Source organism: Myxococcus sp. CA005 (assembly GCF_006518205.1).
GTDB classification, from domain to species: Bacteria; Myxococcota; Myxococcia; order Myxococcales; family Myxococcaceae; genus Myxococcus; species Myxococcus xanthus.
Genome location: NZ_SRLV01000015.1, coordinates 1 through 115,343, shown reverse-complemented (window position 1 = coordinate 115,343; position 115,343 = coordinate 1). Strand labels below are relative to the sequence as shown.

Here is a 115,343-nt window from a genome sequence, read left to right as displayed (position 1 = left end):
TGGCCCTGCGCCAGTGTCACCTTCACGGCGGGCGAGCCTTGGGGACTCCCGTTCGCGTTGGAGGCGCAACCCAACTCCGTGCCCCGGCAACCCGTGAGCACGTAGAGCGCGTTGCCCCACTCGCTCGGTGCCGTGTCGAAGACGTAGGTGCCCGCCCGCGGCGCCGTCCACAGGTGCGCGCGGTCCTGCTGGAGCAGCGCGCCGCAGGTCCCCTGGAAGCCGTCACCGGAACCCGCCGTCTCTCCGTGGAACGTCACCGGCAGCGCGCTGCCCAAGTCATGGTGCGCGCAGCCACGGCCGCTGCAGCCCGGCGCGTCGTGGCAGTCCGTGTCCGCGCAGTCCACCCAGCGGTCCCCATCATTGTCCATGCCGTCGAAGCAGGAGCCCGCCTCGCTGGCCCGCAGCTCATCGATGTGCAGCTCGAAGTACCCCGCGCTGAACCGGTCCAGGCTCGCCGAGTCCACGACCACCAGCACCGTCTGTCCCTGCACCAGCGGCACCGAAACACGCGCGCCGCCGCCGTAGCTGATGCCGTCCTTCGCGCACGCCAGCTCCGCGCCCCCGCAGCCGCCGCTGCGCACGGAGACGAGCGAGCGGGTGGCCGACTTCGCCGTGTCGAAGGTGAAGAGCGCGCTCTTGGGCGCCGTCCACAGGAAGCCCCGGTCCGGCGCGCCGCTCCCTCCGCACGAGGACTGATGGTCATCCCCCGCGTGCGCGGTGGAGCCCTTCACCATCACCGGCAACACGCTGCCCAGGTTCCGGTCCACGCACACGGACGCGCTCGCCGCGCAGACGTTGGGAACGCCCGTCGCTCCGCAGGACTCGGGCGCCGTGCAGGTGCCACACTCCAGGAACCCGCCACACCCGTTCGGCACGGTGCCGCAATCCTTGCCCAGCAGGCCGCAGGTGTAGGGGCGGCAGGAAGGCGCCGCGCACACGTTGGGCGTGCCGCCACCTCCACACGTCTCGCCATTCGCGCATGCCCCGCACTGGAGCGCGCCGCCGCACCCGTCCGGCACGGTGCCGCAGTCCTTGCCCAGCGACTCGCAGGTGGCCGGTGTGCAGAGGGGATGGCCACAGACGTGGTCCACGCCGCCCCCGCCGCATGTCTCGCCCGCCGGGCAGAGGCCACAGTGAAGGAGTCGGCCGCAGCCATCGGGCACGGTGCCGCAGTTCTTCCCCTGGGACTCGCAGGTGAGCGGGGTGCACACGCCGCCGCCGCACACGTTGGGCTCGGCGCCGCCGCACGTCTGGCCGTCCGCGCAGACGCCGCAGTCGAGCATGTCGCCGCACCCGTCCGCCACCGGCCCGCAGTTCTTCCCCAGCGTCTCACACGTCCCCGGCGTACACGGCGAGTTGCCGCAGACATTGGGCACGCCGTCGCCGCCACACGTCAGGCCGCCTGCGCAGGCCCCACAGTCGAGCATGCCGCCGCAGCCGTCGGACACCGGCCCGCAGTCCTTCCCCAGCACGTCGCAGGTGGCCCGCTTGCAGATGCCGTGGCCACACACATTGGGCGCGCCGCCGCCCCCGCACGTCAGTCCGTCCGCGCAGACGCCACAGTCGAGCATGCCGCCACAGCCGTCCGGGACGGCGCCGCAGTCGCGCGCCAGCGACTCACAGGTGTCCGGCGTGCAGGTGGGCTCGCCGCATACGTTGGGTGTGCCCCCGCCGCCGCAGGACTCGGGCGCCGTGCAGGTGCCGCAGTCGAGCACGTCTTCACAGCCATCCGAGACTGGTCCGCAATCCTTCCCCAGGGCCTCACAGGTGGTGGGCTCGCAGGGCGCCGGTCCGCACACGTTGTGCCGGCCACCCCCTCCGCACACCTCACCGGGGCCACAGGCGCCGCAGCCGAGCGTGCCGCCGCAGCCGTCAATGGCGATGCCGCAGTCCATGCCCTGGGAGGCGCACGTCATGGGCTCGCAGGCGGACACCGGCCGGCGGGTGTCCGCGTCCTCGTACGGTTGCGTCTGGCTGCACGCCACCCACAGCACCAGCCCACACGCCCAGAACCACGCTCCCCGCCGCCCCGCTCCGCGCATGCGCTCCCGTCCCGCCCAGGCCACCACCCGCGCCCAACCTGGGGCTGGGCTGCGCGCGTGCCCAGCCAGGGTGTAATGCGGGGTTGGACGGTGCACACACCGCGACGCGCGGGCACGGGCGCCGTCTGCTCGGGCGCCTGGTTTCCAACGTTCGCGTCACCCGGCGAGCCCCCTGGATTCAGGGTGCGGAGCGCTTCACCCTGCCCGAGGGCATGGGCGGTGGACCGTCTGGGGAGGAGGGGAGGTGGCACGTCCGTGGACGTTCGCGCAGCGCGCGGGCGCCGGCTTCATCATCTCGTTGGTGGTGGCGCTCGTGCTGGCGGGAACGTCCGTGGTGGCGCTGCTCTCCGTGCGGGCCAATCACAAGGCGCGCATCCTGGAGCTGTCCCGGGACGTGCTGGACATCAAACAACTGGAGCGGACCTTCAACGACAAGGTCGTCAGTGGCCGGGGCTTCGCTTTGTCGGGAGATACCTTCTTCGCCCAGGACATGTCCGTCGCGCGCGAGCGCTTCATCGCCACCTACGAAGCCCTGAAGCGCCGGCTCACCCAGGAGCCCCTGGCCACTCAATTGGAGGCCGTCTCCCACGCGGAGCTGGAGCACGAGGAGGCCATGCAGGCGCTCATCATGGAGCGCGAGGACGGCGTGCCCCGCCAGCGGCTGGAGCAGATTTTCGACGGCCACGTGGCGGACACGCGCCGCCGTGTCATGGACAGCCTCCGGATGCTCCACCAGCAGACGGAGACCCGGCTGTCCGAGGGCATTCATGAGAGCCTGGCCACGGACCGCAGCGCGCTTGGGCTGTCCCTGCTCGCGGGGAGCCTGGGCCTCGCGGGCGCCACGATGCTGGCGTGGACGCTGACGCGCAAGCTGCGGCCCATCCAACAGGAGGCCGAGGCCAGCGCCGAGCGCTTTCAGCTCCTCGTGGAGGGGGTGCGCGACTACGCCTTGTTCCTGCTGGATGCGCGGGGCCGGGTGGAGAGCTGGAACCCGGGCGCGGAGCGCATCATGGGCTACCGGGAGGCGGAAATCCTGGGCCAGCCCTCCAGCGTCTTCTACCCGCCGGATGCGGTTGCGGCGGGGATTCCGGACAAGGACCTGGTGCGGGCCCGGAAGGATGGGCGGCTGCACACGGAGGGCTGGCGAGTGAGGAAGGACGGCTCGCGCTATCTGGCGGACGTCAACGTCACCGTGCTCCAGGACGCGCGCGGGCTGCCGCGCGGCTTCGCCAAGGTGACGCGCGACATCACCGAGCGGCGCCGGGCCGAGCGCACGCAGCAACTGCTGGCGGAGGCGGGAGGCCTCTTCCACCAGTTCCAGGACCCAGACCAGACGGTGGCCGAGCTGACGCGCATCATGGTGCCGGAGGTGGCGGACGCCTGCCTGCTCTACCTGCTGTCGGCCAGTGGTGACCTCTGGCCTCGCGCGGTGGCGCACGCGATGCCGGAGAAGGAGGCGTGGCTATGGGACGCGGCGCGGCGCTTTCCGCCGCCACCAGAGTCTCCATGGGGCATCTGGCAGGTGATGCGCACGGGGCGCTCCGAGCTCAAGAGCGACGTGTCTCCGGAGACCCTGGCCCGGGGGCTGGTGGGCCCCGAGCACCTCTCGTTGATGGAGAAGGTGGGCGTGCGCTCCTACCTCGGCGTGCCGCTGCGGGTGGGGCGGCAGACTCGCGGGGTGTTTGTGCTGCTGACGTCCGCGCCGGAGCGCCGGCTGACGGTGACGGACCAGGTCTTCGTGGAGGAGGTGGCGGGACGTGCCGCGCTCGCGCTGGACAACGCCCGGCTCTGGAGCGAGGCGCAGGACGCGGTGGAGCTCATCGGCGTGGCCGCGCACGACTTGGGCAATCCGTTGAACACGCTGCAGTTGCTCCTGCGAAGGCTTCAGCGGATGGAACTCGCGGAGGAGCAGAAGGCGCGCGACGGGCTGGCGGCGGCGCTGAAGCAGACGCAGCGGCTGGGGCAGCTGCTGCACAACTTGCTGGACCTGTCGCGGCTGTCATCGGGAAAGCTGATGCTGGACGTGGCGCCGGTGGACCTGTCGGACCTGGTGCACGAGGTGGTGGAGCGCTTCGCCGAACAGGCTGCGGAGGCGGGCTGCAAGCTGGAGTTCGGCGCGGAATTGGGGCTGGTGGGCCGGTGGGACCGGCTGCGGTTGGACCGGGTGGTGACGAACCTCTTGTCCAACGCGCTGAAGTTCGGGAGGGGGCGGCCGGTGGAGGTCCGGGTGGAGCACGCGGGCGTGGCGCGGGCGCGGCTGTGCGTGAGAGACCACGGCGTGGGCATTGCCCCGGAGGCGCAGCGGCGCATCTTCGAGCGCTTCGAAAGAGAGCCCTCCGGCGGCCAGCATGCGGGCTTCGGGCTCGGGCTCTACATCGTCCGGCAGTTGGTGGAGGCGCACGGCGGCACCATCCGCGTGGAGAGTGCCCCCAGCGAGGGCGCCACCTTCATCGTGGAGTTGCCGCTGATGCTGCTGGGCTCGGAGCTGCGTGAGCCACCCGATATTCCCCTGCACTCGTGAGCCCGCCCGTCACGCGTGCAGCGGCGGCCGGGTGTCCACGAAGGTCCGCAGGGGCGACCGCTCAGGCGCTTTCTCCTGCTCCTCCAGCAGCTCGAACTCCAGCGAGTCATGCGCGCAGAACACCGTGACGTCCCGTCCGTGCCGATGCACCAGCTCGCGCAGCCTGCGCATGTTGTGCCAGCGCAGATAGCCATCCGTCTGATTCAGTTTCTGGGCGATGCGCAGGCCCAGGGTGCACTGGTACCGGTCCGGGGCCATCTCCCCATGGTAGAAGTACGCGTCTCCGGCGTGCAGCAGCCAACCGCTTCCATTCTGGATGGCGACGCCAGCGTGGCCCAGGGTGTGGCCCGGCAGCGGCACCAGCAGGATTTCCGGCGGCAGGCCCGTCAAATCCCTCACGCACTCGAAGCCGAACCAGCGCTCACCGTCCCCCAGGGAGGGATACGTCACCCACTGCGTCTCCGGAGGCCACTGCTGTGGCCGGTAGCGTCTCCGGTCCCTCGCCGTCGCCTGGGCCAGGGCCTGCTGGTACTCATCCCACAAGAGATGGATCTTCGCGTGAGGGAAGTCGCTCAGGCCGCCAGCGTGGTCGCAGTCCAGGTGGGTGAGGACGATGTCGCGCACGTCCTCGGCATGGAAGCCCATGCGCTCAATCTGTCGGATGGCCGTGGGGCCCTCGTTGAGCCGGGGCCGGATTCCCTTGAGGAGCAGCGGGTGCAGCCGCGCCCGGGGGTGCTTCACGTCCTCCAGGCCGAAGCCGGTGTCCACCAGGATGAGTCCCTGCCGGCCTTCCACCAGGAGGCAGTGACACGTCAGCGCCGCGGGCCCCGTGAAGCCCTTTCGCCCGTCCACCAGCCGGCCGCCCGGCGGGCACATGGTGGTGCAGTTCAGGTGGTGGATGCGCATCGCTTCCGCTCCTCGGCAGGGAGCCGCTCGGGCGGCCCGGGTCCGGAGCTAAAGGTGCGCCGCGCGACGCCACGGAGGAATCCGCGCGAGCGGGGTGGCGGGAGGCCCGCCCGCCCGGCGGGGGTGCCTGGACGTCCGCTTCAGAGCTGCTGCAGATGCTCGGCCGTCCGCTCCTCGCGGACGTTGCCGGTGTTGAGCGTGGTGGCGGGCTCGAAGAGCAGGACGTGGACCTCCTCCTCCGCCACGGGCCGGTGCTCCACGCCGCGAGGAATGATGATGAACTCGCCTGGGCCCACGTCCACCGTGCGCTCGCGCAGCTCCATGCGCAGCTGGCCGTGGAGCACGAGGAACAGCTCATCCTCGGCGTCGTGCTGGTGCCAGACGAAGGGGCCGTGGAGCCGGGCCAGCCGGACGTGTTGGCCGTTCAGCTCGCCCACCACCTTCGGGGACCAGTGCTCGGAGAAGAGGGCCAGCTTCTGCGCGAGGTTGACCTTGTCCACCTCGGGGGCCGGCGTCTCCAGGGCGTCGCGTGCGGGCGGGGTGCCCGTGCCTTCCAAGGCACGGGCAGTGTCGGCGTGTCGGCGGGAGTCCCAGCGCGGACGACGTCCGGCGAGGACCGTGGGGCTGCGATGAGGCGCGCTCATGCGGGTGTCATCTCCTTCCGCGGCGCCGCTGCATTGGCTTGCGCCATGAGTTCGTCGTCGGAGTGTCTGTCTTCTGCGGAGGATAATCCCGCCTGTCAGCGCGCGGGAGTGGCCGCGAGGTCGACTACCCGACGGATGACGTGAAACATCGCGCCCGCGTGTCACGAAGGCGTCTGTCTCAAGCTCAGTCCGGGAAGAACATCGGGTCGCGCGTGGTGATGAATGAGGAGATGGCGCTGGCCACTTCCGCCGGAAGCCCGGTGAACTGTACACCCACGCCTGGCATCAGCTCCGGCGTGCGGGAATTGGCCTCGCGCACCCAGCGCACCACGCCCGTCACCTTCATGGGCCGGCCGCCCGGCAGCGTGAAGTCCAGCTCCACCTGCGTGCCGCGCGGCACCGCGTCCACGGTGGCGATGAAGACGCCGCCCTCGCTGAGGTCCAGTGAGAAACCCGTGAAGAAGTTGGAGTCGCTGCGCATGTCGATGGACGTGTGCATCCGCACCCGTCCGTTGCGCCGCGCGTCGTTCTCCGGCGGGGTGGCGGGCCGGGCCGCGGCTGCCGGGAGAGGTGCGTGCCCCTGGGCCCTCGCCGCGGCGGCCGCCCGCGCCAGCTCGGCCTGGCGGGCCTTGGCGGCTTCGTGTTGTGCCCGCGACGCGGCTTCCTGGCGGGCCTTGGCCGCCTCGGCCTGACGCTTGAGCACCGCTTCCGCCTCGGTCACCGCGCGGGCCACCTGCGCGGCCTGCTCCTGGTGGGCTCGCAGCAGTGACTGCATCTCCGAACCTGCTTGCCGCCGAGCCAGGAGCGCGGCTTGACGGGCCTCCAGTGCCCGGATGCGCGGCGCCTCCACGTCCAGCGCGGGCGCCACGGCCAACTGCAACCGGGAGGCCTGTTCCCCCAACATGGGGTCGGCACCGGGGGCCTGGTGGGCCCGCGTCAGCGCCTGCCGCGTCTGCTCCAGCCGGGTGGCCAGCGCGGACGCCTCCGCCGTGGCCTGGGCGAGTTGTTCATGGAGCCGGCCCTCCAGCGTGGACAGCTCGCTCTCGGCGCGAGCCAGCTCCGCTTCACGGGAAGCAGCTGGGGGCATGCGGGCAGCAGGGGACGGCGAGCTCATGGGCGAAAGACTCCAGGGGCGCCCACTGTAGCGTCCCCCGGACGGCCCCACGAGCCCTACGCGCCGAGCCGGAAATGACCCGGGGCCGCCCGCCTCCCAGGGATTGGCGGCAGGCAGACGGCCATGCGCCTCCCGGGCCGCCTCAGTCCGCGCCCTTGATGCAGGCCACCGGCTTGAGCCGGTAGGCCACCCGGGCCAGCCCCGCCATCTCCACCGTCTCCAGGACGTCGTCCAGGTTCTTGTAGCAGGGGCCGGACTCGTCCAGCGGCGTCTGGCGGGTATTGAGGAGGATGCCCGCCTCGGCCATGCGCTTGTCGGTGACGTCCTGCTTCAGCACGCGCCGCGCCTCGCCGCGCGACATGCGGCGGCCAGAGCCGTGGTTCACCGAATAGATGGACTTCTGTGCGCCCGGCTCGGCGAAGAGGATGGCGCTGCCCGTCTCCATGGAGCCCGGGATGAGGATGGGGTGGCCCGTCTTCTCCCAGGGCGTGCCCTTCAGCGCGGGGTGTCCTCCGGGGAACGCGCGCGTGGCGCCCTTTCGGGCGACGAACTTCCCCGCCTCCTTCTGGATGAGGTTGTGGGAGATTTCGTAATACACGCTGGCCGTGCCGCCGAAGACGTCCTCCAGCGCCGCGCACACCGCCTCACCGATGATGAGCCGGTTGGCCACCGCGAAGTTGGCCGCCATGTTGTGGAGGTTCCAGTAGTCGCGGCCCAGCGGGCTCTCCGCGTCCAGCCAGACATGGTCCTCGCTGCGGCTCTTGAGGCCCAGCTGCGCGGCGCCCTCCACGAAGAAGTGCTTGGCGATGTTCCACCCGAAGCCGCGGCTGCCGGTGTGCAGCATCACCCACACGCGGCCGTCCTGGTCCACCTGCATCTCGGTGAAGTGGTTGCCGCCGCCCAGGCTGCCCAGTTGCTCACGCTTGCCGAAGGCGCGCTCGGGGATGTCTACCCGATCATCCTCGACGGGGATGTAGTCGCGCTCGGTGACGGACGAACCCCGGCCCAGGGCCTTGGCGCCGTGGCGCACCACGTCCGCGAAGGTGCGGTCCGTCACCCTGCGCTGCTTCTGCACGCGGCTGGCGCCCACGCCCACGGCGATGCGCTTCGTCACCTCTTCAATCCAGCGGCGGCGCTTCGTGGCGTCGGCGACGTCCTCGGCGGTGAGCGTCGTCTGCAACTGCACCATCCCGCAGCCGATGTCGTAGCCGGCGGCGGTGGGCAGGAGGATGCCGTCCGTTTCCACCACCGTGCCAATGGGGACGCCGTAGCCCAGGTGACAGTCGGGTGTGACAGCCACGCGGGTGACCCCGGGGAAGGATGCCGCATTCACCACCTGGTCAAAGACAGAGTCCTCCAGTCCAGGTTGCTCGGGGCCCTCCCCCCACAGCAACTTGTCGGACAGGAACAGGTCCGCATCGACCTTCATGCTCTTGGTCTTCGCCAGGACGTAATGGCCCTCTGAGACCTTCTCCAGCCGCTGCTTCCAACTCATGACTCTTATTCCCCAGATGGGATGAACACGCGGCAGCGACGGGAGCGTCCAGGGAAGCTGACGCCAGGAGCCGAAACCCGAAAACAGGAGCAGAGGATGCTGGGGGCACAGGCGGGAAGGCGAGCGAATTCGGAGCCGCACGCGGCCGCGGCCGGGACGTGCCCGGCCGGGCGAAAGTCAGCCCGAGAGCGGACGGCGAGGCTCCGAACGCCCCGGGACTTGTCACGTCCGGATTCCATTCCCATCCATTCCGCAGCATCCAGGTAGGGGGTGGGCGATGGGTTTCCTTGGTGGGATTTTCCTGGCGGTGGCGTTGCAGGCGGGACCCGTGGAGAAGGAGCAGGCACAGACACCGGTGGAGGTGGCAGCCCCGGTGTTCAATCCCTCCGCGTGCGCGAAGAAACGGGTGGACCCCTGTGGGTGTCACCATGTGTATGGCATCCGGCACTGCCACCCGAATCGGAAGGGTGACCACTGCGAGGCGCCGGTGAAGGCGGAGGTCGAGGCCCCGCGCAAGAGCCGGGACGCCTCGAAGAAGGCGGACACGCAGGCCCGGACGCGCGAGCCCGAGAAGATGCAGCTCGACCCAAGCAAGTCCGTGTCCATGTAGGCCCCAGGCGCGCGGGCGATTCGCGGAGGAACGCGGAGACCTCGCGCGCCAGCAATTCAGGCGCGGTGACGTGGGCCACGTGGCCCTGTCCGGGCAGGATGCCCAGGTGGGCGTGGCCCAGCGTCCGCGCGAGCGCCGCGTCCGGTCCTTCGTGTGCGAGCACAGGGGGGAGCGGGGAGCCTTGTGGCGGGTGTGGCCGCCCGCGCGCCCCACGCCGCCCAAGTTAAAGGCCCTTGGCGACTTCCTGGCGCGGTTGCTCGCCGAGCCGTCGTGCTGGCCGGGTGGAAACGGGGGGAGGGAACGGGGTAACAAGGCGGGTGAGCCGTGCCGTTCCAGGCACGCGCGGTGCCGAGGTGCGCATGCGAACGCAGCAGAGCCGCTCGCTCGTCTTCCTCCAGCAGCTCGGCTCCGGGACACGCGAGGGCTACGAGGCCCTGTCCGGACTGGAGGACACGCTGGTCGCGCTCTGCGCCGCGGCGCGGCAGGCCTGGCCGGGCGTGACGCTGGCGGAGGAAGACTTCCTACGCCACCTTGCTTCGTGCCTGCCACGGGACGAGGACCCCTCACGGGTGCTGGCCTCCGTGCATGCCGCGGACCTCTATCTGGCGTGCGCCTGTGTGCGGGGGAACGCCGCGGCGCATGTCGCGCTGGAGCGCCACGTTCTTCCCAAGGCGGCGGCGTCCTTGGCTCGGATGCGGGACACGGGTGTGGACCCCTCCGAGGTGGTTCAACACCTGCGCGAGCGGCTGCTCGTCCCAGAAGGTGACCGGCCCGCACGCATGGCGGAATACCTGGGCAGTGGTCCGCTCGCGGCTTGGTTGCGCGCGGCAGCGGTGCGCACCGCCCTCAACCTCCAGCGCTCGGAGCGCCGGAGGGCCCACGCCGAAGAGGAGGCGGAGGCGCTCCCGCTGCCAACCCATGCGGGCATGGCGGACGTCGAGTTGGACTACCTGCGCAAGAACCACCGCGAGCATTTCCAGGCGGCGCTCTCCGAGGCACTGAATGCCCTGCCCACGCGGGAGCGCACCGTGCTGCGCTTGCACGTGGTGGAGGGGCTGAGCCTGGAGCGCATCGGCACCATGTACCAGACGCACAAGTCCACCGTGTCGCGCTGGGTGGCCCGTGCCCGGGAAGCGGCGCTGGAGGGCACACGTCAGCGGCTGGCGGAGCGGCTTCGGCTCACCTCCGGCGAACTGCACAGCCTGATGCGGGTGGTACAGGGAGAGCTGGACCTGAGCCTGCCGTCCCTGCTGAGCAGCCCTGGGGCTTCCTGAGGGTCCGCGGACTTTTTTCGCGGCCGCGTGCAACGCTCCGACCTGGCCGGTGTCATCCGGGTGAAGGTGGAACAACCCCCTCTTGGAGGACACACACCATGCATCACAGAATGGGCCTTGCCCTGGTTGCGCTGGCGTTGATGGGAGCGCCTGCGCTGGCGGAGGAGTCGAAGCCGGCCCCGTCTTCTGGGGCCTCGGCCACCACCGAGGAAACGGTGGTCGTGAAGAAGGGCAGCCATCGCGACCTTCAAATTCCGGGAATGGTCCGCATCGCGATTGACGAACCGGAGATTGCGGACATCAAGGCGCTCGGCAAAGGGGTGCTGCGCATCATCGGTAAGCAGGCCGGTGAGACAGCGCTGCTCGTGTGGGTGGGGCCCGAGAACAAGCGCAGCAGCTACCGCATCGTCGTCACCGATTGATGCAGGGCATCGGTGGCCATGGTGCCGCCATGTGGCATGAATGGAAGCCGCGCTCCTCCGCGCAGGGATGAGGGGCGTGGACGCCGCTGGACCAGGGCTTCGCGCCGTCTGGACCGGCCGGGGGCAAGGTGCATGCGAGAGCGGTGCGTCACCTGCCGCCGCACGAAGGCGCGTCGCAGTTGGAGGGGGTTCAGCGGATGCGGTGGGGACCATCGCCCCACTTGTCCGAGCTGACGTGTCCGCCGTGAGCGCTGGATGCGCGTGGTCACCTCCCGGAGGCGGATTGCCACCACCTCGAGGCTTGGAGGGCTCATCTAAAGAGAGCGCCTTCCAGAGGACCTCCGCGGCAGTCTCGACGTCTTCTTCGCTCACCACCTCGCCCCGGCCCGTCCGGCGCACGAGTTCCGACAGCATGCCCCACACCATGCACTCATGGAGCCAGGTGCGGCCCTTGGGAAACACCTTCTCGCGCTCGCCATGCTCGAGGACCTCCAGCACCTGCGCGCGCGTCCGTCCGTCATGCTCGCCCGGTGAGTCCGTGTCCGGATGGTTGTGAAGGAAGGTGAAGCCCACGAGGTGGGGCTGCAACAGCGCCCAGGTCGCGAACTCGCGCCAGAAGGCGATGAAGACGTCGCGAAAGCCCTGCCGCAGCGGGTCGCCATCCGCCATCTGGTAGGCGACGAAACCCGTGTAGGACAGCTCGCGCTCGGTGAGGGTCCGTATCGCCCTCGCGATGCCCTGCTTGCTGCCGTAGTAACGATACAGCGAGCCCACCGAGAGCCGCGTGGCCCGGGCCAGTTCCGCGGCCCGGACGTTGTCGAACCCCCGCTGTGCCAGCAACTCCGCCGCGTCACGCAGCCTGAAAGCGCGCATCTCCGCCAACGTGTACATCCGCCCGTCCCCCTGCCTTCGCGGCCGTCGCGTGGAAGGAACGTTCCCTCCACGACGACCTGTCTACAGGGAGGGGCTGACACAAGGTGGGAGGTCGGGTCGGCGCGCCAGCGGAGCTGCCTTCGAGGGTGGGAACACTCGGGTGGGCTGTTCGGCGCGGACTCGGGCTGCGATGATTCGAGGCGCGCCATGAACTCGCTGCACCGTCCTCCGATGTCCGCATGTCCGGATGAGAACCTGCTCGCGGCCTTCGTCAGTGGCTCGGCTCCCGTGGGGAAGGTGGCGGTGGTGGAAGCGCACCTCGACGGTTGCGCGGACTGCCGGGCGTTGGTGGCGGCGGTGGCGGCCAGTTCCTCTCTGCCGGGCGCAGTCGTCGTTGAGCGTGAGGCGGAGGCGCCCACGCGGTGGGACACGGGCGCGGCGACGTTGCCGGACGCGCGGGAGGAGCCGGTCCTGCCGCCAGGGACGCGGCTGGGGGCCTATCTGCTGCAGGGCGTGTTGGGCATGGGAGGGATGGGCGTGGTGTACGCGGCGGATGACCTGCGGCTGGGGCGGCGGGTGGCGCTCAAGCTGTTGAGGCCGCTGCTCGCGGGCGCGCAGGACCAGGGTCGTGAGCGGCTGCTTCGCGAGGCCCAGGCCATGGCGCGGCTCTCGCATCCCAACGTGCTGCCACTCTTCGAGCTGGGGACGGCGGAGGGGCACGACTTCCTGGCCATGGAGTGGGTGGACGGCACGACGCTCGCGGACTGGCTTCGGGAACGCGAGCGTCCATGGCGGGACGTGTTGGATGTCTTCCTGGCAGCGGGAGCGGGGCTGGCCGCTGCCCATCGCGCGGGGGTGGTGCACCGTGACTTCAAGCCGTCCAACGTGCTGGTGGGGCGGGACGGCCGGGTACGCGTCACGGACTTCGGGCTCGCGAGGCGCGGCACGGGCGAGTCTCCCGAGGCGCCGGCCGGTGTGAGCGAGGGTGCATCGAAGGCCTCCATGCTCACGGAGTGGGGGCAGGCCGCGGGAACGCCGGCGTACATGTCTCCCGAGCAGCGCGCGGGAAGGGCCGTGGACGCCCGCGGCGACCAGTACAGCTTTTGCGTCGCGCTCCACGAAGCGCTCCACGGTGAGCGTCCCGGCCACCTTGCTGCCTCCGCCGCACCGCGAACGTCGAGCGTGCCGAGGCATCTCCGCACCGCGCTGGCGCGGGGGCTCGCGAACGCGCCCGAGGACCGCTTCCCCAGCATGGAGGCGCTGATGGCGGCGCTCTCCCTGCCTTCGCCGGCATGGGGCCGCCGGGGCATCCTGGCCCTGGCGGGAGCGGGTTCCCTGGTGGTCCTGGGCGTGCTCCTGTGGAAGCCGTCTTTTCTGTTCCAGTCCGACGCCGCCACGCCGCGAGCCGAGAGCCTCGGGCGTATGGCCGCATCGCTGATTGTCCTGCGCGTCGGCGACGTGCACGAACTGGCCGTTCCTGGACTCCAGCGCATCGCGGTGGGCGAACCGAGCCTCGTCGAAGTCACCGTGCCGCGTCAGGGCGTGGTGCGTCTGAAGGGGAAGGAGGAGGGCAGCACGGACCTGATTACGTGGAGTCACGCCGGGGAGATGAAGTCCCGAGTCCTGGACGTCACCGCGCGCTGACGTCAGCGTCCGCCGGGAGCCCTGCGTGCCTGGCGGGGAGTTTCCTGTCCCAGCAGCCGGTACGCCTGCTGCCGGTGTTCGCGCAGCGTGGGCAGCGTGTCGCCGAGCAGCGCTTGCAGCCCGGCGTTGCCGGAGAACTGCTGCTGACCCGCCATCACCTTGGCGATGTCCGCGTCATGGTCGCCCACCATGGCGGCCAGGAAGGCGCGGTCGAACGCGGGGCCCTGGAGGGACTGGAGTTTCGCCATCGACGCTTCTTCCGCGCGCTCCATCGTCCTGGCGAAGTCGGTGTCCGCCTGGGGCTCGGCCAGCGTCAGGTTCTGCTTCCGGGCGTAGGCCATGAGGCGTTGGTCTGCTTGCCCGTGGTCCTTCACCAGCCGCGCGCCGTAGTCCTTCACGCCTTGGGAGCTGCCTTGCCGCTGTGCGAGCCGGCCCAGCTTCACCTCCTGCTGGTTGGCCTGGTGGAGCTCGTCGAGGAAGGCCTTTTCGTCGGTGGGGATGGGCAGCAGGCCTTGCCGCAGCAGCGCCACGCCGCGCGCATCAGGCGGAGTGCCCTGGGAACCGGCGCCCCCTGTGCCTTCCTCGAACGGCTCCGGGGCCTGCCCCTGGTCGATGGCCTCCGGACGGCCCATGCGGACCATGCTCTCCGTGTCGTCCGTGCCGTTCTGCTGCGCCAGGGCGCCGCCGCCCAGTGCGAGCGCGCCCGCCACCACGCCACCCATCCATCGCTTCATCGCCTGCCTCCCATGTCCCGAGCGAGACATCAAACTGAAGGTGGAGGCGGAGGATGTCGCGGAGCAAGGGGGGCGGGCAGCGGGGCGAGGGCTCCTGTCTCAGTGCCTCCGGGGTTTCGAGGGCATCCCGCCGTCAGCGGCTCCACTCCCGGAAGGCTTACGGCTCTGACAGCAGGAACAACGCGTGCGCGCTGGCGATGGGCCGCGTGCGGTCGTCCTGCCACGCATCCACCCGGACGTTGGCCACGCGTCGGCCCTGGCGGGTGACGAACGCCTTGGCGAAGGTGTCCTGCGGCTTGCCGGAGCGAAGGAAGTCCACCGTGAGCGAGATGACCTTCGGCACGCGCTCGGTGTTCGTCTGCAGCAGCAGCTCGAAGACGGCGGCGGATTCCAGCAGCGCGCCGAGCGTGCCGCCGTGAAGGGCGGGAATCAGGCTGTTGCCGATGTTCCTCGGGTTGAAGGCCATGCGGCAGAGCATCTCGCCGGCGAGGTTCTCCACGCCGATGCCCATGAAACGCGTGTAGGGGATGGCGTCGGTGAGGCGCTTGTACTCGCGCGTCTTGCGTACCTGGCGCACCAACTCGGCGAGGGGAGGCGTCGTGGACTCGGACATGGTCGTCATTCCTCTGTCCGCATGAAGGTGCCCTGGGCGGAAGCCACGGGGTGGCCCGGGTCGCCCTGGTGGACGAACGCGCGGACGAAGGCCACCTGGCGGGTGAGCCGGTAGCACTCGGCCACGCAGGTGAGAACGATGCCGGGCCGCGCGGGGCGCAGGTAGTCGATGCGCAGGTCCAGCGTGACGAGCGGGGCGAAGCGGCCCAGCCTGAGGAAAACGGCGGTGCCGCAGGTGGCGTCGATGAGCGTCGTCACCGCGCCGCCGGCGATGACGCCGGTTTCCGGGTTTCCGACGAGGTTCTCCGCGTAGGGCAGCTCGACGGTGGCCTCGGCGGCGCGGATGTCCACCAGCCGCAGCCCCAGCGCGTGATTGTGGGGCACGACGTCGGTGTAGAAGATCGCGCAGCGCTCCATCCGCTCGGCCTTGTCTTCAGGAAGCGTGAAGTCGTCCGACATGAGGGGCGCGATACCAGATTCAGGGCCGCCTGGCGCACTGTGTTTTGACGGGGGCCCGCAACGCCACGCTAGGAGGCCACGGCCGCGGCGCTGGAGAGCTGCACCCACGCGCCGGCAAGCGACGTGCCGATGTCCCGCATCACCGCGTCATCCGACCAGTAGAAGGGGTGGACCAGGGGTGTCCACGAGAAGAGCGGGCCCGCCACGCTCACGGCGCGGTCCTCGACCGCGGCGTGATAGGCGGCGCTGAGGGCCTGGAGCGGCCAGGCGAACACGTCGTCCTCGTCGTGGAAGTTGAGCCACCGTCCGCGAAGCCCCGGATGGTGGCGTGCCAGCTCCGGCGCGGGGACCTGCACGGGCTGGTCGAGCTCCGCGTGGGGATAGCGCAGGCTCCACAGGGCCATGGGACTGCCCAGCGTGTAGAAGTGGCTGAGCGTCTCGCCGCGCTCCAGGGGCGAGCTGCCCTGGGCCGCGCGCACCGTCTCCTCGATGATGTCCCGCCCGGCCAGTCGCTGAGCCTGCAAGTCGTAGAAGTAGTTGCTGGCGATGACGCTGCCCAGGCTGTGCGCGATGACGCAGAGCGGAGCGGTGTCACCGGCCTGCTGGCGCAGGCGGCCCAGGGCCTCGGCGACCTTGCGGTGGATGCCCGTGTAGACGTCCGGGTCGGCGGGGTTCGTCTGGTAGGCGATGATGTCGCCCACGAAGTGCACCAGCATCCACCGCAGGCCGGGGTAGCGCAGGTCCATGCCGCGCAGGGACGGCCGCATCAAGCGGAGCATCATCGGCACGAGCGCGGACTCGTGACCCTGGTTCACCGTGCGCACGCTGTCATAGAGGGATTTCCAGTACGTGTCCGCGTCGGCCGGGGCGTAGCGGGCGAGCAGGTCCTTCTCCGCACCTTCCAGCACGGAGGCCCAGTTCACCGTTTCGACGGCGAGTGTGTCCGGCCCGGCCCCCGCGTGCTGCGCGAAGTGCTGGCGCAGCAGGCGTACGGCGGTGTCATAGAGACCCGGATCATCCACTTCAATGCCGTGGATGACGAGCACGGCGAGCTTCTGACGCGTCTGCATGGAGACTCCCCCCGGAATCAGTGCTGCTCGGCGAGCGTGAGCCTACACGCCCCGGAAGAGGCTCGCCTGTTCGCCTGTTCTCGGCCGGCATCCAACAGCCCCTCGGGGCCGGATAGTCTCCGCCACCCGACACACGGCTTCTCCCTCAAGAGGACTTCTGGTGAAACGACTGACCTCCTCCCTCCTCGCCGTCCTGCTGCTGCCCGCCGCGCCCATGGCCGCGCAGCAGGCTCCGGCGAAGCCTCCCGCGGTCCGGCAGGACCCGCCACGGCCGGCACCCGACACGAAGGACGCCGCGCGCGACGCGGCCCGCGCCGCCGAGGTAGACGCCCCGCGTCCGCCGTCCGGTGAGGCCGCGCAGAAGGCGGAGAAGGAAGGGGGAGACACCTGGAAGGTGGACGCGCCGGGCTTCCCCGCCCGCCAAGTGAACATCGACGTCACCGAGGGCACGTGGATGAACGTGGACGTCAGCCCGCGCGGAGACGAAATCGTCTTCGACCTGCTGGGGGACATCTACGTGCTGCCCATGGGCGGCGGCGAAGCGAAGGCACTGACGTCCGGCGTCGCATGGGACATGCAGCCGCGCTTCAGCCCGGACGGCAAGCGCATCGTCTTCACCAGTGACCGGGGCGGCGGAGACAACATCTGGGTGGTGGACCGGGACGGCTCGAATGCACGGGCGGTGACGGAGGAGAAGTTCCGCCTGCTCAACAGCCCCGCGTGGAGCCCGGACGGGCAGTTCATCGTGGCGCGCAAGCACTTCACCGCGCGGCGTTCGCTGGGCGCGGGCGAGGTGTGGATGTACCACCGCGCCGGCGGCGAGGGCGTGCAGCTCACCGAGCGCACCAACGACCAGAAGGATTTGGGCGAGCCCGCCTTCTCACCCGACGGGCGCCACGTTTACTTCAGCCAGGACGTCTCGCCGGGGAAGAGCTTCGAATACAACAAGGACCCCAACGGACAGATCTACGCCATCCAGCGGTTGGATTTGGAGACGAAGGAAATCGAGCCCTTCATCACGGGCCCCGGCGGCGCCATCCGCCCCACGCCGTCACGTGACGGCAAGCAGCTGGCCTTCGTCCGCCGGGTGCGCGCCAAGAGCGTGCTCTACGTCACCGACGTGGCGTCCGGCGCGGAGCGCCCGCTGTACGACGGGCTCGACCGGGACATGCAGGAGACGTGGGCCATCCACGGCGTGTATCCGGGCATGGCGTGGACGCCGGACAACAAGGCGATTGTCTTCTGGGCGGGCGGCAAGCTGCACCGCATCGACGTGGCCACGAAGAAGGTGACGCCCATCGCCTTCCGAGTGCGGGGCACGCGCACGATTTTCGAGGCGGTGCGCAGCCCGCAGGCGGTGGCCCCCGAGCGCTTCTCCACGAAGATGCTGCGCTGGGTGCAGGTGTCCCCCAAGGGAGACCGCGTGGTGTACCAGGCGCTGGGTAAGCTGTACGTGAAGCAGCTGCCGGCGGGCACGCCCCGGCGCCTGACGAAGCAGGATGACCACCTGGAGTTCTATCCGTCGTTCTCCCGGGACGGGCGTTCCATCGTCTACACGACATGGGACGACGAGAAGCTGGGCACCATCCGCGTGGTGCCCACCACCGGCGGCGAGGGCAAGGTGCTGACGCAGCAGCCGGGCTACTACGTGGAGCCCGCGCTCAGCCCGGACGGCAAGACGCTGGTGTACCGCGCGTCCGGGGACGGCTACTTGATGCCCGGGCTGTGGAGCCGGAACACGGGCCTGTTCGCCATGCCCGCAGGTGGCGGCGCGCCGAAGCGCCTGGCGCGTGACGGTGAGCAGCCGCACTTCGGCGCGCGCTCGGACCGCGTGTACTTCCTGCACGTGGAACACAAGGAGAAGGAGGACGTCCGCTCCCTGAAGAGCATCGGGCTGAGCGGGAGCGAGGAGCGCACGCACCTGACCAGCGCGGAGGCCACCGAGCTGCGCGTCTCCCCGGACGAGCGGTGGGTGGCGTTCCGGGAGAACTTCAACGCCTTCGTCGTCCCCTTCGCACTGGGCGCGAAGTCGGCCACGGTGGGGCCCGGCGCGAAGGCGCTGCCGCTGGCGAAGGTGAGCCGGGACGCGGGCGAGTACCTGCACTGGTCCGGCGACAGCCAGCGCCTGCATTGGGCGCTGGGGCCCGAGCTCTTCACGCGCGCGCTGAAGGAGAGCTTCGCCTTCATCGACGGTGCGCCGGAGAAGCTGCCGGAGGCGCCGGAGAAGGGCGTGGACCTCTCCTTCCCGGTGAAGGCGGACGTGCCGGAGGGCACGCTGGCCCTGGTGGGGGGCCGCGTCATCACCATGAAGGGTGACGAGGTCATCGAGCAGGGCGTGGTGGTGGTGCGAAACAACCGCATCGTCGCCGTGGGTCCGGTGGGCAAGGTGCAGGTGCCGTCCGGGGCGAAGGTGGTGGATGTGAAGGGCAAGACGTTGATGCCCGGCCTCATCGACGTGCACTGGCATGGGGCCATGGGCATGGACGGGCTGATGCCCGAGCAGAGCTGGGTGCATGCGTCGTCCCTGGCCTTCGGTGTGACGACGCTGCACGACCCGTCGAACACGTCGGAAGAGGTGTTCGCCGCCAGTGAGCTGGCCCGAGCGGGCGGCGTGGTGGCGCCGCGCATCTTCTCCACGGGCACCATCCTCTACGGCGCGTCCGGCGCGGGCTACCGCGCGCCCATTGAAACGGTGGACGACGCGCGCTCGCACCTGCGGCGGATGAAGGCCATGGGAGCCTTCAGCGTGAAGAGCTACAACCAGCCGCGCAGAGACCAGCGGCAGAAGGTGCTCCAGGCGGCGCGCGAGCTGGACATGCTGGTGGTGCCGGAGGGCGGCTCACTGCTCCAGCACAACCTGACGATGGTGGTGGACGGGCACACGGGCGTGGAGCACGCGATTCCGGTGGCGCGCATCTACGCGGACGTGAAGCAGCTGTGGGGCAAGAGCGGCACCGGCTACACGCCGACGCTGGGCGTGGCCTACGGCGGCGTCTGGGGTGAGAATTACTGGTACCAGAAGACGAACGTGTGGGAGGACGAGCGCCTGTTGTCCTTCGTCCCGCGCCGGGTGGTGGATGCGCGCAGCCGTCGGCCGTCCATGCACGTGCCGGACGACGAGTTCAACCACTTCGCCGCCGCCACCGTGGCGCGCGAGCTGAGTGACGCGGGCGTGAGCGTGCAGTTGGGCGCGCACGGCCAGCGAGAAGGCCTGGCGGCGCACTGGGAGGTCTGGATGTTCGGCCATGGCGGGATGAAGCCGCTCCAGGCGCTGCGCTCGGCGACGCTGAGTGGGGCGCGCTACCTGGGCCTGGACGGGGAGATTGGCTCGCTGGAAGAGGGCAAGCTGGCGGACCTCATCGTGCTGGATGGCAATCCCTTGCAGGACCTCAAGCACAGCCGCTCGGTGCGCTACACCATGGTGAACGGGCGCCTGTACGACGCGGCCACGCTCAACGAGGTGGGGACGCGCCAGCGCACGCGCGCGAAGTTCTTCTTCGAGAAGGACGGGAACGAAGGCTGGAGCCCCAAGGCCACGGAGCACACGCACACGCACGCGTGCGACTGAGCCCCCAGGCACCCCCATCCGAGGCGGGCTGGCGCTAGAGTCCGCGCCATGCCCGTCTCTGTCGTCGAAGGGGATTTGCTGGACCAGCCGGTGGAGGCCATCGTCAATGCCTGGAACCGGAACATCATCCCCTGGTGGCTGCTGCTGCCGCAGGGAGTGTCCGGCGCCATCAAGCGCCGGGGCGGGGTCGGGCCCTTCCGCGAGGTGGCGAGGGCAGGCCCCATGCCCCTGGGCTCGGCGGTGGTGACCTCCGCCGGGCGGTTGCCATTCAAAGCCATCATCCACGTGGCGGGCATCGACATGCTGTGGCGCGCCTCGGAGCGCTCCATCCAGGACTCGGTCCGCAATGCCCTGGCGAAGGCCCGCGAGCAGGGATTTCGCTCCGTCGCCTTCCCCGTCATTGGCGCGGGCTCCGGAAGCTTTGATGAAGCACGCGCGCTGGAGCTGATGCGCCAGGTCCTGGATGTGGAAGCTGGCGCCCTCGACGTGAGCGTCGTGCGCTTCCGGCCATAGGTCTCGTCAGGTGAATGCAGGGCCCCGGAACACGGGAGCAGCAGTTGTTCGATGTCAGACCCTGCGACTAATTCTCGCTTTGCCTTGAATCAATCGAGGCAAGCCGAATGGCCGGGATGGCAACTGGACGGGACCTCATGGCGAATCGACGTTCTGGAGTTGCATTTACAGGTGGGTGGCGTTGGCGTGTGGCATTGCTGACCGCGGTGGTGGGCTGTGGTGCGCCGGAGATGCCGGCGGACCCCCGCCTCCTGCCGCTGAGCAGGAGACGCTGCGCGCAGCGGAGGAGCAGGCGGCGCTGCTGTCGCCGCCCGCCGGGTGTACCGAAATCACGATGGGCGAGCTGACGAACGGTGTCGAGCGGACGCCGGTGCAGTATGGCTCGCAGCCGACCTACGTCGGCTCGTTCTCCGACCAGGGCGACCCGGCGCTGGCGGATGTCGCCCGTATCCGGCTGGATGTGAATACGGCGCCGGGCGTCTATGACCTGGCGACTGGAGGTACCAACCTCTTCACGTGTGAACAATGCGTCTGGGGTGTCCAGGACGCCGGTACCTCCACGGCGAAGACCTTCGTGGCGGAGTCGGGCACGCTGCTGCTCGCGCTCAAGCTGACGCCGCAGCAGACGATTGGCGCGCTGGCCAACGTGACGCTGCGCCAGTCCGTGGCCGCGCCGCCGCTGTACGCGCCCTACACCGGCACCGAGCCGGTGGCGGGCGGCGAGTGCCGGTGGATTCGCTTCGCGACGTGGAACACCGCCCGCAACGGCGGGTGTGACCCTCGCGAGGGCTCGCTGACGGCGAACATCCCCGGCCACACCTGCGTGGCCACCAACCGCGCCGCGGATGACGGCACGCTGGAGCGGTCGCTCGGCACCAAGACGCACGGCGAGGCGTGCACGTACACGGCGCCCACCAGCGAGTACGAACTGGCGGCCACGGACTGCGCGGAGGGCTACGCCTGTACGACGGCCTGGGGTTCGTCGAGCACGTGCATGGCCACGTGTGACTTCATGGCCGCCGAACCGGGTTGCCCCACGGGCACCGTGTGCGGCGTCCAGGGTCTGTGCCAGGAGCAGGCCGTGCAGGTGGCCAGTGGCTTCGACTTCGACCCGGCCCTCATCGGCGAGGAGTGCACCCTGGGCTACGCGGAGTTCTGCGGCGCCGAGGGCGCGCGCGGCGTGTGTCTCGACCTGAACGGCACGGGCCGCGGCACCTGCTTCCCCTACACCCGTGCTCGCTCGGACTGCGGCCCTGGTGAGGAGCTGGGCTACGTGTCCTACCCGCTCGCGGGTGGCGGCTACGACCGCACCTACGGCTTCTGCTACCCGGACGGCCTCTGAGCTGGCGGCGCCCCGCTTCCGCGCGACGTTGGCGGAAGCGGGGTGTCGTTCCTACTCCTTCGACTCACCCCCGAGGATGCGCGGCGCCGACGCGCGGTGGAATCCCTCGTAGGGCTTGGAGGCGGTGGTCTCCTCCAGCGGGAAAATCTTGGTGTTGCACGACGCGCCACCATCAATCTTGATGACGTCGCCGGTGATGAAGGCCGCAGCGTCGGTGAGCAGGAAGACGATGGCGGCGCTCACCTCGGATTCGGTGGCGAGCCGCTGGAGCGGCACCTCCTTCTTGAGGAGGGGAATCATCGCCCGCACGCCCTCGTCCTTGTAGCTGTCCATGCCGCTGGAGGCCACCCAGCCGGGCGCCACGGCATTCACGCGCACGCCAGACGCGGCCCACTCCACGGCGGCCGTCTGCGTCAGGTTGAGCATGCCCATGCGCGCCGCGCCGGAGTGCCCCATGCCCGGCATGCCGCCCCACGAGTCCGCGAGCATGTTGACGATGGAGCCCCCGTGGCTGCTCATGGATTGGAGATAGACTTCCCGCGCCATCAGGAAGCCGCCGGTGAGGTTGGTGGACACCACCGCGTCAAAGCCCTTCTTGGAGATGGCCGACAGCGGCGAGGGGAACTGCCCGCCCGCGTTGTTGACCAGGCCGTGGATGGGGCCGTGCGCGGCGATGATGCGCGCCACGGTGGCCTTCACGCCCTCCTCGTCGCGGATGTCGAGCACCTCGAAGGACACCTTGCCGCCGTCCTCCTGGATTTCCCGCGCGACGGCCTCCAGCTTGTCGGGCTTGCGGCCCACCAGGACGACGTTGGCGCCCAGCGCGGCCAGCTCGTGCGCGGTGCAGCGGCCAATGCCACTGCCGCCGCCGGTGACGACGATGGTGCGGTTGCTGAAACAGCCCGGTGCGAAGAGAGAGCGGTAGCCCATGGTCAGCTCCTGATGTGGAGGTCGTTCATGAAACCTGCGGTCCTCAGCCTCTGCGGGTGCGCCGGGCGCTCAGGGCCTCGTCCAGGGTGAGCGCCCAGCGGTGGAGGACCTTCTTCCTGCGCGCGCTGTCGTCTCTCAGCAGATTGGCCAGCGCGAGTCCCCGGATGAGGTCGAGCGTGCCCTGAATCAGCTCGCGCACCTCCGCGACGCTGTCATCCACGCCGAGCAACTGCACCGTCAGCCGGTGGAACTCCCGCCCCACGCGGGCCTCCAGCGGGGCCAACTGCGCGCGCAGCTCCGCGTCCGCCACGGCGGCCACCCAGAGCTGCACCGCGGCGGTGAAGACAGGGCTGAGGTAGATGCCGGCCAGCATGTGGAGGATGGCCTCCGTGCGGCGAGCATCGGCCGGCAACTGGGCGGCCTTGCGGAGCACGGCCTCCACCTGCTGGTGCCCCACGTACTCCACGGCGGCGGCCACCAGGTCGGCGCGGGTGGGGAAGTGGTGCTGACAGGCGCCCCGGGACACACCCGCGCGCTCGGCAATCACAGTCATGGTCGCGCCCGCCCACCCCAGCTCGGAGAGCGCGCCAATGGCCGCCTCCATCAGACGCTGGCGCGTGACGCGGCTGCGCTCCTGCTCCTGCCTGCCGGGCGTACCGGATGCCTCACTCACCCGGCCAGGATGCGAGCCAAGGGTTAAAAAAGCAAGCACGCTTGCTTTTTTAGAGTCGCCTGCCCAGACTCACGCGTCTTTCGTTGCTGCCGAGTGGAGAGCTCATGCCTGCATCCCCCCTGCGTGTCGGCAATGCCTCGGGCTTCTATGGAGACCGCTTCTCGGCGGTCCGGGAGATGCTCGAAGGCGGCCAGCTCGACGTCCTGACTGGCGACTACCTGGCCGAGCTGACGATGCTGATACTGGGCCGGGACCGGATGAAGGACCCGTCCACCGGCTATGCCAAGACGTTCCTGAAGCAGATGGAGCAGTGCCTGGCGTTGGTGGTGGAGAAGAAGGTCAAGGTCGTCACCAACGCGGGAGGGTTGAACCCCTCGGGGTTGGCCGCCGCCCTGCGCGAGGTCGCCGCGAAGCTGGGCGTGAAGGTGCGCGTGGCGCACGTGGAGGGAGATGACCTCTCCGCGCAGGCGGATGCGCTGGGCCTGGGCTCGCCGCTCACCGCGAACGCGTACCTGGGCGGGTGGGGCATCGCTGCGTGCCTGCGCGCGGGGGCGGACATCGTCGTCACGGGACGGGTGACGGATGCCTCGCTGGTGGTGGGCCCGGCGGCGGCGCACTTCGGCTGGAAGGTGGATGACTGGGACCGGTTGGCGGGGGCCATGGTCGCCGGCCACGTCCTGGAGTGCGGCACGCAGGCCACGGGCGGCAACTTCTCCTTCTTCACGGAGCTGGACGCGCGGCGCCCCGGCTTCCCACTGGCGGAGCTGTACGAGGACGGCAGCAGCGTCATCACCAAGCACGCGGGCTCGGGCGGCGCGGTGACGGTGGATACGGTGCTGGCGCAGCTCGTCTATGAAATCACCGGGGCGCGGTACGCGGGCCCGGACGCCACGGCGCGCTTCGACACCATTTCCCTGGCGTCACACGGCAAGGACCGCGTCCGCGTCTCAGGCGTGCGCGGCGAGCCGCCACCGCCCACGATGAAGGTGTGCCTCAACAACCTGGGGGGGTACCGGAACGAGGCGACGTTCATCCTGGTGGGGTTGGACATCGAGGAGAAGGCGAGACTGGTGCGCGAGCAACTGGAGGCGGCGCTGACGCGCAAGCCGAAGGAACTCCAGTGGATGCTGACGCGGACGGACCGCGAGGACGCGGCCACCGAGGAGCAGGCCGCCGCCTTCCTTCGCGTGGTGGTGAAGGACGCCGACGCGAAGGTGGTGGGCCGGGCCTTCAGCGGCGCGGCCGTGGAGCTGGCGCTGGGCAGCTACCCGGGCTTCACGATGACGGCGCCGCCCTCCGACGGCGCGCCGTATGGCGTCTACACGCCTGCCTATGTCGAAGCGGGGCGCGTGGAGCATGTCGCCGTCCTCGAGGATGGAACGTGCACCGCCATCACGCCTCCCGGGGAGACGCGCTCGCTGGAGCCCGTGGAGCCACCTCCGCTGCCGCCGCCAGTGCCGGGCGGTCCCACGCGCCGGGTTCCGCTGGGACGCATCGTCGCCGCGCGCAGTGGTGACAAGGGCGGCACGGCGAACATCGGCGTCTGGGCGCGCACGGACGCGGCCTGGCGGTGGCTGGCGCATGCGCTCACGGAAGAGAAGCTGCGCGAGCTGCTCCCGGAGGCCGCGCCGCTGCGCATCGAGCGGCACGTCTTCCCCAACCTGCGGGGGCTGAACTTCGTCGTGGAGGGTCTGCTGGGGGAGGGCGTCTCCTCGTCCACCCGGTTCGACCCGCAGGGCAAGGCCCTGGGCGAGTGGCTGCGCTCGCGGCACATGGACATTCCCGAGGCGCTGCTGCGCGAAGGACAGGAGTAGACCGATGCCACGCATCACCTCGCGAATCGACCCGGGCTCCGAATCCTTCAAGGTGAACCGCGCGGACATGCTGGCCCGCGTTTCGGAGTTGCGCGCCATCGAGGCGAAGGTCCGCAACACGGAGAACCAGGCGAAGGAGAAGTTCCACAAGCGCGGGCAGCTCCTGCCTCGGGAGCGGCTGATGCTGCTGCTCGACCGGGGCTCGCCCTTCCTGGAGCTGTCCACGCTGTGTGGCTATGGCTACCACGACGACAGTGACGGCTCGCTGGCGGGCGGCAACAGCATCATCGGCATTGGCTACGTGTCCGGCGTGCGGTGCATCGTCTTCGTGAACAACTCCGCCATCAAGGGCGGCACCGCGTCGCCGTGGGGCGTGCAGAAGGCGCTGCGCGCGCAGGCATTGGCGCTGGAGAACAAGCTGCCCATGGTGTCGCTGGTGGAGAGCGGCGGCGCCAACCTGATGTACCAGCAGGAAATCTTCATCCCGGGTGGGGAGACCTTCTACAACCAGGCACGGCTGTCGGCGGCGGGCATCCCCCAGGTGACGGTGGTGCACGGCTCCAGCACGGCGGGCGGCGCGTACCTGCCGGGCCTGTCCGACTACGTGGTGATGGTGAAGAAGAAGGCGAAGGTGTTCCTCGCGGGCCCGCCGCTGCTCAAGGCGGCCACGGGGGAAGTCGCCACGGATGAGGAGCTGGGCGGCGCCCAGATGCACGCCACGGTGGCGGGCACCGCGGACTACCTGGCGGAGGACGACGCGGACGCCATCCGCATGGCCCGCGAAATCGTGGCGAAGCTCGGGTGGAACGCGCAGCTTCCGCCCACCGAGCGCCCCGCCTATGCCGAGCCCGTGTACTCGCCCGACGAACTCTGCGGCGCCGTGCCCGTGGACTACCGCAAACCCTACGATTGCCGCGAGGTCATCGCGCGCATCGTGGATGGCTCGGAGTTCACCGGCTTCAAGGACGAGTACGACGCGCACACCGTTTGCGGCTGGGCGAACCTGTACGGCCACCCGCTGGGCATCATCGGAAACAACGGGCCGATTTCGCCCCAGGGCGCGACGAAGGCGGCGCAGTTCATCCAGTTGTGCTGCCAGAAGGACACGCCCATCCTCTACCTGCAGAACACCACGGGCTACCTCGTGGGCACGCAGCCGGAGCAGGGGGGCATCGTGAAGCACGGCGCGAAGATGATTCAGGCCGTGGCCAACGCGACGGTGCCACAGCTCACGGTGCTGATTGGCGGTGCGTTTGGCGCGGGCAACTACGGCATGTGCGGCCGTCCGTTCCATCCGCGCTTCATCTTCGGGTGGCCCAACTCGCGCACCGCCGTCATGGGCGGCGAGCAGGCGGCGAAGGTGATGTCCATCGTCTTCGGGGAGAAGCTGGCCCGGCAGGGGCAGGTGGTGGACGAGGAGCAGCTCAAGGCGTTCTGCCAGCCCATCATCGACCAGTTCGACAAGGAGTCGCATCCGTTCAACTGCAGCGCGCGGATGTTCGACGACGGGCTCATCGACCCGCGGGACACGCGGCGGGTGCTCGGGTTCGCGCTGTCGGTGTGCCGTGAAGCGAAGCGGCGGCAGGTCCATCCCAACACGTTCGGCGTCGCGCGGCTGTGAGAGGAGCGGACACGATGGAGCGCTTCAAGAAGGTCCTCATCGCGAACCGCGGCGAGATTGCCGTCCGGGTGATTCGCACCTGCCAGCGGCTGGGTTACAGCACCGTGGCGGTGTTCTCCGAGGCGGACCGCGGCGCGCCGCACGTGCTGGCGGCGGACGAGGCGGTGGCCATTGGTCCGTCTCCGGCGAAGGAGTCCTACCTCGTCATCGGGAAGATTCTGGAAGCGGCGAAGACGTCCGGCGCGGAGGCCATCCACCCGGGCTACGGTTTCTTGTCGGAGAACGCGGACTTCGCGCGCGCTTGCCGCGACGCGGGCCTGGTGTTCATCGGCCCGGAGGCCGAGGCCATCACCCTGATGGGCAACAAGCGTCAGGCGAAGCTGCGCATGATTGCGGCGGGCGTGCCCTGCATTCCTGGCTACGAGGCGTCCGACCTGGATGATGAGGCGCTGGCGGTGGAGGGCGAGCGCATCGGCTTCCCGCTGATGGTCAAGGCGGCGGCGGGTGGCGGCGGGCGCGGCATGCGGCTGGTGCACGAGGCATCGCAGCTTCGCGCGGCCCTGCGCGCGGCGCGCTCGGAGGCGACGAATGCCTTCGGGAGCGGGGAGCTCATCCTGGAGAAGGCCGTCATCGACGCGCGGCACGTGGAGGTCCAGGTCTTCGCGGACACGCACGGCAACGTGGTGCACCTGGGCGAGCGGGACTGCTCGGTGCAGCGCCGGCACCAGAAAATCGTGGAGGAGAGTCCGTCACCGGCGGTGAGCCCGGCGCTGCGCGCGCGCATGGGTGAGGTGGCGGTGGCGGCGGCTCGGGCGATTGGCTACCGGGGAGCGGGGACCATCGAGTTCCTCCTCGCTCCGAGCGGTGACTTCTACTTCATGGAGATGAACACACGTCTCCAGGTGGAGCACCCGGTGACGGAGCTGATTACCGGGTTGGATTTGGTGGAGTGGCAGCTCCGCGTGGCGGCGGGGGAGACGCTGCCCCGGACGCAGGAGGCGATTTCCGCGTCGGGGCATGCCATCGAGGTTCGCCTCTGCGCGGAGGACCCGGCGAAGGGCTACGCGCCCCAGGCCGGGCGGCTGCTGGCGTGGAGGCTGCCGCTGCGTGAGGGCGTGCGCATCGACCACGGCGTGCGGGAGGGGCAGGAGATTCCGCCCTTCTATGACTCCATGCAGGCGAAGGTGATTGCGCACGGCCCGGACCGGGAGACGGCGCGCCGGCGGCTGGTGGAGGCGCTGCGCGAGCTGACGGTGTTCGGCGTCACCACCAACAAGAACCTGTTGTTGTACGTGCTGGAGCACGCGGCGTTCCGTTCAGGGGAGTACGACACGGCGTTCATCGCGAGGCACGCGGCGGCGTCGGAGGTGGAAGGGCTGTATCAGGCAGACGCGAAGGCGCGGGCGCTGGCGGCGGCGCTGCTCTTCCACGACGAAGGCCTGAAGCTGGCGGACACGGCGGGTCTGGATGTGTCCCTGCTGAATTGGAACACGTCCCACCGCCACCCCGTGCGGATGAAGCTCGTGAGCCGTGGCGCGGAAGCGTCCGTCACCGTCCAGCCCGTGTCCGGGGAAGGGTACGAGGTGGACGTGGGGGATTCGTCGTTCGACGTGTCCGTGTTGGGGCTGTCCGCGGGCGTGCTCGACTTCTCCAGCGCCGGGACACGGGGCCGCGCACGCTACCTGCGGGACGGGGACACGCTGTGGCTGGACCTGGGCTCGGGCGCGCACGCCGTGACGGACGTAACGTTCCGTCCGCCGTCGAAGTCGGACGGCGTGGGCAGCGGACGGCTGGCGGCGCCCATGGATGGGCGCATCCTGCGCGTGGACACGCAGGTGGGCGCGGCGGTGAAGCCCGGGGACGTCCTGGTGGTGCTGGAGGCCATGAAGATGGAGTTCCAGGTGGTGGCGGACGTTAGGGGCACCGTCGCGGAGCTCAACGTGTCCGTGGGCAGCCAGGTGAAGGCGAAGCAGCTCCTGGTGTCGCTGGCTGCGGAGAAGACGGCCTGAGAAGAGAGATGTCTTCCCTTGAACGAAGGGGACCGGCATCAGGGGAACCGCGCATGGGCGCTTGGCCCTGCCCGGGCAACGAATAGAGTACGGGCATGTCCCTGGCCCTTACCGGATTGGGGTTGGTGTCCTGTCTGGGCCATGACGTGGTCTCCGGGTGTGCGGCGATTCGCTGCGGAATGGCGCGGCCCGTCCCACTGAGGTTGCAGGTCGTCTCTTCCGGAGATGAGCCCGGCGTCGAGTCCGTGGTGGGATTTCCCATCCAGGGACTCACGGATGGGTTCGTGGGGCTGGGCCTCCATGCGCTGCTCGTGCAAGAGGCCATCAAGGACCTGTGCATCTATGCGGGGCTCACGGGAGCGGATTCTCGCTTCTGGCAGGACACCGCCTTCTTCCTGGGCCTCTCGGGCCCTCGAGCGCCCGAGCAGGACCTGTTGGTGGAGCAGCTTCAAGAGCGGCTCCTTCCGGCGGTCAGCCGTCGCTGCGGCCTTGCCTTCTTTCCGAGGCTTCAGAAGGTCTTGGCTCGTGGGCACGTGTCCGTGCTCGCGGCCATGGCTGAAGCAGGCGAGGCCATCGCTTCCGGCCAGGTCCAGCGGGCGCTCATCGTCGGCGTGGACAGCCTCACGAGTGATTTGGATGCACTGGAATGGCTCGCCATGAAGGGGCGGCTGAAGACGCCGGAGCGGGCCGTGGGCTTCATGCCGGGAGAGGCCGCCGTGGCGTTGCTCGTCGAGGACCCGGCCCAGGCGCGAAGGCGCGGCGCCAGGGTGGAGGCACGCGTCGAGGCGCTGCGTGTCGGAGGGGGAGACGGCGCCGCGCCCTCGTTGCGGTTGGTGGGGGTGCTGGAGGAGACGCTGGTCCAGGCGACGCGGATTGGCGACGTGTACGGTGACCTCAATGGCGAGGAGTCACGAGCCATGGAGTGGGGCACGCTCCTCGCGCGGCTTCCCGCGGACTCCGTTTTGGCCGAGGCCCGGAGTCACTGGCCCGCGGTGTCGTTGGGGGACACTGGGGCGGCCAGCGGCGGCGTGTCCATGGCCGTGGCCACGCGGTCTTTCGTGAGGAAGTACGCGCGCGGCGAAGAGATTCTCGTGTGGTCGAGGTCTGATGAGGGCGCGGTGGCCTCGGGGCTCCTCGTCCGCCCATAGGAGCGTGAAGGCATGGCATCCAGCGATACGCATCTGGCGTGGGACCCGAAGACGCTCAACCACACGGAGCGGCCCTCTGGGTTCGGGTGCCTCTGGCGGCACACGATAACGGACAACGGCGGGTGGAGTTCTCACCCGTGCAACCACATGTCCAACTGCTACGAGGTGTCCTTGAACGAGCGGAGCGCGCTCTACAACAAGGACCATCAGGCGATTGCCCGGCGGATGAAGCTCGTCCAGGAGGACTTCGCCCTGAGCAGCAAGGCGAAGAAGCGCATCTGGAAGCGCTTCCCCGTCAGTGACAACTCGAAGCGGAAGCTGACCCTGTCGGACTTCTTCGACAAGGGGCGGCAGTCACTCTACTGGCTGCGCCGGGGGCCGGAGGGGTGGCACATCGGGGTGAAGCACCTGGACCCGGTGCCCAACCAGACGCTGAAGAAGGGGAACCGGCCTCAGTTTCAGCCGCGTCAGAATCAGCTCCAGGGCGGGTATGGGGCCTTCTATCCCTACGAGCACAACTACCATCACCTCATCCCGGTCGGCGCCGTCGAGGAGTGGGTCATCGGCAAGGGCGAGTCGGGGAGCCCGGCGCGCTCCGACCAGGTGGTGAAGCTCATCCTCATCTCGCGGTGGAACATCCACAACGAGAAGAACATGGTCCTGCTGCCGCAGCAGGAGTTCGAGGCGCTCATCGTGGGCCTGCCGGCCCACTGCCCTTGGGGCGTGCCCGCGCATGCGGCGTATCAGTCGTCGCTCCAGGGGCGGCTGCGTAAGTTGCGGAGCAAGATAGATCGTGCAATCCGCCAGAAGAAGCACCCCAAGGACCTCAAGGCGGACATCATCGAGGAGCTGGATTCGCTGTCGAATGCACTGCTGAGCCAGGTCGAGAATATGAGAGCGGGTGTTCAGCTCGGACCCGTGAATGTTTAGAGGGAACGATGTCTTATCGCTATTATACGTTTGTTCATGCCTTGGACCCTCGCGCGGTCGAGATCGTCGACCTCCCCGACAAGGTTGATGATTACTTTTATCTGCGAGATGGCGTCCCGATGGGAAGCTATCTTCCGCCGACGACGGAGCTTGCTCTATATGAGCGTGCTGGCGACATGCTTACGGATTTTATTGCCAACCCAGACACTGCGCTCTACGTCTCCCCGAATGTTCAGAAGGTGTTGGCAGACTGCGGATTGACGGATGCAGTCGTCGAGTTGCTGCCCTTCATATTGTTGGACAAGCGTGGTCGTCAGATCCGGGAACGATACGCGATTGCGAACGCCCTGTTGAAGGTGCCATGCCTGGACTTCGAGCGCTCAAAGTATCGACGGGCTGCGAGCGATCCGAATGAGATCGCGGAGATCAAAGTGTTGTGCATTCGCGAGGAGGCCGTGCCCTCTGATGCACAGCTCTTCAGGCTCGCGGAACTCCCAGAAATGGTCGTGCTCCGCTCCGACCTGCTGGAGGCTTTCCAGCAGGCTGGGCTCACGGGGCTCGCGGTTCACCCCACAGGCACGGAGATTCCGGGCTGAGGCCCGGGTGCCCCATGGATTCGGTCCTCGACAACATCCTTTTCCTCGTAGGCCAGCGGATGCCCCGGCTCCAGTCGTCGTCGGCGAAGCCGGACGCGAAGCTGACCTTGGAGACCGCCGCGCTCTGGCGTCAGTACGGCTGTGGCCTCCTGTTGTCGGAGTTGGACGATGAAGGCTTCCGAGACGGCCTGGAGCAGGCGGCGACGCTCTACCTGAACCTGCTCAACCGCCGCAGCGCGTGCTCCGAGTTCGACCAGTACTACCTGGCCCGCAGCAAGGGCGAGCCGCTCCTCGACGCGCTGGCTGCGGGCAACTGGGACTTGGCCCGCTCCATCGCCGCCGCGATGACGCCGACCTGGATGCAGCGGATGGAGTCAGAGGAGGACTTCCACTACTTCGGCGCCCTCATCGCCCTGGTGCTCGCGCAGTCTCACCTGGGCGCGGAGCTCGCCGCGTTCGAGCGGACGCTCCAGGGCGGAGGCTCCCACCGCTTCGACGTGGTGCAGGCCCTGTCAAAGCAAGAGGCCGATGCCTTCGACGCGGGCCTCCACGGAATGATTGAGGAGCAGGCCGCCTGGGTCGAGCGCCAGCGGCGCTCCGGCCTGTTCGATCCCTACCGCCACAAGACGGAGGCCTTCGTCTTCGTCGAAGGCGCCGCGCTGGTCCAACTGGCCCGCCGCCTGGGCGTACCGACGCAGGAGCGCTATCGCCTCATCCCCTCTGCTGCCTTGGAACTCCAGGCCCGCACTTGATGCGCCCAACCGCCCTCACGCCTTCGCTGCGCCGCCCTTCGGCCCTCGCTTGAGCGCCAGCAGGGCCACGACACACAGCGCGGCGCCGGAGGCGCACACCCCGCTCCATCCCCAGTGCGTCCATGCGAAGGTCCCCAGCCACGAGCCCGCGGCGCCGCCCGCGAAGTACGTCACCATGTAGAGCGTGTTCAGCCGGCTGCGGGCCTCCGGACGCAGCGAGTACACCCGTGTCTGATTGGAAATCTGGTTCGCCTGGACGCCCAAATCGAGCAGCACCACGCCCAGCGCCATGCCCCACAGCCATCGTCCCAGGGGCCACATCACGACGAACGACAGCAGCAACACGACGATGGCCGCTCCGTTGATGCGCCGGTCCCCGCGCTTATCGGCGTAGCGGCCCACCAGCGGAGCCACGGCGGCGCCCGCCACGCCCACGACGCCGAACAGCCCCGCCACCTGCGCGTCGTACTTCTGCGGCAGGCTCTGGAGGTACAGCGCCAGCGTGGACCAGAACACGCTGAACGCGCCGAAGCTGAGTGCGCCCAGCACCGCATGCAGCCGTAGCACGGGCTCGGTGCGCGCCAGGTGGATGAGCGAGCGCAACAGTTGCGGATACGGCATGGAGGCCATGGGCGGCTGCGACGGCAGCGTGAAGCGCAGCACGCCGGCCAACGCGAGCATCAGCCCTGCCGCAATCCAGAACATGGTGCGCCATCCCAGGTGCGTCCCGATGAAGCCCGCCGCCGTCCGGGACAGGAGGATGCCAATCAGCACACCGCTCATGACGGTGCCCACCACCCGGCCTCGCTGCGCCGCGGGCGCCAGGTGCGCCGCGAAGGGGACGAGGAGCTGGGGAATGATGGTGGTGACGCCCACGACGAAGCTCGCGGCCACCATCCAGTGCAGCGTCGGCGCGAGGGCCACGCCAACGAGCGCCAGCGCCACCAGCATGTTCATGGTGACGATGACCCGCCGCCGCTCCAGGCTGTCGCCCAGCGGGACGATGAAGAGCATCCCCACCGCGTAGCCCACCTGCGTCAGCATGGGCACCAGCCCCAGCGCGCTCCCCGAGGCCCCCAGGGCCTCGCCGATGTCTCCCAGCAGCGGCTGGTTGTAATAGAGGTTCGCGACGGTGGCGCCCGAGGCGGCGGCCATCAGCCACACGAGCCCGGTGGACAGCGCGGTGTGGGGAGCTTCCGGGGAGGAATGCGTTGTCATGGAGGCGGGCGGACTCTCGCGCCGCGCCCTGCTGGGGTCCAGACCTGTGTAGGCTCCCGGGAATGACAGGTCCGGATTCCGCACGGGGCGGCTTGCCCGTCATCGACATGGCGTCACTGTTCGATGCATCCCGCGTCACCGAGCGTGCGCGCGTCGCGCGTGAAATCGAGCAGGCCTGTCGCGACAGCGGCTTCTTCTACGTGACGGGCCACGGCGTGTCCGGCGAGGTGCTCGCGCGGCTGGAGCGGGAGAGCCACCGCTTCTTTGCGCTGCCCCGGGTGGCGAAGGAGGCCATCGCCATGTCGATGGGCGGTGTCGCGTGGCGAGGCTGGTTTCCACTCGGGGGGGAGCTGACCTCGGGGCGCCCGGACCGGAAGGAGGGGTTGTATCTGGGCACGGAGCTCGGAAGCGAGCATCCGCGCGTAAAGGCCGGCTGGCCGTTGCACGGCGCCAACCTGTGGCCCGCGGAGGTGCCGGAGCTGCGCGCGGCGGTGCTCGACTACGTGGCGGCCTGCACGCGCGCCGCGCATGCGCTGATGGAGGGCATGGCGCTGAGCCTGGGCCTGGACGCGGACTACTTCCGGCGGCACTACACGGCGGACCCGACGGTGCTCTTCCGCATCTTCCATTACCCCGCGGAGCCCCAGCACGAGGAGGTGAGCTGGGGCGTGGGCGAGCACACCGACTACGGGCTGCTCACGCTGCTGGCCCAGGACGACAACGGCGGGTTGCAGGTGAAGACGCCGCGCGGCTGGGTGGAGGTACCGCCGCTGCCCGGGACGCTGGTGTGCAACATCGGCGACATGCTCGACCGGATGACAGGCGGGTGGTACCGCTCCACGCCGCACCGGGTGAAGAACGTGAGCGGCAAGGACAGGCTGTCCTTCCCACTCTTCTTCGACCCGGACTTCGCCGCCGAGGTCCACCCCCTGCCACGCGGCGCGGGCGCTGACGTAGATGATGACCGCGCCCGCCGCTGGGATGGCGCCAGCGTCCACGCCTTCCAGGGCACGTACGGCGACTACCTGCTGGGCAAGGTGTCCAAGGTGTTTCCGGAGCTGGTGCGGCGGGTGTGGGAGCGCGCGCCCACGGCACTGCCGGAGGAGACACCCCGAGGACCGTTACCGCGTTGACGGAGCCCGGGGCGCATGCTTGAGAGCGCTGCGCCGGATGACGCGCTTCGGCGCGCCCAAACCGCTCACCGACCAGGAGACATCACGATGATGACCGTCAGCGCGTTCAAGTGGGTTCCGCCGTTCGCACAGGGCCTGGTGCGGGACCTCCGGGTGCGGTGGGCGCTCGAGGAGGCGGGGTTGCCGTATCAGGTGAAGCTCATCGACAACACAGTCCAGGCCTCGCCCGACTACCGCAAGCTCCAGCCTTTCGGCCAGGTGCCGGTGCTGGAGGAGGACGGCCTCGTCCTCTTTGAATCAGGCGCCATCGTGCTCCACATCGCCAACAAGTGTGAGGCGCTGCTGCCGGCGGACTCGGCGGGCAGGGCTCGCGCGGTGACGTGGCTCTTCGCGGCGCTCAACTCCATCGAAATCGTGATTCAGCCGCTCGCCGAGGTGGACCTTTTCTTCGCCCAGGAGGAGTGGGCGAAGCTGCGCAGGCCGGGCGTGGTGGAGTCGCTGAAGGAGCGCCTGGGAGAACTCGCGGCGCATCTGGGTGAGCGCGAGTACCTGGAAGACTGCTTCACGGCGGGCGACCTGATGATGGCGACGGTGCTCCGCATCCTCCGGCACACGGACGTGCTCGACGGCTTTCCCACGCTGAAGGCGTACAAGGAACGCTGTGAGGCCCGGCCCGCCTTCCAGCGCGCCCTGGCGGCCCAGATGGCGCCGTTCCAGCAGCCTCGCGCTTGAGCGTCCGGGAGGCCGCCGGGCGTAAATGCCTGAAATAAGGGCCTTTTCAGGCCCTCAAATGAAAGTTGAAAAGAATCCATCCGGACGGCATGTTTCGCGCCGTGACGAGCGCCCACCAACGCAAGAAGCAGCCCGACGTCATTCGCGCGCAGCTGCTCCGCGCCGCGGCGGAGCTCGTCACGCAAGGGGGAACCCAGGCGGTGACGCTCGAGGCCGTCGCGGCGCACGCGGGGGTGACGAAGGGCGGCCTCCAGCATCATTTCAAGAGCAAGCAGCTGCTGCTCGACGCGCTGTTCGAGGAGATGAACCGGCAGTTCGTCGAGTCGTTCCACGCGAACATCGCGGAAGACCCGGAGGCCCATGGGCGCGAGGCGCGTGCGTATCTGCGTGCCATGGTCTCCAGTCCCGCCAACTCCGAGCAGATTCGGGGCTTGAGAGCCCTGATTGGAAGCATGATGGTGGAGCCCGACCTTCGCGAACGATGGAACTGTAGCTGGCAGGATGACCTCCAGCTGAAGTCCGGTGAGGTCAGCCCCCAGGACATCAATTCCATCATCTGCAGGCTCGCGACCGACGGCCTGTGGTTCGCGGACCTGCTCGAGGACCAGGGAATCAGGCCTGAAGTGAGAGCCGCCGTCATCCGAAGGCTCGAGGAACTCACCCGGGAGTAGGCGCCCCTCGCTGTCAGTGTGTCTGTCTCCGGCTGACACCCCGGCCAAGAATTCGTCTGTCAGGGTCTCCCGTGAGGGGCCGTCCGTGGCGGGTTTGTGTCTCGAGATGCCTCATTCGTCATGTCATCTGTTCGGGCGCAGGTGACGTTTCATCCCCTGGCTGCTGGCGGACCAGGGCGTGGTGCTGTGTGAAAAGTACGCTTTTACGTTTTCTCCGACGTTTTCCTCGCCAGACGACAATGCCTATCCAACGGTCGAAGCGCCTTCTTCTTGCATCGACGCTGCTCCCGCTTCTGGCCTGTGACGGCAAGCAGGAAGAAGCAGCCTTCGCACCGCCGGTCCAGAAGGTGTCCACGCTGAAGGTGCAAGGGGAGGCCGTTGTCCTTCACGACGAATTCCCCGCGCGTGTCTCCGCGTTCCGGGTCGCGGAAGTCCGCCCTCAGGTGGGCGGGCTCGTGCGCAGCCGGCGCTTCTCCGAAGGAGACACGGTCCAGAAGGGGCAGCCGCTCTACCAACTGGAAGCGGCGGTGTTCCGCGCGAATGTAGAAGGCGCGGCGGCGGCCCATGCGGCCAGTGAGGCCGGGCGGCTCCAAGCGGAGCTGCATGCGGGGCGCATCCAGTCCCTCTTCGAGAAAGGCGCGAGCACCCAGCAGGCGCACGATGACGCCCGGGCCGCGCTCGCCATCGCGAATGCGGAGGTGGCGCGCGCCCGCGCGGCGCTGGACAGGGCCCGCGTCGACCTGGACTACGCCACGATTACCGCCCCCATCGCGGGGCACATCGGCATCTCCCAGGTCAATGAAGGCGCGCTCGTCGGCCCCGCGGATGCCACGCCGTTGAGCGTCATCCAGCAGATTGACCGCGTCTTCGTCGACATCAAGTCACCCGTGGAGCGCGCGGCGGGCTTGCAGTCACTCCAGGGAGGCACCGGAGAGGCGGGGGCGGAAGTCATCGTGCTCTCCTCGACGGGGGCGCCCTATCCGGAGCGAGGCCGCGTTCAGTTCTCGGACATCTCGGTCGACCCCGGGTCCGGCGAGCTCACGGTGCGCGCCCTGGTCCCCAACGCACAGCGGAAGCTCCTGCCGGGCATGTTCGTGAAGGCGCGCGTCGTGCTCGGAGAGGTGGCCGGTGCGCTCCTCGTTCCCCAGCAGGCCGTGCTTCACGACGCGCAGGGCCAGGCGCAGGTCTTCATCGTCCGAGAGGACAACACCGCGGAGGCGCGCAACGTCCGCGCCGGACGCATCGTCAGCGGACGCTACCTGGTGGAGGAGGGACTCTCCGCCGGAGAGCGTGTCGTGGTCGAGGGGCAGGACCGTCTTGCGCCAGGCCAGCAGGTCACCCCCGTCGAGTGGCAGCACGCCCCGGCCTCGCGCTGAACCTGGAGTGAGCCGTGCCAAGATTCTTCATTGAACGCCCGGTCTTCGCCTGGGTGATTGCCATCTTCATCGTGCTCGCCGGAGCCATCTCCATTCCCCGGCTCCCCATCGAGCGCTACCCGTCCATCGCGCCGCCGAGCGTGACGATTACCGCCACCTATCCCGGCGCCACGCCGGCCGCGATGAACGACAGCGTCGTGTCGTTGATTGAGCGCGGCCTGTCCGGCGTGAAGAACATCCTGTACTTCGAGTCGTCGAGCGACACGTCGGGCATCGCGCAAATCGTGGTGACGTTCGCGCCCGGAACGGACCCGGACCTGGCGCAGGTCGACATCCAGAACCGTCTGAAGACCGTCGAATCGCGGCTGCCGCAGATGGTCCGGCAGCTCGGGCTCCAGGTGGAGACGACCACCACCAACTTCCTGCTCTTCTCCACGCTCGTGTCGAGCGACGGCCGCTACGACGAGGCCGAGCTGGGGGACTTCCTGAGCCGCAACGTGGTCGAGGACCTGCGCCGCGTGCCCGGCGTGGGGCGCGTCCAGCTCTTCACGCCGGCCCGCGCGCTGCGCGTCTGGTTGGACCCGGAGCGGCTCATCTCGCACGGAATCTCCGTGGATGAGGTCGCGGCGGCGATTCGCGCACAGAACGCGGAGGCCTCTCCCGGACGGCTGGGGGACATGCCCGCGGTTCCAGGCCAGCGCGTCACCACCCCCCTGATGCTCCAGGGGCAGCTCCTGGACGTCGCGGACTTCGAGCGCGTCATCATCCGGGCCAATCCGGATGGCTCGAACGTGCTGCTCAAGGAACTCGCCAAGGTGGAGCTGGGGCCCCAGAGCTACGCCTCGTCCACCCGGCAGAATGGGAAGAACGCCGCCACGTTCGGCGTGCAGCTGGCCCCGGGGGCGAACGCGCTCGATACCTCCGAGCGCATCCGCGAGCGGATGGCGGACCTCTCCCGGGCCTTTCCCGCGGGCGTCGAGTACACGATTCCGTACGACGCGGCGCCGTTCGTGCGCGTCTCCATCCAGAAGGTCGTCCAGACCTTCTTCGAGGCGATGCTGCTCGTCTTCGCGGTGATGTATCTCTTCCTGCAGAGCGTGCGTTACACGTTGATTCCCGCCATCGTCGCGCCCATCGCGCTGCTGGGAACCTTCGCGGTGATGCTGGCGTCGGGGTTCTCCATCAACGTGCTGACGATGTTCGGCATGGTGCTGGCGATTGGCATCATCGTCGATGACGCCATCGTCGTGGTCGAGAACGTCGAGCGCCTCATGGCGGAGGAGGGGCTTTCTCCCCTCGAGGCCACGAAGAAGGCGATGAAGGAAATCACGGGCGCCGTCATCGGCATCACCCTGGTGCTCACGTCCGTGTTCATCCCCATGGCGTTCGCCACGGGCTCCGTCGGCACCATCTACCGCCAGTTCAGCCTGGCGATGGCCGTGTCGATTCTCTTCTCCGCGTTCCTCGCGCTCACGCTCACCCCGGCGCTCTGCGCGACGCTGCTGCGCCCGGTGGAGCCCGGCCACGCGGGGAAGCGCCGCGGCTTCTTCGGCGGTTTCAACCGGCTCCTGGAGCGGGTGACGGGGCGCTATGCGAACTGGACCCGGGCCATTGTCGGGCGTCTGGGCCGGGCGTTCTTCGCGTACGCCGTGGTGGTCGCCATGGTGGCCCTGGCGTTCTGGCGGCTGCCGGGCGCCTTCTTCCCGGAGGAGGACCAGGGGTTCCTCAACGTCTCGGTGCAGCTCCCGTCGGACGCCACGGCCGAGCGGACGAACAGCGTGCTCGGGGAGCTGGAGGCCTTCTTGAGCGAGCGCGAGGGCATCCAGGACGTGCTGACCATCCAGGGCTTCGGCTTCTTCGGCTCGGGGGCGAACGCTGGCCTCATGTTCGTGATGATGCGCGACTGGGACGAGCGCCAGGGGGAGACGGCGGCGGGTGAGGTCGCCGCCGCCAACGCGCGCTTCGCCTCTCCGAGGGAGGGCATGGTCATCAACGTGCTGCCGCCCGCGGTGGACGGGCTCGGCAACAGCGCGGGCTTCGCCATGCGGCTGGAGGACCGTGCCGGACACGGCCCGCAGGCGCTCAACGACGCCATGAACCACGTCCTCCGGCGCGCCTCGGACAGTCCGGTCATCGCCTTCCCCTATCAGGAGGGGTTGCCGGACGGCTCGACGGTGCGAATCCAGGTGGACCGTGAGCGCGCGGCGGCGCTCGGTGTGTCGTTCGCGGAAATCAACTCGGTTATCTCCACCGCGCTGGGGTCGACGTACGTCAACGACTTCCCCAACAAGGGCTACATGCAGCAAATCATCCTGCAGGCGCGCGCGGAGTCCCGCATGCAGGTGGAGGACGTGCTCAAGCTCCCCGTGCGCAACGCGCGCGGGCAGATGGTGCCCCTGTCCTCGGTGGCCGAGCCCGTCTGGGAGCGGGGGCCCATGCAGTTGGTCCGCTACAACGGCTACCCCGCCGTGCGCATCGCCGGGGCGGCGGCACCGGGCTTCAGCAGCGGTGACGCCATGGCGGAGATGGAGCGCATCGCGGGCGAACTACCACCCGGCTTCGCGGTGGAGTGGACGGGGCTCTCCTATCAGGAGCGGCTCTCCGGCTCGGAGGCGCCCATCCTCCTGGCGCTGTCGATGCTCGTCGTCTTCCTGGTGCTGGCGGCGCTCTACGAGAGCTGGTCGATTCCGCTGTCGGTCATGCTCGTCGTGCCGCTGGGACTCATCGGCGCGCTGGCGGCCGTGATGTCTCGCGGGTTGATGAACGACATCTTCTTCAAGGTGGGCCTCATCACCATCATCGGCCTGTCCGCGAAGAACGCGATTCTCATCGTCGAGTTCGCGAAGCAGCTCGAGGAGCAGGGACGCTCACCGCTCCAGGCCGCGGTGGAGGCGGCGCGGCTGCGTTTCCGTCCCATCCTGATGACGTCACTCGCCTTCGCCCTCGGCGTGGTGCCGCTGGTGGTGGCCAGCGGCGCGAGCGCGGAGACGCAGCGGGCCATCGGCACGGGCGTGTTCGGCGGCATGGTGTCAGGCACCGTCCTGGCCATCTTCCTGGTGCCCGCGTTCTACGTCGCCGTGCGGAGCCTGCTCAAACGGCGCGAGTCGGCGAGCCCGGCTCCCCTCGTGAAGCACGCGCCCGCGGAGAACAGCTAGCGCGGCCAGGCGCTGGCGGGTGGAGGCTTCCCGCCAGCGCCGCATTACCCCTCAGGAGCGGCGCTGCGCCGAGTCCTGGGGCAGCAGGCGGCCACCCAGCATGGTGATGCGCCTGGCCGCGAGCCGCTGGCGGGCCTCCGGCTCGATGTCCTGCGGCGTCCACTTCAGGTCGTGGTCGAACTCCACGTTCACCGCGGTGACACCGTCCACCGTCAGCAACCGCTGCTCGATTTCCCGCATGAAGTAGGCGGCCATCATGCACATGGGCGAGGTGATGTGCAGGCGCACCGTCACCTGGCCCTCCGTGCGCTTCACCGACTCAATCAGCCCCATCTCCCCGATGCCCAGCGGCACGCCCGTGGCGCAGCTGCACGGGTCGGGGATGTCCTGGATGCGCTCGCGCAGGGCCTGCTCACTCATACAGGCTCTCCCGGTAGCCGTACGGCTGGATGTCGCCGCGTGCCCTCAGCTTGGCGAACGTGTCGTTGGCAATCTTCTTCTTCACCGACTCCACGTCCACGCCCGCGTAGCGCGCGTAGTTGCCGCCCAGAATCATCCGCTTCACATCCGGCGTCACCTGCATGCCCGCCACCTGCACTAGGTCGTCCGGCAGCTGGAACTCATGCCAGAACTTGTGCAGCGCCGGGTGCGGGTGGCTGAACACCGTCCCGGAGCCCCACATGATTTTCTCCGGGCCGGCCCACTTCAGCAGCGCCGCCAGGGACTCGGCGAACCAGCGTTCACGCTTCACGATGAGCGCGCCCGTCACTTCCAGGTTCACATACACGTTGGGGAACAGCGACAGCTGCATGCCCGTCTCGTCCAGGAAGGCCATGCCGCCGTGGACGATTTCGAAGTTCAGGTCGGGGAAGGCATCCGCCGCCCCGCCGATGTCATCCACCTTGTAGGGCTCCAGCGGCACCGCGCCCATGGGCAGGCCCTTGTGCACGGCGATGTTCTTGATGCCCAGCTTCTGCGCCCGCTCGAAGAGCGGGAAGGCGATGGTCGGGTCATCCATGCGCCAGCCCGTGTGGCGGAACTTGTCGCCCAGCCACGCCGCCGGGTAGAGCTTCAGGCCGCTGGGCTTGAGCGTTTCGTACTGCTGCTCCAAATCATCCAGCGCCGCCGTGCCGCGCAGCGGGTCCACGCCCGCGTACACCAGGAAGCGGTGGGGATAGTTGCGGTGAATCTCCAGCGTCTTCTCATAGGAGCACAGTCCGTCGTGGTACAGCGTCTGGAGCGGCAGCACGTGGTGCACCGCCAGGTCGACGCCGCTCTCCACGAAGAGCAGGTGCGCCAGCTCCTTCACGGACCAGTTCTTCAGGAAGCCTTCCGCCGTGGGGACGCGGTGCGTGTCCCCAGACAGTCCGCTGTGCAGCCCCCAGATGAGTCCCGCGAGCGACTCGGCGTACTTGCCGGCGCGGTAGTTCGTGGGATGGAGGTTGTAGGCGTGTGTCACCGCATCGATGACGAAGTTGCCGTCAATCACCCGAGGACTCCTTTCACAGTTGGGCCGGGAGGACGCCCGGCGTCATTCGCTACCACGAGAGGCACCCAGGAGTTGTCCCAGGCCCTGATGAATCGACTCCACGTCGAAGGGCTTCTCAATCTGCAGGTTCGGCACGCGCTCCAGGAACTGACGGGCCCGCGTGGTGTACGAGCCGCCGGTGATGAAGATGAAGCGCTCGGCGATGCCATCCCCGCGCTCGCGGACGCGCTCGTAGACGTCCATGCCGGAGATGCCCGGCATCATCAGGTCGCAGAAGACGGCGTCGAACGGCGCGCCCGATGTCAGCACCGCCAGCGCGTCCTCGCCGTTGTTCACCACCGTCACCCGGTGCCGCATGCCGATGATGCGCGCCAGGGAGCGGCCCACCGCGGGCTCGTCGTCAATCACCAGCACCTGTCCCCGCCGCTCGGCGTGGGGCGCGGGCGCCACCGGCGCGGCCTGGGTCGGGACGGCGTCCGGCGCCGTGGGCAGGGTGACGGTGAAGGTGGTGCCCTGGCCCAGTTCGCTGCGGACGGTGATGTCACCGCCCTGCTTGCGGATGAGGCTGTGGCAGATGGACAGCCCCAGCCCCGTGCCCTTGCCCACGGGCTTGGTGGTGAAGAAGGGGTCGAAGACGCGGGAGAGCACCGCGGGCGTCATGCCGCAGCCGGAGTCGCTCACGTCCACCAGCACGCTGCCCGGCGGTCCGGCGCGGACCCACACGGTGATGTGGTGCTCCTCGGCGTTGCCTTCGGGAATGGCCTGCGCCGAGTTCACCAGCAGGTTGAGGAACACCTGGCCCAGGCGCGAGCCGTCCGCGTACACGCGGGGGACGGACTCGTACTTCTTGATGAGCCGCGCCCGGTGACGCAGTTGGCTGGCGGCCATGTTGATGGAGAAGTCCAACGGCTGCCGCACGTCCACCGCTTCGCGCCGCTCCTCATCCTGACGGGAGATGAACTTCAAGTCCCGCACGATGTTGCGCACGCGCATGGCGCCTTCTTGCGCCTCCTTCAGCAGGGCCTCCGCGTCATGCAGCGTCGCGGGCCACGCCACGCTGCTGGGACCGCGCTCTCCGGCCCGCGTCAGCTCCGCGCCCAGGCGGCTCACGGACTCCAGGGCCGAGGCCAGGTTGGCCATGACGTAGGTCAGCGGGTTGTTGATTTCGTGCCCCACGCCCGCCGCCAGCGTGCCGGCCAGCACCATGCGGTCGTTCTGCAGGAGCTGCGACTGGGCCTGCTTGCGCTCGGTGATGTCGCGCGCCATCACCACGACGGCCTCGTGTCCGTCGAACTCGATGGGGATGCCCACGCTCTCCGCGTCGTACCAGGTGCCGTCGCGCCGCAGGTAGCGGACCTCCCGCAGCGGGGCCAGCGCGCCCTTCACGGCCGCGGTGTGCACGCGGTCCTTCACGAGCTCCAGGTCATCCGGATGGACGATGCTCCAGATGGGCTTTGCCATCAGCTCGGCCGGGTCGTCGTAGCCCAGGGCCCGCAGCAGCGTGGGGTTGGCGTAGATGAAGCGCCGCTGGGTGTGCACGAAGATGCCTTCGGGCGCCCGGTCGATGAGCCTGCGGAAGCTCTCCTCTGAACGGCGCAGCGCCTCCTGCGTGCGCTTGCTCTCGGTGACGTCCTCGAACGCGAACATCCGGTAGCGCATGGCGTCCCCCGCGACCGAGGAGGACGTGGACAGCCGTCGCAGGGTGCGTCCATCCGACAGCCTGGCTTCGTCCTCCACCAGGCCCGGCACGCAGCCCTGGTCCGGGGCCGCGCACAGGCGCAGGAACTCCGCCGCGTCGCCAGCCTTGAGGCAATGGTGGATCACCTCGTCATGGGACAACTCACCCCGCTGGATGGCGCCCTCCAACTCGGTGATGCCCCACAGTTGGCAGAAGCGGTGGTTGACGTAGTGGACCCGGCGCGTGCGGATGTCGACCAGGTAGAGGCCGAAGGGCAGGTAGTCACTCTCCGGCCAGGGGGCGGCGGATGGTTCCTCGGCCCGCTGCACCGTGCAGTAGAGTGGCTCCGACTCCGAAGCGGCGGTGATGCGCCAGGACAGAGGCAGCCAGGACCCATCCGGCCGGCGCCAACGGCAGGTGCGCGAGGTGGGGCTTGTGGAACCCAGATGCGCGAACAGGACGGCGGCATCTTCGATGGGGATGAAATCCTGCAAGGCCATGCCACGCAGTGACGTCAAAGACAGGCCCACCAGGTGGCCAAAGGCAGGATTGGCTTCGAGCAACACGCCATCACGGCCCAGGATGACGTAGGGCTCCGTGGACAGCTCGAAGAAGCGGTGGGCCCACTGCTCTGTCGACATGCTTCCCTTGGGTTGCCAGGGCGCAGCCAACGCCGGCTTGGGGGGAAGGCCGGGTCATGGCATGCGAGGTGTTCGTAGACGCCTTTGCGCTTTCCGGGACATAGACACTATTTGTGGAAAAATTGCATGTCCTGATTTTATGGATGAGGTCGCTCGTACGCGGAGTCAAAGCGCTGACGGGTTGCGTAACAGATGGAACACGTAGCCGTAGGTGTGTTCGTACTGGCGATAAAGGCGGGTCTCCTGCTCGGCGGCCGAGAGCGCGTCTTCCAATGACGCATCACCGTGGGCGCGCAGGTGTGCGACGCGCTGGAGCAGGGGCGTGTAGTAGGTGTCCCACCATGCGGAGGCGGGAAGGGTGAAGGTGTCGAGCACCTCGTAGCCCGCGGTTTCCGCGGCGGCGCGGTTCTCCAAAACCGTACCCATGGTGGGGTAGACCTCACCCCAGAAGCGCGCGATTTCGTCGGGGCGCTCATCGGTCAGCCAGGTGCATTCGGTGACGGCAGCCAGGCCGCCGGGCGCGAGCAGCGGGCGCCAGCGCCGCAGTCCCGGACCGAAGCCCAGGTGGTAGATGGCGCCTTCGGACCAGAGGAGGTCAAAGGAAGCCTCGGGCAGCGACAGTGCGCCCATGTCCTGCCGCTGAACGTCGATGAGCGCGTCCAGGCCCCGCTCGCGCGCTCGTGCCTTGAGTTGGTCGAGGAAGGGCTCGTGCAGGTCCACCGCGATGACCCGGGTGCGCAGTGCCTCGGCGAGCACCAGCGTCTGCGCGCCCGCGCCACAGCCGAGGTCCACCACGCGCGGGTGCGGTGGCAGCGGAGGCAGCCGTCGCAGGGCCTCCCGGGTGCAGTCGTCGCTGCCAGGGCCGTGACGGGGCAGGTTGCCATAGACGGTGAAGAAGGCGTCTTCGCTCATGGCGGGCCCCGGTTCATTGCCCCTGGAGCAGGGGCACGCGCTTCCAGTGGGCTTCGATGCGGCGGCGGCTCTCATCCGGCAGGGGCAGTTGCGCGTGAAGCGAGGACCAGGTGTCGAGCGACGCTTCCACCGCGGACTTCACCACCGGCAGCACGTCGCTGGGGGGCAGCGCCAGCTTGCGCGCCAGCCGTTCGAAGCTGCCCAGGGAGATGTCCTCGAAGCGCTTTGACTTCGCGAAGTTGAGCGCGAGCGTGTCCGCCGGCATGTACTGGAGCGTGGACACCAAGTCGTACGCGGGTGACAGCGTGGCGCGGGTGCCGTCCGGGTAGAGCAGGGACCAGTTCTTGTGGTGCGCGTCCCCGTTGCCAATGACGGTGATGAACACCAGCCGCCGCAGGAACTCGTGCAGCGCGTCCAGTCCGGCGACCTTGTAGATGACGTTGGCGACCGTCTCGTAGTTGTACTTCTTGTACTTCTCATCCGCGTACAGCCCCAGCACCTGCGTCAGGTCCTCCATGTGGACCCGGCGGCCGGGCTCGGGGCGGTCGAAGCGGCGCACGGCGTAGGCCACGTTCTCGCGCAGGGTGATGCCTTCGGGCAGGCCCTGGATGTCGGCCACGTCCAGCAGCGCCACTTCGGGGACGGTGATGCCGGCGGCGCGGGCCCACGTCATCATGGAGAACTCGTTCTCCGGGACGCGGTCGTAGCGGTTGTCCGGCAGCTTCACAATCCAGTTGCCGCCGCGTCCACCCGCCGGGAGCGTCATCGCCTTGTCCCGGCGCAGCATGGAGAACTTGAGCTGCACGCCCGCCAGTGAGAAGCGCAGCGGCTCCTGCTCCTGCGGCGCGTGGGGCGGCTGGGGCTCCTCCAGCGGCTCCATTCCGCTGAGTGACAGCACGCTGGCGGGCCGCACGACGATGGCGCCGGGCAGGTCCTCACCCAGCCGCGCGATGAGGAAGAACTCGCGCTGGCGGGCCACCTGCTCGCGTTCGGCGATGAGCTCGCGCAGCGAGCCTTCCGGGAGCAGGTTGGAGAAGTACGAAGGCAGGCGCAGGCGGCTGACGTGCCGGCGCGAGAGGTCGTCCTCGAAAATCTGTCCCAGCACCGGGCGTGGGTAGCGCTGGCGGTACTCCTCCGCGATGACGAACTCGATGCGTTCGTCCTCCAGCAGCGTCAGCGTGCCGACGTGGACGTCGCCCAGGTGGACGTCGAGGATTCCGGCCGTGGTGCGGGTGGGCTCCAAGTCAGTCCTCCTCCTCGACGACCAGCGATTGGAGGGACGGACGGTCCGACTCCTCGTAGCGGGTGCGGGCCCGCAGGAACTCGATGATGTGTCTATCGATGAGCTCCATGCGCTGCATGAGGAATTCGAGCGTGCCGCCCTCGCGCAGCGTGTCGCGCATGGCGGGGGTGATGGCCTGGCTCTGGAGGACCTCGGGCGGCGGCGCGGGCTCGTCCCGCAGCACGTCCAGCAGGGGCTGACCGGGCAGGGGCGGGTGCATCAGGTAGTTGGCGGGGGTGTAGAGGAAGGAGCGGTACAGCGCGGGGTCCAGCTTCAGCTCGGCGTCGGGCTCCTGCACGGTGAGGGACTTGAGCACGGGGCTGAGGCTGGCGGGGTCGGTGTCGCTGAAGAGCTGGGACGGCTCCAGCAGGGCGCCGGTGCGCAGGTGCCGCGGCTGGAGCGCGTACAAGGCATTGAGGGCCATGCCCCGCGAGCGCAGCGCGAGGCCGAACGTCGCGGGCTGCGCGTGCTGGGCCAGCCATTCGTCGGACAGGGGCCGCACCTGCGCCAGCAGGGACTGGACGGATTGCTCCTCGTCGGGGCCGATGGCGGCCAGCAACTCCTGTGGCGACAGGGCCCGGCTGTCGAGGAAGCTGTCCACCAGGCTGCCGCGCCAGAACCCACGCGCGAGCAAGTCCCGCGTGCGCGGCGACGGCTCCGGGTGCAGGTGGAAGAAGCGCGCGAGCAGCACGAAGTAGAGCGGGTTCGTCAGCAGGCGCCCGTGGGGGATTCCCGCGTCGCGCTTGAGGAAGACGATGACGCTGCGCAGGGCCGCTTCCGTCTGGAGCAGCGTCTGCGTGAGGTCGTCCTCCTCGCGAAGCTGCTTCTGGAAGTCCTGGGTGAAGTCCAGGCCGCGCACCGCGAGCACGGCCTTGAGCAGCAGGGATTCATCGATGCGGCCGAAGCCCAGCTCCAGCAGGCTGGTGGCCAGCGCCTTCAGGTTGGGCAGTCGCGAGCCCGCGGTGCCGCCGTAGAGCGCGTTGAAGACCTCGTCGTCGGTGAGCGGCTTTCCGGAGGTGTTGAGCCGCTTGAAGATGATGCGCAGCGTCTTCTCCTCCGCGGCTTCGACGACGTACGCGGGCATCTGGTACTCGCGCGCCGCCTTGCCCAGACGGATGGCCGCGCGCACGTGCTCTGGGTTCTTCTCGCGCCCCGGGTAGCGGTCCAGCCAGCCCAGCAGCTGCTCGCTGTCGAGCACCCGGTTGAGCGGCAGCCAGTGCGGAGGCGTCGGCTCGCCGTGCGCGGGCTGGACGATTTCGTGTGTATCCAGGTCGAAGAAGAGCGTGAAGCCGTCCCGCGCGGCGGGCTCCTGCTCCGGGTGGAGGAGCACCGCGGCCAGCGCGGTGATGCGCTGCTGCCCATCCACCACCCACAGCGCCTGGCTGTGGGAGGGCGCGTCGATGCGCACCGGGCCGAAGCTCACGCTGGCGGCGGGAGCCTCGCGCTTCCAGAAGAGCAGCGTGCCAATGGGATAGCCGCGGTACACGCTGTCGAGCAAATCCCTCACATCGCCGGCCTCCCAGCGCAGGGGCCGCTGGAAGTGGGGCAGCCGCACCTCACCGCGCTGGACGCGGTCCAGCAGATCCTCGATGCTGAATGCCGTCGCCTGGGGCCGCCGCGTCAGGGTGGATTGCATGCGCTTACCTCTGTCCGGCCTGTAACACGCCCCGCACGGGATGCCCGCCTTCCGGTGGCGGCCCTGGGGAATTGCCTGATTTGGACAGTGACAGTGGAATCGTCTGTGTTCACCGGGTGTGAATGTTCGATTATGGGCTCGGAGGGGGCGCGTGCTTGACGGGCGCTCGCTCGCCCTTCAACATGCCGTCCACGTTTCCTCTTCGGAGTGAGACGCGGCGGCGGTGATTGCCTCCCCCAAAAGCGACACCGTCGTGGAAGTCCCAGTTGAGCCCCGCGCGCCGCGTTCCCCCTCTCGGCGCGCGGTGGCCCCTGGGATTCTCGCTCCGCCCCTCGGTTCCATGCCTGCATGACGCACGGGCGTTGTCCGCTTCTGGGCGGTGGTGACGCTCACCGTCGCTTGCGAGGCCCAGGGGCTCGACGGAGAGTGAGCGCCTCCCCTTGGAGGACCCTTGCCCGTCGCCACCTTCATCCTGCCCGCTTCCCTCGCGCTCCAGTTGCTGTCGGCCGCCGCACCCGCCGCGAAGTCGGCGCCCAAGGCCGTCCCCGCGAAGCCCACCGTCACCGCGAAGCGTGCCGCGCCCGTGTACGCGCAGGCGACCGCGGAGAAGCTCATTGGGCCCGCGCTCACGGATGGCCATGCCTATGCGCGGCTCGCCGAGCTGACGGACGGCATTGGCCCGCGCCTGTCGGGGTCGCCGGGCGCCGAGGCCGCCGTGCAGTGGGCGCTGCGTTCTTTCAAGGCCGACGGGGTGAAGGCGTGGTTGGAGCCGGTGAAGGTGCCGCACTGGGTGCGAGGCGAGGCGTCCGGCGAGGTGCTGGCCTCCGAGCGCACGCGGGGGCACCCCCTGGCGCTGCTGGCCCTGGGCGGCAGCCCGCCCACCGCGCCCGAGGGACTCACCGCCGAGGTGGTGGAGGTGACGTCGCTGGAGCAGTTGGAGTCGCTGGGCGCGGCGGTGAAGGGGAAGTTCGTCTTCTTCAACCACACCATGACGGTGGCCGCGGACTACGGGCGCTTCGCGGGGCTGCGCTCACGAGGCCCCGCCGCCGCCGCGAAGCACGGGGCGGTGGGCGCGCTGGTGCGCTCGCTTGCCACGGCGTCGCTGCGCACGCCGCACACGGGCGCGACGAACTTCCCCAGTGAGGGGCCGCGGATTCCGGCGGCGTCGGTGGCCACGGAGGACGCGGACCTGCTCCACCGGCTGCTGGCGGGCGGCCCGGTGCGCGTGAAGCTGATGCTGGGCAGTTCCGAGCTGCCGGACGCGGATTCCTCCAACGTCGTGGCGGAGATTCGCGGCCGGGAGAAGCCGCAGGAAATCGTGCTGATTGGCGCGCACCTGGATTCGTGGGACGTGGGCACGGGCGCGCATGACGACGGCGCGGGCGTGGTGATGGTGATGGAGGCCGCGCGCCTCATCGCGAAGCTGCCGCAGGCGCCCCGGCGCACGGTGCGGGTGGTGCTCTTCATGAACGAGGAGAACGGCCTGCGCGGTGGGCGCGCCTACGCGGAGGCGCACGCGGCGGAGTTGCCCCGGCACGTGGGCGCGCTGGAGATGGACGCGGGCGGCGGGCGGCCCGTGAGCGTCAGCGTGCGCGCGGGCGAGGGCGGGCAGGACCTGCTGCGCCCGTGGCTGCCGCCGCTGACGGCGCTGGGGGTGACGCAGTTCTCCGCGCGCGAGGCGGGTGGGGCGGACATCAGCCCGCTGATGCCCGCGCGCGTGCCCTTCTTCGGCGTGGAGGTGGACAGCAGCCGCTACTTCGACGTGCACCATACGGAGGCGGACACGCTGGACAAGGTGGACCCGCAGGACCTGGCGCGCAGCACCGCCGCCGTGGCGTGGATGACGTACGCGCTGGCGGAGATGCCCGGCACGCTCACGCGCCCCGAGGCGCCGGCACCGCGTGGGCCCGCGCCGGTAACCGTGCCCGCGCAGCAGTCGAAGACCTCAGGGAACTAAGGGGCCGCTTGGGGGGAGGCCAGCCGGGGTGCCCTTGGACCGCATGATTCTTTAAATTTTGTCGATAATGGTCGCTTCTGGCGAAACATGCGCGCGTATTTGGCGCATATTGCGTATTATCGACAGAGTTAATGGACTCGACTGCGGAGTTTCGAGACGCATTCTGGAAGCAGGACCTCCGGTTACCTCGGGGGGTGGAACTCCTGCGCCAAGACGTCTTCTTGTTGCCGCGCCGAGGGCCTGGTGGGCAGGCGATCTATGAACTCGCCGAGGTGGTCCTCCCCCAGGTCCGAGTGCCGGTCCTGATGGCCTACCGCGCGCCGTTGCTCCCGGCGGACGTGCACTCACTTCGGGAACGCCTGCGCGCAGCGAGCGTGGCGCTGGACCAGCGGGATGGGACCGCCGAGCGCCTGCCCGTTGTCCGCATCCCGATGATTGCGACGGATTCCGCGTCATCTGGAGTCATCGCGGCCTGCGAGCAAGAAGACGTCGCATTGGTCGATCAGCGAGGAACATTCTTCCTGCGCTCAGGCAGCACCTTCATTCGTGTACAGGGGCGCGAACCGTCACAGCGGCGTCCCCGTGAGCCGGTATTCCACGGGAAGGGGTGCCGCATCGTCCGGACCCTGTTGCAGTCGCCGGGAGAAGCGCAGACGGTCCGCGCGTTGTCGGAGCGGACGCAGACCAGTTACTCCTATGCGTACGGCGTCGTCCGCCACCTCGTGCTCGATGGGTATGTCGAGCCGGTCGGCAAGCGGAGTGGGTTTCGGCTGAGGGCTCCCGTGCGCCTGCTGAGGGCGTGGATGGCAAGTGGCGAGAAGACCTCCGTGACACTGGATGGTTTCAACGCACCTTCCACCACGCCGGAGTTGTTGGGGAAGGGCCTTGAGCGATTGAAGGCCCAAGGCATTCGGGGCATCTATACGCTGGCGAGCGCCTTGCTGCCTGAAGAGCGCTTCGTGTCGGGGCTGCCTCACGGGCTCTATCTCACGGGCTCTATCGACGCGGCTGTCGAAGCCTTCGGGCTGCGCCGTCTGATGCCTCATAACTTCTGGGTGTTGCGGGCGGAGCCCTCGGCTGAGACGGATGCCGGAGGGGTCTTCTTTTCGCCACGAACGCTTCCTCATGGCCTGGGTGTGGCGTTGCCTCAGTTGACCGTGGATTTCCATCAAAGTGGGGGGCGCGGCAAGGAACAGGCGGATGAGTTGGTGCAGCGATTCGCACAGGCGCTGCCCATCTCAGAGGAAGCGCCATGACCGAGCAGGAGCAGTTCGAAGAGATTCTGCGAGAACTGGGTGAACTCCTGCTGCAACTGGGAGATCTCTCCTGGAACGTCGTGCTCATCGGCGGGCAGGTGCTCGCGTTGGAGTCGCTCCGCAAGGGTGGGTCGGGGGTCATCGCCGTCACGACCGACACAGGCGCCGTGATTGAGCGCGGCTATTCCCACGAGCCTGATCTGCTCTTCGACATGGATGGCACCGAATTCGGGGCGGAGCGTCTACCTGAGGTCCTCAAGCTCCGGGGGTACGAGCGAACGCGCAGTTTTCGTTGGTCGAAAACCCTTCCGGGAGGGGTGATGCACCTCGACCTGTTCGCACCTGCTGGAGTCGATTTGGAACAGCTCCCCACGAGCATGACGCCGCTGCCTGATGCGCGGTTGGCGCTGCGTGGAAGTCAGCCGGTGTTTCTCCCCATGGGAGAGACCTCGCTGCGAATCCGGCTGCCGGACGCAGTTGGATTCCTCTCGATGAAGGTTCGCGCCAAGTTGGAGCAGCGGCCAACGGAGACCAAGGACTGCTTCGATATCTTTGCCTACGTCAAGCTCGTGGGGCTGGATGACGTGCGCGCATCACTGAAGCAGGCCGGCGAGGAAGGGCAGGCGCTCCGTGACAAACTGCAGCGCTTGTTCTGGAGCACGGATGCCGCAGGTGTGCTGGATATCATTGCCTATGCAGAAGGACTCGAGGAGGTCGACCGGGCTTTGCTTGCTCAGGCGGCCGTCGACTTGTTCGCCGATCTCTAAGCTCACTTCTGGTCAGTCGAAGACCTCGGGAAGCTGAGGGCGGCTTGGGGGCCCTTGGATTTCCGAGGCACCCCTTGGAGCATGGCGTCGCCCGCGTCACGCGGGTGGCTGCTCAGCTGACGGGCCTCGTCTGCGATGGCGTATGTCTTGCTCGGCTCGGACAGTCACTGGTTCGTGGGAGGACATTCATGATGAAGCAAGGCAAGCGTGTTCCGGGGCTGAAGTGGGTCATCGCCGCGTTCATCCTGGCGGGCTGTCGTGGTGCCGAGGGCGAGGTGCCCACGGAGACCGAGTCCAGGCTGTCGTTGAAGGAGGGCCAGGTGCTTGGCCCGGCGTGTACCGGGGAGCAGAAGCAATGCCCCGAGGGCCTCTCCTGCGCCTCGTTCAACCTGGGCTCGGGCCCCGAAATCCGCTGCGTCCAGTCCCCGGAAATCTGTGACTTGTTCAAGTGCAGCAGCGGCGAGTGTGTGGTGCTGGAGAGCCATCCAATCCAGGTTCGTTGCAGCGGCTCCTGAGCCGCGCGTTACGCGTCGAAGGGCGGGTGCTTCCCAAGTCCGGTGAGCGCCCGTTGCCCGGCGGCGATGTACTCCGGCCGTCCCTGCGTCTGGCCGAAGGCGATGTCGGCCACCGCGCGGCAGGCGGCGAACCACCGCGCCCGCGTGAGGACGGCGGGGCTGACCGCGCCATACGTCTCCAGCGAGGCGGTCAGCATGGGCGCTCCGCCCCAGTGGAGCAGTCCGGCGAAATCCCTCGCGGGGTCTCCGACGCACGCATCACTCCAGTCGATGACCCCCGTGGGAGCACCGTGGGAATCGACCAGGACATGCTCCGCGGCGAAGTCGCCGTGGACCAGCCGGGGAGCGCCGCGTCCCTCCGTGGGGCGCACCCTGAGCCGCTGCTCCCAGTCCGCAGCCCGGTGCGGCTCCATATGGCTGTGTTCGACGGCGAGCCGCAAATCGTCCACGGCGGCGGCCGACCACGCTTCGAGTTCCGGGTCGTCGTCCGCCGGCACGCCGAGCGCAGCGGCTTCGGCGGGGTCGAGCGCATGGAGCGCTCTCAGGAAGGCGCCGAGCCTGCGGCCGAGGTCCGACAGGTCCAGCCGCTCAGGCTCGACGAGGAGCGCGGGCGTCCCTGGGAGCTTCTCGTAGCCCGCGAAGCCCGCAGCGAGGTCGGCGGCAGGGTGCGCGAGGAAACGGTAGTCGGGGACCGGCAGGGGAAGCCGGGGCCCGAGCCACGCCAGCAGGCGCGCCTCCCACTTCAGGTGCTCGGCGGCTTCGTCGCTCTTGGGGAAGCGGAAGACGTAGCGCCCCTCCACCTCGAAGGCCTGATGGTCCGTGCCTTCCCCCAGGCGGACGACCCGCGCCGTCGCGAGCGCGGGAAAGCGCGCGTGGATGCGCTCGGCGGCCTCCGCGTCCGTGAGCGCGGGTGACTGTTCCGCGTCGTGAGCCATGCCGCGACGCTACTGCTCCGGGGCGCTGGCACGCGACTCGATGCGCCGGCGCTTGCGGCGCAGGTGCTGCTCCGGAAGGAACAGTGTCACCAGCAGCGCCGCGCCGGCGATGAACAGGGCCACGTGGTACACGGCGGAGACGCCGCGAGTGAACGCCATCTTCAGCGCCCGGTCCGCCGCGTCCACCGCTGCCAGTGCCTGTCTCTCGTCCGCGTCCACCTTCGCCCGGGCCTCGGGAGCGGCCGTTGTCTCCGCACGGCGCCGCTCGGCGTCGAACTCCGCGCGCACCCGCGCCTTCACCTCATCCGCGCGGAACACCTGTCCGGTGGGACCGCCTTCGCCACTGACGCCCGGCGCGGCGCGTGTCACCTCGGCCTTCACGGAGTCCGGGAGCGCCGACGTGGCCTGCGCCATGCGCGCCTCCAGCTCCGAGGACAGCGTGGACGCGAACACCGTCCCCAGCAGCGCCACGCCCAACGTCATGCCCAGCTGCCGGAAGAACGTGGCCGCCGCGGTGCCCACGCCAATCTGGTCCGGTGGCACCGCGTTCTGGATGGCCATCGTGTAGAGCGGAATCGAAGGCCCCAGGCCCAGGCCCACCAGCACCATCTTCGCCGTCACCTCCGCCTGGGTGGAGTCCGGCGTCAGCGTGAAGGCCATGACGGCGAAGCCCGCCATCAGCAGCACCAGCGAGCCCAGCAGCAGCGCCTTGTAGCGGCCCACCCTGGACACGAGCTGCCCGCTCAGCACGTTCCCCGCCACCACGCCCAGCGTCAGCGGCATGACCGTCAGCCCCGAGCGCGTCGCCGACAGCCCCACCACGTTCACCATGAACAGCGGCAGGAAGACGATGCCCGACAGGAACGCCCCGCCGACGATGAACACCGCCGCGTTGCCCGCGCTGAAGGCACGCAGGCGGAACAGCGTCAGGTCGAGCAGGGGCTCGGGCGCGCGCCGCTCCGCCCAGAGGAAGGCCACCAGGCCCACCGCCGACAGCGCGAACAGTCCCAGGATGCGCCACGACGTCCAGGCCCAGTCGCCGCCGTCCGTCTGCCCCAGGCTGAGCGCCAGCAGCAGCGGCACCAGCGCCACCGCGAGCGTGAACGCTCCCACCAGGTCCAGCCCGCCCCGGGAAACACGCTGGGGCTTCAGCCGCGGCATGCGCGACAGCACCAGCGCCAGCGCCACCGCGCCCACGGGCAGGTTGATGAAGAACACCCAGTGCCAGCCCAGGTGGTCGGTGATGAACCCACCGGCCAGCGGCCCCACCACGCTGGACAGGCCGAACATGGCGCCGAAGAGGCCCTGGTACTTGCCGCGCTCACGGGGCTCGAAGAGGTCGGCCACCACCGCCAGCGCGGCGGTGAACAGCGCCGCGCTGCCCAGCCCCTGCACGGCGCGGAAGAGGATGAGCGCCACCGTGGAGCGCGCCACCCCGCACAGGAAGCTGCCCGCGAGGAAGATGAGGATGCCCGCGGCCAACACCGCGCGCCGGCCCAGCAGGTCCGACAGCTTGCCCCACACGGGCACCATCGTCGTCGACGCGACGAAGTACGACGTGGTGAGCCACGGGTAGAGCGAGGCGGGGATTCGCAGGTCCGCCTGGATGGCCGGCCCCGCGGTGGCGACAATCGTCTGGTCCAGCGCGGCGAGCAAGAGCCCCAGCACCGCGCCCAGCAGCGTGAAGACCTTCTGGGAGCGCGTGAACGCCGGGAAGGCGGGCGGCGCATTGGCGGTGGCGGGAGCGGCGGACGGGGCCATGTGTCGCGGTGGCTCCCGGGTCAGGGGCGCCAGGGGAAAGGTGGGGACGTTCCTACCAGACGGCCACCGGCAGAGTCCCTTTGCGGCACCAGCTGTTTCCGTGCGGCGGCAAGATTGCGCCCGTTCCGGTGCCGCGAGGGGGCGCGCGCCGGGAGATGCCCCGCACCGGGCAAGCACTTCGCGCTGGGTGAAGTGAACGGTCTACGCTGCGGACGTCCAATCCCAGACGTCGCGAGGGACCGCCCGCGACGCATTTCCCGGACCACACCCCATGCAACGCATTAGCGCTGTCGCCCTGACCTCGCTGCTGGCCGTTTCACTCTGCGCATGTGATGACCCCGTGGAGCCAGGGGACCCTGATTCGGGAACGCCGGATGCCGGGCAGCCCGACGGAGGCGACGCGGGAGCCGGGGACGGAGGCACGTTCCTCTCCGAGGTGCCGCTCTGGCAGGTGGAGCACGACCCCGCGCACGCCACCGGCTGCTTCGGCCGCTCCATCGCGCTGGGCGACGTGAATGGCGATGGCCAGAAGGACCTGGTCGTCGCCGCGCCTCCGTGCCTCTCGCTCACGAGAGACCCCGGCCGGGTGTCGCTCTTCGCGGGCGAGGCGCCGTACTTCTCCACGCAGGGCGTGACGGCGGTGATGGACTGGCGCAACGCGAACTCGCGGACCAATGGCACCCGGATGACGGTGAGCACGGGCGACGTGGACGGGGATGACTCCGCGGACGTGCTCGTCTCCGGCCAGTACGGCGCGCTCGTCTTCAAGGGCCAGACGGACCTGGCCAGCGTCTTCACCGAGCCCGCGTTCGTGGTGCCCGGCGGCGGCGTGTACAACAACGCCGTCTTCGCGGACGTCAACGGGGACGGCCTGGATGACGTGGTCAGCGTGAAGGGGCTGGTGCTGTCCGTCTTCCTGGCCACGCCCGGCGCGCCGGGAGGGCCCTTCACCCTGGTGGAGCGCACGGAGCCGCTCTACACCGGCGCTGTCCATCGCGCGGGCGACGTGGACGGGGATGGCGCACAGGACCTCCTGCTATTGGATTCGATGGGAGACGTCTATTCGCTGCTCCATGGCTGCAAGGCCGGCAGCCCCGGGCCGTGTGACGGCGGGCTCGCGGCGCAACCCTTCTGGACGGTGGACAGCCGGACGCTGAGCCTCTTCCCGGACGTGAATGGGGACGGGGTGCCAGAGCGCTTCACGGGGCCGGGCGGTGGCACGGTGCGGCTCCACCTGTCGGAGGCGGGCGGCGGCTATGCCTCCGCGCCCACGTGGACCGCCATGGGTGACCCCGTCTTCGCGAACTTCGGTGCCACCATCACCGCGGTAGGGGACGTGGACGGGGATGGGCAGCGCCAGGACTTCGTCGCGGGCTCCGAGGGGCGGCTGTACTTCTATTCGCCGGCGGAGGGGGTGTCCTCGGCGCTGAGCCCCGTGTGGTCCTGGCCGCGGGCGGACGCCCTGCCGCAGGGGTACGAAGGCTTCCACCGCTTCACCGTCATCGCGCCGGGGGACCTGAACGGCGACCGATTCGATGACCTGGTGGCGGGCGTTGCGCCTTCGCCAGGGCTCGTCGACGGGCCGGGGGGCCGGGTCGTCATCTTCGGCGGTGGCCGGGTGCCCGCGGAGCCGACTACGGCGCCGCACCTGCCGCCCGTGGCGGGCTGTGGCCTGACGCTGGACCCGGTGCACGGCAAGCCGGACCTCTCCGTGGACGCGGACGTGCTGGCCCGCACGCTGTACGTGGAGCGCCGCACCTTCGCCGCGGACTCCTGTGAGATGTTGGAGGGCTGCGTGCCCGCGCCCGGTGAGCGGCGCCTGCTGCGCTTCAGCACCTCCATCCAGAACCTGGGCGCGGCGGCGGCCTCGGTGCCCAACATGGACGAGCGGCCGGACCTCTACGTCTGGGACGAGTGCCACGGCCACGAACACCTCACCAACTTCGCCCAGTACGTGCTGCGGGACGCGCAGGGCAACGAGGTCGTGGAGGGCCGCAAGCAGGGCTTCTATCTGGTCGACTACCAGCGCCAGTGCGATGACGCGGCGCCCTTCCACTTCCCGCTGGACCGAATGAGCATCTCCGCCGGCTGGGCGGACATCTACGTCGCCGACATCCCCTGCCAGTGGATTGACATCACCGACCTGACGGACGGCACGTACTCCCTGCGCGTGGGCGTGGATGAGCAGGACATCATCGAGGAAGCGGACGTGCTCCCCAACGAGGCCATCCTGAACGTCCGCATCCAGGGCGATTCCGTGACCGTGGTCCCGTAATCATGAGGCCCGGGACACCGTGCCGCCGTCCTGGCGCGGTGTCCCAGCGGTCTTCCGTTCCCACCTCGCGTGGAGGCCAGGGGCGGCCACACGGATGCATGCCGGGTGTGGGGGCCGGCACGCCCTGGGAGTGGGACACCTACACTGGCGGGCCGAGGACGGCCTCGCGCGGGGTCCCAGACGGATTTCCAGCACACTGGATTTGCACCGAAGGAATGTCGCGTGCAATCACCCGTTCCGGGGCCCGTACCAACCAGCGCGACGTGCAACGCAGCGGAGAGAATCTGACGTGAGCATCCGGGTCGATGTGTGGGAGGGGGCGCGCATCGCGCTGTTCTCGCTCCGTTCCAACCGCCTGCGGACCGTGCTGACGACGGTGGGCATTGGCGTGGGCGTGTGCACGCTGCTGGCCATTGTCGGCATCATCCAGGGCATCAACCGCTCCTTCGAGGATCAGCTTTCGAGCATTGGCGCCAACACGCTCCAAATCTCGAAGTTCCCCTGGACGCTCAACGGCGACTGGTGGTCGTACCGCAACCGCAAGGACCTGAGTGCGGACCTGGTGCCGCCCATCCTCAACGCGTCCGAGCACGTGCTGGCCGCGGCGCCGCTCTTCTTCGAGCGCGTGGAGGGCCGCTTCCTGGACCGCAAAATCGGCTCGGTGCTGCTGGTGGGCACCACGCCGGACTACGCCACGGTGGGCTCGTTCGCCCTGGAGCGGGGCCGCTTCCTCACCCACGCGGACGTGGACAACCGGGCGCAGGTGGCCGTCATCGGCGCGGAGCTCGTGCGCTCGCTCTTCCCCGGAGTGAACCCGGTGGGGCAGCGCATCCTCTTCGAGGGCAAGCCCTTCCGCGTGGTGGGAACCCTGGAGGCCAAGGGCACCATCCTGGGAGAGAACCAGGACCTGGTGGTGGTGGTGCCCTCCCGCACCTTCCTGGCGCACTTCGGCAAGAAGCGCTCGCCCAACATCGCGGTGGCCCTCACGTCGCCGGAGCATGCGCCAGCGGTGGTGGACAAGCTCACCGCGGTGCTCCGCCGGGAGCGCAACACGCCGCCGGGGCTGCCGGACGACTTCGCCATCAACCGGCCGGACCAGCTGGCCAGCATGTACGCGCAGCTCACCGGGGCGCTCTATGGCGCGGCCATGGGCGTGGGCCTCATCACGCTGTTGGTGGGCGGCATCGGCATCATGAACATCATGCTGGTGTCGGTGCGCGAGCGGACGCGGGAGATTGGCGTCCGGCGGGCGCTGGGGGCCCGCAAGCGCACCATCATCCTCCAGTTCCTGATGGAGGCCTCCTGCGTGTCCGCCCTGGGCGGCACCCTGGGGACCGTGGTGGGCCTGGGGCTGGCGCGCATCGTGTCCTTGATTACGCCGCTGGCGGCGGCGGTGGAGCCGCTGACGGTGGTGGCGGGCGTGGGGTTCGCGGCGATGGTGGGGCTGCTGTTCGGCATCTGGCCGGCGGCGCGGGCGGCGAACCTGGACCCGGTGGAAGCGCTTCGCCACGAGTGACGGACGGGAGACGGCGGCGATGATGGCAATCTGGGACACCCTGCGGCTGGCGTTCGGAACGTTCCGTTCCAACCTGCTGCGCTCCTTCCTGACGCTGCTGGGCATCGTCATTGGCGCCACCACGGTGGTGTCGATGATGGGGCTCATCGAGGGCCTGCGCATCCAGGTGAACGAGAGCATGTCCGAGCTGGGCTCCGACTGCTTCCAGGTGCAGCGGCTGCCCTTCGGCGGCAACCTGTCCCTGGCGGAGCTGGCGCGGCGGCCCCGGCTGAACGAGGGCGACTTGGAGGCCATCCGGCTGCAGCCGTCGGTGCTGCTGGCGGCGGCGGAGGACTCCAAGGGTGGACAGAAGGTGTCCACGCAGCAGCGCGAGTCGCGTCCCAATGTGGTCATCTGGGCCGGCACGCCGGAGTACTTCCAGACGAACTCGGTGGTGGTGGAGTTCGGGCGGCCCTTCACGGACGCGGAGTACCTGGATGGCCGCCGCGTGGCGGTGATTGGCCAGGACCTGGCGGACACGTTGTTCCCGGGCGTGCAGCCCTTGGGGCAGAACATCCGCATCCTGGGGCGCAGCTTCCAGGTGATTGGCACGCTCAAGCGCCGCGGCAGCTTCATGGGTGGAGGCAGCCAGGACAACCAGGTGATGATGCCGCTGTCCGTCTACAAGGCGCTGTTCGGGGTGCGCAACTACCGGGTGAGCGTCCAGGCCCAGTCGGCGGAGGTGCTCCAGCGCGCGCAGGACGAGGTGACGCTGCTGATGCGGCGGCGCCACAACCTGAAGCCGTTGGAGGAGGATGACTTCTTCGTGTTCTCCAACGAGAGCGCCACGGAGATGTTCAACAACATCTCGAAGGTGATTTCTGCGGCCAGCTTCGGCGTGTGCATGCTGTCGCTGCTGGTGGGCGGCATCGGCATCCTGAACATCATGCTGGTGGCGGTGACGGAGCGCACCCGGGAGATTGGCATCCGCAAGGCGCTGGGCGCGAAGAGGCGCCGCATCCTCGCGCAGTTCGCCATCGAGGCGGTGGTGCTGTCGCTGGTGGGGGGCGCGTTGGGCGTGGGCCTGGGCATGGGCCTGGCGCAACTGGCGAAGTGGATGGTGGGGCTTCCCGCGCAGGTGCCGGCCTGGGCGGTGATGCTGTCGCTGGCCATGAGCAGCGGCGTGGGCCTGCTGTTCGGCATCTACCCGGCCGCGCGCGCCGCGAAGCTGGACCCCGTGGAGGCCATGCGGACGGACTGACCCCACGCAGGTGCCGCAGGGTGGCTGGGAATGAAACGGGGCCTCCTCCGCGCGGTGCGGAAGAGGCCCCAGGTGTTTCAGCACGTGTGTCCGGGGATTACGGACACGGGGTGCCGCAAATCCACTCACCGGTGATGGGGTGCTTGTAGCAGGGGGGCTGGCAGTCATCGGCGACGGCCGTGGCCGGCGTCATGGTGATTCCCAGGCCCAGCACGGCGGCGGCGGCGGCGAGGACGACGGCGATTCGGAGGTGCTTGCGAGCAGTCATTGCGGTCTCTCCAACAGCGGTGTCCGTACAGCGCGGCGGAGTGTGGAGCCCGGGTCTGACAATCACAATGCCCCGCGTGTCACACGCACTGCGTCTGAGACTGCAAGGACTTGGGTGGTGCACAACGCGTGCGTGTGAAAACAGACGCAGCAGAACTATCGCGTGTGTCCGTCTGGGCGAGGTCCGCCGCCTGCCCATTGATAGCCCAACGTCGCGCCCACGCCGATGAATCCCAGGCCGACGAGCTGACGGCCGCTCTTCAAGCGGGCGCTGGGCTTGGACAGCTTCACCAGGGCTTCGTGGACGATGACGCCCAGCAGCGTGCCCAGGGCCGCGCCGCCGAGCGCGCCCAGGTAGGCGCGGTCCGGATGGTGACTCTCGCCAAAGGCGAGCTCGCCCAGGCCCCACGTTCCGAGCGCCGTCAGCGGTGGTGTCAGCACGAAGCCGCCGCCGAAGGCCACGGTCTCCAATTCCATCCACCGCCCCGGGCTGGGCGCCGCGGGACGGAAGAAGAGGAGCCGCGAGGGGATGGCGCCCAGGAGCATTCCCGCCGCCGTCTCCGCCGCGGTGGCACCCACGCGGGTGTCCCCGCCCACGCGGCTGGCGCCCCAGACGCCGGCTACGGGAAGCAGCGAGAGCCCGCCGTGCGCCACCCATGCGCCCTTGGGCAGCGGGACGTCCTCCGGTTCGATGTACGTGGGCACGGCTGCTCTTTCCGGGGACGGGGCGGCGGGCGTGTCCAGGTACCTGGAACGTGTTTCAGGAGGTGGCGTGTCGCGCAGCGGTGCGTCCGTGGCCGCCGCGTGACTCGCGGCGGACAGCAGGCAGCCCAGCAGCAGTGTGCACGCGGTGATGGGACGTCGGTGTGAGGGCACGTTGAGCATGGCGACACGCGGTGTGTCCCGAAGGTGCGCACGCGGGGCGGGGGCTTCCACCCTCACGGTGGAGAGGTGCCCGCCGCGCGTCTCGGGGTGTCTTGCGTGAGACATCGGCAGGTGCGCCGCGGGCCATGGGCGCTTAGTTTCCGGCGGTGAAGCTCGCCTGGCTCGTGCCCGTGGTGTTGATTGCCGCCGGGTGTCCCGCTCCCAATCACCGGCATGACCTGCGCCTGCGCGCGTTGCCGGGGACCAGTCCGGAGGCGCGCTCGCTCGCGTTCTTCCAGTCATTGGGCGTGGCGCTGGTGCCAGGGCACCGCGTGGAGTTGGTGGAGAACGGCTTCATCTTCGACGCCATCGAGGAGGAGATTCTCGCCGCGCGCACCAGCATCCACATCATCAGCTACATCTGGCGCCCCGGTGAGCCGTCGGACCGGCTGGTGCGGGCGCTGGCGGCGCGGCGGCCCGGGGTGGCGTGCCGCGTGCTCGTGGACCCATTGGGCAGCGTCAACTTCGAGGCGGTGATTCCCGCGCTGGCGGCCAGCGGCTGTGACGCGCGCTACTTCCGGCCCATCCAAGGTGACTTCGTGGCCTTGGACGCGGTTCGCCTGAGGGCGCGGAACCACCGGAAGATGGTGGTGAGGGATGGCGAGGTGGGCATCACCGGCGGCTGGGGCATCTGGAAGAGCTGGATGGGGAATGCGCAGAGCGCGGAGTCCTGGCGCGACATGAACATCCGCGTGGAGGGCCCGGCCGTGCGAGAGATGCAGGTCGCCTTCGCGCAGAACTGGCAGGAGGCGGGTGGAGACTTCCTGCCGGCGACGGACTTCCCGGAGCCTCGCTACGCGGGGGATGCGCGCGCCGGCTTCGTGGCCAGCACGGACAACCGCTTCCTGTCGGACGCGCGGCGGATGACGCTGCTCACCATCGCGGCGGCGCAGGAGCGGCTCTGGATTGCGAACTCCTACTTCATTCCCTCCGACGCCATCAGTGACATGCTGCTGGAGAAGGTGAAGCAAGGCGTGGACGTGCGGGTGCTGGTGCCCGGGCGGCACCATGACGTCGGGCCCGTGAACGCGGCGCAGCGGGCGTCCTATGCGCGCTTGCTGGAGGGCGGCGTGCGCATCTGGGAGTACGAGCTGTCGATGATGCATTCCAAGACGATGCTCGTGGATGACTCCCTGTCCGTCGTGGGCTCCACCAACATGGACCCGCTGGCGTTGACGACGTTGGAGGAGTGCTCGGTGGTGGTGGAGGACGTGGCGCTGGCGGCGCAGCTCGCCGCATCCTTTGAGAAGGATTTACGCCACTCGCGGGAGATTCACTGGAGCGGGTGGAAGCGGCGCGGGCTCTTGCAGAAGCTGGGCGAGCGGCTGCCGTGGTTCATCGGCAGTTTTCTCTGAGGCGTGGTTCCACGCTCGGAGTGTATGGGGAGGGGATGGTAAAGAGGCGCCATGGCTCGCGCACGCCCGACCTCGCCTCGTTGCCCTCGTTGTAACGCGCCCTTCGCCCTCACACAGGGACAGGAGCTGTACACCTGCGGTTACTGCAATGCCTCCATCGACACGCGGGGCGAGAAGGCACCGCTCCCCTCCTATGAGGCCCCGCCCGTACCAGAATCCGAGGAGCGTGGGGGCATCCCGGTCGGGGTGATTCAACTGGCGGCCATCGGCGGCGTCGTTCTGGCACTCATCGCGCTGGTCGTGGGCTTCATCACCTGGACGACTGCCTCCGAGTCCACCGGTGGTCCCATCCCGGGCGGGCCGGGGCCGGCTCCCATCGTCGTGGCGCGGCCACCCGGGGTGGAGAAGGCATCGACGTTTCAATGGGACACGACGAGCGTTCCCCTGGTGGTGGACCTCAACGGGGACGGGACGGACGACTTCGTCGGGCGCATCCGTCGGCTCATGCCCAACACCGGTGGGACGGACATCCGCTCGATGGCCGCCGCGTTCGATGGGAAGTCGCTCGGATTGCTCTGGGAGACGGGCCTCGAGGGGTCAATCTCGGAGCTCAGCGGCACGGTGCACTTCGTTCATCAGGGCGGGCGCGTGGTGATGAGTTCGCCTGACGCGGTGAGCATCCTCGACCCGCAGACGGGCAAGCAGCTCGGACGGGTGGCGCTCTCGGACAAGCCTCGCAACCTCTGCATCCCACGGGGCGACACCGAGTCCGTCTGGGTCGATGTTTCGGATGGGCAGAACCTCCTGCTCAACACGAAAACGGCGGCCGCTCGGCCCGCCATCGAGCCGCCCCCCTCCTGCGCGCCGTTCAAATGGGGCCCCCGGATGTGTCCCCCCCAGTTGGTGAGGAGGAGTCCCATCCCCTGTGAACGCCCGCGCGACCTGCCGGACGTTCCCGGGTTTTCGGCTCAGCATGTCTACAAGCTGAATGACCTGAACGTCGTCCTGGGTGAGCGGAGTCCTGGGAGCCGCGTGCCCATGGCGGCGGTGTTCCAGCAGGGCCAGAAGGTCCCGTTGTGGCATGGCAACGTCGCCGACATGGACCCCAAGATGGTGAAGGAGCGCGTGGTGGAGGTCCTCGCCTTCTCCGAGGACGCACTCGTCATGGTCTACGAGTTGAAGGAGGGGGGAGCGCAGCTCATTCGCAGAGACATGCGGACGGGGAGCGTCAGTTGGGACGTCCCTATTCCCAACTCCAAGAGCGGCTCGGGGGCGTCCGACATCAAGCTGCACGGTGGGCGCGTCTACGTTCCGCATTGGGTGTGGCTGGATGTCTTCGACGCGAAGACGGGCAACCTGATTGGCACCCTGGGCAAGTGGTGACGCCGACGCAGTGTCCGCCTGCACGCAGACATGAGCAGGGCTGGCCGGGGTGAAATCGCGCGGACGCGCGGCCGGTCGTAGAGTTCCGGGCCATGGACACCCGGCATGTCGTAGAGCGGGCCCTCGTTCGCGAGGCGCGGCCCGAGGATGACGCGGTGGTGGGGGAGTTGTTGGTGGATGCCTTCCTCACCCAGTACGCGAAGAAGCTCCCGGAAGTCGTCTATGGCGACGAGCGCAAGCGCGAGCTGCGGGACGTCGCGTCCCGGCGCAAGGCGGCCACCGTGCTGGTGGCCGAGTTGGACGGTCAGGTGGTGGGCACCGTCGCGCTCTTCAAGCCCGGTGCCCCCGGCTCCGAGGCCTGGCTGCCCAACGCCGCCGACCTGCGCGGCCTGGCCACCGCCGTGAGTCACCATGGCACCGGGCTGGCCCAGCCCCTCCTGGACGCCGCCGAGGCCCGGGCGCGCGAGTGGGGCGTGGACGCCGTGTGCCTCCACGTCCGCAGGGGCGCGGAGGGCGTGGGGCGCATGTACCAGCGGCGCGGCTTCGTGCGCGAACCCGTGGGCGACCTGGACCTGCCCACGGTGTTCCTCGAAGGCTACGTGCTGCGCTTCAAGAAGGACTGACTTCAGCCGCGCAGTGGCAGGGTGAAGGCGAGCTGGAAGCGCGTGCCCGCGTGCTCCGGGCGGACGGTGGCGGTGACGTGCACCCCGCGGCCGTTGTCCGTGGCCACCAACTGGCCGCGCAGTTGTCCGTTCTCCGTGGCGCCCCGGAAGAGGAACACCTCCGCGGCCTGCGAGAAGATGGCGTCCACGTCGTCGCCGCCGGTGCCCGCGGGCAACTGGTCCCGCACCCAGGTGGCGAAGCGGACGATGCGCCCGGTGAGCAACTGCGCGGGCAGCGGCACCGCGTAGCCTCCGCCGAACACCATGGGCGCGGCGGCCAGCAGCACCGCGTCCGCGTTGCGCCCGCTGCCCAGGCCCAGGATGCCGCGCTCCTCCAGCCGCGCCTGCGCCCGGATGGGGAGGAAGTGCTCGGTGGGAATGCTCAGCCCGGTATCGCGGCCGGTGGGCAGCTCCCACATGGCGGGCGCCTTCAGGCCGCCCTGCTGGCCCATGATGCGCGCGAAGGCGCTGGTGTCCCGGAAGCTGGCCGCCAGCATCGCCGCCACCGCCAGCGCGGGGCTGGTGAAGCTCACGCGCCGGGCCGCGCCGCGACCCTCGCTGGCCACCACCGCGCGGTTGATGACGGCGCACAGCCAGCGCGCGGACTCGTCCTGGCGCAGCTCCGTCCAGGCCTCGGGGACATGCTCGCGCTCCTCCTCCAGCGCCACGGCCAGCTCCGCCTGCGCCACGCCCAGGAGCGGCGCGGACACGGCGGCCACCACCGGGAGCTGCGCGCGCTCGCCCATCGCCGCGAGCTTGCCCAGGAGGGCGACGTCGTCGGTGGCATCCATGATGAAGACGGCGTCGGGGCGCTCGAAGGGCTCGGCGCCTAGCGCGCCCTGCACGGCGTCCAGCAGCCCGGCGCGCGCCACGTCCAGCACCTCCACGGAGATGCCCGAGGACGCGGGCACCTGGTCCAGCAGCCACTTGAGGCCGCGCCACGCGGACTCCAGGTGGGCCACGGGCTCGGCGCCGAGCAGGTCCTTCGCCGTGAGGAGCAGCGCTTGCTCCACCAGGTCCCGGGCCGTCTGCCGGGTGGCGGCCTCCGGCGTGACGACGGGCGCGGGCGTGGCGGGCACGCGTGGATTGATGGCGCGCAGGAAGGCATCCACCGCCCGGGACGCGGCGGCGGGCGTGCTCGCGTCGGCGCGACTGAGGAGCGTCTCCACCAGGTCCTCGCCGGATTCGGTGGGCGCGGTCGGCGCCGTGGGAGCGGGCGGCGTGGAGGCCGCGCGCAGGGCCTCGGCCACCGCGTCCGGAAGGCGGCCTGGGCCGGTGACGGTGGCCACGCGCGTGGCGGCCTCCTCGGGCGTCAGCGTGCGCAGCGGATCGGACGTGGACAGCGATTCGTGCAGGTGCTGCAAGGCGCGCAGCTCCGGGACGCGGGTGATGACGTCCGCGTAGCTGAAGGCGCGCAGCCGGTCGAAGGACAGCTCGACGGTGCGCGTGTCACCCGCGCCCAGTCGGTCCGCCACGGTGACGCGGAGCCCGCTGGCGGCGCGCGTGAGCTCATCCCCGAAGGTGTTCACCGTGAGCGGGAAGCGCCGGCCCGAGGGGGACGGGGAGAAGGCACCCACCACCAGCCAGCGCACGCGTGCGCTCTCGGCACTGCTTCCGTTCTGGCTCATGTCCCGCATCCCCTCCACGACGAGAAGGCCGCTACGTTAGCGCGCCGGCATGTCGGCACGGCTGCCGGACGGAGCCTGGTGACTGCGACCACCGCCCCCTGACGGCGGCAGTCACCAGGGGCCAGGGCCTCACGGGGCGCGGGCGCTCCAGCGACTCAAGTGAAATCAGGGGTTTGGCGGGGAAAGGAGGGCTCCCGACGGTTGGCACACCTGCTGCTACTGGTGCGTGGGTCGCCTACAGCAGCCCTCCAACCCTCCCCGAAGGAACTTCCCCATGCGCCTCTCTCCTCTCAGCGGCTCCGCCTCCTCCGCCGTCCGCTCCCCGGCCCAGGATGTCTCCGTCTCCCGGCCTTCCGCGTCGCTGTCTGGTCCCTCGGGTGCCTCGGCCCAGAAGCCGTCGCTGGGGCGCATCGGGATGCAGCAGGATGGCTTCGACCTGGGCGGCGGCAAGGCCGAGTCCCTGGGCAAGCTGCTCGAGGGGGCCCTGGCGATTATCAACACGCTGGCCCAGCTCCAGCAGGCCATGCAGGCGGGCGGCGCGGCGGGTGGCGCGCAGGGCGCTTCGTACGGCCAGGGCATTTCCGGTGCTCAAGGCGCCCAGGGCGCGTCCTCGTCCAAGTGCTTCTTGGACAGCTCCTTCTCGCCTGCGTCGGCCCGCGGTGGCCGTCCTCCCGTGGAGCTGAACCCCAGCGCCCAGGGCCCGTCTCCGTTCATGAATGAGCCGGTGGAGGGCCTCACGTCGGCGCCTGCCGCTGGTGGCCCCGCGCCCGCGCCCGCTCCGGTGAGTGACATCGAGGGTGCGCCGGTGGGCGGCATCGGCGCGGCGCCCTCGGTGGGCGCGAGCACGGGTGCCGGCGGCGCGAGCCTGGGCGGCAACCTGCCTCCGGCGCTGGAGAAGCTGCGTCCGGCGCTCGAGTCCGCGGCGGCCAAGACGGGCGTGCCGGTGGAGATGCTGGCCGCGCAGGTGTGGGCGGAGTCGCGCGGCAAGGTGGACGCCTCGTCCACCAACGGCGGCAACGGCATGACGGACACGGGGTTGATGCAGGTGAACCCCAACACCTTCAAGGGGCTGCAGGACAAGTACCCCGAGTTGCAGGGCAAGAACCTGTCTGACCCGGAGACGAACATCCTCGCGGGCGCCTGCTACATGAAGGACATGAAGGCGCAGTTCGGGAACTGGGACCTGGCCCTGCGCGCCTACAACTCCGGTCCGAACGGCGTGGACAAGAGCAACCCGCATGCGATTCCCGCGGGCCTGGGCAGTGCGGACTACGTGCGCAACGTGAATCAGTTCGCCAGCACCCTGGCTTCCGGTCAGGGCGCGCTGCCGGCGTAGTCGACGCTGGCAGGTAGGACGACGGCGGGAGGCTCAGGAAGACTCGCGGCCGAAGCTGCCGCGAGCCCGGGAGCCACCGCCGTCGGTGTTACCCAGGACGCTGGTGTGGAGGGAACTTTTCTCCACCAGCGTGCCTTCGTCCATGGCGCTCTGCGGGTCGCCGACGACGAGCATGCCGCCACCCTGGTGCAGCTCCCACGCGGAGCCCACGGAGTCGGCGATCTGCTGACCGGACACGGAGTACTTGGTGCCCGTGTTCGTGTCCTTCACCTGGTAGTTGCCCTTGTCGTCCATGCCGTCGACGACGACCCAGTGCGAGTCACCGGCGATCTTGGAGTCCACGCCCGTGGCGAGCCGGTTGGTGTCCAGTTGGACGACGACTTGCTGACCGCGGGCAAGCGCCTCGTTCACCGAAGGCATGTCGAAGTTCGAGGTGCCCTTCTTCACCTCCAGGCCCTCGTGCGCGAGCATCTTCGCGAGCTCCTCCGGGGTCGTGCCGCCGCCGTCGGTGAAGCGCGACTCCAGCGTGTCCATCTTCTGCGCCGCCGACGCGGAGTCCTTGCCCGCGGTGCGCGACAGCAGGGTGGCCACCGCGGCGCCGCAGTTGGAGTCCTTGGTCTGCTTGATGACTTCCGATGCGCCCGCGGCCTCGAAGCTGTCGGTGAGGTACCGGGCCACCACGTCGGGGACGGACGGCTGCTGGGGGGCCTGGGTCTGGGCGGGGCCGGACGCTGCGGGCGGGACGCTCTGCTGCGTCCGGGTCTCCGAGAGCCTCGCGATGGACTGGAAGAGGTTCACTCGCATGGGCGGTCTTCCCTGGGGGATGGGCGGAGCCCACATGGCTCCAATTCGAGCTTATCTCCAATCTCTGGAGAAAGTTGTTTTCGGAGCGCTCAAGCGCCGCCGCTCGGTTCGATACCGTGCTTTTTCAGGAGCTTGCGGAGGTAGACGCGGTCGATGTCGGCCTCGCGGGAGGCGCGGGAGATGTTCCCCTCGCAGCGCTCCAGGAGGTTGCGGAGGTAGTCGCGCTCGAAGCCTTCCACGAGCCGCTCCTTGGCCTCCTTGAAGGGCAGGTCCAGGTCGGCCGCGCTGTGGCCCCGCTCGCTGTCGGCGGGCTCCAGCTCCGGGAGGGCCTCCTCGCCCAGGTTCACCACCTGCTCCACCACGTTGCGCAGCTCGCGCACGTTGCCGGGCCAGGGGTACTGGGTGAGCAGGGCGCGCGTCTGGTCCGACAGGGTGCTGGGCGGGCGGCCCGTCTGCTCGAGCATGGTGTCGATGAGCAGGGGGATGTCCTCGGGGCGCTCGCGCAGGGAGGGCATCGTCACGCGGAGCACGGCGAGCCGGTGGTAGAGGTCGCGGCGGAACTTCCCCTGCCGCACGGCGTCCTCCAGGTCCCGGTGGGTGGCCGTCACCACGCGCATGTTGACGGTGACGTAGTCGTTGGCGCCCACGCGCTTCACCTGGCGGCGCTCCAGCACCCGCAGCAGGCGGGGCTGGAGCTCCAGCGGCAGCTCACCGACTTCATCCAGGAAGACGGTGCCGTTGTGGGCGCGCTCGAAGGCGCCGGCGCGGTCGCTCTGGGCGTTGGTGAAGGCGCCCTTCACGTGGCCGAACAGCTCGGACTCGATGAGCGAGGGGGCCACGCCCGCCAGGTCCACGATGACGAAGGGCCCGCTGGCGCGGCGGCTGGCCTGGTGGATGGCTTCGGCGCACAGGTCCTTGCCGGTGCCCGTCTCGCCCTGGATGAGCACGTCCGCGCCGCCCGGGGACAGGCGCTCCAGCAGGGTGAACACCTCGCGCATCCGGCGGCTGTTGCCCACCAGCGCGCCGAAGCGGTCGCGGTTGGAGAGCAGCAGCGTGCGCTTCGCCGACTCCTCTGGCACCAGCTTCAGCTCGGTGGTGCCCAGGGTGATGACGGTGCCTGGGTGCAGCTCCAACTCGGTGAAGCGGCGGCCGTCACACGAGGAGCCGTTGCGCGAGCCCATGTCCGTGGCCACCACGTGTTCGTCGTGGACCGTCAGCTTGAGGTGCTCGCGGGAAATCGTCTTGTCGGTGAGGACGATGTCGCACGTGGGGGCCTTGCCAAGCACGTACTCGGGCCTGGTGAGCGCATGGCTCTGGCCGGACTCGGGGCCGGACAGCACCATCAACTTCAGCCGGACCCGGCCTTGCCGCGCGCGGCTCAGCGTCAGCGTCGGGTCCAGCGCGGGATCCTCTTCGTTCGACGGGGCCACGGGAGCGGGACGCTAACACGGCCGACACGGCCCGCCACCCGTTGGGTCCGTGGCGACTTCACCGCCGGGGCTTGCGTCGCGCGGGCCGGGGGGCAGGCTCGGGCGGCAGCGTCGAGAGCCAGGCGTCCACGTCCGCCACCCGCGCATCCAGGCCGGCCTCGGTGAAGCGCGCCCGGGCCTGGGCCGCCTCCCCGCGGGCCGCCGGGGGCTGCTGCGTCATCCACAGGGCGCGAGCCAGGGCGAAGCCGGACTCGGCCAGCACGTCGGGCGGGGCCGACGCGAAGGAGACGGCCTGCCGCAGCGGCGCCACCGATTCGTTCGCCTTGCCCAGCTCCAGCAACGCCTGGCCCACGCCGTCATAGGAGTACTGGAGGCGCTCGTCGTCCGCGGGTAGCGCCGCGCGCTTGATGACCAGCGCCTCTTCGTAGGCCTTCAGCGCCTCGTCGTAGCGCTTCATCGCGTGCAGGCACATGCCCACCTCGTCCAGGGTCTCCGCGTACAGGACGCTCGTCTCGCCCTGCGTGGCCTTGCGGACCTGGGCCGCCGCCTGCGCGTGCGCCAGGGCCTTGGCGTCCTGCTTCAGCTCGCGCAGCGTCAGCGACAGCATGCCGTGGCGCTGGGCCATGTCCGGGTGCCAGGGGCCCACCGCGGCCTCCGTCAGTGTCAGCGCTTCCTCCAGCAGCTTCACCGCCTCCTCGGGCTTCCCCAGGTCCAGCATCACGCCGCCCAGCAGGAAGGTGGTTCGCGCGCGCTTGGGGTGGCCCAGGGGCAGGGCGTGGGCCTGGAGCGCCTTGGCCTGCTCCAGCAGCGTGCGCGCATCCTCGAAGCGCTCCTGCGACACCGCGAGGTTGGCCTGGTTCATCCGCACGTCGGCTTCCAGCACGGGCTCGCCGCCCAGACGCTGGAGGGTCGCGTGTGCCAGCTCGCCCCAGTCCGAGGCCTGGGTGAAGTGCTGCTGGCCGTCCTCCACGTAGAGCAGCTTGTTGAGGATGGCGACCTTCAGCCGGTCCGCCCGCCCCGCCTCGGCGTCGCGCACGGCGTGGAAGAGCTGCTTCGACGCCTCGGGGGACTGGCCGTTCTGTTCCTGGAGCCAGCCCAGGTGGAAGCGCAGCTCGGCCGTGAGCGGCAGGTGGCCGGTGGCCAGCACCGGTGCCTCCAGCGCGCGCGCCGTCTCCAGGGCTTTCGGATAGCGGCCCGCGTCCACCAGCGCCTTCACGCCCGCGAGCTGCTCCTCCAGCTTCTCGATGTCGGCGCGCTTCGCCGCGTCCGAGGGCAGCCGCTGTTGTTCGGCCAGGGACTCCTCGTCCTCGCATTCGTGCAGCGAGGGCAGGGCGTGCACCGCGTCCACCGACTTCTCCACCAGCGACGCGTCCGCGCTGGACAGCAGCGCCACCGTGGCGCGCACGTCCTTGTGCCGCCGCGCCAGACACACCGTTCGCCGTGTCAGCAGCTCCTCCGTCTGCACGCCGTGGACGTGGGTGGCTTCGCAGGCCTCGGTGCTCTGCTGCTTCCACGCGCTCGCGTAGCCGTCCAGCACCTGGGACACCTTGCCGGCCAGCTCCTGCGCGAAGGGCTTGCCAGTGGCGAGGAAGGCCGCCTCCACCTGTTGCCGCGCCGCCGGGCTCCAGACGTCATCCATGCGCGCGCCCGCGGCCGCGCAGACCTGGGACTGCTGGTAGAGGACGCCGCCCACCAGGGCCACGCCCGCCGCCACGGTGCTCGCGCCCGCCACCCAGCGCCGGCGCTTCGTGAAGCGGTGCTCTTGTGACAGCGCGCCGAGCAGCGCCTCCATGGACGCGAAGCGCGCGGCCGGGTCCAGCGACAGGCCGCGCATCATCGCCTGCTTCACCCAGGCGGGGACCTTCACGTCGCGCGGCGGCTCCTGGATGAGGACGGGCGGCGGCAGGGGCTTGGGGGCCTCTCGCTCCAGGGGCGCCGTCACGTTCAGCGGCTCGGTGGCCTCGACCACGGGCTGGGCCTGGGGCTTCCGCGAGGAGGCATAGGCCTCCATCTTGGCGGGCTCGAAGGGGCGCTGACGGTAGAGCGCCCAGTACAGCGCGACGCAGAAGCTGAACTGGTCCGAGCGCGGGTCCAGGTCATCCCCACGGAACTGCTCCGGGGACATGTAGCTGGGCGTGCCGATGATGAGGCCCGCCTCGGTGAGGGGCGTGTCCAGCATGCGCCGCTCGGAGGGAATGAGGGCCTCTGCGTCCTCGGAGAGGGGCTCCTCCTTGGGCAGCGTGCCCACCGGCCGCGCCAGGCCGAAGTCGGTGACGAAGACGCGGCCTGCCTTGTTCACCAGCACGTTGGCGGGCTTGAAGTCGCGGTGCACCAGCCCGGCTTCGTGCGCGGCCTGGAGCCCCCGGCCCGCGGCGAGGAAGGACTCCAGAATCTCTCGCCAGGAGCGCTGCCCCTCCTTCACCCACGAGGCCAGGGTGCCGCCGTCCACCAGCTCCATGGCCAGGAAGACGCGGTCACCCCACACGTCCACGTCGAAGATGGGGATGACGTTGGGGTGCGAGACGCGCGCCATGGCCTGCGCCTCGCGCAGCAGCCGGGCTCGGGCCTCCTCCGAGTCCGTCCGCGAGTCCGCGTGCAGCAGCTTGAGCGCCACCTTGCGGTCCAGGTCCGGGTCATAGGCGGCGTACACCACGCCCATGCCGCCCTGTCCCAGGCGCTTGAGGAGGAAGTAGCGCCCCACCTGGGGAACGGGTGGCGCGTCGTCGCGCCGCGACCCAGGGCCGGTGCCGAAGGCATCGCCCTCTCGATTGCCCGTGCCCGCGCGTCCTCTACCGCTGTCTCTCATGCTCATGGCCGATGCACCCGGCGTCACTCTATCCGCGCTTGTCCATCAGGCCCATGTTCCAGGCTGTTCGCATGGCTGCCTGCGCACCCGGCCTGTGTCTGCCGTCACCGACGCGTGGGGGACTGTCCTCTGGACCTCCTGGGTGCTTCAGAGGACAGGGGGCGCGTTTGCGCGAACTACACCGGTGTGAACTTCACGCCGGTCGCCTTCGCACGCTCCAAAGCCTGCTTGATGTCCTCGGAGACGATGAGGGCGATGGACCAGCCCCAGGTGCGGAACACCTGGGCGTTGCCCACCTGGGCGAGGTCGACGCGCATGCCGTAGACATCCCGGTACTGCCCCACCTTCTCGGGCCGCCCATCCTCCGGGCGCCAGTGGAGCACCTCTTCCGATGCTGCGTCGTCAATGCAGCGAATGAGCCTCGTGGCCACCAGGATGAAGTACGGGTCCAGGGGGCCATGGATGTCCACGGGGAGGAGCTGCACGTCCTTGGGAGCCATCTCCAGGAAGATGTTGGCCACGCTGGCGCTGACCACGGGAGTGCTGAAGCCCGCGAGAGAAAAATCGAGGGCCTTGCCCGGCTCCTCGATAGGAACCGTGAATCGCTGGCTCACCTCCACTGGATGGCCCTCCCGGAACATCCAAGGGTCGTCTACTTCGTGACCTCGCGCATCTCCCGGGTGGCCCAACTCCCAACGGCCCGGAATGGAAACGTTGTCGGCGAGCTGGAAATACTTCTTGGCCATCATGGCGCCTCGGTATCACTCGGTTCGAGTGAGGAGCTTGTTCAAGCCGGAGCCCGGGGCGCCGGCTTCCTTGGCGAGTTGTCTGAGTTCGTTGACCAAGGCCTCCCGGCACTCGGTCATCTTCCGGCAGCCTTTCGTCGCTTCCTCCAGCCGTGCGTAGACCCGCTCATGATACCTCTGGGGATGGGGGCCCTTGTGGCCCTTCACGGGCACGATGTTCTCAGGGTCTTCCAGCTCCATCCCTGCCTTCTTGAAGATTCTCTTGAACCGGGGCGTCCAGGGCCCGCCGCGCACGGTGGAGACGCCGTTCTTGTTCGTCGCGAGGTGGTGGTTTTCGGAGCGGCCGCCGCTCATGCCTTGGGCCGCCATGGCGACCGCGTTGGGCGCCAGGGCGACAGTGAAGCCCTCGGCCGTCATCGCCACCGACTGCACGCTTCCGATAGTCAAGTACTGATAGCCCGCCTGCGTCTCCACCGCGAGCGCAGCCTGCGCCGAGCCCGGCAGTCTCGAGGACTGCGTCGCCAGGCCCGCCGTATTGCTTATCGCCGCCGTGGCCAGCATGACGAAGACGCGCGCCGCGTTCTCCCCGAGCACTTCGCCGTACGCCTCGCCCGCCTCGCTGAGTTGCTCGAAGGTGGTGGCCCGGTCCACTTCGCGCACCAGCGCCATCCACCCGTCCAGAATGCGCCACACGGTATCCACGCCCAGGTAGGCAATGGCCGAGGCCGTCAGCAGGGCGGCCAGTCCCTTGCTCACTGGCTCGGGCAGCGACCAGAGGAGCAGGTACATGCTGACCGAGGCACTCACCGTCGCCAGCAGTGCCTGTGGGTCGGCCATGTCCTCCAGCGCCTCTGCTGTCTCTTCCCACACCGAGTCCATGGCGATGGCCATGGCCAGCGAGTACTTGCCGTCGCTGGCCAGCAGCGGGCCTTCTGACAACAGGCGCAGGCAGTCACCGGGCTGCGACTTGCGCTCGCACCAGCGGCCATAGGCGCGCGTCAGTTCGTCATCCGCGTAGACTTCCAGGAGATGCGGACCGCCTGGGTCCTTCCCTTCATCCTGGGGGATGAGCCGGGGGCCGTGCCCCTCGTACAGGTACACGCCGCTTCGCTCGGGAACGCCGAAGCGCTGGCGGGCCTCGCGCAGGGGATTGGAGAAGGGCCGCACGCCCCGGGCGAGCGCCACCATGGTCTCCTCGAATTCATCGTCGGCCAGTTCCACAGGCCCGTCGCCTTCCTCCGCGAAGGGCGTGTGGACGATGAGATGTCCGTCGCCGGTGTCCAGGCGCACGAGTCGCGTGGTCGAACAGCCTGTGACGGCAAGCGCCAGCACCAGCCAGATGACCGCATGCGCTCTCATCCAAGTCCTCCGGTTCCGGGGCGCGCTCCTGCGAGACCAGGCCAGGAATACAAGAAGAGTCCGACCAAGGGCCACGAGATGTCCAAGCGCAGTGACGGCTCGCTCGGCGAACTCCTGGCTCCTGTCAGGTGAGCCCAGCGCCGCTACCATCTCCGGTTGGGCGTAGGTAGACAGTGGTGATGCCGGGGGGGAGCCGACGGAAGGACTCGGCGTGCACGTTCCCCACTCCGCGGTTACCTTCGGGCCGCCATGTCCCTTCGCAAGGATTACATCGAGCGGCTCATCGAGGAGTTCGCCGCCGCGCTGGCCCGCATCATCAAGGCGCGCCGGGAGAAGAAGCTCGCGGACGCCCAGCGCCTCATCCAGGAGACGGCGCTGTCCTCGCTGGGCATGGAGTACGCCGCGCTGCTGATGGCGGACCCGGGGGCCACCGCGCGGCTGCTGGGCTCCCCCACGCGCGTGAAGGTGCTCGCGCGCCTGGTCGCCGAGGACGGAGAGCTGAGCGCCGAGCAGGGCGACACCGCCACGGCCACTTCCCGCATTCACTATGCGCTCGCGCTGTACGACGAAGTCCAGGCCCTGGGCCTCACGCCGGACGCCGACGACACGGCCACCATCGCCCGGCTGCGCGGCCTGCTGGCGGTGCCTGACGCCCGCTGAACGCAATCCCTCACACCCGTCCGAGAGATGGGTCCTCTATCTGACAGAGTGAACGCCTGGATGTCTTCCATTGGGCGTGTCTAAAGGCACCCTCGGGGACCCCTGGGTTGCATGTCAGTCCATTCTCCTGGTTACAATGGCAGGCCATTTCTCCACGCCAGACACCTGGGGGGTGTGCGTGTCCTTCATCCAGCTTCCGCGGAGCGTCGTCTCGTGCCGTAACCTCGTTGGAGGAAGCTGGCAGGTGCCGCCCGGTGCGGCGCACCTTGATGTCCGGAGCCCCTACACGGGCACCGTCATTGGCAGGGTTCCCCTGACGCCCGCATCCGGAGTCGCCCAGGCGGTGGAGGCCGCGAAGGCGGCGGCGGCTGCCTGGAAGAACACCTCGCTGCGGGAGCGCACGCAGTACCTGTACCGCTTCCGCCAGTTCCTCGAGCGTGACCTGGACGCCCTGGCCCAGCTGGCCGCCAGCGAGGCGGGGAAGACGGTGGCGGAGGCCCGCGCGGGCCTGCTCAAGGGCATGGAGGTCTGCGACTTCGCGCTGTCCCTCCAGAACCTCGACACGGGCGCGCACCTGGAGGTCAGCCGCGGCATCTCCTGTGAGTACCGCCGCGAGCCGCTGGGCGTCGTCGCCGGAATCACTCCGTTCAACTTCCCGGCCATGGTGCCGATGTGGATGTTCCCCATCGCCGTCACGCTGGGCAACGCCTTCATCCTCAAGCCGTCGGAGAAGGTGCCGCTGACCGCGTGCGCGCTGGGCGAGCTCATGTGTGAGGCTGGCTACCCCGCGGGCGTCTTCTCCGTCGTGCACGGCGGCAAGGAGGCGGTGGACGCGCTGGTGGCGCACCCGGACGTGCAGGCGGTGGGTTTCGTCGGCTCGTCCGCGGTGGCGCGCCACCTGTACGCGGAGGGCTGCAAGCGCGGCAAGCGCGTGCTGGCGCTGGGCAGCGCGAAGAACCACCTCATCGTCGTGCCGGACGCGGACCCGGAGTTGACGCCGCAGGCGGTGGTGGACTCGTTCACCGGCTGCGCGGGCCAGCGCTGCATGGCGGCCAGCGTGCTGCTCGCGGTGGGCAACGTGGAGTCCCTTCTCCAGGAAGTCGTCCGCCGCGCGGCGAAGCTGGAATTGGGCCCCGGCATGGGCGCGCTCATCGACCGGGGCTCGTTGGACCGCTTGGAGACGGCCATTGCCCGCGCGGAGGCCGAGGGCGCGCGGGTGCTGCTGGACGGCCGTGGCCACAAGCCGCAGGGCGAGCCGTGGTCCGGCGGCAACTGGCTGGGCCCCACGCTGCTGGACGGCGTGCGTCCGGAGATGGAGGCCGCGCGGCGCGAGCTGTTCGGCCCGGTGCTCTCCATCGTCCGGGTGCCCACGCTGTCCGCGGCGCTGGCGGTGGAGAACGCGTCGCCCTACGGCAACGCGGCGTCCATCTTCACCACGAACGGTGGGGTGGCGCAGACGGTGGTGGAGGGCGTGCGCGCCGGCATGGTGGGCGTCAACGTGGGCGTCCCTGTCCCGCGTGAGCCGTTCTCCTTCGGTGGCACGGGCGATTCGCGCTTCGGGCACGGGGACATCACCGGGCCGTCCAGCCTCGACTTCTGGACGCAGGTGAAGAAGGTCACCCGCAAGTGGTCGGCCCGGACCGACGGCTCGTGGATGAGCTGAAGCGCGCCCCACGACGCGAAGCACCGCCCCCCGCACCCCGACTTTGCTCCCGCGCCCGCAAGGAGGGCGCTCCCATGGCCGAGAAAAAGAATCTCAATCACATCCGCCTCACCTCCCACCCGGATGGCGACGTCCCCAGCGTCCCCATCCGCTGGGGAGACGGCGAGCCGACGCGCCGCGGCCCCGTCGTCGCCACGCTGACGGAAGCCGGGCACCGCAACGTCATCGGCACGCATGCCGGCGCGTATGCCGTGTACCGCGCGCTCGCCGTGGCCGCGGGCATGCTGCCGCAGGACCACCGCGCCGACCTGAAGAACACCGCGCCCGCCGCGCAGGTGGGGCCGCATCCGTCGTGGAGCGACCCGCAGCGCATCGTCTCGCTGGACCCGTGGGGCGCCATCGCGCCGCAGGCGTTCCGGCCCTTCGCGGAGCAGGGCATCGACTTCCGGCCGACCATCGCCGTCACCAAGGCGCACATCAACTTCCCCGAGGTGCGCGACGCCATCGATGCCGGGCGCTTGACGCCGGACGGGGACCTGCTGCGCGGCAACGGCGACATCAAGGTGACCAAGGCCGCGGTGGACCCGGTGTGGTACCTGCCGGGCATCGCGAAGCGCTTCGGCATGACGGAGAGCGCGCTGCGCCGTGGTCTCTTCGAGCAGACGGGCGGCATGTTCCCGGAGCTGATTACGCGCCCGGACCTGCACGTCTTCCTGCCGCCCATTGGCGGGCTGACGCTGTACGTCTTCGGCGGCATCGAGACGCTGGCGGACCGGGATGTGCCGCTGACGGTGCGCGTGCATGACGAGTGCAACGGCTCCGACGTGTTCGGCAGCGACATTTGCACCTGTCGGCCCTACCTGGCGCACGGCATCGAGGAGTGCGTACGCACCGCGCAGGCGGGCGGCGCGGGGCTCATCGTCTACCTGCGCAAGGAAGGCCGGGCGCTGGGCGAGGTGACGAAGTTCCTCGTGTACAACGCGCGCAAGCGGCAGGAGGGCGGCGACTCCGCGGCCACCTACTTCCAGCGCACCGAGTGCGTGGCCGGCGTGCAGGACATGCGCTTCCAGGAGCTGATGCCGGACGTGCTGCACTGGCTGGGCATCACCCGCATCCACCGCTTCGTATCGATGAGTGACATGAAGCACGACGCGATTACGCGCTCGGGCATTGAAATCCTGGAGCGCGTCCCCATCCCCGACGAGCTCATCCCCGCCGACGCCAAGGTGGAGATGGAGGCGAAGAAGGCCGCGGGTTACTTCACGCAAGGGCCGGTGGCGGACGCGGCGGGGCTGGCGCAGGTGAAGGGGCGGGACCTCGATGTCTGATTTCTCATTGGCCAGGCCGGACCTCTCTCCCGCGGTGGCGTGGCTGCGCACGCCGTCCGCCATCCGCGAGCGGTGCCACCAACTGTTGGACCTGGGGCTGGCGGGCAAGCTGGAGCACTTCCGCGTCGAGCCGTCGCGGCTGCCCATCGTCGTGGACACGGTGCTGCACGTGACGCGCGAGCACTACCCCACGCTGGATGTGCCGCTGCACAGCCGCTGGCGCCACTTCGACGTGGGCGGCGTGGCGCGGTTGGCGGAGCTGGAGGCGCGGCTGAAGGACGCCTCTCTTCAAGAGCGGGCGCGCGCGAAGCTGGACCTGGTGGTGGTGAGCGTGCTGCTGGACGCGGGCAGTGGCCCGCAGTGGCGCTACCAGGAGGCCGGCGGAAAGACGTGGGCGCGCTCCGAGGGACTGGCCGTGGCCAGCTTCCGCATGTTCATGGAGGGGCGCTTCTCGTCGGACCCGGACCGGCCGCTGCGCGTGGACGCGGAGGCGCTGGGGCGGCTCACGCGCGAGGCGCTCGCGCAGGGCATGCAGGTGACGGATGCCAACCCGGTGGATGGGCTGGAGGGCCGGCTGCACCTGCTGCACGGGCTGGCGAAGGTGCTGCCTCGGCCAGGGGCGCTGCTGGACATCATCACCGCGCAGCAGCGCAGCGTGCGCGCCGCGGAGCTGCTGGGGCTGGTGTTGGAGGTGCTGGGCCCCATCTGGCCGGGGCGGGTGATGGTGGACGCGGTGAACCTGGGCGACGTGTGGCCACATCCCGCGCTGGGGTCGGTGGAGAGCCTGGAGGCGCTGGTGCCCTTCCACAAGCTGTCGCAGTGGCTGACGTATTCCCTGGTGGAGCCGCTGTCCGAGGCCGGTGTGGTGGTGACGGAGCTGGATGGCCTCACCGGCCTGCCCGAGTACCGCAACGGTGGCTTGCTGGTGGACCTGGGCGTGCTGTCTCCCCGGGAGCCGCGCCTCTTCACGCAGTCCTTCCACCCGGGTGACGAGCCCATCGTGGAGTGGCGCGCGCTGACGGTGGCCCTGCTGGACCGGGTGGCGGCGCTGGTGCGTGGACGGCTGGGCCTGAGCGCGGAGGAGCTGCCGCTGGGGAAGGTGCTCCAGGGTGGCACGTGGACCGCGGGCCGGCGCGTGGCGGCGGAGCGGCGCCCTGGTGGCGGGCCGCCCATCCGCGTGGACAGTGACGGCACGGTGTTCTGACGGGAGGACGCAATGGAGTTTCCGAACTGCACGGTGGTGGACCACCCGCTGGTGAAGCACAAGCTCACGCAGATGCGCCGGGTGGAGACGAGCACCGCCTCCTTTCGGGCGCTGCTCCAGGAAATCTCACTGCTGCTCGCCTATGAGGCGCTGAGAGACCTCAAGGTGCGCGAGGAGGACATCCAGACGCCCATGGCACGCACGGTGGCGCCGGTGCTGGATGGCAAGAAGTTGGTGCTGGTGGCCATCATGCGCGCGGGGCAGGGCATCCTCGACGGGATGTTGCAACTGGTGCCCTCCGCGCGCGTGGGGCACATCGGCCTGTACCGAGACCCGGAGACGCTGTCGCCGGTGGAGTACTACTACCGCGTGCCCGGCCAGCTCGCGGACCGGGACGTGGTGGTGTGCGACCCGATGCTCGCCACGGGGAACTCGGCGGTGGCCGCGCTCCAGCGGCTGAAGAAGAGCAAGCCCGGCTCATTGCGCTTCGTCTGTCTGCTGGCGTGCCCGGAGGGCCTGACGAACCTGCGCGAGCACCACCCGGACGTCCACGTCTACACCGCCGCCATCGACGAGCGATTGGACGAGCACGGCTACATCCTCCCGGGCCTGGGCGACGCGGGCGACCGGCTCTTCGGGACCAAGTAGCGCGGTGGAGGAGATACCCCTTACCCGGCAACGGTGACTTGGCGCGCGGACGTGTCCGGGACAGGATGCGCGCCGCGGACGGGGCCGGCGCAATCGGTTGGGGTGCAGTGATGCAAGGAATGCTTGTTCGCGCCCGGCGCATGAGGGTCTGGCTGGGCTGCGCCAGTGTGCTGGGACTGTCGGGAATCGCCCGGGCGGAGTCGGAGCCGTGCGCGTGCTCCACGTCGAACCAGAGCGTCGTCTCCGAGGTGCCGTGCCTCATTTTCCGCGCGTCCGTCAGCTGCGGACTGAGCAACGTGCGCAACGCCTGTGCGCAGACGGTGACGCTGGTCGACTGGCCGTTGTCGAGCTGTCCGGACAGTGTGTGCACCCAGGCGCTCGCACCAGGTGAAGAGGCGAGCTTCCTCTTCGGCAGGGAGGAGTCCGAGAGAGAGCGCTTCGTCGAGCAGTCCTACACGGTGCAGGTGGACGGCGTGGACCAGCGGCTCGCCATCAGCGCGGAGGTGACGTGCTGGGACGTCCGTGATTCCGATGGTTGTGCAGCGGCGCCGGGTGCGCTGGGCGCGGCGGGGGTGGCGCTGCTGGTGGGCGCGGTGGCTCGCCGGCGCCGGGGAGCGTAAAAGCAGGGCCTGAGCGCCGCGGTCCGCTAGCACCCGGGGGGCTCTTCCAGCGATGCCGGGTGTCTGGATTAGGGTGGAGGTGTGTCCGCCTCCGTCCTGCTGCTGTTGCCCCTGCTTTGTGCCTCCGCCCCCACGCGCGTGGAGCTGGTGTTTGGTGGGGATGTGATTCCCCATGGCGAGGTGAAGGATGTCGCGAGGCTGCACGCCCGCACCGGGGCGCCGCCACCGGAAGGAGGCCGGGCGCCCTCGCTCAACCATGAGGGCTGGGACCACGTCTTCGGGCCCATCGCGGACGTGCTGCGCACGGCGGACGTGGGCGTCGTGAATCTGGAGACGCCCGTCACCGACAACACGAAGGCGGTCGCGCGGGAGCTCTTGTTCAACGCGCCGTCGGCCATGGTGCACGCGCTGGCCTCGGCCGGGGTGAAGGTGGTGTCCACCGCGAACAACCACGCGAGGGACCAGCACCCCGCGGGCATGTTGGAGACGCTGCGGCACCTGGATGCGGCGGGCATCCGTCATACGGGCACGGGCGCGACGAAGGACGCCGCGTGGGAGCCCGCCTTCGTGGACGTGCGAGGCGTGAAGGTGGGGTTCCTGTCCTTCACGCGCATGCTGAATGGCTTCAGCAATCCGAAGGATGCGCAGGCGCCGCACGTCGCGCTGGTGCCCTATTCGGGGCACGAAACGCACCGGGGGATTCAGCCCGAACAGGCCGTGGAAGCCGTGCGCGCCGCGGCGGCGCAATGTGACGCGCTCATCGTGCTGGCGCACTGGGGGACGGAGTACAAGGGGGAGCCACGGCCCGAGGACCGTGAGCTGGGACGCGCGCTGCTGGACGCGGGGGCGAGGGCGGTCATCGGGCACCATCCGCACGTGCTCCAGCCGCTGGAGTCGTACCAGACGGTGGATGGGCGCAAGGGGCTTATCGCGTACTCGCTGGGCAACCTGGTGGCGAACCAGGACCGCTTCTACCAGCACGCAGCGGGGACGAAGAGCTCGGGGGGCGACCGGCGGGACTCGATGTTGCTGCGGCTGTCGCTGGTGCGGCCCATGCCCGGTGTGTCGGTGGCTCTGGAGGAAGTGGCGGTGCTGCCGGTGTGGATTGAGAACAACGCGGTGGGGCGGGCGCGAAATGAGTCGCGGAACATCCAGCCAGTGCTCATCGACCGGGAGGTGGAGGAGGTGACGGCGCGGCTGGCGTTGCTGGCGGCGCGCCCCGCGCCTCTGGACAAGGAGACACGCGCGCAGAAGGCCTTGCTGGAGCGGCGGCTGGAAGGCTCCAAGCACCGGCGTGAGCGCATTCTCCGGATGTTGCCGGAAGGGTTCGCGGTGGCGTCGCCGGAGTTGCGTCAGCGCGGGACGGCGGCCGTGCCTCCAGGGCGGTTGGCCTCACAGCCGTGACGGCGAAGGCTCACGGGGGTGTGCCTCAGTCCATTCTGGCTGTGGGATGTCCATGGTGTTTCAGTCAGGCGGACTTCAGGGTGAGCCGGCTTCTGGGCAAGTCACGCCTGGGGTTGGGGTAGAGTGCATCCTATGCGTCAATCCGCCATTCTCCTCCTGCCTCTGTTGATACTGGCCTGCAAGAAGGACTCGAAAGAGCCGGACACGAAGCAGGCTGCGGTTCACGTCAAGATTGGCCACCACCCGAAATTCAGTCAGGGCTGCATCACGGTGGAGGCCCATGGTGGCACCGGTGAGACGGTGCTCGCGGAGTTCAAGGAGCCCGGTCAGTTCGACACCAACGACCCGGTGTTGAACGTCGCCGTCTTTCGGAAGGCGGACTGGGCGCGGGACGTCGAAATCACCGTCAGGGCTTTCGAGAAGGGCTGCGCGACGGAGCAGTTGGTGGATGAGCGGAAGCAGACCTTCAGCTTCGCCTCAGCGGGCCGGCAGGAGTGGATGATCGAGGACCTGCACACCGCTGACGAGGACGGTGACGGCTTCGTCTCACCGGGTGGTCCGATGAACCGGGGGACGGACTGCGATGACCTGCGGGCGACGGCTTTCCCCGGCGCGCCGGAACTCTGTAACGGCCTGGATGACAACTGCGACGGCCAGATGGAAACGGGTTTCGTCAACAGGGTCTGGTACCTGGACCGCGACCGCGACAGCTTCGGACGCAATGGGCCCGGCACGGAGGCCTGTGACCCGCCGAGTGAACTTCATGTCGAGGTGACGGGGGACTGTGACGACGAGCGGGCCGACATCCATCCAAACGCCGTGGAGGCATGCAACAGCGTGGATGACAACTGCGACGGGCGCGCCGACGAGCTGTTCACGGAGGGGCCGGGTGCCCTGGGGACGGCGTGCACGGAGTTCTGCAACGGGACGTATGCATGCAACGACACGCAGACGGGGACGGTCTGCGTCGGCACGCCTCCGACGCTGCTCTACTCGGACGCGGACAGCGATGGAGAGGGCGAGAAGGACAGTGCGCCGGTGGGAGAGCTGTGCCCTGACGCGCCTATGCCTTCGATGATGGCGGACAACACGCGGGACTGTGATGACGCTGACCCTGGCACGAACACCCTGGCGACGGAGGTTTGCGACGGGCTGGACAACGACTGCGACGGGCAGGTGGATGAGGAGATGTCCTGCGGCTCGCTGAAGAAGGTGGTGGACCCCGTGCTGGCAGGGGGCAATTGGAGGACGGTGGCCGTGCACCCGAGTGGTTACCCGGTGTGGGTGGCGGGATTGGGGGGCAGGCTGGCGGTGAAGATGGACGCGACTTCAGCGTTCGTGAGTCACGGCGGGGATACGGCGACCCGGTGTGGGCCGGCCGGAAACCTGCTGGACTGGCACGCGGCCTGGATTAGCCCCAATAATAGTTATGTGCTCATAGCCGGCGAGGACGGCCATATAGGCGAGCACAACGGCGGCTCCTGTTCCTCATTCCAGTTCGACCTCCCTGGCAAGAACGACTACTTCTCAAGCGTCGTTGGAGTAGGAAGTCCAGCTCAGGTATTCGCGGTCTCCACCTTGGGCCAGTTGTACGAGTGGACAGGTGCTGCCCTGCGCCACGACTCACCCGGCCGGTACTGGGGGCTCCATGCATTCGGTCAGAATGCGCTGTATGCAGTGGGCTCGACAGGAGAGTTGTCACCACTGACGCCGGTGGTGAATCTCTATACCCGCAGCATCCCCTGGGGCACTCCGGCAGTGCACAACCTCCAGGGGACCGCGGGCTACAACGGCGGCTTGCGAGCGGTATGGGCTGCGGACGCGACGCTCATCTACGCGGTGGGCGACGGCGGCTTGGTGGTGAAAGGCAGTGGCCAGTCGAGGGACTGGGAGCGGGTGCTCCCGCAGGCGGGACCCGTGCTCAACTACGTCAGTGTGGCTGCCCCGCCCGGGACCATGAATGCCTACGTCATTGGCAACGAGGGCAATGCAGGACGGCTGCAGCGGTTGACCCCACACGGCTGGGCCAAGGCTCCAGCCTTCACCCCAAGCGCGCCGAACGTGCCGCTCCGCGACATCGCCATGACCTCCTCAAGCAACTTCTGGATCGTCGGCGACGACGGAAACGTCTACCACTTCCCGGAGCCGTAACCCTCCACTCCGCCATAGGTTGATGGGTTGGAGTTGGCAGGGTTTGCCCAGGGTGTCTGTCTGAACTAAAATCCAGGCATGCTTGTTGCCATGACCTGGAGGCGGTGCCTGTCGCTCGCCGCATGCATATGGATTGTCATTCCAGTGCATGCGGCCAGAGCTGATGGCGACTTTGAGCGTCATGTCGCGGAGGCCGTGCGCCTCTATGATGATCTCGAATACGAGCGAGCCCTCGAGCAGCTGGATCGTGCCCGAGGGAGCCTCCGAGGGTCGCGCGATCGAGTGACGCTTGCATTGCATCGCGGCATCATCAGCGCGGACCTCGGGCGGTGGCAGGCGGCGCGTGACGAGTTCCGTTCAGCCCTTCTGCTTGAGCCAGAGGCACGCCTTCCCTTGCGCGTTTCCCCCAAAGTCGGGCGGGAGTTCGAGGCCCAGCGTGCACTCGCGAAAGCGGAACTGGCGCGTAGACGAAGGGACTCGCCCACGCGGGAAGCAGCCCGCATCGAGCAGGCCGAGGTGGAAACGGAGTCGGTTGCGGACGCCTCTTCAGCGCTGCCCGCCGCGCTGACGCCTACCGAACAGGCCACGGCTTCGAGCCCAGTGGAGGTCCAAGCCTGGACAGCAACGTCGAGCGCTTCCTGGAGGCGCATCGGGGGGCGGCAGGTGCCGCTTGCCAGTCTGGTGCTGCTGGGGGCTGGCATTGCGGCAACCGGTACGGGAACCGTCTTCGGCGTCTCTTCCCGAGGGCAGCTCGCGGACGCTCGGGAGGCGAGGTTCCACGAGCATCTCGTGGAACATCGCGGCCGTGCGCAGCGCAGTGCGAGAACGGCCAACGTCCTCTTTGGTACGGCCGGGGTTGCGGCAGCGGGTGCCCTGGTGACCTGGCTCTTGTTGGGAGAGCGGGACGAGGCCGTCACGCAGCAAGGGGGGGCACGATGATGCGCTGGAGCGTGGCTTTGCTGCTGCTGTTCACCGCGTGCTCCGTCCCGAGCCTGGAGGAACTCCAAGGTGAACGTCCCCTGGCATGTGATGCGCAGCATGCCTGTGGAGCGGGACAGGTATGTGTTTTGGGTGCCTGTCAGAAGAGCCCCTGTGGTTCAGCCTCGCCGTCGGTGGCATACCTTGATGCGGATGGGGATGGTTTCGCCGCAGTGAATGCGCCTTCGCGCGTGTTCTGTGGCGCTGTTCCGGCTGGCTACGCCTCGACCTTGGGAGACTGCGATGACCTGCGCGCGGAGGCCTATCCTGGCGCTCCGGAACTTTGTAACGGCCTGGATGATAACTGCGACGGCCAGATTGAAACGGGTGTCGTCAACAAGGTCTGGTACCTGGACCGCGACCGCGACAGCTTCGGACGCAATGGGCCCGGCACGGAGGCCTGTGACCCGCCGAGTGAACTTCATGTCGAGGTGACGGGGGATTGTGACGACGAGCGGGCCGACATCCATCCAAACGCCGTGGAGGCATGCAACGGCTCGGATGACAACTGCGACGGGCGCGCCGACGAGCTGTTCACGGAGGGGCCGGGTGCCCTGGGGACGGCGTGCACGGAGTTCTGCAACGGGACGTATGCATGCAACGACGCGCAGACGGGGACTGTCTGCGTCGGCACGCCTTCGACGCCGCTCTACGCGGACGCGGACAGCGACGGTGAAGGCGAGAAGGACAGTGCGCCGGTGGGAGAGCTGTGCCCTGACGCGCCCATGCCTTCGATGATGGCGGACAACACGCGGGACTGTGATGACGCTGACCCTGGCACGAACACCCTGGCGACGGAGGTTTGCGACGGGCTGGACAACGACTGCGACGGGCAGGTGGATGAGGAGATGTCCTGCGGCTCGCTGAAGAAGGTGGTGGACCCCGTGCTGGCAGGGGGCAATTGGAGGACGGTGGCCGTGCACCCGAGTGGTTACCCGGTGTGGGTGGCGGGATTGGGGGGTAGGCTGGCGGTGAAGATGGACGCGACTTCAGCGTTCGTGAGTCACGGCGGGGATACGGCGACCCGGTGTGGGCCGGCCGGAAACCTGCTGGACTGGCACGCGGCCTGGATTAGCCCCAATAATAGTTATGTGCTCATAGCCGGCGAGGACGGCCATATAGGCGAGCACAACGGCGGCTCCTGTTCCTCATTCCAGTTCGACCTCCCTGGCAAGAACGACTACTTCTCAAGCGTCGTTGGAGTAGGAAGTCCAGCTCAGGTATTCGCGGTCTCCACCTTGGGCCAGTTGTACGAGTGGACAGGTGCTGCCCTGCGCCACGACTCACCCGGCCGGTACTGGGGGCTCCATGCATTCGGTCAGAATGCGCTGTATGCAGTGGGCTCGACAGGAGAGTTGTCACCACTGACGCCGGTGGTGAATCTCTATACCCGCAGCATCACCTGGGGCACTCCGGCTGCGCACAACCTCCAGGGGACCGCGGGCTACAACGGCGGCTTGCGAGCGGTATGGGCTGCGGATGCGACGCTCATCTACGCGGTGGGCGACGGCGGCTTGGTGGTGAAAGGCAGTGGCCAGTCGAGGGACTGGGAGCGGGTGCTCCCGCAGGCGGGACCCGTGCTCAACTACGTCAGTGTGGCTGCCCCGCCCGGGACCATGAATGCCTACGTCATTGGCAACGAGGGCAATGCAGGACGGCTACAGCGGCTGACCCCACACGGATGGGCCAAGGCGCCAGCCTTCACCCCAAGCGCACCGAACGTGCCGCTCCGCGACATCGCCATGACCTCCTCAAGCAACTTCTGGATCGTCGGCGACGATGGAAACGTCTACCACTTCCCGGAGCCGTAACCCTCAGCCGCCGCCCCGTCCCTCAGGCCCTGAGGGCGGGGCGCGGTCCTCGCGGGCCAGCTCCCGCAGGGCCACGAGTTTCTCCAGCAGCGGCCCTCCGTGTTTCATCCGGGCAATCCGCTGTGATGGATAGATGCCCCGTTGCCCCGTGAGCAGGTACGCCACCGTGGCCACAATCGCCACGTGGGGCAACACATTCGCCCCCAACAGCTCCACGGCCATGATGGACAGCGCCAGCGGCGTATTCGCCGCCGCCGCGAACAGGGCCGCCATGCCCACCGCCGCGCCCAAATCCAACGGCAGGCCCAACAGCCGCGCCAGGACGTTGCCCAGCGATGCGCCGATGAAGAACAGCGGCGTCACCTCGCCGCCCAGGAATCCCGCGGCCAGCGTCACCACCGTGAAGGCAAGCTTCCACGCGAACGCCGACACGGGCAGCGCCGGGTCCTCGAAGGCTCGCTGGATGCCCGGTACCCCCAGGCCCAGGTAGTCATCCGTACCGGCCAGCAGCCACAGCAGCAGCACGGCCAGACCGCCCAACGCCATCCGCAGCGGCAACACCTGCACGCGCTGCTCCAGCAGCTTCTTCAGCCGGTGCATCAACTCCACGAACACCACCGCCACCACGGCCACCGCCACCGCGAACACCAGCCACTTCGCCAGCACCGCCACTGTCAGCGGCAGCGCCCCCGGCGCCGGATACGGCGTGTGGTGGATGCCCAGCCCCCGCGTCACCATGTCTCCCACCACGGATGCCACCAGCGCGGGCAGCAGGGCCTCGTAGCCCATGCGCCCCACCACCACGACCTCCAGCCCGAACACCGCCCCCGCCACCGGCGTGCCGAACACCGAACCGAACCCACCCGCGATGCCCGCGGCCAGCAGCTCGCGGCGTGTGTCCGGGCCCACCCGGAAGCGTCGCGCCACCAGGTCCGCCAGACTGCCGCCCATCTGCACCGCTGTGCCCTCGCGGCCCGCACTGCCGCCGAACAGGTGCGTCAGCACGGTCCCCACCAGCACCATGGGCGCCATGCGCACCGGCACCTGCGCGTCGCTCGCGTGCACCGTGTCCAGCACCAGGTTGTTGCCCCCGCGAATGGGCCTACCCCACTTCCCGTACACCGCCCCCAGCACCAGCCCCGCCACCGGCAGCGCGTACACCAGCCACGGGTGCCCCTCCCGGAAGTGCGTCGCTTCGTCCAACAGGTACAAGAAGACCGCGGATGCCACGCCGCAGACGACGCCCACCAGCCCACCCAGGAGCAGCCACTGCATCAGCGCTCTCGTGCCACGGGAAAGATTCACGTGAAACACTCCGGACCTGGGTGAAACATGATGAAACACCGCGTCAAAGGTTTGCTCCGCGTCATTCTTACGACATCGGTCCAAACACGGGTGAGGTCATAACAACACCAGCTATTCTGACTTGATGCGTTATTCTTGTTTCAGGGTGATTTGCAAATCGACGCCATGTAGCCTCCGCGCTCCCCCAACAACCCCCCAGTGGGAATCCAAAGGAGCGGGGCATGTCTTTCCGTCACAGCGGGATGTCCGTCGTCGCCATGTGCGCGGCCTTCACGGTCGGTGGTAGCGCGATGGCGAGCACCCTCAACCAGAACACGTCGTGGACCATCGACCAGCCGTCGACGTCGACGAAGTACCGCGTGGTGGCCTACGGCGACTCTATCTACGCCGGCTACAACGGTTCCGTCTTCTTCTGGAACGTGGCTCGCCGCGCGGCGCCGGTGGTGCAGGGCGAGGACCTGGCGCGGAAGTGGAACGCGGACGTGGAGGTCATCCGCCGCACCAAGTCCGGCGCGAAGGCGGACGACATCTACAACAACAAGATTGTCTCTGAGCGCTCGTACATGCAGGCGGCGAACACCCGCGTCGTCATGTTCGAGATGTGTGGCAACGACTACCTCCAGGCGCGCAGCGCCTTCTCTGGGCAGACGGGCACCTGTAACTACTCGGGCCTGGAGGCCGCGCTGGCGACCTGCACCACGTACATGGAGCGGGCGATGCAGACCATCAACCAGTACGCGCCCGCCACCGCGACGAAGATCATCTCCAACATCTACTACCCGGGCTTCAACGCGGACAACGTGAACACCCAGTGCCGGGACTCCGCCACGGGCCAGGTGGTGAACAAGCGGGAGAAGTTCCTGCCGCTGCTGGCGAGGAGCAACTGGCGTGCGTGCAGCCTGGCGGCTCGCCACGGCTTCAAGTGCGCGGACTCGTTCGCGGAGTACATGGCCGCGGATTACGACTCCAACGGTGATGGCAAGGTGGACTCCGAGGCCATCCGCTACATCGAGGGCGAGTCCGAGGCGGCGTACGTCCAGCGCATCTCCGTCACGCTGCGCTCCACGCTGCGCGACTCGAACACGCACTTCGTCAACGCGAGCACCAGCTACGACTACCTCCAGTCTGACGACACCCACCCGACCTACACCGGTGGCACCATTTCCAGCTCTGGCGGCACCGGCGCGCTGCCCACCGATACCTCGACCTGGAACAAGACTGGCCACGACCGCATGGGCTGGGAGAGCGCGAAGTTCAACCCCGCCAGGCCGTAGTCACTGCGACCGCGCTCACGCCTCGGGTGTGGGCGCGGTGCTTGGGCCTCCGGTTGCCTTCGGGAACCGGGGGCCTTGTCGTTTCCAGCGCCTGGCGCGCACGTCACATCATGAAGCGCGCGCCGATCAACCCAAGCGTGCCGACGTAGTAGACGAGCCAGCAGAACCACTCCGCCGCACGCCGCACGCCGCGCGCCCAGGCTGGCAGAAGCCACGCCGCCAGGAGCGACGCGCCCTCTGCGACGACGCGCCAGAAGCAGGCGAAGAGCAGCAGGCACAACGAGATTGGCGCGTAGTACCGGCCGAACGAACGCAGGTACGCGTCCAATCCGTACATCCTGTACTCACCCAGCGCGCCGCCAAACGAGATGACCTGGTACGAGTAGAAGAGGATGGCCGTGGGCACCAGCGGGAAGAACACGAACTTCACCAGCAGGTGGTACCAGCGGCGGCGCCACAGGGCATGGCGCGCATGGGCGTAACGAATCAGTGTGTGGGATTGCGCGGCGCCTGGTGCTCCGTGCTGGCCCAGCGAGTTCAGCAGGGGCAGGGCGTCCTCCACCTCCAGCGCGTGGCTGAAAGCGCGGCCTGACCGCATCCGCAGCGCCAGGCCGGGGCCCGGGAGCGGCAGCCGCCAGGGGCGCACCGCGCTCACGGCTTCGAAGGGAATCTCCATCCGGGCGCCGCCGCGCAGCGTCAGGGTCCACTGGTGGGTGTCCACGGCGACGATGGCCCGGCGGCTGCGGCGCAGCGCGGAGACGAACGCGAGCGGTAGCACGACTCGCAGCACCAGCCCGACGACGATGGGCACGGGCTGCATCCGCTGGGTCCCTTCGGAAATTTCCATCCAGAGCTGCGCGGTGAAGTGGAGCAGGGCGCCCAGCGCGGCGAGCTGCGTCACCACCGCGAGCCCTCGCAGCCCGGGTGTCCAGGCGTGCACCGCGAAGCGAGCGGGCTCGGGCGTGGTGGCGGGTGGCGTGCCGCCGGGGGCATCGGTGACGAGAATGGACGAAGAGCTCATGAGGGTGAGCGGAAGGCGCTGTGTTTGCCTAGGAGGGAGTGGCTCCGTAGCATACGCAGCCCGGAGGTCTTCGCGAGAACATGAGGCCGCAGTCCCCTGCACCAAAGCGTCGCGTCGACAGCGACGGCGTCACGCACATCACGCCCGCTCGAACGGGGAAGGGTCTGGGTGTGTGGCTCGTGGGCGGCGCGTGTGTCTTCACGCTCGCGTGCATTGGCTTGAGTGTCTGGTGGGGTTCGACCGACATCAAGGTGGAAGCGCCGCCGCCGCTCGCGGAGGTGCCGCTGCCCATCCCGCCTCCCACGTCCGAGGTGCGTGCCCGCGCGCCGCGGACACGGCCGCCTCCCGTCGCTGCTTCAGCTCCGCAGCCTGCCCCCGAGCCTGTTGCCGAACTGGCCACCGATACCGATGTCCAGGAGCCGGCCATGGACTCCGAACTGACGGGCATGCAGCTCTACCGGCCCGGGACGAAGCCCATCAAGAAAGGCCTCGTCGTCCCCGATGACTTCGAGCTGCCGCCCGGGTACGTGCGTCATTTCCAGTACAAGGACTCGGGTGAAATCGTGGCGGCCGTGCTGATGTTCCATCCCGACCATCAGCCCGTGGATGCGAACGGGCAGCCGATTCCCAAGCCCGCCGACGGGCTGGTGCCCGAGGAGCTGGCCCCTCCGGGAATGCCTATCCAACGGTTGGAGCTGCCCGAGGGCGCGGAGAGTGGGGCGCCCTCGCCGTGACCGGCGTCCAGGTGGGGGTGGGACGCGGGTGGCACCTGGGAGCGGCGCTGCTTGGTGTCCTGGGGACCACGGTCCTGTTCGCGCTGTTCGGGCGGCTGGAGGCGCGCTGGCTGGCGCTCGGCTGGGTGGCGATGGTGCCCTGGCTCGCGGCGTTGGACCGGGCCCGCTCGGCACGCGAGGCGCTGAGCCTGGGCGTGCTGCTCAGTGTGACGTTCACCGCCGCCGTCTTTCACTGGTTCCCGGGCGCGCTCCAGGCGTACTCGCGGGCGCCCACGGTGGTTGGTTGGGCGCTGTTCCTGCTGGTGGCGCCGCTGCTCCAGCTCCAGTTCGTCGCCGCCGCGCTGGCCCGGTACGCGGCGCGGCGTCTGGCGCGGGAGGGGCAGGGCTGGTTGCCGCCCCTGGTGGGGACGCTCGTATACGTGGGTGTGGAGGGCGTCACGCCCAAGCTCTTCGCGGACACGTTGGGGCATGGGCTCTATGCCTCTGAGTGGCTACGCCAGGGCGCGGACGTGGCGGGCGCGCCGGGACTCACGCTGGTGTTGCTGCTGGGCAATGAGTGCGTGCTCGCGGCGCTTCGTCAGTCACAGCGGGGTTTGCGTGCTGCCTGGCGGCCCGTGGCAGGGCTCGCGGCGCTGGTGCTCGTGTTGTCGGGGTACGGCGCCTTCCGGCATGCGCAGGTGCGCGAGGCAACCCGGCGTGAGGGCGGGCTGGTGGTGGGCGCGGTGCAGGCGAACATCACCCGCTACGAGAAGCTGAAGGCGGAGATGGGCGCCTACGAAGTCGTGCGGATGGTGCTCGACACGCACTACGCGATGTCGGACGCGCTGCTGCGCGACGGACCGGTGGACCTGTTGGTGTGGCCGGAGACGGTGTACCCCACTCCTTTTGGAGCGCCGCGCAGCGAGACGGGCGCGGCGCTGGACGCGGAGATCGCCGGCTACGTCTCCGAGCGCGGGGTGCCGCTTGTGTTCGGCACGTATGACCTGGAGGGCGAGCGCGAGTTCAACGCGGCCATGTTCCTGGGGCCGTCGTCACCTGGAGGCGCGTTCGAGCGCGCCGCGTACCGCAAGACGATGCTCTTCCCGCTGACGGAGTGGGTGCCGGACGCCATCGACACCCCCACGCTTCGCGAGTGGCTGCCGTGGACAGGACGCTGGAAGCGAGGGCCCGGGCCTCGGGCGGTGAGCTTCACGCTGCGCGACGGACGCCAGCTCCGGGTGGCGCCGCTCATCTGCTACGAGACCATCTTCCCCGAGTATGTCGCGCAGGGCGTGCGGCAGGGCGCGGAGCTGCTGCTCACGCTGTCCAACGACTCGTGGTTCACCGGCACGCCCGCGCCCCGGTTGCACCTGATGCACGCGGCCTTCCGCAGCATCGAGACGCGGCGGCCACAGGTCCGGGTGACGAACTCGGGTGTGACCGCGCTCATCGACATCACGGGCGCGGTGGTGGCCGAGGTGGACGACAACCAGCGCGCGGGCCTCACCATGCGCGTGCCGGAGACGACCGCGCTGACGACACTCGCCCTGGCGTGGGGAGACTGGCTGAGCCCAATTGCGCTGGTGTCATCGGTGGTGGGCCTCGCGGGTGCGGCACTGGCGCGGCGGAGGGCTCGGCCCTGATGGGCTTCAGGACGTAGCGGGGACCCTCGGTGCCGCCGTCAAGCAGGCTCAGGCGGTGCAAGAAGCCCGTGTTCATATCCACCGACGCGATGTGGCGCGTGGGAAAGCGCCGGGTCGATTTCTACGCGAGGCGCGCACCGAGCATGGCGCGCACCGAGCGAGTGAGGCTCTCGATGGAGACCGTGTGGCCGCGCTGAGCCAACTGCTCGGCGAGCACCGCCATCGACCTGTCATCGCCGAGCGCCATGAGTTCGCGGCAGTGCGGGTCGCTCGTCAACCATGCGAGCGCCTCGCGTGTTGCGAGTCCCTTGCTTCCGCGCAGCCGATTCTCGACCTCGGGCCGCAGCGCTGAGCGCCCTTCATTCGCGAGCGCCATCGCCCGGCCAAAATCGAGGTCGCCGCGTTCATCGAAAGCGGCGGGTTCGAACATCTCCTCGAACGTCGCGTGGTCGTGGATGTCCGGGGTGAATTCGCCCCAACCGGTCGACCCACACACCAGCGTCCGCCGGCACCGGTCCGCGTCGATGCTCGTGTTGCCGTCGAGCAACACGAGCGCGGCTTCGCACGAGCGCGCCCACAGCACCGCGCCGCCGTCACCCCACGTTCCGCTCACGATGCCGAGCCCTCTGCCGACGACCAGGTCGCCCTCGATTCCGACGCGCGCGCTCGCGGCGAAGCGCACGTTCCTCGCGCGCACGTTGCCAGTCACAATCAGCGTGCTCGTCAGGTAATCGTCGGTCGTGCACACGAGATCGCCGCTCGTCTCGAGGTCCCCGTCGATGATGACAGCCCAGGGGCCGGGCCCACTTTTGAGCGTGTCGTCGAGGCGCAGACCTGTGTTGACGATGCGAGGCACGACGATGCCGTTGGTCTCCGGGTCGTTGAGCTGCTCGGTCTCGAGGAACGAGGCGAGCCAGCTCGCCCCAGCAAATCGCCTGGCGACCTCAGCGAACGTCGTCTTTTCTCCGAGCTCGTCGACTTGAATCATCGCGAGCACGCTACGGCATGCAGCGCCGGAGCGGCAACGCTCGCCACCCCGTCACAGCCGCCCGGCCTTGAACTCCTTCACGATGTGCGCACTGGCGCGCACGGCGATGGCCATCATCGTCAGCGTGGGGTTCTGCGGTCCCTGGGACGGGAAGCAGGCACCGTCGTTGATGAAGAGGTTGGGCACGTCCCAGCTCTGGTTGTGGGGATTGAGCACCGACGTCTTCGCGTCCGTGCCCATGCGCGCCGTGCCCACCTCGTGGATGGCCATGCCCGGCGTGGACAACGTGGCGTTGGCCTTCTCGACGGTGAAGCCGGCTGCTTCCATCATCTCCTTGCAAGCCGCCAGCGCGTCCTCGGCCATCTTCAGCTCGTTGGCGGAGTGTCGGCATTCGATGTGCGCGGCGGGGATGCCCCAGCGGTCCTTCACCGTCGGACTGAGCGTCACGCGGTTCTCCGCGCGCGGCACCATCTCCCCGAAGGGCACGAAGTGGCAGTTGTCTCCAAAGGTGAAGACCTGCACGCCGTAGCCGCGCGCGAAGTCCTGCTCCTTCGTGGCCACGTTGCGGAACTGGGGGATGTACGCCCAGCTATGCTCCTGCCGCTGGGCTTCGGGAGGCAGGTTCATCTTCGCCTCGATGCCCAGCATGTACGTGTGGTCCATCAGGTTGCGGCCCAACTGCCCCGACGTGTTCGCCAATCCGTCCGGGAACGCGCTGCATCGCGAGTTCAGCAGCAGCCGCGTGGATTCAATCGCGCCCGCCGCCAGCACCACCACCCGCGCGTGGGCTTCGTAGGACTTGCCCGACCTCGCGTCGAGGTAGTGCACCCCCGTGGCACGCCCTGTCGCCGCGTCGTACAGCACCTGGTCCACCACCGCGTTCGTGCGCAGCGCGAGCCGGCCCGTCTTCAACGCGGCGGGCATCGTCACGGGCGCTCCCGCGGTGCGGCGGACGATGACGCGGCGTTCCGGCCAGCGGCGCTCCACCTGTTCCTTCAGGCGCTGCTCCGCGGGCGTCATGGTGATGGAACCCGCGAAGACGGAGTCCGGCAGAATGTCCAGGCCATCCGCGTTGCCGTGGATGCCCATCCACCGCTCCACCGTCTCGTAGTGCGGCGCCAGGTCCGCCAGCGTCAGCGGCCAGTCCGGTCCCTGTCCATCCTGCGTGCCTGCTTTGAAGTTGAAGTCAGACAGCCGGTAGAACTGGCGCCCGTGTGCCTTCACGGACGTGCGCCCGCCCACCTGCCGCGCACGAATCCACGTGAAGGGCTGGTCCTCCGGCGTGGTGTAGGGATTGTCCACGTCGTCGACGAAGGCGTGCGGGTGGAAGGGCCACGCGAAGGTGGTGCTCTGCACCGACTGGCGCACCTTGCGCTGGTCGTCCGTCTCCGCCAGGTAGCCAAGGGATTGGCGCATGCGGTGGAGCATCCACAGCATCCGGTCCGCGCCCATGCCTCGGCCCGCTTCGAGCACCAGGACACGCAAGCCTGCTTCCGTCAGCTGCTTGGCTGTCCATCCGCCGCAAGCGCCACCACCCACCACCACCACGTCGAACATCGTCCTGGATGTGCCCACAGGTTTCCTGGCGCGACAGTGCCGTCTTTGATGGCACTGTGAGTTGTCTATGTGGAGTGTAAGCTGCTCAGTACGTGGCGGAGCAACGTGGGTCCCGTCTGCACTCCTGGGGTTCAAACACCCCAGCTTCCTTCAACGAGGTCCAACGAAGATGAAGTGGCGGTGGCTGCTGGGTGGAGCGCTCGCGCTGGGGCTGCTGGCCGCGCTGGCGGTGTTCGGTAGGGCGCTGCGTCATTCCGAGGCCTACTTCCACTACCCACGTCCCAAGGCCGAGCGCCCCGCTGATTTCGCCGAGGCAAAGGACGTTTCGCTTCAGACGTCGGATGGGCTGACGCTGCGGGGCTGGTACGTGCCGTCCCGCAACCGCGCCGCCGTGGTGCTGGCGCACGGCCTGTCCCAGACGCGCGCGGACCTGCTGCCCGAAGCGCGAATCCTGCGGGCCGCGGGCTATGGCGTGCTGCTCTTCGACCTGCGCGCCCACGGTGAAAGCGAGGGTGGTTTCTCCACCTGGGGAGACCTGGAGCGCCGGGACGTGCGGGCCGCGCTGGACTTCGTGCGCGCCCAGCCGGACGTGGACCCGGAGCGGGTAGGGGCGCTCGGCTTCTCGATTGGCTCCGCGGCCGTGGCGGAGGTGGCGGCGGAGGACCCGGCGGTGCGCGCGGTGGTGCTGCTGTCCCCGTTCAACACGCTGTGGCTGGCCGCCGCGTATGACTTCCGCCGCTTTGGCTTCGTGTCGCAGTCCGGGGCGCTGGTGCCCTTCTGGCGGCGCGGCATCGCCCTGGAAGAGGTGCGCACCATCGACGCGGTGGAGCGCATCCGCCCCCGGCCGCTGCTCATCGTCATGGGGACGGAGGAGTCAGGACAGCCGCTCGCCGACGAGCTCTTCGCCAAGGTGCGCGAGTATGCCCAGACATGGCGCATCCAGGGCGCCGGGCACGGGAACTTCAGCGCCACCGAGCCAGAGGCGTACCCGCGCCGGCTGACGGACTTCCTCAATGCCGCGTTGCTGGCGCGCGGCACCTCGGCGACGGACGCGCGCTGAGCGTCACTCCGCCTGCGGAGCCGCGCTCGCCGTGGACTCCAGCTCCGTGAGCTGAGCCAGGAAGGCGCGGCCCTTGGCCGGGTCCGTCATGTGGATGAAGGCGGCCATGCCCTTGAGCTGCTCCAGCGACTCGCCCTCGCGGCCCGGCTTGCCCTTCTTCCGGTTGTGGATGGCGGCGCGGAGCTGGCGCACCACGTCGCGCGGGACTCGGGCCGCCGGCGCGTCCTTGCCCGCCGCATTCACGACCAGCCCCGTCACCCGCTGCCGCGTGCCCTTGCGCGCCACGCGCGTCTTGTCCGGGTGCACGCGGAAGCCCTCCGCCTCCACCACTTCCTGCACGCGAGACAGCAGCACCGCCACCGGGGGACGCTGCGTCCGCCGCGGCTTGGGCTGCTTCGCCTTCGTCCACGAGAAGGTCAGGTCGTCCGCGTAGCGCGTGTACGTGAAGCCCAGCCGCTTCGCGAGCGCGGACAGCCGCTTGTCCAGCTTCAGGCACAGCGCGTTGGTGATGCCCGGCGACGTGGGCGCGCCCTGGGGCAGCGCGCGCGGGCCCTTGGCCACGTGCAGCAGCTTGCCCCGGAACTGCACCGCCTCCCGCGGCGCTTCCGTGGAGAGCAGCGACAGCAGCGTGGACGTGCCCTCCGGCAGGCCGCCCTTGCGCAACAGGCCCTTCACCCGGCGCCAGGTGACGGAGGGGAAGAAGTCCTTGAGGTCCACCTTCACCACCACGTCCGCGCCCTGGTGGGCCAGCGCGTTGGTGAGGATGGAGCGTCCCGCCACGAAGCCGTGCGCCGCGCCGTGCACCGGCAGCCGCTCCACGACGTTGGACAGCACCCAGCGCTGCGCTGCCTTCAGCTCAGGCTTGGGGGACGTAATCGTGCGCTTGCTGCCGTCCCGCTTCGGAATCGTCCAGCTCACGTAGTGCGTGGCCGTGTCCACCTCGCGGTGGAACGCGAACCAGCGCAGCTTGGACACGCTCAGCCCCAGCGCCTTGGCCAGCGCCTCCGCCGAGTCCAGCTCCGTCAGGCCGTTGGCCCGGGCGCGCTCCTCGCGGTGGGGCACGTCGAACGCGTCGGCCAGGCGGTCCTCCGCCCAGTGCACGCCCGCGCCCAGGTGGCCCACGTGCGTGGCCTTCCACGCCTCGTGCGCCTGACGCTTCAGCGCGCGGCGCTCGGTGGCCTCGGCCTTCTTCTTCTCCTTCCAGGCCTTCTTGTCCTTCTCGGAGGCGCTGGAGAAGTCCAGGTCCTCCACCGCGAGGCCCTTGGAGACGAGCTGCGCCTGCACCCAGTCGTCGGCGCCGCCCGCTTCGTCGATGGCCTTCGCGCGGACGAGCAACGCTTCGTGCGCGAGCCGGCGGGCTTCACGCTTCGCGGCCGCGTCTGACGACGGAGCGGTGAGCTCGGGCGTGGGCACGGCCTGCGGCGAAGCTGCGGGGACGAACGGGTCCAGCCTGGCGGTCATGTCTGCACCTTGGGCGGGCGCGGCGATGGAAGACGGGACATGGCGCGAGCAGTCGAGGGAGGCCGGGAAAGCACCACCATCTTACCTGGGGCACGGTAGCCTCACCGGCTCTCCCCTCCTAGGCACTACGGCCGGGGTGGGTAAACGGCGGTCGCGTCGTTGGCTCCGCTACCCACCCTGGCCGTAGTGCCTAGGAGGGAGAGAGCCAAGAACAGGCTACCTTGCGGAGAGTGTCCTGCATTCCAACCGGAGCGGCGCAACGCCGCTCCCGCGCTCGAGGCGCTCAGGCTGATGCACTCCGGACCTCTCTCGGCTGCTCGCGCGTGAAGCGCACGTCGTCGTCTCTTCGTCGCACCTGTCCTGCCGGCCGCGCGTGGCGGCCGAGCCGTGGTTGAAGGGTTTACACCAATGCCGAGGCCGCGTCGATGTAGCCGTCAGCCGCCAACTTCTCCAGGCGCGCGAAGTACGCTCCGCGCGCTTCCGCATCCGAGTCGAACCAGAGCCGCTGGTGACGCGGCGAGCCCGTGCGCGGGCCCCACTCCACCGCCACCACCTGACCATCCAGGGAAACCCGGTACACCGTCTCCAGGCCGCTCTCCGCGTCGCGCCGCACGTAGGAGCGCGTCTCCGCGCGGATGAGCTTGCGGCCCTCGGGCGTCTGCCGCAGCGCCTCTTCCTCCGCGCGGCGGCGCGCGTAGGCCAGCCGCAACGCCAGCAGGTGCTCGCAGGGGCCTTCCCTCAGGCCGGAGCGCCGGTGGTGCGGACACCCGCAGCTGGCGTCCTTCACGCGGCCTTCCAAATCCAACGTGAAGCTGGGGAAGAAGCTGCGCAGGGCCTCGCGGTCCACCACCTCGCCGTGGATGCGGATGCCCTCTCCCACCACGTCGTGCACCTTGGTCAGCTTCACCTCGCCCGCGCCCGGAGCGCCGTCGCCGCCCAGCAGGCGGTGCGCCCGTGCTTCCAGCTCGTTGCCGTAGCGGATGACGGCGGCGTCCACCGGCGTGGGCATCAGCTCGCGCGGACGGTACTGGCCGCGCGCCACGTCGAAGAGGATGCGTCCGCGCAGGCACTCCAGTTGGAGCGCCGCGCGCACGGACTCCTTGGGCGCGCCGGCATTGGCGGCGAGCGTGTCGAAGGGCAGGGGACCTTCGGTCCGCAGTCGGTTGCGAAGCTGCTCCGCCAATCCGTCCGGCACCGCGCGGGGCATCAGCACGTCGAAGGCCGCGGCGGAGGACCAGCCGCTCTCCGTCCAGCCCGTGAGGCCCAGCGTGAGCGTGGCCGCGCCCATGTCGATGACCCAGAACACCGGCAGGCCGGGGCCCATGAGCTGCACCCGCACCGACTTCGCGTGGGGCAGCAGGCGCGCGAGCGCGGCCAGGCGCTGACGGCCGAAGGTGCGCACCACCGCGGGCGCGGTGCCGTTGTACGTGCCGCCGTGGCACTCCAGCACCAGCTCCCACGGCTCCAGCACCAGCCGGGGCGGGGCGCCGGGCACCAGCTCGAAGCGCAGCGCGCGGGGGGCCTTCTTCGCCTTGCGAGCGCGCAGGGCGAAGAGGAGGTTGTAGAGGTCGATGGGCGCCAGCTCGCAGGTGCTCGCGGGCAGCGTGGCGGCGGACTGCACCTGGAGGAAGCCGCGCAGCCAGGCGTGGGGCACCTCCACGTTGCGCGGGGCGCGGGGCGGCTGCGAGGCCGGCGTGGCCAGCGCGACGTGCGCCTCCAGGGAGACGGGCACGTAGGTGCGCAGCCGGTCCACGCGGGCGGGCAGCTCCGGCGGCACGTCCAGGAAGGTGGAGCCGTGCGCGGCCTCGCGGCCCTCGAAGAGGCGGTTGTCGAAGGACAGCCGGGCGTAGGCGCTCTCGTCGCGGGAGAAGACCTCCAGGGACACGCTGTCTGGATCCACCGTGAGCACGGGGTCCAGCACCGCGTCCTGCTTCTTCTCGCCGTCCAGCGCGTTGTCCAGGAACGCCTTCTGCGCCTCCCAGATGAGCGCGCTTGCCCGCTTGCCCTGCTTCATCAGGTAGGCGAGGTACGCGGTGCGGTCCTTGCCCCGGTAGCGCAAGTCGCTGGCGAGGATGCCGAAGGTGGCGGCCAGCGCGTCGCGGAAGAGGGCGGCGTCGGTGACGCGGCCGCTCACGCCCACGGTGCCGCGCGAGCCCTCCAGGGCCAGGCGGACGCGGGAGTCGTCCGCGCCGGACTCGACGTCGCTCGCGGTGGCGTAGCGCAGCTCGACGGGGTGTCGGGTGGCGGTCGTCACGACGGGTTCCCTTCCTTCCGGTTCCGGGCGCGCTCAGCGGCCCGGCGTGCACGTTTGTGGGCGCGCCAGGCGGCCTTGCGCAGCTCCTCGGTTTGCGACTTGTCGAAGGCGGCCTCGTGCAGCAGCTTCGCCGCGTCGTCTCCGCCCAGGCGGCCCAGCGCGGCCCACGCGTCCTGCCGCGTCTCCGGCTTCGCGTCGGTGGCCAGGGACTTCAGGGGCTCCAGCGCGTGAGCCCCCAGCAGCGTCGGCACCGACAGCCGGCGACCCTCGGAGGTGGCCAGCAGCTCCCGTGACGTCCGGGCCCCCATGGGACCGAAGGCCACCGCGTCGAAGGGCTTCACTTCCAGTGCCCAGGCAGTGGCGCGCTCGGGGGCGAGCTTCGCCAGCGCATCCGCCGCCGCCGCCCGCACCCGCGCGTCCGGGTCCACCAGCGACTTGCGCAGCGTGTCCGCCGCGGCGGCTCGCTCCTTCTCGTTCGTCAGCACGGCCGCCGGGGCCTGTCCGGTGAGCGTCAGCGTGCCCCCCGGCGTGCCCAGCCGGCCCAGGGCGCGCGCGGCCTCCTGGCGCACGGTGCCCGGAGCCGCCGTCTCGCCACCCTGGAGGAGGGTGCGCGCGGAGTCGGCCATGCCCGCGGCGCCCAGACGGGAGCCCGCCCACAGCAGCCGCTCCCAGGCGCCTTCCAGCACGGCGCGCCTGGACGGCGCGGCGGAGGTCCAGTCCGTGGCCGTGCGGCGCTCGGCCGTCACCAGCGCGCGGGACAGCGCGGCCAGGTCCACCGTGCCGGGCTCGCGGGCCTCTCCCGTCCAGGTGCCCACCAGCAGCGCGGCCTCCTCGCGGGCCTCCGGCTTGTCGTGGCCCAGCAGCGCCACCACTTCCGGCAGGGGCAGGGCGCCCCGGCGTGCGAGCCCGCGCCGCAGGCGCAGCCGCAGCGTCACGTTGTCTAGCGTGGCCAGCCGGGGCACCAGCAGCGCCGGGTCGCCTTCGTTGGCGAGGTAGGCCGCGGCGGGCGCGGAGATGTCCGGGTAGCGGCTGGCCACCGCGTGGAACTCCACCCGCGTGCGCTCGGTGGGGAACAGCACGTCGAGCGCCTTGCGCGCCTCCTTGCGCAGCTCCTGCTGGGGCGCGTCCAGCGCGGCGGCCAGGGCCGTCTCCGCCGCGGTGTCCTTGAGCTTCCCCAGCTCCTGGGCCGCGGTGAGCTGCACCAGCAGCGCCGTGCTCGTATCGCCGAGCAGCGCCTCGATTTTCACCCGGGCGCGCTCCCCGCCGATGGCGCGCAGGCCCTTCACGCCGGCCTGCTGCAACACCAGTGTGGCGCCCTCCACCGCGGCGGCCTCCACCTTCTCCTCGACGCGGCGGCGCTCCTCGCCGTCCGGCAGCTTCGCGGCGAGCCGGCCCAGGCCCTCGATGGCGGCCGACACCATGCTCGGCTCCACGGGCGCTTCCGCCGTGCCGCCCGCGGCCACCGTCTCCAGCTCGGCCAGGGCGCGCGCGTCACCCAGCGTGCCCAGGGCCAGCAGGGCCCGCTCGCGCTGGCCGTCCTCGCCCGCGCGGGCGTACAGCATCAGGGGCCGCAGCGCGCTGGCGCCGCCCTTGAAGGCCACGCCTTCCGCGGCCGGCAGCATCAGGTCGCGCGAGCCGCCGCGCAGCACCGCCTCCAGCGGCTCCGCCGGGGCGCCGTGCTCGATGACGCGCTTCGCGTAGGCCTCCACGGCCGCGCCGCTCACGGTGGGGAAGCGGTCCGTGAAGAGGCTGACCAGCAGCTCCGACTGGCCGGCCTCCGCGCCGTGCTCCAGGTGCCGCAGGGCCTCCAGCCGCACGGCGACGTCGAAGCTCTTCACGGCCTGCCGCAGGAACGACACGGCCAGCTTCACGTCGCGCTTCTTCACGTCGCTGCCGGCCACCGTCATGGCCGCGGTGACACACTCGCTGCGGATGACGCCCTCTGCGTCCGTCTGGCACTGGCGGGCCAGCACCTCCAGCGCCTCGGGCCGGCGCGTGTTGCCCAGGGCCGTCACCAGCCGCTTGCGCTCATGGTAATCCTGGGCCGCGGGCAGCCGGGCGGCCAGCGCGGCCACCGAGGCGGGCGTGGCCAGCCGGGCCAGGGCCTCCGTGGCGCGCTTCGCGGCGCTCGCGTTCTCCGCGCGCAGGAACGTGGCGAGCACCTCCACCGCGCGGTCATCGCCACGCCACGCCAGCAGCTCCGAGGCGCGCAGGCGCAGGTCCTCGTGCTCGCTGGCCATGGCGCGTCCCAGCGCCTCGGTGACGCGCGAGTCGTTGGCGCCCGCCAGCCGCTCGATGACGCCCACGCGCAGGTCGGCGTGCTCGCTGCTCAGCGCGGCCAGCAGCGGCTCCAGGCTGCCGGGCGGGCTGAGCTTCTCCAGCAGCTCGAAGGCGTAGCGGCGCACGTCCGTCAGCGGCGAGTTCAGTGCGGCGGTGATGCGCGGCTTCGCGGCGTCACCCCGCGTGGCCAGTTCATCCAGCGCCGCGCGCGCCACGTCCGGCGCCAGCGAGGCCAGGGCCAGCGCCAGCGGCTCATCGCTCCCGGCGGGGAAGAGCTCCTTCAGCCCGGCCAGCGCGGCCTTGCGCACCAGTTGGTGAGGGTCCTCCAGGGCGCGCAGCAGGGCGGCCACGGCGGCGGGCGTGCCGGCGAAGCCCTCCAGCGTGAGCTTCACCACGCGGTCCACCGCGTCGCGACGCACGCGGTGGCTCTCATCGTCGCCCGTGGACACCTGCCGCAGCAGGCCGACGTAGGCACCGAAGGCCAGCCGGCGCAGGTGCTGCCGCTCGGCCTGGGCGGAGGCCTCGGGTGAGGCGGCGGGGGCGTCCGTCTTCACGGCGGAGAAGATGCGCCGCAGCCAGTTCTTCGCGGGTGCGGCCTGCACAGGCGAACTGGTGGGTGCCGTCTCCGGCTTCCAGGGCGCATCCAGCGTGCTCGGCCGCGCCACCTTCTTGGCGTGGCGGAAGTACTCCAGCGGCTTGTCGCGCAGCAGCAGCACCTGGGCCGCCGCGTAGCGCTGCTCGGGCTGGAGGCTGGACAGGGCCTCGGCGAGCCCGACGACGTACTTCACGCGCTCCTCTTCGGCCGGCCAGTCCTTCATGTCGGCCACCTTCTCCGGCCGAGGCGGCAGCAGGGCTTCCACCAACTGGGCGCGCGCCGAGTCCGGCTCCGTGCGCAGCTCCAGCGCGCGGGCGGCGGCGTAGCGGACCTCCGGCCTTCCACTGGAGAGGGCGCTGGTGAGCAGGTCGGGCGGCTCGCCCCGGCGGCTGGCGCGCAAATCACGGGCGAGGACGATGGCGAACACCATCTCCTGCACCTCGCGGGCGCGGTCCTCCAGGCCGTGCAGCAGGCCGCCGTCACCCTCCGGGCCCAGGGCCGCGAAGGAGAGGATGGCGCCCAGCCGGATGGGGAGGTGGTCGTGGCGCAGGTTGCCGGTGAGCACCGGCAGGGCGCGCACGTCACCCAGGCGGGACAGGCCGTCCGCGGCCCAGGAGCGCACCGCCACGTTGGCGTGGCCCAGCGCGTCCAGCAGGAAGCCTTCGTCGCCCCGGCGAGCGGCGGTGGCGAGCCCGCGGCCGCCCTGCTCCTGGAGGTCGCCCAGCTCGTGCGGCAGCAGCACGGTGGCGAAGAAGGTCAGCAGGCGCCGCGAGCCCAGTGACGCCAGGGCCCGCGCGGCGCGGATGCGCAGCGGCACCAGGAAGGCTGGAGGGTAGAGCCGCTCCAGGTCCTTGTCGGTGATGAACGCGCGCATCGGCTCGATGATGTCTTCGGCGCCACGCGGAGCCAGCAGCTCCACCGCGCGCACGCGCACCGGCAGCGGCGCCGCGGAGAGCCCGGCCAGCAGGGGTCCGTTCTCGTTGGGCACCAGCTTGTCCAGCGCCTCCAGCGCGGCCACGGCGACGGGGACTTCCTCGTCCTGGACGCGCTTGAGCAGCGGCGAGCGCAGGGGCTCGATGGGGGCGTGGATGGCGCCCTTCGCGGCGTGCTCCCGCAGCGGCGCGTGCGTGGTGGCGAGCGCCGCCAAGTGGGCCTCCGCGTGCTCCTTGCCCACGTGCTTCACCCACGCGTCATACGCGGCGGTGGCCACGCTGGTGTCGCGGTCCTCCACGGCCTTCTTCAGCCGCTCCAGCGCCCAGCCTTCGGCGGCGCGCTGTGCCAGCACCTCCACCGCCCGGTGGCGCAGGTCGGGGAAGCGGCCCGCCAGCGCGCGGTCCAGCGCCTTCTCCGGCGCCTTCTCGTTCCAGGCCCACAGCGTGCGGAAGGCCTCGCCGCGCACCTTGCCGGACTCGTCCTCCAGCGCGTCGCCCAGCAGCGGCTCCGCGCCCGGCGTCGCCGCGCCCAGCTTCACCAGCCGGTCCAGGCCCCGCACGCGCACGTCCTCGTGGCCCGAGCGCAACGCGGCTTCCGCCGACGCCAGCGACGCGTCCGCGTCCAGCGCCACCACCGCGTCCAGCGCGGCGGCGCGCACGTCCGCGTTCTCGTCGTCCAGCATCCACACCAGTCGCTCGCGAGCGCGCGCGTCCTGGAGTGCCTGGAGGGAGGAGGCAGCCACCCGGCGGATGGCGGCGTCCGGCTCGCGGGAGAGCTGGAGCAGCGCGCCCAGCGCCCGTGCGTCACCCAGTTGTGCCAGGCCGCGAGCGCCGCGCACGGCCGTGTCCGGCGTGCGGCAGGCCATGGCGGCCAGCAGCGGCTCCAGGTCGCTCTCGGTGATGGCCGCGCCCGTGGTGCCCTGCGCGGGCATCGCATCGCGTGCGGACTGGAGCTCCGCATCGGTGATGGGCGGATTTCCCGCGACGCCCTGCGCACGGCGCGCGCGCTGGACCAGCCAGCGGGAGACTTCCTTGGTGCCCCGGCCAAAGTCCTCGTCGCGTGACTCCAGCGCGTGGGACAGCGCCCGGCGCTCCATGACGCGCACGGTGAAGGCCGTGCGGCGAACGCCGGGGTCCGCGTCATCCAGCGCGCGGGCCACCAGGGCCTGCAACTGCGCGTGGCCAAGCAGCCCGCCCGCCACGGCGCGGATGAGCACCTCCACCTTGAGCTGGGAGGGGCCGCGCTCGAAGGCGGTGCGCAGCGGCTCGGCGCCGTCGCCCGGCACCACCTGGGTGAGCGCGTCCAGCGCGGCCAGGCCGACCGCGCCCTGGTTGTCCGCGAGCTGGCCGGCGATGAGGCCCGGCACCAGCGGGGACGTGCCTCCCAGCTTCGCCAGCAACTCCAGGCCCAACACGCGCACTTCCGGGTGCTGCGAGCCCAGCGCCGCGCGCGGCGCGGACAGCGGGGACTCCGGCTCCAGCGCGACGAGCGCGTCCAGCGCGGCCTTGCGCACCATCGGGTGCGAGTCGTCCAGCCGCTCGCGCAGCTTGGGGCGCGCGGCGGTGCGGCCCTTGTCCGCCAGCTCGCGCACGGCGAGCCGCCGGACCTCCGCGTCCTTTTCCGAGGACAGCACCTGGAAGAGGAAGTCCAGCGCCTCCGTCTCCTCCAGCGCGGCGGCCTCGCGCACCGCGGCTTCGCGGCGGGGACGGCCGGCCTTGAGTGATTCCGTCAGCAGGTCGATGCCGTGCTGGGACGTATCGTGGTCGCCCGCGGGCGAGCCATCCGCCGCGAGGCCGAAGCGGTGCGTGCGGCGGTCATCCCCGCCCGTGAAGACGGAGCCCAGGGACGTCTTCGCCAGCCGCGGATTGGCCGGCGGCACGAAGGCGAGCGCCTGCACGGGCTTGCCCCCCGCGTCGAGCGAGCGCGGCTTGCGGCGAACGTCCAGGCGCCAGACCTTGACCTGGCCGTCGCTGCCCGAGGACCACACGCGGTCGCCGGGCTCTTCCTCACCCGGCTTGGCGGTGGGCGTGGGCGGGAAGAGCAGGGCGAGCACCGGGCCGGCATGGCCGGTGTCCTTCTCGCCGCGGACCTCGAACTCCACCGCGCCCACGAGGTACCAGATGCGCAGCTTGCCGTCGTCACCGGCGGACACCAGCCGGCCGTCGCGCGGCGTGAAGGCGAGCGCGCGCACGGCGCCTTCGTGGCCGGCCATGTCGCGCTGCGCGCCAGTGGCCACGGTGAAGACGCGCACCACGCCGTCGTCACCCGCGCCCGCCGCGTAGGTGCCGGAGGGGTCCACGGCCACCGCGCGCAGGGGCTGGGTGGACGCCTTCCACTCGTGCATCTTGCGCGTGGACTCCCAGTCCCAGGCGCGCACGACGCCGTCCGCGCCCGCGCTGAAGAGGAGCGTGCCATCCGCGCTGGAGGCCAGCGCCGTGACGCCGCCGGGGTGCACGTCATTGAGTTGGAACTGCACCTGTCCGTCGGACAGCGTGCCGATGCGCACCGTGCCATCCGCGCCGGCCGCGGCCCACTGTCCACCGGACAGGGCGAGCGCGTTCACCGCGGAGGGCAGCTCCGTGCTCCACAGCACCTTGTTGGTGCCCGGCTCGAACGCGGTGAGGCGGCTGGCGGTGGATGCGCGAGCACCGCCCACCAGCAGCAGGCGCGCATTGGCCGCGAGTGCGCGGACCTTCTCGATGTTGCCGATGGCGAGTACGGGCATCACGCTCCTCAGTGGCTGCTCTTCTTAGCACCAGCGCCCTCAATAGAAGAGCGCGCAGTGAAGGGGTTCGCGGTGCCGCGCGCCGTCAGCGCCCGTTGCCCCGGATTCCCGTGGAGCGCAGATAGAACCGGGCCGTCTGCGCGAGGAAGCGCAGGGGGTAGCCGGGGTCGGCGAGCTGGCGCTGGACTTCACCGCCCAGCTCCGACAACAGCGTCCGCAGCAGCGCCAGTTTGCTCGGGTCGTCCAGTGAGGAGGCACGCCCCAGCGAGGGCATCCGCCGCCGCCACACCGGGCTGCTGGCCAGCGCGGCCCTCACCCCGTCGAGGAGGTCCAGGAGCGTGGGCGGCATCAGGCCGATGGAGATGGACAGCGCCTCCTCGGTTGCCTGCGCCATGTGCCAGTGCCCGCCCGGGATGTAGATGAAGTCCCCGGCGCTCAGCGAGTGCGTCTCGACGGGCGTCTTCTCCTGCGCCGCCAGGGAGCCGCTGGGTACGGACTCCGGCAGGGGTACGGGGTGGAGCGTGTTCTCCCGCAGCAGGTAGTCCTTGCGGCCCGCCGTCTGGAGGATGAACACCTCCTCCGGGTCGCAGTGCCAGCCGAAGCCGTGGTGCCCCGCGGGCGTGCAGTAGATGTGCAGGTTGATGCGGCCGTGCAGCTCCGCGCTGAAGGCGCGCGCCAGTTGGGCCAGGTCCGGGTGGTGCAGGTCCGGCTGCCGCAGCGCGAGCGTGTAGCCCTGCGCGAACAGCTCCCGCGCCGCCTTCGCCGTCGTGGGCCTGTCTCCCGGGTAGGGTACGCCCTGGCGCGCGAGCAGCACGTCGCAGGCCGTCTCCTCGACGAGGAAGTCGATGGTCTCCCACGTCCCCAGGCGCTGGAGGCGCTCCGCGGCGGAAGCGCCGGTGAAGGGACGCCGCAGGTAGTGCTCCTGGAGGAAGCGCTCCCGCGGAAAGCCATTCAGCAGTTCATCGAGCAGCATGGGCGTTCAATCTGCTCAGGCGCTTCCGAGTTGCGCATCCGGGTGCGCGGCCCGGAGCTGCACCAGCGAGGCGAGGCAGCTCTGCCATTCCCCCTTGGCCAGCGAGCCGGTGAACTCCTCCAGCACCGGCGCCACCACGCGGGCGAAGGCCGCGTCGTCCAGGCCCAGGTCGCGCACCAGCTCGATGACGCGGCGCTTGGCCACGCTGGCGGACAGGCGCTTCTGCACCTCACCCTCACGGGCCTCCTTGGCGCGGCCCGGCGGCAGGCCGAAGAGCATCTTCCGCAGGAAGGTGCGCAGCGCGTCCACGTTGGCGAAGCGCTCCGTGCCACTGGCGGCCGGGGCCTCCTTGGCGCCCGCGGGCTTCCACCCCTCCGGCAGGTGCGTGGGCCGGTGCTTCTCCCAGAGGAGGCGCACCGCGAACAGGCCCACCTCGCGGTCCGCGCTCTGCATCAGCCACGCGAGCCGCTCGGCGCCGCCCAGCCGCGCGTAGTGTCGGCGGATGAGCTCCACCGCGACCTCGCGCGTGCTGCGCTTGGTGCTCTCCGTGAGGGAGAACACCTTCACGGGGTCCAGCTCCTCTGGCTGGAGCGTGTGCCGGGCGTCCGCGCCTTCCTCGCCCGCGCGCAGCAGAGCGTCATAGGCCAGGTTGCGAATCTCCTTCGCCTCGGCGTCCGCCAGCTCGTACACGCGCGTGTGCCAGCCCCAGGCGCGCAGCTCCGCGCGGGCAATGGCCAGGGCGAAGCGGCGCACGTCGTCCCGTGAATCGGTGAGCGCGGGCCACAGCAGCTCCGGCGTGTACGCCTTGCGCGGCGCGCGGGGCTTGAGGTTGTAGGACTTCGACTCCGGCTGCTCCGGCCCGATGACGGGGTGGTGGCAGCGCAGGTACGTCTGCGCGAAGGCGCGCACGGGCGCCGGCTGCTTCGCGCCCAGGGCCAGCTCGAAGAGGCGCTCCAGGCCCGCGGCCGCGTCGCCCGCGTCGCTGAAGTCCGCGGGGGCCACGTTCTCCAGCAGGTAGCGGTGCGCGAAGCCGTGCAGCTCCGGGTCGGCGCGGCGGGCCAGCGCCAGCAGCCAGGGCACGGTGAGCTGGCGCGCGGTGAACAGCTTGCGGTTGCCCAGCAGGCCCAGGGCCACGCCCCGGTACTTCGCGCTGAAGACGCGCGCCTTCACCTGCTCCACGTCCAGCCCGGGCAGGCTGTCCGCGCGCATGAGCGCCTGGGTCGCCATGTGGCTGATGCGGGGATGGGCGGCCTTCTCCAGCAGCCACTCCGGACCGATGGCCGCGGCCGGGTAGGCCGACAGCGCCCGCATCGCCAGACCTTCCACGGGGTGGGGCTTCTTCTGCAGCCGCGGGTCGTCCAGCAGCGCCTTCCAGAAGTCCGCGGGCAGCTCGGTGGCGCCGTACTTGGAACTGATGAAGCCCTTCACCCAGTTGAGCTGCTCACCGGTGCCCAGGTACATGTCGCGCAGGAAGTCCGCGGGCAGCTCCGCCCGGTCGAACGACTGCGCCAGCGCGCTCGCCGCGAAGGTCGAGGTGGCCTTGTGCTGCAGGAGCCGCCCCAGCAGCGCCACACCCAGCTCGCGCGGGTTGCGCTTCTCCAACGTGGCCGCGGCGAAGGACTTCACGTCCGGGGCGCCCTGGGCCACCAGCTCCTCCAGGCGCTCCGCCGGCAGGTCCTGCGCGTGGGCGCGGGCGTACTCGATGGCGTAGGCGCGGGCCTTGGCGCTGGGGGACAGCAGCAGCGCCAGCACCGCCTCGTGCAGGCCGAGCTCGCGCAGCCGGCCCTGGTGGAACTCGGGCGAGCCCTGCAGCGTCTCCACCAGGAAGTCGTGCGCGCTGCCCAGCGGACGGCGGGCGAGCCGGTCCAGCCACGCGGGCGTCACCTTGCGCAGCGCCTCCGGGAAGTCCTTGCGCAGGCCCTGGATGGCGAAGCTGGCGGCGGGGTCCGACTCACACACGTCCAGCAGGCGCATCAGCGCGTCCGGCGAGCGCTTCCACGCGTCCGGGAAGGCGCGGTGCTTCACCATGTCGCCCGGCGGCGGCATGGCGAAGGAGTCCTGCGTGTACTTGCCGCTGCCGTGCGCCCAGATGTGGTGGGCCACCCAGACGCCGTACCAGGAGGTGTTCGTCGCGTAGTGGCGCAGCACCTCCACCGCGAACTGCGGGTAGAGCTCCGGCACGGCGGCGCCCAGGTGGCGCAGGTAGCGCCAGGCGCGGCGGCGCAGGTAGGTGAGGGTGCCGCCGGAGACTTCCCGGCTGGCGCTGGGGCGGTGGCGCTCCACGTCGAAGCGCCAGGCGAGCACGCCGAACAGCTCCGCGTCGTGGTTGGCCTCCGCCAGCTTGTAGATGCGCTTGAGTCCGCCCCAGAGGCCGAAGCGCAGGTCCGCGCGGCGGGCGATGTCCATCAGCGCCGCGCGCGAGGCCTGGGTGCCGCGCTGGTAGAGCGCCACCAGCAGGTCGGCCAGGGCCAGGCGGGGAGGGCGGGGCACGTCCTGCTGCGCCAGGTAGCGCTGCCACGCCTCGGAGGAGGCCTGACGCCGCCCGTCCGACTCGTAGTGCGCCCGGGCCTGGGTGAGCGTCCGGAGGAGTGCGTCGAAGGTGAAGGCATCCTTCGGCAGCGGCTTCTCCGGCGTCTGCTCGGGCTGCTCGAGCAGGGCGAGGACGGCATCGGCCAGGTCAGGGGACTCGGCGCGGACCAGCCGCTCCAGGTCTGCCGCGCTCAGCGCATCGCTCGTGGACGTGGACATGGAGGGGGATTTACCACGCTACTTCTTCCAGAACATCAACGCGTCGAACAGGTCCAGCCCCGGGCCCAGGGCGGCGCGGGGGCTGTTGTTCTCGAAGTACGTCAGGTCGACGAGCAGGGCGACGGCCAGCACCAACTGCCGCAGCCGGAAGTCGGTGCACTGGGGCTGGAAGTCGAGGGTGAAGGTGTCCGCGGCGGAGAAGCTCTCCTGGAGGAAGCCACTCCAGCGCTTGCGGACCACGGCTATTTCCACGTCATTCTGGAAGATACGGAAGGTCCAGGGTCTGAAGAGCGGGCCCTTCACGGTGGCGATGACGGCGCCGCCGGGCGTGACGATGTCCAGGTGGCGTCCCAACAGGGTGAAGCGCTGCTGGATGCGCGCCATCAGCCGGCCGTCCCAGGCCAGGATGTCCGCCTTCGTGAGGAGGATGCTCCAGGGACGCTCCACCACGAGCGCCACGATGCCGCCCAGCGTCATGCACTCCATCCGGGCCTTGTAGAAGGGCGAGAAGGTCCGCCGGAGCATGGCGCCGAAGCCACGGGCCTCCTCCTCCACGTAGAGCGCGACGCGCCCCGTGTCGTCGCACACCTCGTAGCGGTTGCGCGTCTGGGCGCCGAAGAAAATCTCCAGCCCCTCGCGCATCTGCCGCATGCGCAGCGCGGGCGTCTCCATCATCCCCTGCACCGACTGGCGCAACTCGATGCTCATGTGGCGCGGGTCGCCCGGGAGCCCCTTGCCCGCGCCGGACGGCACCTCGACCTCGGAAAGCGGTTCCAAGGCCGCGCTGGAGGGCGCCTCCGGCTTGCGGGGGGCGCGGCCACGCCAGTCCAGCTCCAACTCGGTCGTGTCCGCCAGGGGGCGCTTGTCGCTCATCCGCTTCACTCTAGGCGTGGGCGGGGACAACCGATAATCGCACCCGCGCTCAGGGCAGGGGCCGTGGCGTCACCTGGACGTCCCGCTCCAGCGTCTCCCCCTCCGCGAGGAAGAGCTCCTCCCGGTGGACGGTGAATCGGGCGGGCTTCCCCTCTTCCAGCAGGACGATGAACGTGTACGCCCCAGCCGGGAGCTGCTCGTACACCAACACGCCCTCCAGGCTCTTCGTGGACGCTCGGATGTCTCCGAAGCGGGCCCGCGTGCGCAGCTCCCGGCCGGATACGGTCGGTGGCAGCGTGCCCGACAGCAACGCCTTGTAGATCCCCACGTCCGGCTTGACCGGAGGCATCCGGATGCCGAGTCGCATCGTGCCGCCACCGGTGGCTTCCGTGAAGGCGAACGTCACCTTTCCCATGGGCGGAACCTTCACGCGCTGCGGAAGGAAGGCCACGCTGCGGCCTTCCGCGTTCTGTCCCATGGAAGCCGACAGCGTGTAGGTGCCCGCCGGGACGTTCCGGGCCTGGAATGCCCCCAGCCCCTCATCCACCGAGGCGGAGTAGTCCCTGTCTTCGGCGACGAGCTGCACGATGGCTTCCGCGGGCTTTCCGTCGCGGTCATTCAGGGTGCCTTCCACCTGTGCGCCCGGATACACCTGCAACTCCAGGGTTTCGTCACCCGTGCCAATCCGATGGCGCAGGATGGGGTGCCCCTGGTTCGTCTGGACCAGCACGTCCAGCGGGCGCGCTTCCAGCAGTGGGAAGGCGAAAGTGCCATCCCGTTGGGAGACGTCCACGGCCAGCGCGGTGACTTCCTCGAACGCGCCGCCTTCACCCGGCAGATGGACCTCGACGATGGCGTCCTCGATGGGCTTCGACGTCGCCGCGTCCACCACTCGGCCGCGGACGTTGCGCCCAGCCTCCAGCCGCACCTGCCCCAGGTCCAGGTCCTCGGCCGCGGGAACCTGCACCTCGCGCACGGCGCGCGTCAGCCCGGGGGCCTCGAAGGTCAGCCGCTGTGTCCCCACGACGGGGGCGTCGAACCTGAAGCTCCCCTCGGGGTCCCGGAAGGGCTCCTGGTTGATGGTGAAGCGGGTGATGGGGGTGCCATTCGCGCGCACCACGCGGCCATGGACGTTTCCCTGGCTTCGCAGCACCAGCCGCACGTTGCGAGCTCCCGACTGCGCGAGGACCGCGGGATGTGAGGCGCCGGGAGCACGAGGCTCGGTGGCCTCGAGCACATACCGGCCCTTCGCCGCGCGCAGCGAGCACTCACCTTCCGCCAGGTGGTGCAGGGTGAAGTGGCCCTCGTCGTCGCTGGTGGTGACGCTGGGGGGGAGGTCGCTGCGCCGGCCCGACAGGGATTGCCCCTCTACCGTGGCGTTCGCCACCGGGCGCCCGCGCTCGTCCACGACGATGCCGGACACCGGCGCTCCGGTCTCCAGCCGCAGCGAGGCATTCACGACCTCCGAACCGTGCACGGTGACGGTACGCGACGCCGCTCGGGTGGCCGGGTGGGTGTTCGTCCCCGCATGCAGGCGGTACGTGCCCGGGAGCACGCCGGTGATGGAGAAGCGCCCCTCCTCGTCACTCTCAACGGTGTGGGAGTTCCCGGTGTCGCTGTCATCCTCGAGGTGAATCGCCATGTGGTGGACGGGGAGGCCCTGGGCGCTCGTGACGGTGCCCTCCACGCGGGCGGTCGCCTCCATCACCACGCGGAGCTCGGGGCCCGGCGCGTCCGCTGTCACCCGCGCCTCCAGATGGCCCTGGCTGATGAAGACGATTTCGTAGCGCCTTGGATGGGGGACCGCGAGCTCGAAGCGGCCGTGCTCGTCCGACGTGGTGGCGTCCACGCGCTGGAGGTCTGTCTCGGTGTCGGGTAGCGACTCCCTGTCCAGGTCGATGTCCACATCGGGCACCGGGGTTCCCTGGGCGTCGATGACGGTGCCTCGGATGAGGTGGGCGCGCGCGAGGGTGAAGTCCAGACGCAGTCCAGGCGCGGCGACTTCGTCGCGCAGCGTGCCCAGATAGCCGGAGGCGAGGACGTTGAAGATGTAGGGCTCCCGCCGCAGCGGGCCCAGCCGGAACCGGCCGTCCGCCATCGTGGTGGCGTAGTCCACGGGAGGGGCCCGCCCCCTGGCCGCGCCAGCGCCCACCTGGGCTTCAGGGATGGGGCGCCCGGACTCGTCGCGAACGGTGCCTTCCAGATAGATGAGCGTGCCCAGGTGCACGGTGGTGTCCGCGTCCCCGTCTTCCTCGGTGAGCGTCACCATGGCGAAGCCGTACGCGCCCTGGTGCTCCGCGCGCACCTCGTAATCACCTGGAGAGAGTGGCTCGAAGGAGAAGCGGCCCTGGTCGTCCGTCACTGTGACGGACGACGTGTACGCCACGTGGACTTCCGCGCCGGCTACGGGCGTGTCCTGGGCAAGCACGCGCCCGGACAGCCGCCGGGGGAGGTGGAGGACGATGGGATTCAGGTCCTCCATCTCCACGTTTTGAAGGGAGTCTGTCAGCAGGCCGTCGCTGGTGGCGACGACGGTGTAGTCGCCCGGTGGAAGCGGACCGAAGGCGAAGCGGCCATCCGCGCCAGTCCTGGCATCGAAGAAGCGGGAGTGCTCCTGGTGGAAGAGCGTCACGCGGGCTCCGGGCAGCGATGCGCCGGATTCGACGATGACGCGGCCGGGAAGGAAGAGGCCCGGGGCGAGGACGAGCGTCACGTCCTGCGCGCCGGTGCTGACGTCGAGCGCCAGCGTGGCGTGATGCTCGCCGATGCCCCAGAGCGCCACCGTGCCCTCGGGCAGGCCTTCGAGACGGAACGTTCCTTCCGCCGACGTGACGGCCTGGGCCACCACGGGCGCGCCGCCGTGGCCCACCTCGACGAGGCCCCGCACCTGCTCCTCGGGCACTCCAATGCAGTCGCCGGAGGACAGCGACAGGTCCGGCGCGCGTGTGTCACAGGGAAGTGCGGACAGGGACTCGCCGGGCATCTCGCGCGTGGCGGAGACCTGGATGCCCGCGACGGGGCGGCGCCACGGGTCGAGCACGCGGCCACGGAGCGAGTGGTTGCCTTTCGGCGGGGGTGTGGGGGCGTCGAGCTTTCGAAGCGATGGACCGTGCTGCGCGGTGGGTGGCGGTGGTCGAGCACTCGAGTCGTCCTGGGCATGGACGAGCGCCACGGCCAGCGCCAGTGCGAGTCCACCGAGCGCGACCATCACCACCGGCTGTTTGCGCATCGCGTTCCTCGGAGAGCCCCGCCTCGAACCCGGTGGGCATCTTTGCCTGGGTTCTCGAGCCGGTGAAAGGGGCGGGCCGGGAG

At 69.7% G+C, this 115,343-nt stretch carries 84 protein-coding genes and 1 pseudogene (1 of these 85 running past the window's edge); 45 read left to right on the top strand and 40 right to left on the bottom strand.

Annotation, left to right across the window (positions count from 1 at the left end):
- Positions 1-2,042, bottom strand: the 5' portion of a protein-coding gene (locus FMQ63_RS09575; protein WP_011550208.1) for a hypothetical protein. It extends 148 nt beyond the left edge of the window; the window shows 2,042 of its 2,190 coding nt (coding positions 1-2,042); the start codon lies at positions 2,040-2,042; the stop codon falls past the left edge of the window.
- 244 nt (positions 2,043-2,286) lie between these two features.
- On the opposite strand from FMQ63_RS09575, the gene FMQ63_RS09570 reads away from it, so the two are divergent.
- Positions 2,287-4,563, top strand: a complete 2,277-nt coding sequence (locus FMQ63_RS09570; RefSeq protein ID WP_011550209.1) for an ATP-binding protein — start codon at positions 2,287-2,289, stop codon at positions 4,561-4,563.
- Positions 4,564-4,572: 9 nt separating this feature from the next.
- Here FMQ63_RS09570 and FMQ63_RS09565 read toward each other — a convergent pair whose 3' ends face one another.
- The 4 genes from FMQ63_RS09565 to FMQ63_RS09550 form a co-directional block, all read right to left on the bottom strand.
- Positions 4,573-5,469: an MBL fold metallo-hydrolase gene (locus FMQ63_RS09565; protein ID WP_011550210.1), complete on the bottom strand. Its 897-nt coding sequence runs from the start codon at positions 5,467-5,469 to the stop codon at positions 4,573-4,575.
- A gap of 140 nt (positions 5,470-5,609) precedes the next feature.
- Positions 5,610-6,113 (bottom strand): cupin domain-containing protein, encoded by a 504-nt coding sequence (locus FMQ63_RS09560; RefSeq protein ID WP_020477949.1) that lies wholly within the window; start codon positions 6,111-6,113, stop codon positions 5,610-5,612.
- 184 nt (positions 6,114-6,297) lie between these two features.
- Positions 6,298-7,227 (bottom strand): TIGR02266 family protein, encoded by a 930-nt coding sequence (locus FMQ63_RS09555; RefSeq protein ID WP_171452259.1) that lies wholly within the window; start codon positions 7,225-7,227, stop codon positions 6,298-6,300.
- 142 nt (positions 7,228-7,369) lie between these two features.
- Positions 7,370-8,722, bottom strand: coding sequence for an RtcB family protein (locus FMQ63_RS09550; protein WP_011550213.1), 1,353 nt, complete (start codon positions 8,720-8,722; stop codon positions 7,370-7,372).
- A 277-nt stretch (positions 8,723-8,999) separates the two neighbouring features.
- On the opposite strand from FMQ63_RS09550, the gene FMQ63_RS09545 reads away from it, so the two are divergent.
- The 3 genes from FMQ63_RS09545 (at position 9,000) to FMQ63_RS37355 (ending at position 11,028) form a co-directional block, all read left to right on the top strand.
- Positions 9,000-9,332 (top strand): hypothetical protein, encoded by a 333-nt coding sequence (locus tag FMQ63_RS09545; protein ID WP_020477948.1) that lies wholly within the window; start codon positions 9,000-9,002, stop codon positions 9,330-9,332.
- Between the two features lie 359 nt (positions 9,333-9,691).
- On the top strand, positions 9,692-10,606 hold the full coding sequence (locus tag FMQ63_RS09540) for a sigma-70 family RNA polymerase sigma factor (RefSeq protein ID WP_216608880.1): 915 nt from the start codon (positions 9,692-9,694) through the stop codon (positions 10,604-10,606).
- A 110-nt stretch (positions 10,607-10,716) separates the two neighbouring features.
- A complete protein-coding gene (locus tag FMQ63_RS37355) occupies positions 10,717-11,028 on the top strand; it encodes a pilus assembly protein N-terminal domain-containing protein (protein WP_026113911.1) in 312 nt (103 codons plus the stop codon).
- A 780-nt stretch (positions 11,029-11,808) separates the two neighbouring features.
- On the opposite strand, the pseudogene FMQ63_RS38340 reads toward FMQ63_RS37355, so the two are convergent.
- A pseudogene (locus FMQ63_RS38340) lies at positions 11,809-11,901 on the bottom strand (hypothetical protein); the annotation flags it as partial.
- A 207-nt stretch (positions 11,902-12,108) separates the two neighbouring features.
- Between FMQ63_RS38340 and FMQ63_RS09530 the strand changes: the two are divergent.
- A complete protein-coding gene (locus FMQ63_RS09530) occupies positions 12,109-13,545 on the top strand; it encodes a protein kinase (RefSeq protein WP_011550217.1) in 1,437 nt (478 codons plus the stop codon).
- Between the two features lie 2 nt (positions 13,546-13,547).
- On the opposite strand, the gene FMQ63_RS09525 is transcribed toward FMQ63_RS09530, so the two are convergent.
- The 4 genes from FMQ63_RS09525 to FMQ63_RS09510 form a co-directional block, all read right to left on the bottom strand.
- On the bottom strand, positions 13,548-14,279 hold the full coding sequence (locus FMQ63_RS09525) for a DUF4142 domain-containing protein (protein WP_225909671.1): 732 nt from the start codon (positions 14,277-14,279) through the stop codon (positions 13,548-13,550).
- 157 nt (positions 14,280-14,436) lie between these two features.
- Positions 14,437-14,901 carry a PaaI family thioesterase gene (locus FMQ63_RS09520; protein ID WP_011550219.1) on the bottom strand — a complete coding sequence of 155 codons (465 nt, stop codon included), beginning with the start codon at positions 14,899-14,901 and terminating at the stop codon, positions 14,437-14,439.
- Complete coding sequence (locus FMQ63_RS09515) at positions 14,898-15,350, bottom strand: PaaI family thioesterase (RefSeq protein WP_011550220.1); 453 nt, start codon at positions 15,348-15,350, stop codon at positions 14,898-14,900. Before FMQ63_RS09515 ends, FMQ63_RS09520 begins: the two co-directional genes overlap by 4 nt.
- Positions 15,351-15,418: 68 nt before the next feature.
- Entirely contained in the window at positions 15,419-16,420 is a 1,002-nt protein-coding gene (locus FMQ63_RS09510; RefSeq protein ID WP_011550221.1) for a hypothetical protein, read from the bottom strand.
- 160 nt (positions 16,421-16,580) lie between these two features.
- On the opposite strand from FMQ63_RS09510, the gene FMQ63_RS09505 reads away from it, so the two are divergent.
- The 3 genes from FMQ63_RS09505 (at position 16,581) to FMQ63_RS09495 (ending at position 21,843) form a co-directional block, all read left to right on the top strand.
- The gene (locus FMQ63_RS09505) at positions 16,581-19,988 is read left to right on the top strand and encodes an amidohydrolase family protein (RefSeq protein ID WP_020477946.1); all 3,408 of its coding nucleotides are present in this window, start codon (positions 16,581-16,583) and stop codon (positions 19,986-19,988) included.
- A gap of 48 nt (positions 19,989-20,036) precedes the next feature.
- Positions 20,037-20,501, top strand: a complete 465-nt coding sequence (locus tag FMQ63_RS09500; protein ID WP_011550223.1) for a macro domain-containing protein — start codon at positions 20,037-20,039, stop codon at positions 20,499-20,501.
- Between the two features lie 175 nt (positions 20,502-20,676).
- Complete coding sequence (locus tag FMQ63_RS09495) at positions 20,677-21,843, top strand: hypothetical protein (protein ID WP_011550224.1); 1,167 nt, start codon at positions 20,677-20,679, stop codon at positions 21,841-21,843.
- 51 nt (positions 21,844-21,894) lie between these two features.
- Here FMQ63_RS09495 and FMQ63_RS09490 read toward each other — a convergent pair whose 3' ends face one another.
- Both FMQ63_RS09490 and FMQ63_RS09485 read right to left on the bottom strand, forming a co-directional pair.
- The gene (locus tag FMQ63_RS09490; protein WP_011550225.1) at positions 21,895-22,773 is read right to left on the bottom strand and encodes an SDR family oxidoreductase; all 879 of its coding nucleotides are present in this window, start codon (positions 22,771-22,773) and stop codon (positions 21,895-21,897) included.
- A gap of 43 nt (positions 22,774-22,816) precedes the next feature.
- On the bottom strand, positions 22,817-23,485 hold the full coding sequence (locus FMQ63_RS09485) for a TetR/AcrR family transcriptional regulator (RefSeq protein ID WP_011550226.1): 669 nt from the start codon (positions 23,483-23,485) through the stop codon (positions 22,817-22,819).
- Between the two features lie 65 nt (positions 23,486-23,550).
- Between FMQ63_RS09485 and FMQ63_RS09480 the strand changes: the two genes are divergently transcribed.
- From FMQ63_RS09480 to FMQ63_RS09450, 7 genes are all read left to right on the top strand, one after another.
- On the top strand, positions 23,551-25,260 hold the full coding sequence (locus FMQ63_RS09480) for an acyclic terpene utilization AtuA family protein (RefSeq protein ID WP_026113913.1): 1,710 nt from the start codon (positions 23,551-23,553) through the stop codon (positions 25,258-25,260).
- Between the two features lie 4 nt (positions 25,261-25,264).
- A complete protein-coding gene (locus FMQ63_RS09475; protein WP_011550228.1) occupies positions 25,265-26,881 on the top strand; it encodes an acyl-CoA carboxylase subunit beta in 1,617 nt (538 codons plus the stop codon).
- 14 nt (positions 26,882-26,895) lie between these two features.
- Positions 26,896-28,890 (top strand): acetyl-CoA carboxylase biotin carboxylase subunit, encoded by a 1,995-nt coding sequence (locus FMQ63_RS09470; RefSeq protein WP_011550229.1) that lies wholly within the window; start codon positions 26,896-26,898, stop codon positions 28,888-28,890.
- Between the two features lie 95 nt (positions 28,891-28,985).
- Positions 28,986-30,038: a hypothetical protein gene (locus FMQ63_RS09465; protein WP_011550230.1), complete on the top strand. Its 1,053-nt coding sequence runs from the start codon at positions 28,986-28,988 to the stop codon at positions 30,036-30,038.
- A gap of 12 nt (positions 30,039-30,050) precedes the next feature.
- Positions 30,051-30,968 (top strand): hypothetical protein, encoded by a 918-nt coding sequence (locus FMQ63_RS09460; RefSeq protein ID WP_011550231.1) that lies wholly within the window; start codon positions 30,051-30,053, stop codon positions 30,966-30,968.
- 41 nt (positions 30,969-31,009) lie between these two features.
- The gene (locus tag FMQ63_RS09455; protein WP_228556397.1) at positions 31,010-31,564 is read left to right on the top strand and encodes a hypothetical protein; all 555 of its coding nucleotides are present in this window, start codon (positions 31,010-31,012) and stop codon (positions 31,562-31,564) included.
- A gap of 14 nt (positions 31,565-31,578) precedes the next feature.
- Positions 31,579-32,316, top strand: coding sequence for an immunity 49 family protein (locus FMQ63_RS09450; protein ID WP_011550233.1), 738 nt, complete (start codon positions 31,579-31,581; stop codon positions 32,314-32,316).
- 15 nt (positions 32,317-32,331) lie between these two features.
- On the opposite strand, the gene FMQ63_RS09445 is transcribed toward FMQ63_RS09450, so the two are convergent.
- Complete coding sequence (locus tag FMQ63_RS09445; protein ID WP_011550234.1) at positions 32,332-33,534, bottom strand: MFS transporter; 1,203 nt, start codon at positions 33,532-33,534, stop codon at positions 32,332-32,334.
- 62 nt (positions 33,535-33,596) lie between these two features.
- Here FMQ63_RS09445 and FMQ63_RS09440 point away from each other — a divergent pair, with 62 nt between their 5' ends.
- The 5 genes from FMQ63_RS09440 to FMQ63_RS09420 all read left to right on the top strand — a co-directional run bounded on the left by FMQ63_RS09440 (position 33,597) and on the right by FMQ63_RS09420 (position 40,601).
- On the top strand, positions 33,597-34,667 hold the full coding sequence (locus FMQ63_RS09440) for an isopenicillin N synthase family oxygenase (protein WP_011550235.1): 1,071 nt from the start codon (positions 33,597-33,599) through the stop codon (positions 34,665-34,667).
- 87 nt (positions 34,668-34,754) lie between these two features.
- Positions 34,755-35,399 carry a glutathione S-transferase family protein gene (locus FMQ63_RS09435; protein ID WP_011550236.1) on the top strand — a complete coding sequence of 215 codons (645 nt, stop codon included), beginning with the start codon at positions 34,755-34,757 and terminating at the stop codon, positions 35,397-35,399.
- A 101-nt stretch (positions 35,400-35,500) separates the two neighbouring features.
- Positions 35,501-36,070, top strand: coding sequence for a TetR/AcrR family transcriptional regulator (locus FMQ63_RS09430; protein WP_228556396.1), 570 nt, complete (start codon positions 35,501-35,503; stop codon positions 36,068-36,070).
- A 239-nt stretch (positions 36,071-36,309) separates the two neighbouring features.
- Positions 36,310-37,446, top strand: coding sequence for an efflux RND transporter periplasmic adaptor subunit (locus FMQ63_RS09425; protein WP_011550238.1), 1,137 nt, complete (start codon positions 36,310-36,312; stop codon positions 37,444-37,446).
- A gap of 14 nt (positions 37,447-37,460) precedes the next feature.
- Entirely contained in the window at positions 37,461-40,601 is a 3,141-nt protein-coding gene (locus tag FMQ63_RS09420) for an efflux RND transporter permease subunit (protein WP_011550239.1), read from the top strand.
- 51 nt (positions 40,602-40,652) lie between these two features.
- Here FMQ63_RS09420 and FMQ63_RS09415 read toward each other — a convergent pair whose 3' ends face one another.
- The 6 genes from FMQ63_RS09415 to FMQ63_RS09390 all read right to left on the bottom strand — a co-directional run bounded on the left by FMQ63_RS09415 (position 40,653) and on the right by FMQ63_RS09390 (position 48,239).
- Positions 40,653-41,021, bottom strand: a complete 369-nt coding sequence (locus tag FMQ63_RS09415) for a metal-sulfur cluster assembly factor (protein WP_011550240.1) — start codon at positions 41,019-41,021, stop codon at positions 40,653-40,655.
- Positions 41,014-42,090, bottom strand: a complete 1,077-nt coding sequence (locus FMQ63_RS09410) for an amidohydrolase family protein (protein WP_011550241.1) — start codon at positions 42,088-42,090, stop codon at positions 41,014-41,016. Before FMQ63_RS09410 ends, FMQ63_RS09415 begins: the two co-directional genes overlap by 8 nt.
- Positions 42,091-42,132: 42 nt before the next feature.
- The gene (locus FMQ63_RS09405; RefSeq protein WP_171452258.1) at positions 42,133-44,409 is read right to left on the bottom strand and encodes a PAS domain S-box protein; all 2,277 of its coding nucleotides are present in this window, start codon (positions 44,407-44,409) and stop codon (positions 42,133-42,135) included.
- A 165-nt stretch (positions 44,410-44,574) separates the two neighbouring features.
- A complete protein-coding gene (locus FMQ63_RS09400; RefSeq protein WP_011550243.1) occupies positions 44,575-45,321 on the bottom strand; it encodes a class I SAM-dependent methyltransferase in 747 nt (248 codons plus the stop codon).
- 13 nt (positions 45,322-45,334) lie between these two features.
- The gene (locus FMQ63_RS09395; protein WP_011550244.1) at positions 45,335-46,564 is read right to left on the bottom strand and encodes a type II toxin-antitoxin system HipA family toxin; all 1,230 of its coding nucleotides are present in this window, start codon (positions 46,562-46,564) and stop codon (positions 45,335-45,337) included.
- Position 46,565: 1 nt separating this feature from the next.
- Complete coding sequence (locus FMQ63_RS09390; RefSeq protein WP_011550245.1) at positions 46,566-48,239, bottom strand: DUF262 domain-containing protein; 1,674 nt, start codon at positions 48,237-48,239, stop codon at positions 46,566-46,568.
- A gap of 451 nt (positions 48,240-48,690) precedes the next feature.
- On the opposite strand from FMQ63_RS09390, the gene FMQ63_RS09385 reads away from it, so the two are divergent.
- The 4 genes from FMQ63_RS09385 to FMQ63_RS09370 all read left to right on the top strand — a co-directional run bounded on the left by FMQ63_RS09385 (position 48,691) and on the right by FMQ63_RS09370 (position 52,734).
- Positions 48,691-50,196: a M20/M25/M40 family metallo-hydrolase gene (locus FMQ63_RS09385; protein WP_011550247.1), complete on the top strand. Its 1,506-nt coding sequence runs from the start codon at positions 48,691-48,693 to the stop codon at positions 50,194-50,196.
- Positions 50,197-50,570: 374 nt separating this feature from the next.
- Complete coding sequence (locus tag FMQ63_RS09380) at positions 50,571-51,452, top strand: hypothetical protein (RefSeq protein ID WP_225909672.1); 882 nt, start codon at positions 50,571-50,573, stop codon at positions 51,450-51,452.
- Positions 51,449-52,219, top strand: coding sequence for a hypothetical protein (locus tag FMQ63_RS09375; protein WP_011550249.1), 771 nt, complete (start codon positions 51,449-51,451; stop codon positions 52,217-52,219). Before FMQ63_RS09380 ends, FMQ63_RS09375 begins: the two co-directional genes overlap by 4 nt.
- 188 nt (positions 52,220-52,407) lie before the next feature.
- Complete coding sequence (locus FMQ63_RS09370; protein WP_020477944.1) at positions 52,408-52,734, top strand: hypothetical protein; 327 nt, start codon at positions 52,408-52,410, stop codon at positions 52,732-52,734.
- An 8-nt stretch (positions 52,735-52,742) separates the two neighbouring features.
- Here FMQ63_RS09370 and FMQ63_RS09365 read toward each other — a convergent pair whose 3' ends face one another.
- Complete coding sequence (locus FMQ63_RS09365; protein ID WP_011550251.1) at positions 52,743-53,669, bottom strand: phosphotransferase family protein; 927 nt, start codon at positions 53,667-53,669, stop codon at positions 52,743-52,745.
- Between the two features lie 9 nt (positions 53,670-53,678).
- Positions 53,679-55,430 carry an MDR family MFS transporter gene (locus FMQ63_RS09360; protein ID WP_011550252.1) on the bottom strand — a complete coding sequence of 584 codons (1,752 nt, stop codon included), beginning with the start codon at positions 55,428-55,430 and terminating at the stop codon, positions 53,679-53,681.
- 271 nt (positions 55,431-55,701) lie between these two features.
- Here FMQ63_RS09360 and FMQ63_RS09355 point away from each other — a divergent pair, with 271 nt between their 5' ends.
- From FMQ63_RS09355 to FMQ63_RS09345, 3 genes are all read left to right on the top strand, one after another.
- Positions 55,702-57,705, top strand: a complete 2,004-nt coding sequence (locus tag FMQ63_RS09355) for a lysyl oxidase family protein (protein WP_011550253.1) — start codon at positions 55,702-55,704, stop codon at positions 57,703-57,705.
- A gap of 289 nt (positions 57,706-57,994) precedes the next feature.
- The gene (locus FMQ63_RS09350) at positions 57,995-59,221 is read left to right on the top strand and encodes an ABC transporter permease (RefSeq protein ID WP_011550254.1); all 1,227 of its coding nucleotides are present in this window, start codon (positions 57,995-57,997) and stop codon (positions 59,219-59,221) included.
- A 19-nt stretch (positions 59,222-59,240) separates the two neighbouring features.
- Entirely contained in the window at positions 59,241-60,461 is a 1,221-nt protein-coding gene (locus tag FMQ63_RS09345) for an ABC transporter permease (RefSeq protein WP_020477942.1), read from the top strand.
- A 97-nt stretch (positions 60,462-60,558) separates the two neighbouring features.
- Here FMQ63_RS09345 and FMQ63_RS37350 read toward each other — a convergent pair whose 3' ends face one another.
- Positions 60,559-60,729: a hypothetical protein gene (locus FMQ63_RS37350; protein WP_020477941.1), complete on the bottom strand. Its 171-nt coding sequence runs from the start codon at positions 60,727-60,729 to the stop codon at positions 60,559-60,561.
- A gap of 155 nt (positions 60,730-60,884) precedes the next feature.
- On the bottom strand, positions 60,885-61,613 hold the full coding sequence (locus FMQ63_RS09340; RefSeq protein ID WP_225909673.1) for a hypothetical protein: 729 nt from the start codon (positions 61,611-61,613) through the stop codon (positions 60,885-60,887).
- A 146-nt stretch (positions 61,614-61,759) separates the two neighbouring features.
- Here FMQ63_RS09340 and FMQ63_RS09335 point away from each other — a divergent pair, with 146 nt between their 5' ends.
- From FMQ63_RS09335 to FMQ63_RS09325, 3 genes are all read left to right on the top strand, one after another.
- Positions 61,760-63,007 carry a phosphatidylserine/phosphatidylglycerophosphate/cardiolipin synthase family protein gene (locus FMQ63_RS09335; protein WP_011550257.1) on the top strand — a complete coding sequence of 416 codons (1,248 nt, stop codon included), beginning with the start codon at positions 61,760-61,762 and terminating at the stop codon, positions 63,005-63,007.
- Positions 63,008-63,058: 51 nt separating this feature from the next.
- On the top strand, positions 63,059-64,390 hold the full coding sequence (locus FMQ63_RS09330) for a hypothetical protein (RefSeq protein ID WP_011550258.1): 1,332 nt from the start codon (positions 63,059-63,061) through the stop codon (positions 64,388-64,390).
- Positions 64,391-64,482: 92 nt separating this feature from the next.
- On the top strand, positions 64,483-65,013 hold the full coding sequence (locus tag FMQ63_RS09325) for a GNAT family N-acetyltransferase (RefSeq protein WP_011550259.1): 531 nt from the start codon (positions 64,483-64,485) through the stop codon (positions 65,011-65,013).
- A gap of 2 nt (positions 65,014-65,015) precedes the next feature.
- Here FMQ63_RS09325 and FMQ63_RS09320 read toward each other — a convergent pair whose 3' ends face one another.
- Positions 65,016-66,680, bottom strand: a complete 1,665-nt coding sequence (locus tag FMQ63_RS09320) for a type VI secretion system contractile sheath large subunit (RefSeq protein ID WP_225909674.1) — start codon at positions 66,678-66,680, stop codon at positions 65,016-65,018.
- A 274-nt stretch (positions 66,681-66,954) separates the two neighbouring features.
- Here FMQ63_RS09320 and FMQ63_RS09315 point away from each other — a divergent pair, with 274 nt between their 5' ends.
- Positions 66,955-68,016 (top strand): lytic transglycosylase domain-containing protein, encoded by a 1,062-nt coding sequence (locus tag FMQ63_RS09315; RefSeq protein ID WP_216608877.1) that lies wholly within the window; start codon positions 66,955-66,957, stop codon positions 68,014-68,016.
- Between the two features lie 33 nt (positions 68,017-68,049).
- Here FMQ63_RS09315 and FMQ63_RS09310 read toward each other — a convergent pair whose 3' ends face one another.
- The 5 genes from FMQ63_RS09310 to FMQ63_RS09290 all read right to left on the bottom strand — a co-directional run bounded on the left by FMQ63_RS09310 (position 68,050) and on the right by FMQ63_RS09290 (position 75,161).
- Positions 68,050-68,820: a hypothetical protein gene (locus FMQ63_RS09310; RefSeq protein ID WP_225909675.1), complete on the bottom strand. Its 771-nt coding sequence runs from the start codon at positions 68,818-68,820 to the stop codon at positions 68,050-68,052.
- An 89-nt stretch (positions 68,821-68,909) separates the two neighbouring features.
- A complete protein-coding gene (locus tag FMQ63_RS09305; protein WP_011550263.1) occupies positions 68,910-70,250 on the bottom strand; it encodes a sigma 54-interacting transcriptional regulator in 1,341 nt (446 codons plus the stop codon).
- A gap of 58 nt (positions 70,251-70,308) precedes the next feature.
- A complete protein-coding gene (locus FMQ63_RS09300) occupies positions 70,309-73,062 on the bottom strand; it encodes a serine/threonine-protein kinase (RefSeq protein ID WP_171452257.1) in 2,754 nt (917 codons plus the stop codon).
- 170 nt (positions 73,063-73,232) lie between these two features.
- The gene (locus FMQ63_RS09295) at positions 73,233-73,805 is read right to left on the bottom strand and encodes a DUF1629 domain-containing protein (protein WP_011550265.1); all 573 of its coding nucleotides are present in this window, start codon (positions 73,803-73,805) and stop codon (positions 73,233-73,235) included.
- 12 nt (positions 73,806-73,817) lie between these two features.
- Positions 73,818-75,161, bottom strand: coding sequence for an AHH domain-containing protein (locus FMQ63_RS09290; protein WP_011550266.1), 1,344 nt, complete (start codon positions 75,159-75,161; stop codon positions 73,818-73,820).
- Positions 75,162-75,410: 249 nt separating this feature from the next.
- Here FMQ63_RS09290 and FMQ63_RS09285 point away from each other — a divergent pair, with 249 nt between their 5' ends.
- The 10 genes from FMQ63_RS09285 (at position 75,411) to FMQ63_RS09240 (ending at position 87,628) form a co-directional block, all read left to right on the top strand.
- Positions 75,411-75,821, top strand: coding sequence for a hypothetical protein (locus FMQ63_RS09285; protein WP_011550267.1), 411 nt, complete (start codon positions 75,411-75,413; stop codon positions 75,819-75,821).
- Between the two features lie 136 nt (positions 75,822-75,957).
- On the top strand, positions 75,958-77,484 hold the full coding sequence (locus FMQ63_RS09280; protein ID WP_020477940.1) for a CoA-acylating methylmalonate-semialdehyde dehydrogenase: 1,527 nt from the start codon (positions 75,958-75,960) through the stop codon (positions 77,482-77,484).
- 74 nt (positions 77,485-77,558) lie between these two features.
- Complete coding sequence (locus FMQ63_RS09275) at positions 77,559-78,812, top strand: GTP cyclohydrolase II (protein ID WP_026113915.1); 1,254 nt, start codon at positions 77,559-77,561, stop codon at positions 78,810-78,812.
- Positions 78,805-80,016 carry a DUF1688 family protein gene (locus tag FMQ63_RS09270; protein WP_011550270.1) on the top strand — a complete coding sequence of 404 codons (1,212 nt, stop codon included), beginning with the start codon at positions 78,805-78,807 and terminating at the stop codon, positions 80,014-80,016. The genes FMQ63_RS09275 and FMQ63_RS09270 overlap by 8 nt, the downstream gene beginning before the upstream one ends.
- Before the next feature lie 12 nt (positions 80,017-80,028).
- Entirely contained in the window at positions 80,029-80,664 is a 636-nt protein-coding gene (gene upp / locus FMQ63_RS09265) for a uracil phosphoribosyltransferase (RefSeq protein WP_011550271.1), read from the top strand.
- 110 nt (positions 80,665-80,774) lie between these two features.
- Positions 80,775-81,284: an MXAN_0125 family MYXO-CTERM protein gene (locus FMQ63_RS09260; RefSeq protein ID WP_305034231.1), complete on the top strand. Its 510-nt coding sequence runs from the start codon at positions 80,775-80,777 to the stop codon at positions 81,282-81,284.
- Positions 81,285-81,365: 81 nt separating this feature from the next.
- Positions 81,366-82,688 carry a CapA family protein gene (locus FMQ63_RS09255; protein ID WP_011550273.1) on the top strand — a complete coding sequence of 441 codons (1,323 nt, stop codon included), beginning with the start codon at positions 81,366-81,368 and terminating at the stop codon, positions 82,686-82,688.
- Between the two features lie 123 nt (positions 82,689-82,811).
- The gene (locus FMQ63_RS09250; RefSeq protein ID WP_141276596.1) at positions 82,812-84,839 is read left to right on the top strand and encodes a putative metal-binding motif-containing protein; all 2,028 of its coding nucleotides are present in this window, start codon (positions 82,812-82,814) and stop codon (positions 84,837-84,839) included.
- 78 nt (positions 84,840-84,917) lie between these two features.
- The gene (locus FMQ63_RS09245) at positions 84,918-85,778 is read left to right on the top strand and encodes a hypothetical protein (RefSeq protein WP_011550276.1); all 861 of its coding nucleotides are present in this window, start codon (positions 84,918-84,920) and stop codon (positions 85,776-85,778) included.
- Positions 85,775-87,628: a putative metal-binding motif-containing protein gene (locus tag FMQ63_RS09240; protein ID WP_011550277.1), complete on the top strand. Its 1,854-nt coding sequence runs from the start codon at positions 85,775-85,777 to the stop codon at positions 87,626-87,628. Before FMQ63_RS09245 ends, FMQ63_RS09240 begins: the two co-directional genes overlap by 4 nt.
- A gap of 3 nt (positions 87,629-87,631) precedes the next feature.
- Here FMQ63_RS09240 and FMQ63_RS09235 read toward each other — a convergent pair whose 3' ends face one another.
- Positions 87,632-88,933 (bottom strand): chloride channel protein, encoded by a 1,302-nt coding sequence (locus FMQ63_RS09235; protein ID WP_011550278.1) that lies wholly within the window; start codon positions 88,931-88,933, stop codon positions 87,632-87,634.
- A gap of 221 nt (positions 88,934-89,154) precedes the next feature.
- Between FMQ63_RS09235 and FMQ63_RS09230 the strand changes: the two genes are divergently transcribed.
- Positions 89,155-90,207 carry an SGNH/GDSL hydrolase family protein gene (locus tag FMQ63_RS09230; protein WP_011550279.1) on the top strand — a complete coding sequence of 351 codons (1,053 nt, stop codon included), beginning with the start codon at positions 89,155-89,157 and terminating at the stop codon, positions 90,205-90,207.
- A gap of 103 nt (positions 90,208-90,310) precedes the next feature.
- Here the strand turns inward: FMQ63_RS09230 and FMQ63_RS09225 are convergent, their stop codons facing one another.
- Positions 90,311-91,228, bottom strand: a complete 918-nt coding sequence (locus FMQ63_RS09225) for a hypothetical protein (RefSeq protein ID WP_225909677.1) — start codon at positions 91,226-91,228, stop codon at positions 90,311-90,313.
- Positions 91,229-91,308: 80 nt separating this feature from the next.
- Between FMQ63_RS09225 and FMQ63_RS09220 the strand changes: the two genes are divergently transcribed.
- Entirely contained in the window at positions 91,309-91,962 is a 654-nt protein-coding gene (locus FMQ63_RS09220) for a hypothetical protein (RefSeq protein WP_011550282.1), read from the top strand.
- Positions 91,959-93,584: an apolipoprotein N-acyltransferase gene (lnt, locus tag FMQ63_RS09215; protein WP_011550283.1), complete on the top strand. Its 1,626-nt coding sequence runs from the start codon at positions 91,959-91,961 to the stop codon at positions 93,582-93,584. Before FMQ63_RS09220 ends, lnt begins: the two co-directional genes overlap by 4 nt.
- A gap of 121 nt (positions 93,585-93,705) precedes the next feature.
- Here lnt and FMQ63_RS09210 read toward each other — a convergent pair whose 3' ends face one another.
- Positions 93,706-94,572 (bottom strand): hypothetical protein, encoded by an 867-nt coding sequence (locus FMQ63_RS09210; protein WP_216609377.1) that lies wholly within the window; start codon positions 94,570-94,572, stop codon positions 93,706-93,708.
- Positions 94,573-94,623: 51 nt separating this feature from the next.
- Positions 94,624-96,147, bottom strand: a complete 1,524-nt coding sequence (locus FMQ63_RS09205; RefSeq protein ID WP_011550285.1) for a GMC oxidoreductase — start codon at positions 96,145-96,147, stop codon at positions 94,624-94,626.
- A 151-nt stretch (positions 96,148-96,298) separates the two neighbouring features.
- On the opposite strand from FMQ63_RS09205, the gene FMQ63_RS09200 reads away from it, so the two are divergent.
- Complete coding sequence (locus tag FMQ63_RS09200; RefSeq protein ID WP_011550286.1) at positions 96,299-97,189, top strand: alpha/beta hydrolase; 891 nt, start codon at positions 96,299-96,301, stop codon at positions 97,187-97,189.
- A gap of 3 nt (positions 97,190-97,192) precedes the next feature.
- On the opposite strand, the gene FMQ63_RS09195 is transcribed toward FMQ63_RS09200, so the two are convergent.
- The 7 genes from FMQ63_RS09195 to FMQ63_RS09165 all read right to left on the bottom strand — a co-directional run bounded on the left by FMQ63_RS09195 (position 97,193) and on the right by FMQ63_RS09165 (position 115,260).
- On the bottom strand, positions 97,193-98,650 hold the full coding sequence (locus FMQ63_RS09195; RefSeq protein ID WP_011550287.1) for a reverse transcriptase family protein: 1,458 nt from the start codon (positions 98,648-98,650) through the stop codon (positions 97,193-97,195).
- A gap of 400 nt (positions 98,651-99,050) precedes the next feature.
- Positions 99,051-100,904, bottom strand: a complete 1,854-nt coding sequence (locus FMQ63_RS09190) for a hypothetical protein (RefSeq protein ID WP_011550288.1) — start codon at positions 100,902-100,904, stop codon at positions 99,051-99,053.
- Positions 100,901-107,437, bottom strand: coding sequence for a HEAT repeat domain-containing protein (locus FMQ63_RS09185; RefSeq protein WP_171452357.1), 6,537 nt, complete (start codon positions 107,435-107,437; stop codon positions 100,901-100,903). Before FMQ63_RS09185 ends, FMQ63_RS09190 begins: the two co-directional genes overlap by 4 nt.
- A gap of 85 nt (positions 107,438-107,522) precedes the next feature.
- Complete coding sequence (locus FMQ63_RS09180) at positions 107,523-108,410, bottom strand: cupin domain-containing protein (RefSeq protein ID WP_011550290.1); 888 nt, start codon at positions 108,408-108,410, stop codon at positions 107,523-107,525.
- A 15-nt stretch (positions 108,411-108,425) separates the two neighbouring features.
- Entirely contained in the window at positions 108,426-111,158 is a 2,733-nt protein-coding gene (locus FMQ63_RS09175; RefSeq protein ID WP_011550291.1) for a hypothetical protein, read from the bottom strand.
- A gap of 18 nt (positions 111,159-111,176) precedes the next feature.
- Entirely contained in the window at positions 111,177-112,031 is an 855-nt protein-coding gene (locus FMQ63_RS09170; RefSeq protein ID WP_225909678.1) for a phospholipid scramblase-related protein, read from the bottom strand.
- Positions 112,032-112,080: 49 nt separating this feature from the next.
- The gene (locus FMQ63_RS09165) at positions 112,081-115,260 is read right to left on the bottom strand and encodes a carboxypeptidase-like regulatory domain-containing protein (protein ID WP_011550293.1); all 3,180 of its coding nucleotides are present in this window, start codon (positions 115,258-115,260) and stop codon (positions 112,081-112,083) included.
- Positions 115,261-115,343 lie beyond the last annotated feature (83 nt).

What these genes read in the sequence shown, in the direction of transcription:
- FMQ63_RS09565 (WP_011550210.1), bottom strand. Translation starts at nt 5,469, where the DNA reads ATGCGCATCCACCACCTGAACTGCACCACCATGTGCCCGCCGGGCGGC.
- FMQ63_RS09560 (WP_020477949.1), bottom strand. Translation starts at nt 6,113, where the DNA reads ATGAGCGCGCCTCATCGCAGCCCCACGGTCCTCGCCGGACGTCGTCCG.
- FMQ63_RS09555 (WP_171452259.1), bottom strand. Translation starts at nt 7,227, where the DNA reads ATGAGCTCGCCGTCCCCTGCTGCCCGCATGCCCCCAGCTGCTTCCCGT.
- FMQ63_RS09550 (WP_011550213.1), bottom strand. Translation starts at nt 8,722, where the DNA reads ATGAGTTGGAAGCAGCGGCTGGAGAAGGTCTCAGAGGGCCATTACGTC.
- FMQ63_RS09545 (WP_020477948.1), top strand. Translation starts at nt 9,000, where the DNA reads ATGGGTTTCCTTGGTGGGATTTTCCTGGCGGTGGCGTTGCAGGCGGGA.
- FMQ63_RS09540 (WP_216608880.1), top strand. Translation starts at nt 9,692, where the DNA reads ATGCGAACGCAGCAGAGCCGCTCGCTCGTCTTCCTCCAGCAGCTCGGC.
- FMQ63_RS37355 (WP_026113911.1), top strand. Translation starts at nt 10,717, where the DNA reads ATGGGCCTTGCCCTGGTTGCGCTGGCGTTGATGGGAGCGCCTGCGCTG.
- FMQ63_RS09530 (WP_011550217.1), top strand. Translation starts at nt 12,109, where the DNA reads ATGAACTCGCTGCACCGTCCTCCGATGTCCGCATGTCCGGATGAGAAC.
- FMQ63_RS09525 (WP_225909671.1), bottom strand. Translation starts at nt 14,279, where the DNA reads ATGAAGCGATGGATGGGTGGCGTGGTGGCGGGCGCGCTCGCACTGGGC.
- FMQ63_RS09520 (WP_011550219.1), bottom strand. Translation starts at nt 14,901, where the DNA reads ATGACGACCATGTCCGAGTCCACGACGCCTCCCCTCGCCGAGTTGGTG.
- FMQ63_RS09515 (WP_011550220.1), bottom strand. Translation starts at nt 15,350, where the DNA reads ATGTCGGACGACTTCACGCTTCCTGAAGACAAGGCCGAGCGGATGGAG.
- FMQ63_RS09510 (WP_011550221.1), bottom strand. Translation starts at nt 16,420, where the DNA reads ATGCAGACGCGTCAGAAGCTCGCCGTGCTCGTCATCCACGGCATTGAA.
- FMQ63_RS09500 (WP_011550223.1), top strand. Translation starts at nt 20,037, where the DNA reads ATGCCCGTCTCTGTCGTCGAAGGGGATTTGCTGGACCAGCCGGTGGAG.
- FMQ63_RS09490 (WP_011550225.1), bottom strand. Translation starts at nt 22,773, where the DNA reads ATGGGCTACCGCTCTCTCTTCGCACCGGGCTGTTTCAGCAACCGCACC.
- FMQ63_RS09480 (WP_026113913.1), top strand. Translation starts at nt 23,551, where the DNA reads ATGCCTGCATCCCCCCTGCGTGTCGGCAATGCCTCGGGCTTCTATGGA.
- FMQ63_RS09475 (WP_011550228.1), top strand. Translation starts at nt 25,265, where the DNA reads ATGCCACGCATCACCTCGCGAATCGACCCGGGCTCCGAATCCTTCAAG.
- FMQ63_RS09470 (WP_011550229.1), top strand. Translation starts at nt 26,896, where the DNA reads ATGGAGCGCTTCAAGAAGGTCCTCATCGCGAACCGCGGCGAGATTGCC.
- FMQ63_RS09465 (WP_011550230.1), top strand. Translation starts at nt 28,986, where the DNA reads ATGTCCCTGGCCCTTACCGGATTGGGGTTGGTGTCCTGTCTGGGCCAT.
- FMQ63_RS09460 (WP_011550231.1), top strand. Translation starts at nt 30,051, where the DNA reads ATGGCATCCAGCGATACGCATCTGGCGTGGGACCCGAAGACGCTCAAC.
- FMQ63_RS09450 (WP_011550233.1), top strand. Translation starts at nt 31,579, where the DNA reads ATGGATTCGGTCCTCGACAACATCCTTTTCCTCGTAGGCCAGCGGATG.
- FMQ63_RS09445 (WP_011550234.1), bottom strand. Translation starts at nt 33,534, where the DNA reads ATGACAACGCATTCCTCCCCGGAAGCTCCCCACACCGCGCTGTCCACC.
- FMQ63_RS09440 (WP_011550235.1), top strand. Translation starts at nt 33,597, where the DNA reads ATGACAGGTCCGGATTCCGCACGGGGCGGCTTGCCCGTCATCGACATG.
- FMQ63_RS09435 (WP_011550236.1), top strand. Translation starts at nt 34,755, where the DNA reads ATGATGACCGTCAGCGCGTTCAAGTGGGTTCCGCCGTTCGCACAGGGC.
- FMQ63_RS09425 (WP_011550238.1), top strand. Translation starts at nt 36,310, where the DNA reads ATGCCTATCCAACGGTCGAAGCGCCTTCTTCTTGCATCGACGCTGCTC.
- FMQ63_RS09415 (WP_011550240.1), bottom strand. Translation starts at nt 41,021, where the DNA reads ATGAGTGAGCAGGCCCTGCGCGAGCGCATCCAGGACATCCCCGACCCG.
- FMQ63_RS09405 (WP_171452258.1), bottom strand. Translation starts at nt 44,409, where the DNA reads ATGTCGACAGAGCAGTGGGCCCACCGCTTCTTCGAGCTGTCCACGGAG.
- FMQ63_RS09400 (WP_011550243.1), bottom strand. Translation starts at nt 45,321, where the DNA reads ATGAGCGAAGACGCCTTCTTCACCGTCTATGGCAACCTGCCCCGTCAC.
- FMQ63_RS09390 (WP_011550245.1), bottom strand. Translation starts at nt 48,239, where the DNA reads ATGCAATCCACCCTGACGCGGCGGCCCCAGGCGACGGCATTCAGCATC.
- FMQ63_RS09375 (WP_011550249.1), top strand. Translation starts at nt 51,449, where the DNA reads ATGACCGAGCAGGAGCAGTTCGAAGAGATTCTGCGAGAACTGGGTGAA.
- FMQ63_RS09370 (WP_020477944.1), top strand. Translation starts at nt 52,408, where the DNA reads ATGATGAAGCAAGGCAAGCGTGTTCCGGGGCTGAAGTGGGTCATCGCC.
- FMQ63_RS09365 (WP_011550251.1), bottom strand. Translation starts at nt 53,669, where the DNA reads ATGGCTCACGACGCGGAACAGTCACCCGCGCTCACGGACGCGGAGGCC.
- FMQ63_RS09360 (WP_011550252.1), bottom strand. Translation starts at nt 55,430, where the DNA reads ATGGCCCCGTCCGCCGCTCCCGCCACCGCCAATGCGCCGCCCGCCTTC.
- FMQ63_RS09355 (WP_011550253.1), top strand. Translation starts at nt 55,702, where the DNA reads ATGCAACGCATTAGCGCTGTCGCCCTGACCTCGCTGCTGGCCGTTTCA.
- FMQ63_RS09345 (WP_020477942.1), top strand. Translation starts at nt 59,241, where the DNA reads ATGATGGCAATCTGGGACACCCTGCGGCTGGCGTTCGGAACGTTCCGT.
- FMQ63_RS37350 (WP_020477941.1), bottom strand. Translation starts at nt 60,729, where the DNA reads ATGACTGCTCGCAAGCACCTCCGAATCGCCGTCGTCCTCGCCGCCGCC.
- FMQ63_RS09340 (WP_225909673.1), bottom strand. Translation starts at nt 61,613, where the DNA reads ATGCTCAACGTGCCCTCACACCGACGTCCCATCACCGCGTGCACACTG.
- FMQ63_RS09330 (WP_011550258.1), top strand. Translation starts at nt 63,059, where the DNA reads ATGGCTCGCGCACGCCCGACCTCGCCTCGTTGCCCTCGTTGTAACGCG.
- FMQ63_RS09325 (WP_011550259.1), top strand. Translation starts at nt 64,483, where the DNA reads ATGGACACCCGGCATGTCGTAGAGCGGGCCCTCGTTCGCGAGGCGCGG.
- FMQ63_RS09320 (WP_225909674.1), bottom strand. Translation starts at nt 66,680, where the DNA reads ATGAGCCAGAACGGAAGCAGTGCCGAGAGCGCACGCGTGCGCTGGCTG.
- FMQ63_RS09315 (WP_216608877.1), top strand. Translation starts at nt 66,955, where the DNA reads ATGCGCCTCTCTCCTCTCAGCGGCTCCGCCTCCTCCGCCGTCCGCTCC.
- FMQ63_RS09310 (WP_225909675.1), bottom strand. Translation starts at nt 68,820, where the DNA reads ATGCGAGTGAACCTCTTCCAGTCCATCGCGAGGCTCTCGGAGACCCGG.
- FMQ63_RS09300 (WP_171452257.1), bottom strand. Translation starts at nt 73,062, where the DNA reads ATGAGCATGAGAGACAGCGGTAGAGGACGCGCGGGCACGGGCAATCGA.
- FMQ63_RS09295 (WP_011550265.1), bottom strand. Translation starts at nt 73,805, where the DNA reads ATGATGGCCAAGAAGTATTTCCAGCTCGCCGACAACGTTTCCATTCCG.
- FMQ63_RS09290 (WP_011550266.1), bottom strand. Translation starts at nt 75,161, where the DNA reads ATGAGAGCGCATGCGGTCATCTGGCTGGTGCTGGCGCTTGCCGTCACA.
- FMQ63_RS09285 (WP_011550267.1), top strand. Translation starts at nt 75,411, where the DNA reads ATGTCCCTTCGCAAGGATTACATCGAGCGGCTCATCGAGGAGTTCGCC.
- FMQ63_RS09280 (WP_020477940.1), top strand. Translation starts at nt 75,958, where the DNA reads ATGGCAGGCCATTTCTCCACGCCAGACACCTGGGGGGTGTGCGTGTCC.
- FMQ63_RS09275 (WP_026113915.1), top strand. Translation starts at nt 77,559, where the DNA reads ATGGCCGAGAAAAAGAATCTCAATCACATCCGCCTCACCTCCCACCCG.
- FMQ63_RS09270 (WP_011550270.1), top strand. Translation starts at nt 78,805, where the DNA reads ATGTCTGATTTCTCATTGGCCAGGCCGGACCTCTCTCCCGCGGTGGCG.
- upp (WP_011550271.1), top strand. Translation starts at nt 80,029, where the DNA reads ATGGAGTTTCCGAACTGCACGGTGGTGGACCACCCGCTGGTGAAGCAC.
- FMQ63_RS09260 (WP_305034231.1), top strand. Translation starts at nt 80,775, where the DNA reads ATGCAAGGAATGCTTGTTCGCGCCCGGCGCATGAGGGTCTGGCTGGGC.
- FMQ63_RS09245 (WP_011550276.1), top strand. Translation starts at nt 84,918, where the DNA reads ATGCTTGTTGCCATGACCTGGAGGCGGTGCCTGTCGCTCGCCGCATGC.
- FMQ63_RS09240 (WP_011550277.1), top strand. Translation starts at nt 85,775, where the DNA reads ATGATGCGCTGGAGCGTGGCTTTGCTGCTGCTGTTCACCGCGTGCTCC.
- FMQ63_RS09230 (WP_011550279.1), top strand. Translation starts at nt 89,155, where the DNA reads ATGTCTTTCCGTCACAGCGGGATGTCCGTCGTCGCCATGTGCGCGGCC.
- FMQ63_RS09225 (WP_225909677.1), bottom strand. Translation starts at nt 91,228, where the DNA reads ATGAGCTCTTCGTCCATTCTCGTCACCGATGCCCCCGGCGGCACGCCA.
- FMQ63_RS09220 (WP_011550282.1), top strand. Translation starts at nt 91,309, where the DNA reads ATGAGGCCGCAGTCCCCTGCACCAAAGCGTCGCGTCGACAGCGACGGC.
- FMQ63_RS09210 (WP_216609377.1), bottom strand. Translation starts at nt 94,572, where the DNA reads ATGATTCAAGTCGACGAGCTCGGAGAAAAGACGACGTTCGCTGAGGTC.
- FMQ63_RS09200 (WP_011550286.1), top strand. Translation starts at nt 96,299, where the DNA reads ATGAAGTGGCGGTGGCTGCTGGGTGGAGCGCTCGCGCTGGGGCTGCTG.
- FMQ63_RS09195 (WP_011550287.1), bottom strand. Translation starts at nt 98,650, where the DNA reads ATGACCGCCAGGCTGGACCCGTTCGTCCCCGCAGCTTCGCCGCAGGCC.
- FMQ63_RS09185 (WP_171452357.1), bottom strand. Translation starts at nt 107,437, where the DNA reads ATGCCCGTACTCGCCATCGGCAACATCGAGAAGGTCCGCGCACTCGCG.
- FMQ63_RS09180 (WP_011550290.1), bottom strand. Translation starts at nt 108,410, where the DNA reads ATGCTGCTCGATGAACTGCTGAATGGCTTTCCGCGGGAGCGCTTCCTC.
- FMQ63_RS09175 (WP_011550291.1), bottom strand. Translation starts at nt 111,158, where the DNA reads ATGTCCACGTCCACGAGCGATGCGCTGAGCGCGGCAGACCTGGAGCGG.
- FMQ63_RS09170 (WP_225909678.1), bottom strand. Translation starts at nt 112,031, where the DNA reads ATGAGCGACAAGCGCCCCCTGGCGGACACGACCGAGTTGGAGCTGGAC.
- FMQ63_RS09165 (WP_011550293.1), bottom strand. Translation starts at nt 115,260, where the DNA reads ATGCGCAAACAGCCGGTGGTGATGGTCGCGCTCGGTGGACTCGCACTG.